The following is a 115,343-nucleotide window of genomic DNA, read 5'->3' as shown; positions in this document are numbered from 1 at the left end:
AGAAACTTCTTCGAAAGGTAAGTGCTCAATTGGTGCGCCAGTAATGATCATTCCATCAAATTTTTTATGGCGAATCGATTCAAAGGTCGTATAAAATTCATCTAGATGCTCTCTCGACGTATTCTTCGGTGTATGTGTACTTGGAATCAAAAACGTAAAGTACACTTGCAAAGGAGAATTTCCGAGCATTCTCAGCAGCTGCGTTTCAGTTTGTATTTTTTTTGGCATTAAATTTAAGATCACGATATTCAAAGGACGGATATCTTGCTTGAATGCCCTTGTCTCATCCATGACGAAAATATTTTCGCTCTCTAGTATTTGTTTTGCCGGCAGATGAACTGGTATGTTAATAGGCAACTCGCCACCCCCTGAACCAAAGCTAATTTCACTTCATTATAGGAACTTTCTGGCGATATTTCAATGTTTCAATTATGTTACAATGAAAAATAGAGCAAAAAAGAATGCTGTTTCTGTAAAAAAAGGAGGCCGTTTTGTTATGATCACAAAGCATTTATCAGATATTGACATTGCCCAAAAGGCTAAGCTGAGACCAATTCAAGACATCGCAGCAAAGCTGCAACTACATGACGAAGAATTAGAATGCTATGGTTTCACAAAAGCGAAAATATCTTTGACTATTTTTGACCGTTTAAAGGAACAAAAAGAAGGACACGTGATTCTTGTCACTTCCATCAACCCAACGCCAGCAGGTGAGGGGAAATCCACGGTAACAGTCGGCCTTGGTCAAGCCTTTGAAAAAATTGGCAAAAAAGCGATCATTGCGATGCGTGAACCATCATTAGGTCCTACAATGGGGATTAAAGGCGGGGCAGCGGGCGGAGGATATTCACAGGTGCTGCCAATGGAAGAAATCAATCTTCATTTCACAGGAGATTTTCATGCCATTACATCTGCACATAACGCCTTATCTGCTTTTATTGATAACCATATCCATCACGGAAATGAACTCGGCATCGACACGCGCCGCATTGTATGGAAGCGGGTGCTTGATTTAAACGATCGTGCATTAAGACAAGTCGTTGTCGGACTTGGCGGTCAGTTAAATGGGTATCCTAGAGAAGACGGATTTGACATTACAGTTGCTTCCGAAATGATGGCGATCCTCTGTTTAGCAGAAGACTTATCTGACTTAAAAAAACGTCTTTCTTCTATTGTTGTTGCCTATAATCAAGAAGGCGAGCCAGTCACAGTGGGAGCACTTGGATATGAAGGTGTCTTGACGTTACTTTTAAAAGACGCACTCAAGCCGAACCTTGTTCAAACGATTGAAGGAACCCCAGCCCTTGTCCATGGCGGTCCTTTTGCCAATATTGCACATGGATGCAATAGTTTAATTGCAACCAAAATGGCAGCAAAATTAGCTGATTATGTCGTAACAGAAGCTGGATTTGGAGCAGATCTTGGAGCAGAAAAGTTCCTTCACATTAAAACAAGAGCTGGTGATTTCAAACCTGGTGCAGTTGTTATTGTGGCGACAGTGAGAGCATTAAAGATGCATGGTGGAATGAAGAAAACCGAACTCAAAGAAGAGAATGCACACGCCGTATTAGAAGGTATACATAATTTAGAAAAGCATATTGAAACCGTTCAAGCTGTTGGTCTTCCATATATTGTCGCGGTAAACCGTTTTATTACGGATACAAAAGAAGAGATTCAAGCGATAGAAGATTGGTGCGGCAAACATGGCCATCCAGTTAAAGCCGTGAATGTATGGGAAGAAGGAGGAGAAGGCGGTACAGCTCTTGCCGAGGAACTAGCGGCACTCATTGAAAAGAAAAAGAACAACTTTACCTATTTGTATGAAGAGAACGATTCCATCGAAGAAAAGTTATCTAAAGTGGCCAAAGTGGTTTACGGGGCAGATGGGATCACGCTCACAACTAAAGCAAGAAAGCAGCTGGCTGCCATTGAGGAAAACGGCTGGGCTCATTTGCCGGTATGTATGGCAAAAACACAATATTCTCTTTCAGATGATCCAGCTTTAATCGGCAGACCTAAAGGCTTTACCATTACGATTCGAGAGTTAAAGCCATCTGTAGGAGCAGGATTTATTGTGGCCTTAACCGGAAGCATTTTGACAATGCCTGGATTACCTAAAAAACCTGCGGCTCTCGAAATGGATTTATTAGAAGACGGCAGTGTGACAGGACTCTTTTAAACGGGAGCATAAAAAGCGATTTTCTAAAAGAAGCATGTTACGATAGGAAAAAGTGAATCCTAGGAGGCTATGAGATGTCAATTTATGATATTCAGGTCAAGACCATTAACGGTCAGGAAAAATCGATGGCAGATTACAAAGGAAAAGTGCTCATTATTGTAAACACAGCAAGCAAATGCGGACTGACTCCTCAATTTAAACAATTACAAGAGCTATATGATCAATATCATGAAAAGGGCCTTGAAATTTTAGGATTTCCGTGTAACCAATTTATGAACCAAGAGCCAGAAGGAGAAGAAGCCATTCAAGAATTTTGTTCTTTGAATTATGGAGTGACCTTCCCTATGTTTGCGAAAGTAGATGTCAATGGCGAAGAGGCGCACCCGCTGTTCAAGCATTTAACAAGTGAAGCGAAAGGTGTGCTTGGGACAAAAACAGTGAAATGGAATTTCACAAAATTTATCGTGGACCAAAACGGAGAAGTCACTGAACGGTTCTCTCCAAAAACGCCACCAAAAGAATTAGAAAGCTCAATCATCGCTCTGTTGGACAAATAAGATGCTGACAGTCATGCAGCGAAAACAATTGGAGGCAGCTGCCTCCTTTGTTTCAGACAGGCTGAAGGATGAACCAACTGGACACGATGCGGCTCATGTTGCTCGTGTGCGCCAGCTTGCCGTCCGTATTGCACGTCAGGAAGGCGGCTCTTTATTTATCATCGAAATGGCGGCAATTGTACATGATGTCATTGATGAAAAGCTGTCAAGTGAATGGAAAGTCACTAAGGAGCAGCTTGAGCACCAGCTTCTTTTGTGGGAATTGGACATGCGGGATATCCGCTATATCATGGACATCATTACAACGATGTCTTTTCGTCACCGGCATAAGCAGTTTAGGCCGATGACGTTAGAAGGGGCTATTGTTCAAGATGCGGATAGGCTGGATGCGATAGGAGCAAGCGGTATCGCTAGAGTGTTTACGTATGCTGGCGCAACAGGTGAGCCCCATTATACAAAGGACACGCAGCAGGGCTCTGTGCTAAAGCATATGGAAGAAAAACTGCTCAAATTAAAAGACTTGATGAACACTCGTTTAGGGAAGCAGCTTGCTGATGAGCGGCATGAATTGATGAGTTTATTTATCAAGAAATGGAAAGAAGAATGCGGCCTTACAGATGAGTAGGGTCTTTATGTGTGTAAGGAGGAGATAGTCAATGAAAATAACAGCCATAGAACCGACGCCAAGTCCGAATACCATGAAGGTTATTTTGACAGAAGCACTTGCCGGCGGTAAAAGCAACAACTACAAAAAGGATCAAAAAGACGAAGCCCCAGAAATGATCAAGCGTATTTTAAGCATTGAAGGTGTAAAAGGGGTTTATCATGTCGCAGATTTCTTAGCAGTCGAGCGAAATGCAAAGTTTGACTGGCAGGGTATTTTACAGCAGGTCAGAGAAGCCTTTGGACAAGAAACAGAAGGCCTTCAAGAAGGATCGCAGTCAGGCGATGACACATTTGGTGAAGTGAAAGTATTTGTCCAAATGTTTAATGGGATTCCGATGCAGGTCAAACTGTCAGACGGTGAAAGAGAAGAGCGGTTTGGCATGCCTGAACGTTTTCAAGCAGCCATTTTAAAGCTTAGAAGCAGCTCAGACAATGTCGTGTTTGAACGTGTGTGGAAAGAACACGGCGTTCGTTTTGGGGAATTTGCTGATATCGGTCAGGAAGTCACAGAGGAGCTACAAGCAGCATATGATGATGAGCGTTTAGCCCGATTAACAGAGGCAGTTAAAGAAGGGCAGGAAGCTGTAGATAGACAGGTGAACCGAAAAGCATATGATGTAACAGAAGAAATGCTGCAAGAGGAAGATTGGAAAAAACGTTTTGCCCATTTAGAGCAAATGCAGCCAGAGCAAAAGGATATACCTGTTTTAATGAAAGCAATGGAGGATCCAAAAACGTCTATTCGCAGGCAAGCCGTTGTGAATGCTGGCATGATTGAAGATCCTGCCATTCTGCCTATTTTATATAAGGGGCTCGAAGACAAAACAGTGACGGTCCGCAGAACAGCTGGCGACTGTATTTCTGACCTTGGTGACCCAAGTGCTATAGAGGCTATGATCGCAGCATTAAAGGACCCGAGTAAGCTCGTCCGCTGGCGTGCAGCTATGTTCCTTTATGAAGAAGGGGACGAAACGGCACTTGAAGCATTAAAAGAAGCAGAACAAGACCCTGAGTTTGAAGTCAGTCTTCAAGTCAAAATGGCGATTGAACGCATTGAGCATGGAGAAGAAGCGAAAGGCTCTGTGTGGAAGCAAATGACAGAAAGTAGAAAAAATGCATCAGAATGATGAGAAAAATGAACAAGCTGCCAATGAAAAGCAGCTTGTTTTTCTAAAAAAGATAGACAGAAAAATTTTTTTAGAAAAATTATTTTGAATATTGTTGAAATATGTGAAAAAACTCTATATAGTAGTACCAATATAGAATATTGGAGGTCAGATTTTATGACACGAACCTTGCTGAGCGCTTGCTTCAGCAGCCATGTTAGTCATCAGTCATTCATAGGTGGCTAAATAAACAGAAAATTTGTAAAATAAAATCAACTCAAAATCATGCAGTCAACAAGACTTGTAGTATAGGAGGCTTTTTAAACAGATGGCAGAACTACGCAGTAATATGATTAAACAAGGAATCGACAGAGCACCTCACCGAAGCTTACTAAGAGCAGCGGGGGTAAAGGATGAGGATTTCGGCAAGCCATTTATTGCCGTATGTAATTCCTATATTGATATTGTCCCGGGACATGTCCATCTTCAGGAATTCGGGAAGATTGTGAAAGAAGCTATTCGTGAAGCTGGCGGCGTTCCATTTGAATTCAATACGATTGGCGTCGATGATGGAATTGCCATGGGTCATATCGGGATGAGATATTCATTGCCAAGCCGTGAAATCATTGCTGACTCTGTAGAGACCGTTGTATCTGCTCATTGGTTTGATGGAATGGTTTGTATTCCTAACTGCGATAAAATCACACCAGGAATGATGATGGCAGCGATGCGCGTGAATATCCCGACTGTCTTTGTGAGCGGGGGACCGATGGAAGCGGGTAGAACAAGTGATGGCAGAAAAATTTCTCTTTCTTCTGTATTTGAAGGCGTTGGTGCATACCAGTCAGGTAAAATCAATGAAGAGGAATTAAATGAATTAGAGCAGTTTGGCTGTCCAACCTGCGGATCTTGTTCAGGTATGTTTACAGCTAACTCAATGAACTGTTTAGCCGAAGCACTCGGGATTGCTCTTCCTGGAAATGGAACAATTTTGGCGACATCACCAGAGCGAAGAGAATTTGCGAAGAAGTCTGCAAAACAACTCATGGAGCTCATCAAAAAAGATATTAAACCAAGGGATATTGTCACTGAAAAAGCAATTGATAATGCATTTGCATTAGATATGGCACTTGGTGGTTCAACCAATACCGTTCTTCACACATTGGCGATTGCGAATGAAGCAGGTGTTGAATATTCACTTGAACGCATCAATGAAGTAGCAGAACGTGTGCCTCATTTATCGAAACTTGCTCCAGCTTCAGATGTTTATATTGAGGATTTACATGAAGCAGGCGGCGTTACAGCGGCATTAAATGAATTGTCTAAAAAAGAGGGAGCTCTTCATTTAGATACAATGACCGTCACTGCGAAAACGCTTGGTGAGAACATTGCAGGGCATGAGGTAAAAGATTATAACGTCATTTATCCAATTGACAAGCCGTTTACTGAAAAAGGCGGCTTAGCCGTTTTATTTGGAAACCTTGCGCCAGATGGAGCCATCATTAAAACGGGCGGGGTACAAGACGGGATCACACGCCATGAGGGACCTGCGATCGTATTTGAATCCCAAGAAGAAGCCCTTGAAGGCATCATTAATAGAAAAGTAGAAGCAGGACATGTTGTCATCATTCGCTACGAAGGACCTAAAGGCGGACCTGGCATGCCTGAAATGCTTGCACCTACTTCACAAATCGTCGGCATGGGACTTGGACCAAAGGTTGCTTTAATTACAGACGGACGTTTTTCCGGCGCTTCTCGCGGATTGTCTATTGGACACGTCTCTCCAGAGGCAGCTGAGGGCGGCCCGCTTGCCTTTGTTGAAAATGGTGACCATGTCGTTGTCGATATCGAGCAGCGCATTTTAAGCGTAGATGTTCCAGAGGAAGAATGGGAAAGAAGAAAAGCAAACTGGAAAGGCTTTGAGCCAAAAGTAAAAACGGGTTATCTTGCTAGATATTCCAAACTTGTGACATCAGCCAATACAGGCGGAATCATGAAAATTTAATCTGATATCGAACATTTGAAAATTGGCTCTCTCTATAGTATCCTTTATTCACAACATAAGGATTATAGAGGGGGCTTTTTTATGTCAATGGCATATGAAGAATACATGCGCCAGCTCGTTGTACCGATGCGTCAAGAGCTGACAAGTGCAGGATTTCAAGAACTAACAACGGAAGAAGAAGTAGAACAAACGATGCAAGAAAGAGAAGGAACGACATTTGTGGTTGTCAATTCTGTATGCGGGTGCGCTGCCGGCTTAGCACGTCCAGCTGCTACTCAAGCTGTGATGAAGGCTGAAAAAACACCAGATCGAATTGTAACAGTTTTTGCTGGCCAGGACAGGGAAGCAACAGCAAAAATGAGAGAATACTTCACAGGCGAAGAGCCATCGTCTCCATCTATGGCACTTTTAAAAGGAAATGAACTCGTTCATTTTATTCCGCGTGACGAAATTGAAGGTCATGAAATGGAAGACATCATGAACAATGTCTTGTCTGCATTTGAAAAACATTGCTAATACACCTGTTGAAATGTCCTGTGATCAAATCAGGGCATTTTTTCTTGATCATAATGGAGGAACCGCATGCTTATCACAACAAGCTTTAGAGCAAATGAACAAACAATTGAAACAGCAAAGGCACTTGCAGAGGATTTACATGGCGAGTATGTAGAAAGGCGCAAACAATCCGTCAAGCAGCTTGCGATGAAACAAGGAGACGTCCTTGTTGTGGGGAAAGAAAGATTCGAATGGTATCAGCCAAATGGTGAAAAGTTTTTCTTCCATCCAAGCTCAGCAATGTTCAGGGTGAAGCGGCTCATGCGCGGGGAAAAGGATCCTTTAATCGAAGCCACGCAGCTTCAGCCTGGCGATTCCTTTTTAGATTGTACGCTTGGCCTAGGATCAGATGCCATTACAGCAAGCATGCGAGTAGGTACGAATGGAAGGATCGTTGGTATCGAGAAGAATCCCATGACAGCATTGCTGGTGCGAGAAGGACTAAACACATGGGAGACAGGGATAAGAGAGGCAGATGAAGCGATGAAACGTATATCTGTTGTAAGTGGAGACAGTATCGAGCAGCTAAAGAAGCTCTCTGATGGTTCATTTGATGTCGTCTATTTTGATCCGATGTTTGAGGAGACAATTCAAGAATCTGCAAGTATCGCCCCGCTTCGTCATGCAGCAGAGCACCACTTTGACCACGAAATAGCCGTCCAAGAAGCACTGAGAGTGGCGAGAAAAAGGGTAGTTTTAAAAGATCATTGGAAAAGCACCCGATTTCTAGCAGACTCCTATCAATTTCACGTTTTAAAACGAAAAACAGCCCAATTTCATTATGGATATATTGAGAAAGAAAAAAGCCCTCGCTAAGGTTCAGTCCTTTAAACAAACCCTTGAATTCCTTAGCAGCCATCTAAAAAAGCCCTTATTCAGGGCTTTTAATCTGTAATCTCCATATAGACAAAATAAAATAACGTCAGCAAGGAAGCCGTAATGAAAAACCCTTCAAGCATACCCATTCCTCCCAAATTTTAGTCGCCTTTGCTACCATTGTAAACGTTTTATTATGAAAAAGAAAGTCTCAAATTGGTGGCCAAATTGAATGACTGAAAATTCATTATATGCTAGAATAGCAGTATGATAACTTATGGAAGGAATTAGATATCATGAAGATGTGGATGAGAAAAACGCTTGTTGCGCTCTTTACGATTGCAACTTTTGGTTTAGTCTCTCCTCCGTCGGCTTTGATGACAGACAAGCCCTCTGAACTTTCTTCATCTGATAAAACGCCTTATACAGCTGTTTATGATAAATCAGATGAAATGCGCAGCTGGGAACTAACGCAAGAGGAAAGCAAAGAGCAGACAGATCCCTTTGAGCAATATAAGCAAGAGGTGCTTTCAAATGCAGAAAATCAATCCTTTCTCAAATTTGGCCGTAAAATCACACCTGTCATTGAGGACGAGTACAGAGAAGAGATTCAGCCGAAGATTGAACAAGTGTTAACCGACTATTTAACAAATTTCAAAGATGACGAAAAATTTCAAGATGTTGTTTTAACTGATCAGCCTTCAAGCGGAAATGGCGAAAAAATCTTCCACATTTACAACCGCAAGACCGGAGAAGATTTGCTCCGTTTCCATGTCAGAAGAGATCAGCCGCCTCACAGCGGATATTGGTTTAACTTTCATTACCATACAGCAGAAGATGGATTCCAGACGCATCATGAACTCGGTAATATTTACTGGGATAAAAACACCCCACCGAGCTGGATGAGCCACTAGAAGGAGATGTCATGCCAATTGAAAAAATATACAATGAACGAAATGGTGCAGATTACAAAACAAATGTTAAACGATCGCGGAGTGAAAATTGAAGATATCGCACACATTGTGCTGAAACTCCAAGAAAAATATCATCCAAACCTTCCACTTAGTGTCTGTATTGAAAATGTAGAAAAAGTGCTGAATAAAAGGGAAATTGTGCATGCAGTTTTAACAGGACTTGCCCTTGATCAGCTGGCAGAAAAAAAGCTTTTGCCAGAACCTTTACAGCACTTAGTTGAAACAGATGAGCCGCTATATGGAATTGATGAGATTATTCCGCTTTCCATTGTCAATGTATATGGATCAATCGGTTTGACCAACTTCGGTTATTTAGATAAAGAGAAATTTGGTATTATTCGTGAATTAGATGAAGGCCGTCCAGGTGAAGTGCATACTTTCCTTGATGACCTAGTCGCTGCACTTGCCGCAGCAGCTGCAAGCCGCATTGCTCACTCACACCAAGATATTAAGGATGAAGAGCAGGAACGAGTGAATCAAGTGTAAAAGAAAAACATGTCTGCTCATCATGCAGGCATGTTTTTTTGGTTTCAAGAAAAGCAGAAATAAGGTAAACTACAACAAGAACATAAATAAAGGATGAAAAAAATGAAACAATACAAAGAGTTATGCCGTCATGTATTACAGCACGGGGATGAAAAAGGTGACAGAACGGGTACAGGTACAATCAGCACGTTCGGTTACCAGATGAGATTTGATTTACAGGAAGGATTTCCTCTTTTAACAACAAAGAAATTACACCTGAAATCAATCATTCATGAGTTGCTTTGGTTTTTAAAAGGTGATACAAATGTCAAATATCTTCAAGAAAATGGTGTCCGGATTTGGAACGAATGGGCAGATGAAAATGGAGAGCTGGGCCGTGTGTACGGTGCACAGTGGAGATCATGGGCGAGTGGAGACGGCGAGACCGTGGATCAGATCACAAAGCTGATTCATGATATTGAGCACAACCCGAATTCAAGACGACTGATCGTCAGTGCTTGGAATCCGGGGGAAATTGATCAAATGGCGCTGCCTCCTTGTCATTGTCTGTTTCAATTTTACGTATCAAACGGGAAGCTTTCCTGCCAGCTATATCAAAGATCGGCAGATATCTTTTTAGGCGTGCCATTTAATATCGCTTCATATGCTCTTCTAACGATGATGATTGCTAAAGTCACAAATCTTGAGCCAGGCGAGTTTATTCATACACTTGGAGATGCTCATATTTACCAAAATCATCTTCCACAGGTGAAAATGCAGCTAGAGCGCGAGGAACGCACCCTTCCTAAGCTTCGCATCACAAGGGATGTAAAGAGCATTTTTGATTTTACGTTTGATGATTTTGTGCTTGAGAACTATGATCCGCATCCGCATATTAAAGGAGAAGTCAGTGTATGATTTCCATGATTGTGGCGACAGGAGAAGACAGAGTCATAGGTCAAGATAATCAAATGCCTTGGCATCTACCAGCAGATTTAGCGTATTTTAAAAAAGTCACAGGCGGTCATACGATTGTCATGGGCAGAAAAACCTTTGAATCCATTGGACGAGCGCTGCCTAATCGCCGAAACATTGTGCTGACCACAAGTTCTTCTTTTAAAGCAGAAGGATGCGAGGTTGTTCATTCAATTGCTGATATTTTGGCAATTGGGGAAAGGGAGACAGAGTTATTTATCATTGGCGGGTCTAAGCTGTATGAAGAAATGATGCCATATGCGGATCGTCTCTATATCACTCACATTCATCATGCGTTTGAAGGAGACCGCTATTTCCCGTATTACAATGAAGATGAATGGACGATTGTATCACGCGAAAAAGGCCATCGTGACGAAAAGAACCCCTACAATTATGAATTTATCGTCTATGACAAAAAAGGATAAGTGAGTAGGAGGAGTCCGGTTGTTTCGTTATTGGTTTTTAACGATTTATGTTGTTGTATCCTTTTTAAAAAGTATGAGGCATTTGTACGATCATGAATTAACAGATCCACGCATTTCTTATACGAAACGAATGCATCTCATTCATGAGCATGCAAAAAGGTTTGCCCGGGGATGTATTGATCAATCAGGATCAGTCATGACCATTCATCAGCAAAAGAAGCTACCAGATGGCCCGGTTATCTATGTCACAAAAGAGCTGAATCCAGTCACGACGACATTATTGACTGGCCACCTTGAGCAGCCATTTGCTTTCATGGCAAAGCCGAAGCTCTTTCGGTATCCGATTTTAAAACAATGGCTTAAAAAAATGGCGGTCATTCATCAGAATCAAACGGATGAGGTCTTATTAGAAGAAGCAAAGGAAAGAATCATGTCTGGGCAGAGTCTACTGCTTTCAGAAGAGTATCGTCATATTGCAGAGGCACTTGCTGCAGAATTCGATTGTCCGCTTGTACCGATTCAAACGAGCGGAACGGATCGTCTTTTAACTGGGAAGATCGTGAAAAGACTGCGTCCTGTCAATGTCGATATTCATATTAAAGCACCTGTCATGATCAGTGATTACGCACAAAAACGTGCATAGAAAAAACCAGCACCCGGATAGTGGATGCTGGTTTTTTTCATGCAGCAGGAATGTTTACGCAATAGAATAAAATACAGAAGAACATCGATGCACTGCCGCCGAGAACAAAGCTGTGCCAAATCGCATGGTGATAGGGGATTTTCCGCCAAATATAAAAGATGGTTCCGACTGAATATAATATGCCGCCTAACAGTAAGAGTCCAAATCCTGCACCTGTTAATTGGATATAAAGCGGTTTGATGGCAATGATAATCATCCAGCCCATTAATAAATAGACGAGAGTAGATACGATAATAAAACGTTTGACGAAAAAGATTTTAAAGACAATCCCACCAGCAGCAAGCGCCCATACAATCGCAAGAAGCGTATAGCCGAGTGCACCTTTTAGTGGTCCAAGTAAAAAGGGTGTATATGTACCAGCAATCAATACATAAATAGCCGAGTGGTCGAGGATTTCAAAAATATCTTTTGTTTTTTTGTGCCGAATGCTATGAAGCAAGGTTGAACTTAAATAGAGCAGCAGCATGGATGCACCAAATATCGAAAAGCTGATAATGTCTGTGACGGTGCCGTATTGAACAGCGAATAAGACGAGAAACACAATAGCTGGTATGGATAAAATAACACCAATGCCATGTGTAATGGCGTTTGCAATTTCTTCTTTTACAGTAAACAATGGATGTCCTCCTTTTATTGAACAGGTATATAACCATCAAGCGACTTCAGGAATGAAAGACCTTCAAGTGTAATTTTCGTTCCGGCCCTGCCTTTTCCTTTCGTCACGTATGCTTTTTTCTCAAGATCATCTAAGCGGTTTCTCACCTGCTGAGGGGTGAGCGGAATGTCTCCTTGTTTGCTTAATTCAGATAAGATGCGTCTGCTGGCCGCTTCTCCTTTTTCATTGAGGGATTTAATGGCTTCCAGCAAGAAAACAAACTCTTGTTTTTCCATTAGTGTAAGCTGGTGTTCTTCCTTTTTACCTTTCACGGCTGAGGGAAGAGGTGCTAATACAAAGGGAGGTAAATGATGTAAAAATACCGTGTGGCCCTCGAGTATGGACGCAGCGTAATGAACGATATTTTTGAGCTCTTGCACATTTCCTTCAAATGGATACTGCTGCAAGGCTTCCCAAACGCTTGGATCAATGTCAGGAGCCATGTTCAGCTCTTGAAAGAAAGCATTTGTTAACACAGGAATGTCTGTTTTTCGTTCAGCTAAAGCCGGAAGAGCCAAATGAAGAACATTCAGACGATAAAACAGCTCGGGTAAAAAGGTAGAAGAAACCCTGAGTGCCTCTATTGATAAAGACGAAGAAGCGATAACTTTTGTTGCAGACGTTTCTAGAAAGTGAATGACCTTGTGCTGCATAGGAATACTTAATGCGGCGACCTCATCTAAATAAAGAATTTGATTGTTTTTTTCTGTGAAGGCTTTCTGTAAGATTTCTTCATTCAAGATGGGGCAATACATGTGTGTCATTGCTGCGTGTGGAATAGATGCGTTCGCCATTTCTTGGGCAAATAGTGTTTTGCCTGTGCCGGTGTCTCCTGTTATCAAGACCGGCTGCTCGTTTTTCGAGAATTGTTTTGCCAGATGAATTGCATGTTTGATGTCTTGATGATCTCCATATATAGACGTGAACGAATGTGTAGCCATAGGGTGATTCCTTTCTTTGTGGTTCTAATTGGTTCAATTGTAACACCCAATTAAAACAAATGTACAGGAAAACGAAAAAGTTTTTAAAATTTATGATGGATACATGATCTATTGGTTTATTTTTTGAATATTCATGTTATAATGACAAATTAAATAAGGTTAAAGAGAAAGGATCTTGTACATGAAACCGTTGCTCAAAGAAAATACGCTAATTCAAGTGAAAGACATCTTAAAAGCCCATCAAAATTTGAAGGATGTAGTCATTCATACACCACTTCAAAAAAATGAGCGACTTTCTGAACGATATGAATGTAATGTCTACTTAAAAAGAGAGGATCTTCAAGTAGTTCGTTCCTTTAAATTAAGAGGCGCTTTTAATAAAATGAGCCAGCTTCCAAAAGATAAACTAGAAAATGGCATTGTCTGTGCAAGTGCTGGAAATCACGCGCAGGGTGTTGCCTATTCTTGTAAATATTTAGGCATCCACGGGAAAATTTTTATGCCTGCTACGACTCCAAGGCAAAAAGTATCACAAGTGGAGCTGTTCGGAAAAGAATATGTTGAAATTATCTTAACCGGAGATACGTTTGATGATTCGTATCATGAAGCCGTAAAATGCGGAGATGAAGAAAAGCGCGAATTTATCCATCCGTTTGATGATTTGGATGTGATGGCAGGACAAGGAACGACTGCTGTCGAAATATTAAATGATATCGAAGTGGAGCCTCACTTTTTATTTGCAAGTGTCGGAGGTGGAGGTCTGTTATCTGGTGTTGGTACATATATCAAAAATATCTCACCAGAAACCGAAATCATTGCAGTCGAACCGCTTGGCGCAGCTTCACTGCATGCGTCACATGAGAAGGGCGAGGTTGTGACACTTGATTCGATTGATAAGTTTGTGGACGGAGCAGCGGTTCAGCGGATTGGCGAAAAGACGTTTACATCGCTTCAGTCTGTTGTTGATAAAATCAGTCTAGTACCAGAAGGGAAAGTATGTACAACAATTTTGGAGCTGTATAATCAATGTGCGATTGTAGCAGAACCGGCAGGCGCATTGCCGATCGCAGCATTAGATGCCCATCGCGAGGAGATTAAAGGCAAAAATGTTGTCTGCATTGTCAGTGGAGGAAATAATGACATCGGCAGAATGCAGGAAATCAAAGAACGCTCGATGATCTATGAAGGGCTTCAACATTACTTTATTGTCAATTTTCCGCAAAGAGCAGGAGCACTTCGAGAATTTTTAGATGAAGTGTTAGGACCAAATGACGATATCTCACGCTTTGAATATACGAAAAAGAACAATCGAAGCAAAGGTCCTGCGCTAGTTGGCATCGAATTGAAAGAAAGAGATGACTATGCCGCGCTGATTGAGCGGATGGATAAAAAAGGCTTCCACTATGTTGAAGTGAATAAAGATCAAGATTTATTCCACCTATTTATTTAGGCTTAACAGATAATTGGAAAAGAGGATTGATCGTTTGTGCTGCTCAAAACAATATGTTTTAGACGGATGGATGGAGCTCAGATCAAGGTAACAGAAGTCCCTGTTCTAAAGGGAGATGAGACGTATCGTTTCATGCTCACCTTTAGACTTGAAGCTTTCTTGAAAAAAGTCTATGTATCTAAAGGAAAGAGAGCTGTGTACTCTTTCAGAGAGGATGTGAAACGTAACGTCAAGTGGAGCACATATGAACAGATCTATCAGGAGCCTACACTGAAACACAATGCGTAAGCAGGAATCTTTGTCAAAGGGGGTAAGTAGCCATTTTGAAACGGCTGCTGCTCAGTTTGGCAAGGATTTTTTTCGTGACAAGAAGAAAATGTGACAATTTCAAAAACGTTAGGTCAGTTGTTTTCAAGTGTGCAGGAAATAAGGTAATATCATAAGTAAAGACTAAGACAGCAAGGATGAGACGATAGTGAAACAAATTAAAATTGTAACAGATTCAACTGTGGACCTTCCGCAAGAAAAAATCAATGATCTTTCCATTCACGTGATTCCGCTCAATATCTCCATTTCTGGAGTTGATTATATTGACCGAGTGAATATACAGCCAGATGAATTTATTGAAAAAATGGAGGCCGCTGAGGAACTGCCGAAAACGTCTCAACCTGCGATCGGTCAATTCGTCGAATTATATGAAAAGCTGACGGCAGATGGAAGCGAAGTGATCAGTATCCATTTAACTGGTGGAATGAGTGGTACTGTTCAAACTGCTGAAAGCGCTTCGAAAATGGTGGATGGAAATATCACGGTGATTGATTCGAATTTTATTTCCTATGGATTAGGATTTCAAGTCATCAAAGCAGCAGAACTAGCCAAAAAGGGTGCAAGCCGTGAAGAGATTATCACAGAATTAGATAAAATCCGTCATCAAACAAAGCTATATGTCACGATCGATACATTAGAAAATCTTGTCAAAGGCGGCAGAATTGGAAGAGGAAAGGCGCTCATCGGCTCACTTCTTCACATCAAACCAATTGCCAGCTTAACAGACGGGGTATATACGCCAGAAGCGAATGTGAGAAGCTACTCTGCGCTTGTCCGCCATCTGACAAAACAGTATGTACAGGCGGTGAAGGGAAAAACAGTTCAAGCCATTGGGATAGCACACGCAGATGCATTAGAACTCGCTGAAAAGCTAAAAAAAGCGCTGCTTGATCACACACCTGAAGCACTGATTGACATCGCCTACACAACACCGATTATTTCGTGTCATACTGGAAAGGGCGCAATAGGCTTTACTTTTTATACCGATTGATAGAAAAAGGGGATGGACATATCATGTATAGAAAAAGGGGAGCCTTACTTGGTGCGCTTATGATGATAAGCGTGCTTCTTTTAGTCTCATGTTCAAATGGACAAATCAAGGATGCGTTAAATTATCAAATAGAACCGTTTGAGTTTGAAAACCAAGATGGTCAAAAGGTGTCATTGGATGATTTGAAGGGGAAAGTATGGGTAGCAGATTTTATTTTCACAAGCTGTGAAACGATCTGTCCGCCGATGACCGCTCATATGACAGAGCTGCAAAAACGGTTAAAAGAAGACAAGTTGGATGCGCATATCATTTCCTTTAGCGTGGACCCAGAGGTCGATTCACCGAAAAAGCTAAAGAAGTTTGCAAAAGCCTATCCATTGTCCTTTAAAAATTGGGATTTTCTCACTGGGTATTCACAGTCAGAAATTGAAAAATTCGCAATGAAAAGCTTTAAAACCATTGTCAAAAAACCTGAAGATGAAGACCAAGTGATTCATCAGTCCCTGTTTTTTCTTGTCAATCAAGATGGGAAAGTGATGAAAAACTATGATGGGGTGCAAAACACACCATATGATGACATCATCAAGGACATCAAAACGCTGAACCGAAGCTAGCATAAGGATGTTCAAATGGGCGAAAACATGATACACTTTTTTAATCAGAAAAAGGAGGGACATCATCGTTTGAAGGCTCGTTTGATTTTGATTGTGATGTCTCTAGCTTTTGTTCTTTCTGCATGTTCCGCGCAAGAGGCTGGCATAAAGGATAAACTAGAAGACACACCAAAAATAAAAGAACATATTACCATCGCAGCGGTTGGAGATTCCTTAACAGAAGGAATCGGAGATCAAGATAAAAAAGGCTATGCAGGCATGACCCGTGACAAGATAGAAGCAGTGGACGGCGTGAGTTCTGTCACATTAAAAAACTATGCCATTAAAGGCAGTAGAACAGTAGATTTATTAAAAAGATTAAAAGAAAAAAAGGTGCAGGACGGACTGAAAGACGCTGACTATATTTTCTTTACGATCGGCGGGAATGATCTCATGCATGTTGTCCGTCAAAATGTGCTTAATTTGACGTTTGCTCCTTTTCAAAAAGAGCAGGGTCCTTTTGAAGAGCGCTTTAAAACCATTCTTGCTCAACTGAGAGAACAGAATGATCATGCGAAAATCATGTATGTCAGCATGTACAATCCTTTTAAATTCAGTTTGTCTGAGCTGCGAGATATTGATGAAGTCGTTCAAGACTGGAATGCCGCTGCCAAAAAGGAACTCAAAAAAGACGGCAATGCGGATATGGTCAATGTAGCAGATTTATTTGAAGAAGGTTCTGATGAAAAATTACTGGCAGAAGATGATTTCCACCCAAACCAAAAGGGGTACTCTCTTATGGCAAATCGTTTATTCTCCGAAGTGAAAAAAGAAGGACTGCCGAAGGAATAGGGTGAAATAGATGAAAAAATGGAAAAGCTTATTTTTTATTTTACTTGCAATCAATCTATTGATCGTGATTGCCTGCGGTATTTTAATGCTGCTGCCAGGCGGTCAATCCGCTTCAACCAAAGAAGTGAAAAGCGAATATGCTTTTAATATATCCAGCTCAAAAGAATCGCTCACCAGCTTTGTGAATGATTATTTAAAAAATCAAGGATCAAATGATATGCCAGACTTTCATGTAGCGATCGATCAAGATGTGAAAGTAACAGGCGCAATTAAAGCTTTCTCTTCAACGATTGATGCAAACGTCTCATTTACGCCAACTGTTGAAGATAATGGTGATGTGCTTTTGAAAGTGGATGACTTTTCAATTGGACAATTGAGCATTCCGATTAGTTTTGTTTTAAGCTACATGGGTCAGTTCTATGAGCTGCCAGAGTTCGTTCATGTAAAACCGGATCAAAAAACGGTTGAAGTGCGTCTTTCAGAAATGCCGCTGACGAATGATATGTATGTGAAAGCAAACAAAATTGATCTACAGAACGATGAAATTGAATTTTCATATTATCATCCAAAGCAATAGAACGTGTGAGTCAGGAGTGTTATCATGAAGCGAGTCTATCAATATTTTAGTTTACTGTCGTTTTTATTTGCTGCGTACTTTGGTATAACAGCTGCCAATGCTTTAAAAGCAGAAAATATCGATCAGTTTTACTTAAATATTGCCTACTGTGCATTATTTCTTGGCACGATGATTCTTGCTTTTGATTTTCAAAAGCAAGAAAAAGCTGAAGATGTCTCGTAAGGAGCCTTTTCCATTGTAGGAAAGGCTCTTTTTTATAGTTGCCGAGACAAGACCACCTTTGCCATAAGTTCAGGTTCTCCGTTAGCAAAACCATGAAGCAGGATCAGGTATGCACGCTTTGTTTGCAGATGAACTTTTGGGATATCAAGCAGTATACTTTGAGTGCCGGCGGCTTTCAATTCAAAATGATATTTATTCGGGGAGAAATGATGAATGTGGGTACTGTTTACATAATCAAGCTCCTTCGATATGATCCCTTGGTCTCGTTCATATATATCTATAGAAGGAAGGTCCGGAGACAGCTGTACAAATGTAAGTGCTGACAGGTCTTCTTGTTTGATCAAAGTAGTCTGCTGCTCAGTCAGCAGTGCAAAGCCTGAACGAGCACCTGTGATACAGAGTGTGTAGACCTCGCCGCTCTTAAATTGAATGCGAGAATGAAGAATTTTTTCATTTGTAGCCAGTTTGAACACTTCTATTTCATACATTCCCTCATCCCACTCCATATAAGCGGTCAAATGGCTGTAAGGCATTGTTTTCATCAGCTGCTTCCGGTTTACATAAACAGCGAGCTCACTGAGATCTGGTGCAGCGTGAAATAATCGAATAAAGGCTTTTGATGAAGGGCTGCTTTGAAGATGCTCATAGGCGGCAGTGAATGGCCGATATGGAAAGTCATGATAAAAGAGCTGCTGCATGTCATCAATCCCTTCTTTCTTATGCAAATGGTGTTTTTTGTAGCGTATGCATGAAAAAGACGATCTGTATAGGCAAAAGAAGCAAAGAAAAAAGCCTGACGTATTCCGTCAGGCCGGCATGTTAAGAAGGAGAAGAATATTGATGATATTCAGCTAGTTTAATGAACGTTTTTTCATCCTCAATTAAACCACAAACACCGCACTGGACTTTCATTTGAGGACCTTGATAGCTCAAGTGAAAAGGAGACAGCTGTTCTCCTTCGTATCTTTCGACAACTGCTCCTGTTGCTGGATCTAGCTTGACAGGTTCTGAAAGCTGCTCAATGAGATTAAAGCGCGTTCTGTTTGTTTTACAGTTTGGACACAGGTAAGGGCTTGTCATGGTTCATTCCACCTCTTTTTATCCGTAGCATGTCCTGAGCGCTAAAATCTATGCTTAATCCTTTTGACTTTTATCCAGTTTTTTAAATAATTTGATCATTGTTTTTAGTTCTTCGTCATCAAATGATTCAAATCGCTCCATAAAGTATTCCGTTTTCTTTTTCTCAAAATGCTCAGTAATTTCCTTACCCTTATCGGTTAAGTGGATTTTGATGATGCGGCGGTCCTCTTTTGAGCGGATACGGGTGATCCAGCCTTTTTCTACGAGTGTGTCAGTCACAGCGGTAATATGACTTGCTGACACTCCAAGAATGGAAGCGAATTCCGTTACTTTTTTTGCACCTTGCTCTCGGAGCAGATTTAAAATAAGAAATTCATTCCGAGATAATTCGTTTTCGAGCAGGCTGTTAATTTCATAACGGATCTGCTTAAATACGGTTCTCAGTAAAGTGTCCATTTCGTACATCATTTGTTTTCTTTGTTCCAATCATTAAACCCCCATTATATTTTAAAGATACGACGTAATGCTTTCTTTTATTTTGGTATACAAGTCGTATCATTTTCATTATTTTTTATCATGTTATAATATGATGATACCATTTTTTAAATGAAGGGGGCACTAATATGTCTGAAAAACAAGAATTAGCCACATTTGCAGGAGGCTGCTTCTGGTGTATGGTTAAACCTTTTGATGAACAGCCGGGCATTATCAAAGTTGAATCAGGGTATACTGGCGGACATACAGTGAATCCGACCTATGAGGAAGTATGTACAAATACAACGGGACATAGAGAAGCGGTTCAAATTACGTTTGATCCTGACGTGTTTCCATATGAGAAGCTGCTAGAGCTGTATTGGCAGCAAATAGACCCAACAGACGATGGCGGGCAATTTGGCGATAGAGGGGAATCTTACCGTACAGGTATTTATGTTCATCATGACGAGCAGCGAAAGCTAGCTGAAGCATCGAAAGAGCAGCTGAGCCAAAGCGGGATTTTCAAAAAACCAATCGTGACAGAAATTTTAGATGCAGGTCCTTTTTATCCAGCAGAGGAATATCATCAGCATTATTATAAGAAAAACAAAATGCACTACGAACGATACCATGTCGGTTCGGGCAGAGCCGGTTTTATTGAGTCCCATTGGAGTGATAAATAATGGCAAATGAAAAAGAAAAGCGTATAAAAGAATTAAACCGCATACAGTACGAAGTCACGCAAAATAATGGTACAGAGCCGCCATTTCAAAATGAATTTTGGGATCATAAAGAAGAAGGTATTTATGTGGATATCATTTCAGGAAAGCCGCTTTTTTCTTCTTTAGATAAGTTTGATGCCCACTGCGGATGGCCAAGTTTTACAAAACCGCTTGAAGAGGAAGAAGTAGCAGAGAAGGTTGATACGAGTCATGGAATGGTGCGGACAGAGGTTCGCAGTAAAACAGCTGATTCTCATCTAGGTCATGTTTTTCCTGATGGACCAGGGCCAAACGGTCTTAGGTATTGTATAAACTCAGCCGCTTTAAAGTTTATCCCAAAGGATGATCTTGAAAAAGAAGGCTACGGGGATTTGAAACATCTATTTGATTGATCCATTTAAAAATCGTCACATGGAAAGCAGCTGCTTCCGTGTGACGATTTTTTATTTTTTATGATGTGTATGATGTAATTGTTCGATGATGTGGAACAGCTTTTCTTTTGTAATGAGCGGTGCTTCTTTTGAGGTGTAATTCGTTAAGTCGACTTTTTGAAAGGCAGGGTGCAAATGTGGTCTCGGTAAAATGGCATAAAATTGTTCATGTTCAAACAGTGCATCTGCTTCGTGCGGGAATGTGAGCTCCTCGTGAAGCTTTTCGCCAGGTCTTTTTCCGACTACAAGAACATCTGGAGATTTAGCATTGATTTGAGCGGCATATTCATGAAACGCTTTTAAAAGATCGGCAAGCTGTAAGGACTCCATCTTGAGAATGAAGGTTTCGCCGCCTTTCATCATGATTGCTGCTTGAAGTGTGAGGGAAACAGCCTCTTCAATGGACATAAAAAAACGTGTCATATGAGGATCAGTCACGGTCAAAGGTTTTTCATTTAATAGCTGCTGGAGCATGATCGGAATGACGGAACCTCTAGATCCAAGCACATTGCCAAAGCGTACAGAGCAAAACCTGGTTTTTTGATTCGGAATACTTTCGTTTGCTTGGGAAAATAGTTTTTCTGAAATCAATTTTGTTGCACCCATGGCATTAGTCGGAGAAACTGCTTTGTCAGTTGAAATGTTGACAACATGACTCACTTCATGTTCGAGGGCTGCTTCAATGACGTGCTGCCCGCCGATGATATTCGTTTGAACGGCTTCGAACGGATTATCTTCACAAGTGGGTACTTGTTTTAAGGCTGCTGCATGGAAAATGATATCCACACCTTTGACGAGCTGTTTCACGCGGCTTGCATCCCGGACATCTCCTAAAGCGAATACGACATTTGGATGATCTGCGTACTCATTTTTCATCATGTATTGTTTGCTGTCATCTTTACTGAAGACGATCACCTTTTTTGGAGAGCAGCTTGTTAATTTATTCACGATTTGCCGGCCGATGGATCCTGTACCGCCTGTAACTAATATCGTCTTGTCGCGAAAAAAGGTCTTCAAAGTCGTTTCTATCTGATTGGACATATCTAATCCCCCAACTCTCATTTCTCTACTTTGCATCATATGTGAAAGAGCGGCATTCGTTTGAGGAAAAGAACCACTTCATGTATAAATTAGGTGAACAAATTATAACCATCTCCTTGTCGTCTTAATAGAATATGGAGAGAAAAGAGATCAACTAGAAAAACGAGAGACCTGAATACTTCAGTACTGCGGTCAGCTCGGGCAGTGAAGAAAATTGTATGGGAGCTGTGCGCGAGGGGAGAAGAGAAGACATGTATAGGGGAAATCGTATTTTAGCCATGATACCTGCATTTAGAAGTCACGACGGCCAGCATGATGAACACATACGCATATTGGCAGAGCGGCCGCTTATCTTTTGGACCATTCAGCCGCTTTTGCAAATGATTGAGTTAGATGAAGTCATCGTCTCTTCGGAGGATGTCAATACGCAAATCATTTCATCTCACTACGGAGCAAATGTGATTGAACTGCCAAGCACACATGTAACAGAACAAACGCCGTCGCTGTTAGCTGTGAAGCATGCGCTTGCTTATTTAGAGCGGGAGGGGAAAACCTTTGATATTGTGCTGTATCTGCAACCATCGTCTCCTCTAAGACAGCCGGCAGATATCGAGAAGTGCTTGCAGCTTTTAGTGGAGGGGGGATATGACTGCACCGCATCTTTTACAGAGGCGTTAGAAAACCCAAATGAAACTTGGACACTTCATGAAAACAATGAAGCTACTTTATATAAGGACAATCATTACTTTTTTATGCCAAAGCATGAGCAGCCATATACGTATGGCCGGCTAAATGGTGCGGTATATGCTTTTCATGCTCATTATGCAAAAGAATGCATTCATTCCTTTTTAGAAGGATCTGTCGGAGCATATATGATGGATCACACGCGGTCGCTTGTGGTGAAACAGGAAAGAGACCGGAAAGAAGCTGAGAACGTCTTATTGGCTCGCCGAGATGCGGAAGATCATGCATAAGCTAGCATTCAACGAGAAAAAGCGCCCAGTTATAGGGCGCTTTTTACGATTTCATAAAGCCTTTGCGGCATCGTATCAAATGTATTCCAGCGAACGGCTTGCTCGTAGTTGTTCAGTGCGGCCGCCTTTCTTTCACCTGCATTTGATCCATAGTATTCCACCTGTTTGATCAAATCATCCTCGTCTTTGTAAAAAGCAAAGCTTGAAAAAGTAGGCGGAGGATGCAGATCCGTCAATTGAAAACTTCCAGTTGCAGCAATGTCAAATGCTCTGTTATTGAGGCTCATATTTTGAATCATGGCTTTGTTTTTGTTATACACAAAATGAGCGGGCCTATGCGGATTCAGGACAATCGCTGTTTGCTGATAGATGTCCGCCATTTGCTGAGGACTCAGCCAATTCGTTATAAGTGTGAAATCACGATATTGTCTCCGTGATTTATTTAAATGACGGTGCCATTCCTTACCTGCAACGAGAATGCGCCATTTGTTTTGCTTTAAGAGTGTATCGATGGCTTTGATGCGGTTGGGATAAGGGTAACCAACGAGCGCAATGTCATACGTACACATCTCTTGTGGCGATTCATTTTTCTGAAAAACACGTGTATTTGTCGGAATGGGAAAGTAGTGTGTATTTTCAGCGCCTAATTGTTTGTAAAAAGGCAAAATCCCTTCATCAATCGTTAAGATAAGCTGAGCATCACGTGCGCAAGCAGCTGATACATCTGCATAAAAGGGATCTTCTGTCATCCACAGAACGATCGGGATTTTTTCTTGTTTGAATTGATGAAGTACATCTTTCGGAACATGATCACCGATCATCATCAAAACAAAATCCGGAGAAAATGTCCGGATTTTGTGCATGTTAGTGGGTAGAGATTCTCTATCAATCTTTACACAAGAAAAGGGGGAATCAATGAAGCTTTCTTCTACCCATTGATCAAACATGTGATAGATTCCGCCGTAGCCAGAACTGATATAAAGAAGCTTCATGATGACCCTCTCACATTAAGATGTGAATGTAACACTTTCAACTTTATCTACATCTAATAGAGTCGTTGCTGAGCCTGTAGGTGTGACAGAGCTTTCTTGTGTAACAAATACAACACCTGTTGAAGCATCGAATGATACAAATTGAACTGGCCCAATTAAATCTCCTGAGTCAGTGACAATGCTAATGACTGTTCCTGGTGCAAGTCTTGCAAAGATCCATCTTGCTGGCTGAGATACATCGAGTGTTGTAGCAGAATCTGAAGGTGATGCCTCAGCTGCCACTTCACTTAATAAATCGTTCAATTTTTCTTCCATTTGAACTCCTCCTTCTTCGAGATTAGCTGTTAATGCATGAGTAATTGGTTTGAAAAACACTTTCAATAATTCTTTTTTTAATTCAGCACGCTTTTCGCTCATTTTTTCCCCATCCTTTCTTCATCAATTCAAACTCACCCCTATGTATATGCCGTTCATTTTTTTTGGCATAAGCAGAACGCTGATTCCTGATTCTTTTTTTCAATTAATCACTTCACACATTTTTAAAAATGTTTTCAAATGCTGAGGCTAAATGAAGTGACGCTCATACTCTAGTAAAGATTAAATGTGAAGAGAGAGGGATTATGAATGGAATTTGAACAATTATTAGATGGTTGGAACGAAGAATTACTAGAGTCGGAAGGAGTGCTTGAATTCATCTTGATTTTACTTCTTCTTCGCCTTTTAGAAGAAAGTGAGGAAGAGAATGTGTCAGACATCAAAGAATTACTTCGTCCATGGCTTGAGCTTGGCATTCCAGTGCCGCGTGTTCATTTAGTCTATGGAGATGTACTTCAAAACGTGGTTGTTGTGCAATTGTTTGATACGGTTGCGGTCTTTAAAAACGCGACAAATCAGCTAAGGGTGAGTGTTCCTTTTGTGAACATTGTCAGCTGGGGGGCTTTTTAATCTAATCAAAAAGGATAATGATCATGAAAGTATCGGTGATATTAACAAGCTACAATAAACCAGATTTCATTGATCGTGTGCTAAAGAGTATGGTAGAACAAACGTACCCGCATTGGGAGCTTTTGATTATGGATGATGGCTCAGAACAGGGCACCATTCAAAAGATCCAGCCCTATTTAAGTGATGACCGCATTCAGCTGTATTCGAACACGGTTCATCCGGCAAAACGGCTGTTAACCGCACGATATGCGACGCTTATTAATGAAGCATTAACCCGTATAACAGGTGAGCTCATTTGTTATTTAACCGATGATACCGTGTACCATAAAGATCGTTTGCTTAAAATGGTGGATGTTTTTCGGTCGAAGCCTCATATAGATATTGTGTATTCCTCGCAACGGGTCGTGCATGTTAATCAGTATTTAGTGGAAACGATGAGTTTTGTTCGAGAAGCAGATCAAATCTTAGAGCATGCGTCCTTTCAAGTGGATCATTGTTCGGTCATGCACAGAAGCCGCTTGCTTCCACTGATTCATGAAAAATACGGACAATATTGGGATGATGAGCCAAAGCACTGGCATCATGCAGATTCTGTTTTTTGGATGAGGCTGAATCATTTCGCTGCGTTTTTTCCATTAAAAGATGTACTGGATATAACGTATAAAACGCCTCATTCCTTTCATCATCAGTTTTCGAGTATGCCCTATGATTTAATTGACGGAACGGTCATTGAAAAAGAAGGGGATTATTATCAAATCGCAGGCGGAAAACTTCATGGAATTGAAAAGCGCTGGATAAATGAAAAGAACAGGCGTGCGATCCGTGTTCCGCTATTATGTGAGATGAAATATGAAATGAAAGAGAAGCTGGCAGTCCCCAATTATACGGTCGTCACCGCAGATCAGGGGAAAACGTTCTTTTATATTGAAGATCAGAAAAAAAGACGGTTTGCTTCAAAACGTGACGTGCAATATTTTCAGTTTCACCCAAAGGAGATCTATACGATTTCAAATGACCAGCTTCAGGCATTTGAGGATGGCGATATCATCAAAGTTTCTCCTGTATTCAGTCCGCCAAACAGGCGGCTGTTTAAATGGAAACAAGATGTTTATTTACTTGTGCATCATGCCTTTTGCCGTATTGATCCTGAGGTCGTGAAGCGGTTTGCTTTTTATCATCAGCCGATTAAGCTGTACCCGTCCCAATTTACGTTATTTCAGGAAGGAAAGCCGATTGTGCCGCTGTATAGGGAATCGCTGCAAGAATTCGATCTGTCACTTTATCAAACATCTGGGCGAAAGCACTCCTCATAAGGGGGGTGCTTTTTTAAATTTTTGCAGGAAGTAGAAAGGATAAAGCGAAACATGAAAAGGATAGAGAACCATTTAAAAATGATCAAGCCGCTGAAAACTCGGCAATTGATGCCAGTTTTTTGGCACTGAAAGTGAGGGGGAAAGAATGGGGAAGGTTGTCGAAAGAGCAGATTGGTTTGAATTAATTTTAGAAGCCATTGATGAAGCCATTCACGTTGTAGATGATCGAGGGATGACGATTTTTTACAATCATAATGCCGCTAAGTTTGACTGTTTACAAAAAGAAGAGGTGATTGGTAAGTACATCCTTGATGTGTATCCCTCTTTAACTGAAAAAACAAGTACGCTCATGCATGTGTTGAGAACAGGAAAGCCCATTTATCATTCACTGCAAACCTATTTGAATAAAAACGGAGAAAAAATTGAAACAGTGAACACGACATTGCCTATTATTGAAGATAACGAGTTAATAGGTGCGGTCGAAGTCGCAAAAGATGTATCAAAGCTGTCAGCCCTTTCCAATCGTCTAGGTCAAAAAAAGCGGATACATGACGCGGCTGAGGTCGAACAAATGCATGATTTTGCTTCATTTTTAACAAATGACCCGCTTTTAAAAGAAATGCTTGAAAGGGCAAAAAAAGCAGCTGCTTATCCATCATCAGTTGTTGTCTACGGAGAAACAGGGACAGGAAAAGAAGTGCTCGTTCAAGCCATTGTCCATGAATCTGACCGAAAAAACCAAGTGTTCATTCCGCAAAACTGCGCAGCACTGCCAGAATCATTACTTGAAAGTCTATTGTTTGGATCTGTCAAAGGGAGCTATACGGGCGCAATTGATCGCAAGGGACTTTTCGAGTTAGCTGATGGAGGCACGCTTTTTCTTGATGAGCTGCAAGCGATGCCGCTCACGCTTCAGACGAAATTATTACGTGTGTTAGAGGATGGCGTTGTCCGCCGCATCGGTGATGCAAAGTCCATTCAAGTGGATGTTCGGCTCATTACTGCGCTCAATATGGACCCATTCGAAGCAGTGAAAAAGCAAATTTTAAGAGAAGATTTATTTTATAGACTGCATGTGTCATCTTTTCATATTCCGCCGCTTCGTGAGAGAAAGCAAGATATCACGCTGCTATCCCGCCACTTCATTCAAACCTATCATCAGCAGTTTTCAAAAAACGTCACACGGCTTTCTGAAGAAACGGAACGATTGTTTATGGCGCACCACTGGCCTGGGAATGTTAGAGAATTAAAACATACGATAGAGCATGCTGTGTTGATGATGCCAAAGGAAGCGGAAGAGATCACCCCTCTATACCTTCCGGCTCATTTACGTGAGCAAAAGCTGGAAAAGGAAACATCTGAATCCTCCTTAAAAAATCAAGTGTCTTCATTTGAACAAACATTGATTCAAGAAGCTTTGCATCAGCATAATGGGAATATTAAAAAAACCGCCGCCGCCTTAAAAATCCCTCGACAAACGCTGCAATATAAACTAAAGAAATATGCAGATGCCGAAATGTAGGCACTGCATCCAATTGAATATGAAGGGTAAAGCTCCTTTTCTAAAGAATAGGGGCATTTTCCCATGTTGGCACATAACTTGCATAGTATAAAGTGAATGCTGATAGGGGGAATGGAAATGAATCAGAAATTGTATGAACCGGCACGTCACTGGAAGGACATTGAGCTTTGGAAAGATGTACCTGAGGAAAAGTGGAACGACTGGATTTGGCAGCTGACGCATACCGTGAAAACGCTTGAGGATTTAGAAAAAATCGTAAACTTAACAGAAGAGGAAAAAGAAGGGGTGAAGATATCCACCAAAACCATTCCACTCAACATTACACCCTACTATGCCTCACTGATGAATCCAGACGATCCAAGATGTCCAATACGTATGCAATCTGTGCCAATTGCAGAAGAGCTTCATAAAACAAAATATGATCTGGAAGACCCGCTGCATGAAGATGAGGACTCACCTGTCCCGGGGCTCACGCACCGGTATCCAGATCGCGTGCTGTTTCTTGTGACAAATCAGTGCTCGATGTACTGCCGCTATTGTACGAGAAGACGTTTTTCCGGTCAGATTGGTATGGGTGTGCCGAAAAAGCAGTTAGATGCTGCCATTGGATATATTAGAGAAACACCTGAGGTGCGGGACGTGTTAATTTCTGGCGGAGATGGGCTGTTAATCAATGATCAAGTGCTTGAATACATTTTGAAAAACTTACGTGACATTCCGCACGTTGAGATCATTCGGATTGGAACCCGCGCGCCGGTTGTCTTTCCGCAGCGTATAACAGATGAGCTGTGCGAGATTTTGAAAAAATATCACCCAGTTTGGCTGAATACTCACTTCAACACAAGTATTGAAATCACAAAAGAAGCAAAAGAAGCATGCGAACGTCTCGTGAATGCCGGTGTCCCTGTAGGGAATCAGGCCGTCATTCTTGCAGGTATTAATGACAGTGTGCCGATTATGAAGAAGCTGATGCACGACCTCGTGAAGATTCGGGTCAGACCATATTATATTTATCAATGTGATTTATCTGAGGGCATTGGCCATTTTAGAACGCCGGTATCAAAAGGGCTTGAAATCATTGAAGGTTTAAGAGGGCATACGAGCGGTTATGCAGTGCCAAGCTTTGTTGTAGATGCGCCAGGAGGCGGAGGGAAAATTGCCTTACAGCCAAATTATTTATTATCGCAAAGCCCTGACAAAGTCGTCCTTCGTAACTTTGAAGGTGTCATCACCTCTTATCCAGAACCAGAGCATTACGTCGCAGGTCAGGCAGATGCGTATTTCAATGAAATTTATGAAGAAAAACAAGAACCAGCAATTGGTATTACCGCACTATTTGAGGATGAAGCAAGATCGTTTACGCCTGAGAATTTAAATCGAATGAAACGTAGAGAAGCATATGAGACAAATCCTGAGCATGACACACTTAAAAACAAACGTGAAAAACGGGATGAATTAAAAGAGAAGAAATATCAAGCTCAGCTCAAAAAAGAACAAACCGTGAAGGAGGAGAAATAGCCTTGCTGACATGTGATTGGTGTGAGGAAAACAAAGCAAATGCTAAGCAGACAACAGTCTATTGGGAACTGATCACGGGCACACAATCAATTGAAATCATCGAAACGCCGTCCATCTCCTGCACGCACTGCGGTATGACATATCAAAAGGATGAGACGGTCAAAGAGATTGAAGATCAATTAATTTTAGTGGACCAGACAAAACTTCCAGAAAAAATCTCCTATGAAGAATTAATGAGCATGGAGCGGTTATTAAAGCGAAATTACTTTGACTTTTCTTCATAAGTTGTACCTCCGCCTATACAAGTCATCAAATTACTGTATAATATAACAACAAAATAGAGTGTCGCGGAGGGAAAAACAGGTGAAGTCGTTTTACCATTATTTAATGAAGTTCAGACATCCAAAACCGAAAGATGAAATCAGCCATTTTGCAAATGCTGCGTATGAAGATCACAGCTTTCCTAAAGCTTCCACTGATTATCATGAGCTGTGTGCTTATTTAGAATTAAATGGTGATTATCTAAGCTCAATGACAACATTTGACGAAGCGTTTGAGCAATACGAAGTAGAAGTCAAAAAAAAATAACACACAACCGCTTGTTCCATATGGGAGAAGCGGTTTTTTTATAAGAAATAAAATGGCGTTTTGCATGGTGTGGTTGCCCATGCAGAATTCCTTGCGCCGGCATACGATACGTTAAGACCAAAAGTCGGGCAAGGGGGAGACAGAATGAAGGCGAAAGCACCAAAATATCAAGTAGGGGATATTGTCGTCGTTGTCATGTACGGCACAGTCGGAACGATTACAAAAGTCCATCAAATTGACCAGCACTATTTATATGAGGTCAATCATAATGAGGTGCTTTATTTTGAAACATCACTTCAGCTTTACGATGAGTATAGCGGGGTGATTGTCGATACAGAAAAGCTGGACATTGAATATGAGTTCCTCATTGGCGATGTTGTATATGTAAAAGATTACGGAAAAGAGCTATTTAAAATCATCGGTCATCGGACTGAAATTTGGCGCTACCTTGAAGATGGCTGGGAGGATGTCATTTACGAACTTACGAGGCTGAAAGACGGAGAGTGGCTGGAAACAGAAGAGGAAGATTTAACGCTTGTCTTAAGGAAATATGAGATGGATCAGTTTGTTCATCAGCTTCTGTTTGTGCATTACGTCGGAGAAACCTCAAAAGAGTTAGAAGAAGATATGGTTCAAACGGCTCTATTGCAGCTAGAAGAGAAACAAGAAAGCGAAGCTTCACTTGAATTTCTCGCTGTATCTATAGTGGATGAGCTTCTTGATATTTATAACGATTATAAAATTCTCTACGAATTTTTCAAAGATCCAGAATATAAGGATATGATGGATTTTATTTTGGAAAGTTTACACGAACATTTTGGTTAAAGAAAGACTTGTCCTAACACGAATAAAAAATAAGGCACACAGAAAAATGCAATCACATAAAACCATCCCCTCAAGATACGGCCCATCACCTGATCAAATGTTTCTCCATCTAATATGCTTAACCATTTCATTGCCTCAAGCCCCTTTTCTTTTTGTTTACTGCATTTATATGTATGGAATGAGCCATTATGACAAACTGTAATAAAAAACAGCCGGCGTTCATACATCATAAAAAAGGAGGCGGAATGCAATGAAAGAAGCAGATTTGGTGATTGATACAGAGGAAATTGCGGAGTTCTTCTACATGGAGCTGATCAAAAGAGGGTACATACCTGCTGAGCTTGAAACATTTGAGCTGGCTGACATTACATTTGAATATATGCTGAAAAAAGCAATGATAGTTGAAGAAGAGGCGTGGTAGGCACTATACTTTGAAGAGATTCTGAAGAGAGAGGGAGGGGAATCCTTCGCGTGTACATCCTATTTCTTTTCATTTTATTTGGCGCCATTGCTGCGCTCATGGTATCTGGGGCTTGTCAAGATTTGGACAACCAGATCATCTTATGGTTTGAAAGCATCAGACTCCCTTTTTTAAATGATGTCATGTTGGCTTTGACGGACTTTGGCATCAGCGCGCTGCTCGTTCCAATCATGCTCATTTTTAGTGTGGTATTGTTTATGTATAAGCGCTACTACTCTATCATGATGCTTTTTCTATTATATCTCACAGAAAAAACAATCAATCATGAATTAAAGGGGTTGTTTGCTAGAGAGCGTCCGGCCTTTGATCACCTTGTAGGTGAAACGTATTACAGTTTTCCGAGTGGACATTCGATGAATGCAGCCACCATCTATCCTTTTATGGCTTATCTATTAGTTAAGATGATTCCAGGGCTGAAAGAAAGACATAGAATTGTCTATTTGATCACAGGACTAGGCGTCCTAGTCATTGGCATCAGCCGGATGTATATTGGCGTGCATTATTTGACAGATGTCGCTGGAGGCTTTGCGATAGGACTTGCTTTATTTCTCATTTGTAAAAAGATTGACGAAAGATTGTCTGCCATTCGACAAAAATAGAAGAAGGAAATTGACAGATCCCAGCCAATTTTATATTAAAGAGGAGGGATTTGAATGCAATTGACGTTGAGATTTTTTCAAAAGAAACCTTCAGCATTTCACTTAACCATTTATCAAACACCTGAATATGGCGCTGCAAGCGGGCATCAGCCTGTGTACCGGACAAAGATTGGCGGCAGGACACACCTTGATGTACTGGAAAAAGCATTCTCGACATTTAATGTACATGATACAGTCCCTAATGATTACAATGCGCGGTTTATCACAACAGGTGATATTGTTGTGATTGATGATAGGAAAAAGGGGAAGTGCTATTATCAGCTCTCTCCGGCAGGATGGAAACGCAGTGAACGACTAATGACGATAGGCTAAATAGATGATGAATGATGCCAGCTTGAGATCCAGCTGGTATTTTCTTTTTTAAGCTCGATCGTTTATAATAAATAGGATAAAATACATAGTAAACATAAGTGGAGGCTAAAAAATGAGTGTACATATTGGAGCTGAAAAAGGACAAATTGCAGAAACGGTATTGCTACCAGGTGATCCGCTTCGTGCGAAATATATTGCAGATACATATTTAGAAGATGTTGAGTGCTATAACGAAGTGCGCGGAATGTATGGCTATACTGGAACCTATAAAGGAAAACGTGTTTCTGTACAGGGCACTGGGATGGGCGTACCATCTATTTCAATTTATGTGAATGAACTCATTCAAAGCTATGATGTTCAAAACTTAATTCGCGTTGGATCTTGCGGAGCTATCAAAAGGGATGTCAATGTACGTGACGTCATTTTAGCCCAGACATCATCAACAGATTCACAAATGAATCGTGTGGCATTTGGACCGATTGATTATGCGCCATGCGCTGATTTTGGTCTGCTCAAGAAAGCGTACGACACTGCTGAAGCAAAAAATGTCGCTGTACGTGTTGGAAATGTATTTACAGCTGACCAATTTTACAATGAAAAACCACTTGAGCTCATGGCTCAATATGGTATCTTAGCGATCGAAATGGAGACAACCGCTCTTTATTCTCTTGCAGCAAAATTTGATCGAAAAGCGTTATCCATTTTGACAGTGAGTGATCATGTTCTAACAGGAGAAGAAACAACGGCTGAAGAGCGTCAAACAACGTTTGATGAAATGATCTTAATTGCGCTAGACTCCGTTTTATAATAGTATAAAGGGTGTGCTACAACGTAGCGCATCTTTATTTTTTTAGAAGAGCAAAAGGAAGGTATGTCATGAAGAAAAGCTACAAAATACTCTCAATCGCATCGATTCTTGGTTTGACAGCCGCACTATCAGGCTGCCAGTTGCTGGATCAAAAAAGCGGTACATCTGAATCAAACAAAACAAACGAACAAAAAAACGCAGCAAGTTCATCTCCCCAGCACAACTCAAACGATACGGCAGATTCCTCGAATCAAGAGCTGACGTTAAAGAGTGAATATTTCAATGACATCAAGGTTGTGAGCGGTCTGAAAACCATTCAAAATCCTGAAAATGTGCTAGCACTTGTCAACAAAGAATATGCATTACCAGGAACCTATAAACCTTCTGATCTCGTTGTACCAAAAGTAGAATTCTCTTTTTCGGAAGATATTGAAAAGCGATATATCCGCAAAGAAGCAGCGGAAGCGCTTGAAAAGTTATTCAAAGGTGCAAAAAAGGAAAACTTTGAGCTTGCTGCAGTATCTGGCTATCGCTCTTATGACCGTCAAAAAGTCATTTTTGATAGTGAGGTCAAATTAAAAGGCAAAGAAAAAGCACAAGAAGCAGTCGCTTTACCAGGCGAAAGTGAACATCAAACAGGTTTAGCCATGGACATTTCCTCAAAAAGTGCCGGCTTTGAGATCTCTGAAAAGTTTGGTGAAACACCAGATGGCAAATGGGTGGCTAAAAACGCCTACAAATATGGTTTTATCATCCGTTATCCAAAAGGAAAAGAAGACATTACCAAATACGAATATGAGCCGTGGCATTTGCGCTATGTGGGAAAAGAAGCTGCAAAAGCGATGCATGATCACGATTTAACATTTGAAGAATACATGAACAAAGTAAAGAAAATCTAAACAAGTAAAAGGCCTCCCAGCTATTCGGGAGGCCTTCTCTTATTCTTCTTTTAAAAAAAGAACAATCCTGCTAGTGCGAAGCCGGTAATGAACCCAAGGCCGATGCCATACGCTGCACCCCAGCCATAATATCCGCCCCAATAGCCAAAGCCAAAGCCCCCGCGAGACCCGCCGACTGGACGAATATAAACTTTGCGGTTTGTCACACGCTCAATGCGTCCGACATGTACTCTGCCATTACGATCAGTGATTCTAGCGACTTTCCCCATGTGCTGCTGACAAAGCTTGTAGTAGCGCTCCATGTTTTTCCTCCTTATGACAAACTCTTTTCACTCTTATCCTATGCGAGAGACTTCATAGAGTTTGGACAAAACATATAGGAGATTCGCTCATTTTATACGGTACATTCAAATAGAATGTGACTTAGTTGCTTTCGGTGTGCTTGAATGAGATCGTAGTGTGTTTGCAGTGTCTCGTAAAGAGAAGGCGGTATGTGTTCAGATAATTCCATTTCTGTCGGTTCCTCCTGCACCATATGTTCATCGAATGAGAGAATCTGAATGTCACGGAAGCCTGCTGCTGTTAACTGCTCCTTCCATTCTTCAAGCGACAAGAGCGAGTGAAAACCGTAAAAATCTCGAACAATTGCCATCTCTTCACATGTAAGAGGAGCTTTTAACACAGCTTCATTTGCAATCAATTGACTGCCAGGAGCAAGGACGCGTTTGATCTCAGCAAGTGCAGCAGGCAGCTTGGTAAAGCTTAAAACAGATTCACTGATGAGTAGAGAGAACGCTTGATCTGGAAAGGGCAGCTGCTCAATGGATGCCTCTAAGGCGCGGGTTGGCAGTTCCTCCCGCTTGAATCGCAGGTTCGCCTTTTCAATCATCAATGGATGCGTATCAATGGCCTCCACCTGATAACCTATATTTCCTAAGTAGGCGGCCGTCTGTCCTGTACCGCATCCGGCATCCAGTATACGTGCATGAGGCGGCAGTTTTATATGCTCAATCATCGTTTTTGTTAACTCAATTCCGCCAGGATGGGCACCTGATACGCCAAAATAGGCAAGCATTTCTACATAATCACTCATATCATCCCTTCTTTCCTTATCCTGTTCCTCTCTAAAGATTATGCAATAAAGGAGCAAATGGCTTATCTTTTCAAATAGAAGTTGATCCTTTGGTTGACGGATGAGGCATCGTCCTTGATAATAATGAAAGGAGATAAAGGTGGTGTTTTTTTGAAAAAACAAATGAAGTTCGTGGTAGCCATTCTGGTGACTGCTGCACTGTCCTCTGCGATTACATTTGTGATCACAAAACAAGGTGCTGTCAGCGTCTCTGGAGACGAGAAGTTTAGTAAACTCATGGCTGCGTATACGAAGGTAAAGGATGAGTATTACGAAAAAACGGATGATCAAAAACTAGTAGATGGTGCGATCCAAGGAATGATTGCATCACTTGATGATCCATACTCTACATACATGGATCAGGAGGAAGCCGAAGGATTTAACAACACCATTTCTTCATCATTTGAAGGAATTGGTGCACAAGTAGAAGAGAAGGATGGACAAATTTTAATTGTCGCGCCGATTAAAGGCTCTCCTGCTGAAAAAGCTGGTTTGAAACCTCATGATCATATTTTAAAAGTGGATGGAAAAAGCACCAAAGGAATGTCGGTCAATAAAGCCGTCTCTCTCATCAGAGGAAAAAAAGGAACGGATGTCCAGCTGCATCTCAACCGTCAAGGAGTTGGCAATGTAGATGTGACCATCACAAGAGACACGATTCCACTTGAGACGGTGTATGCCAAACTCACAAAAGACAAAATAGGAGAAATCCAAATTACGTCCTTTGCTGAAACTACATCGAAAGAGCTGGATAAAGCGATTGATGACCTCGAGAAAAAAGGGGCAAAAGGTTTTGTCATTGACCTAAGAGATAATCCAGGCGGCATTATGACAGAAGCCATTGAAATGAGCAATGACTTTATCGATAAAGGGAAAGTCATTATGCAGGTTGAAGAAAAAGGGAAGAAACAAGTGTACAAGGCTGAAAAAGAACGCAAAGTCCATCAGCCGGCAGTTGTTCTTGTAAATGGCGGTTCAGCCAGTGCTGCTGAAATCATGGCGGCGGCTCTGCACCAATCTTCAGGCATTCAAATTGTGGGTGAAAAGACGTTCGGCAAAGGAACTGTTCAAAATGCGCAAAACTATAATGACGGTTCTAGTGTCAAGTTAACCATTGCAAAATGGCTGACTCCAGACGGTTCTTGGATTCACAAAAAAGGAATTGAACCACAGATCAAAGCAGCTCTTCCAAGTTATGCAAAGCTGCCGTACTTAAGCCCGAAAAAATCGTATGAGCTAAATGACAATGGAGATGAAGTCAAAGCGGCTCAAAAAATGTTCCAAGCGCTCGGCTACAAAGCAAAAGCAAACGGTGAGTACGATCAAGCATTCCAGACTATCGTCAAAAGCTTCCAAACAGACAACAATTTAAAGGCAGACGGTATTCTGACTGGAGATACAACGACCGTTCTGATGACAAAGATCCAAGATAAGTTAAAGAACAACGATACACAAATGAAAAAAGCCATTGAAGTCTTGAAAAAAGAAATGAAATAAAAAAAGCAGTCCTCATGAGGGACTGCTTTTTCTTATCTTGTGATCGCTTCTGTTTTTTCATCATCCTTTTCAAATAGATCATTCATGACAGAATTGGATGTGACCTTCTTTTGGAAGAATGGATTCAAGATCAAGATGACGACGACGTTTGCTAGTAAACCAAGAAAACCTTCATAAAGGCCGAACGTGACTTGTGAGATATTCGCTGTAAAGGTGACGATGATTCCAATGACTAACCCGGCAATCGTTGCTTCTCTCGATTGTTTTTTCCAGAACAAGCTGATGGCAATAGCTGGGAATATTTGGACCATTCCTGAAACACCAATGAGCTGAAGTGTGACAAGTGCAGTTGGGAACAGCATCCCGAATAAAAGAGCGAGCCCGATGACGATAAACACCATCGAACGTGTAATGATGGTCAATCTTTTAGGTGACACATTCGGATGAATTAAGTCACGGTATAAATTATTGGCAAATAAATTCGATGCGCCAATTGCCATGATGGAGCATGGAATGAGGGAAGCCAGTGCAATCGTTGAATAAGCGAGCCCCTGCATCACGCCGCCATATGATGTTTGAATTAAATGAAGAAGAGCAAATCTTGGATTTGTATCTTCTGGTAAGACTAAAAAGGCAATAAATCCAAGGAAGATGACCAAAATCAATACAATATTATAAAGAGGCAAAAACATGCTGTTTTTACGGATGGCATCTGCGCTTTTGGCTGTAAAAACCCCAGTTGCCGCGTGTGCCCACATAAACAAAGCAAGGGCAGAAACGCCTGAAGCAGTAATGAACCATAAAATCCCCTTAGGGCCGCCTTCAGGGATCGTGAGAAGCTGAGGCGCTTCTTTGGCTAACGTGTTCATCATCGGTGTCCAGCCGTTAAAATGAATAATTGGCAGTGAAACCACCATAAACAGCATGATCACCCAAACGAGAATATCCTTAATAATGGCTGTATATGTAGGACCTTTAATACCACTGAAAAATGTATAAAGTGCGACTAAAATAAATGAAATGATAACAACTGCATTGACATTAATATAATTCGTTCCAGCGACAGTTAACGTATCTTGAATCCCGCTCAGCTGAAGACAAATATAAGGAATCAGCATAAGTACCCCAACAATCGCAATCAAACTAGATAACAGCTTGCTGTCAAACCGCTCACGTGCATAATCGGCAAGTGTTGTAAGGTTGTGACTTTTCGCTACCGTCCATAGTTTCGGTAAAAAGAAATAAGCAATAAAATAAGCTAGGACTGAATACGGAATAGCGAAAAAAGCGACGCTTCCAGCTGTATAAGCTGTACTTGTAAGCCCTAAAAAGGTATAAGCTGTATATAAGTCTGCGCCAACGAGGAACCAGACAAGCAGTCCGCCAAATTTTCTCCCGCCGACAGACCATTCTTCTACTGACTGTCTTGATGATTTGTCACGACCAGCGGCAAAACCGATGACCACGACGATGAAAATAATACTTGCAGTAATCAATAAAGCTGTTAAATTTCCTTGCATTAGTCAGTTCCTCCATTTGAATGTTGCATCTTATAAATGATAAATGTGCAAATTGGTGTGAGTACAATCCATAGTAAGAGCCAGAAGTGGAAAAAGGGCAGGCCGATGACAAATGGATGAATGCGATTCGCAAATGGCAGTAATGCGAGCTGTCCAATGAATGGAATCGCGATAAGTAGTGCCAGCATCAATTTTTTGTTCATGATTTCCTCCTGAATATTTTGTAATTTCATAATAATAGCAGTTGTCAGATTAGATCACAAGACCATTTTCAGAAAAAACAATCATATTGGTGAATATCATACTAATATAACGCTTTCATTCTTAAAAAGGAGAAAGAGTGAAGATGTAAAGAGGGAGGAAGGTGAAAGAAAGTATGTAAAAATAATATTTAAAGCAAATAAAAAAGCCTCAGCATAAAAGCTGAGACCTTGCCAATTTTTAAAGGAAATCAGATACTTCTTCGATGTCGAAACGATTGCTTTTATGAGCTTCTTTTGCTGCTTTACCAACTGAAATCAGCATCACTGGGTCGTAGCGGCCGCTGACATTGAATTCCTTGATGTATGCTTCTTTACTGAAGCCACCCATTGCACACGTATCATAGCCCATTGCTTTTGCCGCAATCATTAATTGCATAGCAGCTAATGAAGCATTTGAATACGCTGCTTCTCGTGCATATTGCTCGCTTTGGTATGCGCCATTGATTTGAGTCATCAATGTTTCTTTAATGTCTTCAGTAATAAAGCCTTGTTCAGCCAGCTCACTGTAGATTTTTTCGCCATTTTGGTTAGCTTCAAGGTCACCTAGAACTGCAATAACAGCTGATGCTTGTGATACTTGCTTTTGGTTGTACGCAATTGGAAGTAACTTCGCTTTTGCTTCAGCACTATGGAACACAGTGAAGTGCCAATGTTGAAGGTTCCAAGCAGATGGTGCTTTTGTTGTGATTTCAAGTAGCTCTGTTAACTCTTCTTTTGTCATTTCATGAGTAGTATCATACTCTTTTACTGAAGCTCTTTGTTTTAAGATGTCAATCGTTTTTTGATCGGTCGCCATATGGATATTTCCTCCCGTTTTTGCAAATAGTATGGTACAATAACTAAAAAGTGAGAAACTTACTTATTGTAACTAGACATATTTTAAATTGTACACCGTTAGTTTGTCAAACAATCATGAAAAGAAAGGCTGAAATTTATGGAATTCCAATTATGTCCACACATTCAGCAAGCTTTTTTACTCCTAGGCAAAAGGTGGAATGGGCTTATTATACATGTATTGCTTGATGGTCCAAAGCGTTTTAAAGACCTCACAGACACGATACCGTCTATTAGTCAAAAAATGCTTGCAGAGCGTTTAAAAGAGCTCGAGCAAGAAGGAATTATAGAGAGGACTGTCCTGCCTGAGACGCCTGTCAAAGTCATTTACAGTTTAACTGAAAAAGGGAATGCGTTACATGATGTGTTTCATGAGGTATCTCGGTGGGCAGGGGAGTATACAGACACTCACGACAAAAAGGAGCAAGCCTAGTTTCAGGTTTGCCCAAACATTTTAACTCCTGATGAATATGCTGATGTTAGGCACATGACAAAGGAGGAGAAATGCATGTACCCTCATACTCCGTATTTTCGAGGCGGCGCCCCTGGCATTCCGCCATATGAATCCAGAGTCCCTTTGTTTTTTGGTTTTGGCGCTCCTTTGGTCGGCGGACTGCTTGGCGGATTTCTAGGAAGTGCGATTTTTAATTATCCCCGCCCATATTACCCCCCGCCACCACCGCCTGCTCCACCACCTTATGGCGGCGGATATCCACCATATTATTAAGAGAAAAGAGTAAGCCTGCTTCCATTCCAAAGCAGGCTTTTTATAATGGAATATCAATTTCAGAAATTCCTGGATCATCATGCTTTAAAAACATAATTTCCAATATACCATCTTGATACGACGCCTTCGTTCCTTTTCGCTTCACAGCAGCAGGGAGGACGACTTTCTTCTGCGCCCCTTCTTCAGGAAAATGATCAATAAACAGCAGATTGGCTGTATGTTTGATTTTGACTTTTTCTGTGTTTGGACGAGCAAGTTCAATTTTGACAAACACATGATCAGTCGTCTCGAACACTTCGACTTCTGGCTCTTTTTCCTTTTGGACGTCAGTTTCTCTCGTTTTTTGATTTTGAGAAAGGGGGTCCTGAAATGGGAACTGAGCAGGATAATTGGAGCCGAATACACTTTCCATGACTTGATTGACATACTGCTCAACGTCTTTAGGATCTGAATTCTTTAAGGCTTCTTTTGAGAACTGCTTTTGAAAAGGGAATAATCGGTTCCAGTCGAACATGCGAATCATCCTTTCTAAATGCCCTGAATTAGTATATGCCCATTCGCCAGCGTGCGTGCTATAATATACGTTAGATTTAGAAAGGGATGGTTACATTGAACGAACAGCATTCAAAAGGTGTTCTCTACACGGCAGCATCTTTTACACTCTGGGGTTTATTCCCGTTATATTGGAAGCTGATGGAGCATATTTCGTCAGGCGAAATTTTAGCGCACAGAATTGTATGGTCATTTGTGTTTATGTGCGGTATTCTTTTGTATTTAAAACAAGTCCGCCCAGCGATGCAGACAGTAAAAGGTCTCATACTAGATGGTAAAGCATTTTTTTCATTACTTTTATCTGCTATTTTAATTTCGGTCAACTGGTATGTATATATTTGGGCAGTCAATCATGGTCTTATGCTAGAAGCAAGTTTAGGGTACTATATTAATCCGCTTGTATCCGTTCTATTAGGGATTATTTTCTTAAAAGAACGACTAAATAAATGGCAAACCATTGCCATCCTTATTGCCGCATTTGGGGTGATCCTTTCAACAGTTCAATACGGGTCATTTCCTGTCGTTGCTTTCTTATTAGCCTTTAGCTTCGGTTTTTATGGTCTGATTAAAAAAAGGATGAGCTTCACGAGCGCGATTGGTTTGACAATTGAAACGCTGCTTCTCGCACCGGCTGCACTCGTGTACTTATTATTTTTCTTAAAAGAACCTGTTGTGACTATGAATCCTAACAGCTTCGGGTCGCTCGGTCTCTTATTTTTTGCAGGGGTATTTACAGCCGTGCCGCTTCTTTTATTCTCAGAAGGCGCAAAAAGAATTCCTCTTTATCAAGTGGGCATTTTGCAATACATTGCACCGACAATCACGCTGTTTTTAGGGCTGTTTGTTTATCACGAACACTTATCTGCAGCTAAAATTGTGACGTTTCTTTGTATTTGGGTGGCGATTTTACTGTTTACCACCTCTCAATTACGCATGAAAAAAACAGCGAATTCTCATTAAGCCAAACGAGCAGTTTGCTTTTTTTTGCAGGCGGATCATGTCATAATAAGTTGTTACCAAAACTGTAGAGGTGATCATATGTCGTCAGCTCATGAGCTTGCAGCCGCCTATCAATCTTTATGGAAAAATCGTCAGCTTGATGTTGATGATATGCCTTCTTTACACGAGTCCATATGTGATGATTTACTTGATGCACGAACTCATCCGCGGGCGAGGAAATCATTACATCAAAAGTATGTGCTTGCTGTGGAGAGAATTTTAGAAAGTGAGCTTAAGCATGATCATCAGCTACAACTGATCAGCTTACATACAAAAAAGCTGCGAGAATTAATTCAAAATGAAGGAAGGAACCACTCATGAAACCAATTCAAACGGAAGATGTCACAGCACATCTTGAATCGTTTTTAAATCGTCCAGTCTTCGTTCATCTTGAAACGACAACTGGTTCTTATTCAGCTCATGTAAACGAACAAAATATGACGGTTGTGGCGTATATCCGCAACGCGAAAGTCGTCTATTCACAGGCGAAAATAAAAGGACAAGGTCCATACCGTGTTGGAATGAAAACAGAAGATGGCTGGATTTACGCAGAAGGATTAACCGATTATGTGTTTGATGACCAAGGCCGCCTGCTTTTAGCTGGGCACTTGCCAGACGGGAAACTAGCGATCTCATTACAAATTAGTGAAACACCATTTCAGGTGTAGAAGAAAGGGTGACGAGTCATGAACGAACATGTACTAGTGATGCTGCCTCACCCCGATGATGAATCCTTTGGGGTTGCAGGTCTCATTGCACACAGCAGAAAACGCGGAATTCCCGTCACGTATGCATGCGGGACACTTGGAGAAATGGGCAGAAATATGGGCAGCCCAACATATGCTAACCGTGAAACTCTTCCTGAATTAAGAAAACAGGAATTAATCAATGCCTGCAAAGAAATGGATATCACAGACTTACGTATGCTTGGCTTGCGTGATAAAACATTGGAATTTGAAGACGACGAGTATTTGGCAGATGTGATGGAATCCATCATTGATGAAGTCAAACCGACGCTCATTGTGACGTTTTATCCAGGACACGGTGTGCACCCTGATCATGATGCGACAGGCGAAGCTGTGATTCGTGCTCTATACCGCAAGAAAAAAGAAGACCGCCCTGTCACATACTGCATGGCCATTACCAAAAATAGAGAAGAAGTGCTTGGAAATGCGGATATTGTGATTGATATTACAGATGTTGCAGATATCAAATTAAATGCACTGAGAGCGCATAGAACGCAAACAGAAGGCATGCTGAGAGAACTTGAACAAAAACTAAAAAATAAAGAACCAGTCGTCCAAAAATGGTTTGATGAAGAAATTTTCTGGACGTACCAATGGAATGATTAAACACAAAAGCAGCTGACATAAATCAGCTGCTTTTGTGTTGTATTTAGTGGTTCGATACATATCGAAGTTGACGTTTTTGAATCAATCTAAGACGGATAAAGAGGACGATGGCACCTGCGGCAAGCCCGGCAATCAGCCCAATCCAATAACCAAACGCACCAAAGGAGGTATATGTGCCAATGAGGTAACCGGCAGGAAGACCGATGACCCAGTAAGAGACAAAAGCAGCAATCAGCGTATAATTCACGTCTTTATAGCCGCGCAGAGCCCCTTGAATGGGTGCAGCAATCGCATCTGACAGCTGGAAGAAGATCGCGTAAATCAAAAAGTGCTGTGTCATTTGTAAAACAGCTGATTCAGCTGTATATAAACCAGCGATCTCTGGTCTGAATAACAAAATAAGTGCGGCCGTACATAATGAGAATAATACCGCCGTACCAATGCCGATATAGCTGTAGCTTTGCGCGTCTTTATATCTCTTAGCCCCCGCTTCAAACCCAACAACGATCGTTAAAGCCATAGAGATACTAAGCGGTAAAATATAAAGAATAGAAGCAAAGTTCATCGCTGCTTGGTGACTGGCGATTGTAATGGTATCAAAGTGACCCATTAAAAGCGTCACTGCTGCAAAGATACTCGTTTCAAAAAAGATCGCAAACCCGATAGGAAGGCCAATTTTCAGTATTTGCCCTATACGGGAAATATTCATTCGAGGCAGTTTTTGAAACAAACGAAAAGAGGCAAATGGTTCTGCTTTAATGACGATACAAATACTCATGATGAAAATCGCCCAATACGTCATTGCAGATGCAAGACCGGCACCCGCACCGCCAAGCTTTGGAAAGCCAAAATTCCCAAAAATAAATACGTAATTTAAAACAAAGTTAATAGGAAGTGCTGTAAGCGTGATGAACATCGTCACACGTGTTTTTCCTAGCGCATCAATAAATGACCTTAGCACCGAATAACCAAACAGCGGGATGATGCCAAACGCAAGAAAGCTGAGAAAATGCCGGGCAATATCCTCTACAGATTGCTCGAGTCCAAGTCCTCCGAGTATATAAGGAACGCTGATCGTACCAATGACAATCACAGCGATACTTAAAAGAAAGGACAAATAGATCGCCTGAAAGACAGCCCGGGGAACATCTTCTTTATGCCCAGCGCCCATCAGCTGAGCCACAATTGGTGTAACGGCCATCAAAATACCGGCAAGTCCTGTATAAACAGGTGTCCAAATACTAGAACCGATCGCAACACCCGCAAGGTCTTCTGCACTCACTTTTCCAGACATCACCGTATCTAAAAAGGTAATAAGTGAAAGACCTGCTTGGGTGATTAAAATCGGGATCAAAATGGTTAAAAATAGTGTCAGCTTTGCTCGAATGCTATTCGTTTCTCTCATTATAAGTTCCTCTCTGAACAGAAATAACGAGAGGAATTATATCATGCTATGTAAAAAAATCAATTCTCCGTCGGATTATTTTTCTTAGATGGCTTCGTTTTTTTAAACATTTGGGCATAAATAAATGAAAGACTGACAACACCTAAAATGCTGCAAGCATATTGGATGATTTTCTGAATGGTCATATTAAGCTCACCTCCATACAAATAGAATGTGCACAATTTGCTATTTTATAACAACAAGCGAAAGAAGGAGGGAAAAGGTCAGATGATCCATCGGACGAACGAAGAAGTCATATTTAAAGCCGGAATGAGAACACATTTGATGAACATTATGAAGGATGCAAGTGACATCATTGATTCTCTTGATGAAACAGAGCAGTGCTTACTTTGTGATCTCGAATCATTGCATGAGCAGTTTAATGAAATGCATGCAGAGGCTTCGTCGTTTTATTTACAAGCGTATATGGAAGAATTCACACCAGGATTTGCTCAATTTTCTTTAGCCATTGAGCATTTATCAAAACAAAAGCATGGCGCACTCATTGTGATCCAAAGAAGGGATGAGGTTGAAGATTTTATTCAAAAAGGGACAAACCTTCATGCGAAAATTAGTGCTTCCTTAATAGAAAGCATTTTTTACCCGGGAAATCCACTTCATGATGGTGCTCTTTTAGTCAAAGAAAATACACTTGTTTCTGCTGCAAATGTGCTGCCGCTTACATCAAAAAAAGTGAGTCCTTCGCTTGGCACAAGGCACAGGGCAGCGATCGGACTATCTGGTATGACAGATGCACTTGTTCTTGTCGTATCAGAAGAAACGGGAAAAATGTCGTTTGCGAAAGAAGGCGTGCTTTATCCGCTTACCGTAAAAGATCCGGAAATAAGAAAATAAAAACGAACACTGCATTCTTCATTTGGAAGGATGCTTTTTTATTTGCGGAGAAAAAACAGCCAATTAAGTAAAAAGTCATTTGATACAGAAAAATTTGTCATGTAGAATAGAACTATGAAACTAGCAGCGTGCTTGTTTTGACAAATTTCTAAACGTCAACTTAAAAATTCCTTAAAAAATGTTTATAAATACAACAAACAGCCGATAGAAACGATATGGCTTTGTTTTTTAGCATTTTGAGTTGGCTGCTTTAGCCTATTTGTTATTGCCCAACGTCTTCATGTCGAGTAATATAATAGAAATAAAGATAAAATAGTGCAAGAGAAGCAGAACCATTAAATGCTAAACTCGAAACTAGTACATAAGTCTTAATGAACAAAAATACGAAAGGCGGAGATTCCTCTATGAAGAAAAAAGTAGTAACCGGCCTCACAGTTTCAGCGATCGCTGGCTCAGCTGTGTTTGCTGCACCGGCAGAAGCACAGACGATCAAGGTGAAAAGCGGTGACTCACTTTGGAAGATTGCCGAACAGTACAATACAAGTATTTCGGAGCTTCAATCTCTTAATCAATTAAAAACGACAATGATTTTTGCAGGACAAAGCTTGGAAATTCCTGGCGAAAAAAGCAAGAAATCCAGTTCATCAACAGGGTCAAAAGCAAAGAAATCAAGTGCTTCAACGACTTCCAGCTACACTGTAAAGCTTGGAGATTCTTTATGGCTCATTGCAAAAAATCATAAAATGTCAGTTGCGAGCTTAAAAAGCCTAAACAGCTTAAACAGTGACTTGATTCGTCCTGGTCAAAAGCTAAAGGTATCTGGCAGTACGAAGACGAGCGGAAGCCAGTCTTCAAATTCAAACTCATCTTCAAATTCCAGCTCAAGCAATAAGACTACGAACTCAAATAGTTCATCGTCTTCAAGTACATACAAGGTCAAATTAGGGGATTCACTTTGGAAAATTGCGAATTCGCTAAATATGTCGATTGGTGAAATCAAAACATTGAACGGATTAAAATCTGATATGATTTATCCGAATCAAGTATTGAAAGTAAAAGGGAAGGCTGCATCAAAACCAAGTCAGTCAAAACCTACTAAACCAAGCAATTCAAACAGTAACCAGTCTTCTAGCGGGAAAACAACATCTTATACTGTAAAATCAGGCGATTCGTTATGGAAAATTGCGAATCAGTTCAAAGTACAGGTTCAATCCATCCGTACAGCCAACAGCTTGAAAAGCGATGTGCTTAGAATTGGACAAGTATTAAAAATTAATGGTGCAGCTTCCGGCTCAACTGGATCGAACGGATCTACGTCTAACGGTTCAACAACTCCGGTCAACAATAACAAAAACGATGTACCAATGAACGCAAAGATCACGACAATGATCCAAGAAGGGAAAAAGCTGACAGGCGTTCCTTACAGATGGGGCGGTAATACTCCAGCAGGATTTGACTGCAGCGGCTTTGTTTACTATCTCATTAACAAAGTTTCATCTGTATCTAGACTAAGCACAGCAGGCTACTGGAATATGATGACTTCTGTTAGCACACCACAAGTTGGAGATTTTGTTTATTTTACAACGTATAAAGCGGGCCCTTCTCATATGGGACTATACCTTGGCGGGGGAGATTTCCTTCATGCAAGTGACAATGGAGTAGGGATCTCGAACTTAAGCAACCCATATTGGAAAAAAGCCTACTTAGGTGCAAAACGTTTCTTCTAAAAAAGCCGATTTTCGGCTTTTTTTGTTTGCCCGCTGCTGTGATTGTCCATACTGATAACAAAAGGGGGCAGTCATAATTGAAAAAGTCAGTGTGGATGATCATGATATGTTTGGTCTTTGCTGCGTCAGCATGTCATGCACCTCCGAAAAAAGAAATGACAGAAGAAACAAGCGAAGTTGCCGCACCTAAACAATCACCAGTCACGACGTCACTCATAAACGAAAGCGGGCAAAAAATAGGAAGTATTGAAATCAGAGAATCCTCAGAAAATGGGCTGGATCTGCATGTAAAAGCGAAAGGGCTGCCGCCAGGTCCTCACGGTTTTCACATTCATGAAACAGGAATATGTGAAACGCCAGATTTTGAAACGGCAGGAGCTCACTTTAATCCAACCCATAGAGAGCATGGTTTTGACAATCCAAAAGGGCATCATGCTGGAGATATGCCTAATTTAGAGGTAGGGGCAGATGGACAAATTGATGTTGTCGTGAACGTACCAGATGTGACATTAAAGGGAGGCCCAAATCAATTAATCGATCAAAATGGGCGAAGCTTTATCATTCATGCAGAAGCAGATGATTATTTAAGTAACCCTTCTGGAAACTCAGGGAAACGCATCGCTTGCGGAGCGATCACAAAAGAAATGGTGAAATAACAGAAGTCTAACCTTTATGTATTGAGTGCATAAAGGTTTTTTTAGTATACTTGGTGAGGAAAATGATCGAAGAGAGGAATTAATCATACATGTTTAACGAACAATCACTCCCAGAAGAAATTCAAGCAATGATTGAAGCAAAAGCAAAAGTGCTGGAAGAAGAATTTCGTCCACTTATTGGAACAGGCGGCTATGAATCACAGGATACTTCTATCATTCAAGATGCCATGATTGCATTAGCACTAGGAAAAAACGTTCTTTTAAAGGGGCCGACCGGCTCAGGTAAAACAAAACTAGCAGAAACATTATCCGCTTTCTTTCAGCAGCCGATGCACAGTGTGAACTGCTCGGTTGATCTTGATGCTGAAAGCTTGATTGGCTATAAAACCATTCACAATGATGGTCAGGTGGCTTCGATTGAATTCATTGAAGGACCTGTGACAAAAGCAATGAAAAAAGGCCATCTTTTATATATTGATGAAATCAACATGGCAAAGCCAGAAACACTGCCTATTTTAAATGGTGTACTCGACTACAGAAAAATGATGACAAACCCATTTACAGGTGAGGTTGTTCGAGCAGAAGAAGGCTTTGGCGTCATTGCGGCAATCAATGAAGGGTATGTAGGTACAGTGCCTCTAAATGAAGCGTTAAAAAACCGCTTTGTTGTCATTGACGTTCCATATATCGGCGGCGGTATCCTGAAAGATGTGCTGCAATCTCAATCTGTTTTAAAGGATGAGCGGTTAATTGATCAATTCGTTCAGCTCTCATCAGACCTCATTACACAAGCTCATAACGGTCAGGTGAGTGAAGAAGCAGCATCCATCCGCGCGCTCCTAGATACTTGTGATCTTGCGCAATACATCCCGCCGCTTCGTGCCGTTGAACGAGGGATTGTTGAAAAGCTGGAAGATGACCGGGAAAAAGCAGCGGTAAGAAATATCGCCCAAACATTATTCGAGTGAGGTTCTGACTTTTGAAATTCATCAAATTTAATGACAGCAGAATCGATTCATTTCTATTTATGGAATTAACGGATTTAGCCAAAACGTTAGCAAAAAGTGATGATGTCGAGCTTGAATACGGTGTGCAGTCCTACTATGAACCGTTTGAAAAGAAAATTTTCATCAGTCATTTTTGGGATGATCGTAAACAAGAAGATATGCTAGCAGGGCTGAAAAGTGATGTGTTCCTTCGTGCAGTAGGGACCGTTTATAGTGATCTTACTGTATTTCAGGAGATCATTCACTATGCCCATACATTATCCATTCCTGATATATGTAAACAATTGTTTATGCTGTTTGAAGATATCCGGATTGAAGAGCGGATTAAATATGGCCGCCCAGGAACAAAAAAGGTATTTAAACGAAGAAGAGAACTGTACAGGCGTCACTTTAAGACACAATTAACAATTAACCAAGAACGAAGCATTTTAACAGATGCACTCTTTTGTGCGATTTATGTGAAACTGACAGCTGATTCCCCGCTCGAAGAGATTCCGCCTCTTCATGAGCAGATCAACCCGATGATTCCGTTTATTGAGTCAAGTCTTGAACGTGTGTATGATGCGGGTTCAACAGCAGACATCGCAGCTATTGTCAAACAATTGATGGAAGGCTTCGATGAACTGCTTGAAAAGGACATGCTGAATACGTACTTTTTCTTCCCTGAATTGGACTATGAACAAGCGGCAAAAGAACCACTGTTCCATGACTTAAAAAGAAAACCTAAATTAAGTGAGGACATTAAAGTCGACCGGGAAAAAGAAGGCGATGAAGACATTCACCAAGAGTACATGGAAGTGTGGCATCGAGAAACCGAAGCGCCATCAAAAAGCTTCCTTCAATTTGATTTAGAGCACGGCGGTAAAAGTGATCTTGGTAAGGATGCAGCAAGAGAAGGCGATGACGGAGATCAGGCACTCGGAACTGTCCAAGGCTCTGCAAAGCAAACTCACCGAAAAGATTATTCAAAGCTTGAGGCGCTGGAAGAGGCTGAAGGTGAAGAAAGCGGAGCAGATGGTCATGAGAATGGAAAAGAGAACAAATATGCGTTTCCAGTCATGATTTCACCAGATCCGCCTATGCCAGAACAAATCGATGTATACAAGCAGCATGCGAAGGAAATTGAACCTTACCAAAAACGCTTAAAACAAATGATCCAAAAAACTCTTGAACATAAAAAATCATGGCCTAAAACGGACCTTCATGCAGGTCGTCTCAGCAAAAAGCTGATTCGCTACTTTACAGAGTCTAATCCGCGTCTTTTCTATAAAAAACAAGCACCGTCTTCTCAGATTGATGCTGTTTTCACCTTATTAGTAGACTGTTCAGCGAGCATGTTTGACAAGATGGACGAGACGAAAAAAGGCATTGTTCTATTTCATGAAGCGTTAAAATCCGTACAAGTCCCACATCAAATTGTTGGGTTTTGGGAAGATACAAACGACGCAACAGAAACAAGTCAGCCAAACTACTTCAACACAGTCGTGTCGTTCAAAGATTCTTTATTTGATGCAGGACCTTCTATTATGTCTCTTGAGCCAGAAGAGGATAACCGGGATGGTTATGCAATCCGTCAAATGACAAAGATGATTTTAAAGCGAAGAGAAGAGCAAAAGTTTCTGATTGTCTTTTCAGACGGAGAGCCAGCTGCGTTCAGCTACGAACAAAATGGGATTGTCGACACGCATGAAGCAGTTCTTGAAGCGAGGAAAAAGGGCATTGAGGTGATCAATGTGTTTTTATCCAATTCGCCGATAGAGGAAGCACAGATAAAAACCATTCAAGATATGTATGGCAAGTTCAGCATTTTTGTACCAGATGTCGATACATTGCCAGATGTTTTATATCCATTACTGAAGAAACTGCTGCATAAAAGCATTGGGGCATAAGGTTTTGCCCCTTTCTTCAAATTATTTTTCGGAATGATTTAAATTTTTTGTTTTTCTGTGAATTTTTTATCTTTAATTGAACAAAGAATGTAGAAAGTAATCCAAAACAGTGGTAGAATATTATTGGAAGCGTTTTATTACATAAATTTGGTCATTGTGTTCTGGAAGTTATATCGAGATAGTGTTCAATCACTTGATGATCAAAGTTGGGGGTAGTGTTCAAAATGTTTCAAAATGATGTGAAACAACCGTTGAGTTGGGAAGAATTTCATGGTCCGAACCTCGGCTATGTGCTCGAGCTCTACGATCAGTATGTCCAGGATCCTACTAGTGTTGATGAAGATCTAAGAGGCATATTTGATGAACTTGGTGCACCACCGAGTGAAATGAAGGAGGAAATTGGGAAAAAAGAAAATAGCGTAGTTACTTCTGAACAAATCCAAAAGATAGCATCAGTCGTTAAACTGGCAGAAGACATCAGAACGTATGGCCATTTAAATGCTTCCGTCAATCCTCTTCGTAAAGAAAAGGAATTACAAGAACTGTTTCCTTTAAAGGAGTACGGTTTAAAAGAAGAAGATGTCAAGAATATTCCGATATCTATTATTAGTCCGGATGCACCAAAACACATTTCAAACGGCATAGAAGCCATTAACCATTTGAGAAATACGTATAAGCGTACTATTTCATTTGAGTTTGATCACGTGCATGACTTTGAAGAGCGAAACTGGCTCTCAAAATCAATCGAGTCTGGTGAATTATTTAAGAAAAAACCAGCTGATAAACTAGTTTCTGTATTCAAGAGATTAACAGAAGTTGAGCAGTTCGAGCAGTTTCTTCATAAAACATTTGTTGGGCAAAAGCGCTTTTCTATAGAAGGTTTAGACGCACTTGTCCCAGTACTTGATGAAATTATTTCAGAGTCCGTTACACAAGGGACTTCAAATATTAACATTGGAATGGCACACAGAGGCCGTTTAAATGTATTAGCACATGTGTTAGGGAAGCCATATGAGATTATTTTCTCAGAATTCCAGCATGCGCCAAATAAAGAGCTTGTTCCATCAGAAGGCTCTATCGGCATCAGCTATGGATGGACGGGGGATGTTAAGTACCATCTTGGAGCTGACCGTCAAATTAAAGACGAAGATACAAAGAGTGCGAGAGTCACGCTTGCTAATAACCCAAGTCACTTGGAGTTCATTGATCCAATCATTGAAGGAAGCACGCGTGCCGCTCAGGAATCACGTACTCAAAAAGGCTATCCAGTTCAAGACGTTGAAAAAGCGTTAGCCATCTTAATTCATGGGGATGCAGCATTCCCTGGAGAAGGAATTGTGGCAGAAACATTAAATTTAAGTCAACTTGTAGGCTATCAAGTGGGCGGAACCATCCATATTATTGCCAACAATATGATCGGGTTTACAACGGAAAGCAATGAATCTCGCTCGACGAAATATGCGAGTGACCTTGCAAAAGGATTTGAGATTCCTATTGTTCACGTCAATGCAGATGATCCAGAAGCGTGTTTAGCGGCTGTTCAGCTAGCTGTAGAATACCGCAAACGTTTCAAGAAGGATTTCCTTATTGACTTGATTGGCTACCGCAGATATGGTCATAACGAAATGGATGAGCCTTCTACAACTCAGCCAATGCTGTACGATGCGGTCAGAAAGCACAAAACGGTCAAGAATATCTTTGCAGATAAACTTGTCTCAGAAGGTCTTTTGACAAAAGAGCAGCGTGAAGAAATCGAGCAGGCTGTGACGGCAAAAATAGAAGAAGCTTATAAAAAGGTGCCTTCAAAGAAAGAGCACACGATTCAAGAAATCGAACTGCCAGAGCCTGTATCAAACGGCTTCCCAGCAGTGGATACATCAGTAGAATTTGATGTATTGCGAAAGCTGAATGAAGAATTGATCAGCTGGCCGAATGATTTCCAAGTATTTGGTAAGCTGAAACGGATCCTTGAAAAACGTGCAAAAGTGTTTACAGATGACCGTAAAGTAGAATGGTCACTTGGTGAAGCACTCGCATTTGCATCTATACTAAAAGACGGTACGCCAATTCGAATGACCGGACAGGATTCAGAGCGTGGTACTTTCGCTCAAAGAAACCTTGTTCTTCACGACAGTCAAACGGGAGATGAATTTATTGCTCTTCATGAACTGAGTGATGCAAATGCATCGTTTACTGTTCATAACAGTCCACTGTCAGAAGGCTCAGTCATCGGATTTGAATATGGTTATAATGTCTATTCTCCTGAAACGTTAGTGATTTGGGAAGCTCAATTCGGAGACTTCGCAAATGCGGCTCAAGTGTATTTCGATCAATTTATCTCAGCTGGCCGTGCAAAATGGGGACAAAAATCAGGTTTAGTGATGCTGCTGCCTCATGGATATGAAGGACAAGGTCCTGAGCATTCAAGTGGAAGAACAGAGCGCTTCCTGCAATCAGCTGCTGAGAATAACTGGACAGTTGCGAATCTGACAAGTGCAGCGCAATATTTCCATATTCTTAGAAGACAGGCGAAAATGCTGCTTCGTGAAGAGATTCGTCCGCTTGTCATTATGACACCGAAGAGTCTGCTTCGTAACCCGAACACATTGTCTGAAGTCCAAGAATTAACGGATGGACAGTTCCGTCCAGTTCTTGAACAGCCAGGTCTTGTACATGATCACGAAAAAGTATCACGTCTCGTGCTTTCTAGCGGGAAGGTATCCATTGATATTAGTGATCGTTTTACTCAAATGGAAGAGCCGAAAGATTGGCTTCACGTTGCAAGAGTGGAACAGCTATATCCGTTCCCAGCCAAAGATATTAAAGGAATTTTAACAAAGCTGACAAACTTAGAAGAAATCGTATGGGTGCAAGAAGAACCGCAAAATATGGGAGCTTGGGGATACATTGAGCCATATTTACGTGAAATTGCTCCTGAAAAAGTAAAAGTACGTTACATCGGCCGAAGAAGACGCTCAAGTACGGCTGAGGGTGATCCAACTGTGCATAAAAAAGAACAAGAACGAATTGTATCTGATAGCTTGACTCGCAAAAACTAAGGGGGAAATGAAAAATGGCGGAAATTAAAGTACCTGAATTAGCGGAATCAATCTCGGAAGGAACGATTGCTCAATGGCTAAAGCAGCCGGGCGATTATGTGGAGCAGGGGGAGTACCTGCTGGAACTCGAAACAGATAAAGTCAATGTCGAACTGACTGCTGAAGAATCTGGTGTATTAAAAGAAGTGCTCAAAGATTCTGGTGACACTGTACAAGTTGGAGAGGTCATCGGAACGATTGCAGCAGGTGAAGCTGGCGGAAGCGAGTCCGCAGCTCCAGCACCTGAGCAAGCTTCTGCACCAGCTTCGAAAGAAGAACCGGCAGCTGCTCAAAAAGAAGAAGCAGTGAAAGAAGAGCCGAAAGCTGGTAATGGCAGAACCATCGCTTCTCCTGCAGCTAGAAAACTAGCGAGAGAGAAGGGATTAGACTTATCTGAGATTCCAACCGTAGATCCGCTGGGCAGGGTACGAAAGCAGGATGTCGCTTCTTATCAAAAGAATGAAGCACCTGCAAGTGCACCGAAAGCCGCGCCAAAAGCAAATGCGGCGGTGCAAACTGAACAACCAGGAAAGCCAGTTGAACGTGAAAGAATGTCACGCCGCAGACAAACAATTGCAAAACGTTTAGTTGAAGTTCAACAAACGGCTGCGATGCTGACGACATTTAATGAAGTCGATATGACGGCTGTGATGGATTTAAGAAAGCGTCGTAAAGATGCCTTCCTAGAACAAAATGATGTCAAGCTTGGCTTCATGTCCTTCTTTACAAAAGCAGTTGTAGCAGCACTGAAGAAGTATCCGCTGCTTAATGCAGAAATTCAAGGTGATGAGCTTGTCTTGAAGAAATTCTATGACATCGGCATCGCTGTTGCTGCAAACGAAGGACTTGTCGTACCGGTTGTCCGTGATGCAGACAGATTGTCATTTGCGGGGATTGAAAAAGAAATTGGTCATCTTGCGAAAAAAGCAAGAGATAACAAATTGGCTCTTAGTGAGTTACAAGGTGGATCATTCACGATCACAAATGGCGGAACATTTGGTTCTCTGCTTTCAACACCGATTTTAAACAGCCCACAAGTTGGAATTTTAGGAATGCATAAAATTCAGCTTCGTCCGGTGGCGATTGATGAAGAACGTTTTGAGAACCGTCCGATGATGTATTTAGCTCTTTCTTACGACCACCGTATTGTCGATGGTAAAGAAGCAGTTGGATTCCTTGTTACGATTAAAAACCTGCTTGAAGATCCAGAGCAGCTATTGCTTGAAGGATAATTTTCCATTATAAAAAGCTAGCACCTTAACAGGTGCTAGCTTTTTTTCTCTTCACTGTCAGGTTGTCCTCGTTTTGACCAATACGTCGCAAGCCAGGAACCAGATAAGTTATGCCACACACTAAAAATCGCACTTGGTACGGCTGCGAGCGGCGAGAAATGTGCTGTTGCAAGGGCTGCACCAAGCCCGGAGTTTTGCATGCCTACTTCAATCGAAATCGCTCTTTGAGAAGGAATATCCATTTTGCACCATTTTGCGATCAGGTAACCAAATAAAAGACCGAGCCCATTATGTAAAATGACAACGGCTAATATCAGCAATCCAGATTGAAGAATCTGCTCTTTATTTGCACTGACAACCGCTGCAATGATCACCACAATTCCAGCAACAGATACAAGCGGCAATGCTTGAACCGCATAGTTTACTTGTTTTTTGAAAAACACCTTAACGATAACCCCTAAGATAATAGGAATTAGCACAACTTGGACAATCGACAAAAATAACGCCTCCGGTGATACAGGTAACCATGATCTTGCAAAAATATAGATAAAGAGAGGCGTTAAAAAGGGAGCAAGAAGGGTCGATATAGTTGTGACCGCTACCGATAATGCCATATTGCCTTTTGCCAAAAAGGTCATGACATTGGATGCTGTACCGCCCGGGCAGCAGCCCACAAGAATAACGCCTACTGCAATTTCAGATGGCAACCGTAATCCGTAAGCTAATAGAAAGGCGATCAGCGGCATGAGTGTGTACTGCACCAAAACCCCGATTAGCACATAAAGAGGTTTACGAAAAAGCTCCTTAAAATCTTCACCTGATAACGTAAGCCCCATCCCAAACATAATGATTCCTAGTAAAAAAGGGATATACGGTCCAATCTGAGAAAATACGTCAGGAAAAGCAAATCCAAGACATGCAAAGATAATGACCCAGATTGCAAAGGTTCTTCCTGCAAATTGACTAATGGTTAAAAGAATGTTCATTCATTGCTTCATCTCACTTTCCTCACATATCTTTTCTATTTTAAACAAATTTTCTGAAAAAACAACCTATTTTTTATAAAAGGTGTTAATAATAAAATTATGTAAACTGAAAACACCCCATATAAGCATTTGCCTATATGGAGCATCGTCTTAAAAAGGAGGCCATTTCACTTGCTGTGCTTGCTTAAGCCTTGCTTCTGGCTCACGCCAGTCAACTACACTCCACCAACGATCTACGTATTTCGGTTTTTCATTCAGATATTGAAGATAGTAGGCGTGCTCCCATACATCAAGGGCTAAAAGAGGGATTACGTCCCATTGTGACAAAAATTGATGGCGTTCAGCTTGTAAAATCTCTAATCGCTGGGATCTGGGCGCCCATACGAGAATGGCCCAGCCGACACCCTCTACTTGTTTGGCCGCTGCTGAAAATTGAGATTTAAATGCGTCATAACTGTCAAATGATTGTTCAATGAGACGAAGCATTTGTCCTGTGGGCTTTCGTTTTCCTGAAGGACTCATGGAAAACCAAAAAATACAATGTAAATAGTGCCCTGCACCATTGAAGGCAAGCTCTCTTTCCCAATGCTTGATCATTTTAAAATCATTGGTTCTTCTTGCATTTTTTAATGCAAGCTCAGCTTGGTTCAAACCATCAACATATGATTGATGATGCTTCTGGTGATGCAAATACATAATCTCTTTTGAAATAAACGGTTCTAGTGCATCATACCGGTAAGGGAGAGGAGGTAGCTTATGATTTCCCGCTGCTACCTCTCGCATGTCTTCTTGTGGTTTCATGTCCTCAGAAATACGTTCTGCCAGTTCGTACCACTCTTGTTCACTGGAATGTTCATCATCCATTGAGAACCATAAATGGTCTACTTTCTGACGGGTGTTGTCATCTTGAATCGCGGGTTGAATGGAGCTAAGCCACTCTTTGAGCTGCATTCGATACTCTTCCTTATTCATTCTTACGCCTCATTTCTTCTAAAAATGTGGAACAAGCCATCATGGGAAAGACAAATGGGTAGCTATGATAGGTGATGTAAAATTGCTTTGGCAGGCCAATGCCTACTGGATAGTGCAAGGCTTCACTCGTGTGCTGTTGATGGATCAAAAATGAGATGGCTTTTAAAATCGTTTTGTCATCTGGCTTTTCATATTGTAAAAGTGCCTCTGCTGCCCAAGCCGTCTGCACTACTGTGCCAAACGGGAGGGGGACATACGTTTTTTCCTCTGCACTTTTACACGATTCTCCGAAGCTGCCATCTTCTCGTTGAATCTGCTTTAAAAATCGGCACGCTTTTTGAACAGCAGGATGGGTAGAGGGGATGCCGGCCGCTTTTAGTCCTGTTAATGCTGCCCACGTTCCATAAATATAACAAACACCCCATCTGCCAAACCATGACCCATTTTTCTCTTGATGATTTAGGAGCCACTTGACACATTGATCTTTTTGCCTGTGAAGAGGTGGTGACATGTTTTTCTCTTCAAGACCAATGAGATGAAGCACGCGGCCTGTAATATCGGGAGTCGATGGATCAATCGCTGCATCCTCCGCAGATTCGAGCGGCAGATGTCGAAGCAGGAAGTGATCTTGATTTTTTTCAAAAGCAGAGAACCCGCCGTCACGGTTTTGCATGGAAAGAAGCCAATGAAATCCTCGTTTCCACTGAACTGGTGCGTATGTTCGCGGAATGGCTTTTAAGACAATTTGCGTATCATCACAATCAGGGTTATTTGTGTTGATATCTGAAAAACCAAAGCCTCCCGGAGCAGCATGCCGGTTATGAATCGCCCAATCTGCTTTTTTCATTTGCTGCCGGTTCAGCAAGTATGAGAAAGACTTAGTGATGACTGGGTCTTCTTGTTTTTTGCCAGCTTTTTGAGAAGCATAACTGACAAGCGCTGTATCCCAAACTGTGGATGTGGAATTTTCTGCATACATTCTGCCCTGACAAACAGTGACTAGCTTTTTCATGCCTTTGACTGCTTTTAAAATGAGATGATGCCCTGGGGAGTACCCAAGACTCATAAGTGCATAGACCATAAAAATACTGGCACTTAAATAGCTGTACAGTGTGCCATCTTTTTCAAGGCGATCAAACATATATCGCTTTGCTGCTTCATATCCGAAAAAGTCCAGCCGGCTGTCGAGTGCTGTATACGATCGCATGTAAGTCAGAAAGTGTTGAGCGGAACGTTCTTCTCTTGCCATAAACCAGTCAAATGGATTCTTAGACATGTTTGCATCAAGGTGTGCCAAGCTTGGAAATGTCTCATGAGAGGTATATCGTTTGTTGAGTGCAATCATCATTGGTACAAAATGAATTCTTGCATATGCACTAAGATGATAAAAGTGCAGCGGAAAGTATGTAGGGATGAGTAAAAAGGAAAGTGGTGCATAGAAATACGGCCAAGGGTGCATGCCGTTGACAGCGAGCATCCACTTTGTCATAAAGTGAACGTTCTTTAATCCGCCTTTTGAACGTATATATTGCGCTGCTTTTTCCATATGAGGCTCATCTTGTTGAAACCTGCCTGATACGAGCATTCCGCAATAGCCCTGCACAGTGGCAGTTACATGTCCCGTTTGATCATGATACAAAGAAAAAGACCCATCCTCATTTTGTTTTTCGCGTATCGCTTCTGCTAATTGATGAACCAACGCCTGATCTGAATCACCGACAGCCTTTAACAGCATAATCAAAAAAGCATTTGTCATCATAGGACCTTCAAAGCAGAAAACAAAGGCGCCATCTTCTCGTTGTCTTCGCTGCATTTGTATGTGCAATTCTTCGATAAATTCGTTTACTTTCAATTGAAAATCTTGCATATGCGGCCATGCTCCTTTCCTTTCATACTATATTCAGGAGCCGGCCTGTCACATGCAAACACAAAAAAAGCCGATGACAGGGTCTCCGGCTCAGCGTGTAGACAAACCCTCGCATTCGGTGTCAGGTCTGCGCGCTGGTGCTCACGAATGTCAATTCGCTCCGCGCCAGTGCTCGTCCTTCCTAGACTGCAAAGGTTTTCTATCACGCTGAAAAGAAGACAAAGTGCTAAAATAAAAATCATTTTAGCACTTTGTCAACGATCTGAGCCGATGACAGGGTCACCGGCTTTCTGGCGTCATTAGTCTTGGAGATTAATCCATACACTTTTGACTTCTGTATAGTTGTTAAGGGCATATGACCCCATTTCTCTGCCAAGACCTGATTGCTTATATCCTCCAAACGGGGAGGCGGCATCAAAGACATTATAGCAGTTGACCCAAATCGTTCCTGCTTCAAGACGTGCAGCAATATCGTGGGCATGCTTTAAGTTTTCTGTCCAAAGTCCTGCTGCTAATCCATATTCAGACTGGTTGGCCCGTTCGACCACTTCATCAATGGAATCGTAAGGAATTGCAGATAAAACAGGTCCGAAGATTTCTTCTTTGGCAATGGTCATTTCATCTTCTACATCTTTAAAAATAGTAGGGGAGACGAAATAGCCAGCCTCATAAGGGCAATCGCCACCGACAACGGCTGTTGCCCCTTCGGATTTACCTTTTTCAATATAGCCTAATACGCGTTCGTGCTGTTCTTTACTTACAAGAGGTCCAATTTGCGTATCTTGATGAAGACCAGCGCCTTGCTTGAGTGATCCTGCATATTTGGCCATTTGATCGACTACTTCATCATATTGGCTCCGGTGAACAAAGACTCTGGAGCCCGCGCAGCATACTTGACCTTGGTTAAACATGACGCCATTTAAAGCACCTGGAATGGCTTTCTTTAAATCAGCATCAGGTAAAATAATATTCGGTGATTTTCCGCCAAGCTCTAATGTGACCCTCTTAATGGTTTTAGCCGCTTTCTCCATAATTAATTTTCCAACGCTTGTTGACCCTGTGAAGGCAAGCTTGTTCACATCAGGATGTTCAGTTAAGGCATTTCCGGCTGTTTCGCCAAATCCAGGAACGATGTTAATGACGCCTTCTGGGAAGCCGGCTTTGTCCACTAATTCTGCTAAATAAAGAGCAGAGAGTGGAGTTTGTTCGGCTGGCTTTAAAACGATGGTGCATCCTGTTGCAAGTGCGGCACCCATTTTCCACATGGCCATGAGTAGCGGGAAGTTCCATGGGATGATTTGTCCTACAACGCCAACCGGCTCATGGCGGGTATAATTAAAATATCCTTGACTAACAGGAATGGTTTGTCCATTCATTTTTGTCGTCCAGCCCGCATAATAGCGCATGTGCTCAATAGCGAGGGGAATATCTGCATTTGTTGTTTCATTAATTGGTTTTCCGTTATCTAAAGTTTCAAGCTGTGCAAGCTCTTCTTGGTTTTCTTCCATTAAATCAGCAAGCTTGAACATGAGGCGGGCGCGTTCAGCGGCAGACATTGAGCGCCAAGGACCATGAAAGGCTTTTTTTGCAGCTTTTACTGCCTCATCAATATCTTTTGCACCTGCTTCATATACATCAATAAGGGTTTCGCCTGTGGCTGGGTTAGGAGTAGCAAAGGTTTTATTATCGTGACTTGTGACAAACTGACCGTTAATGTAGAGTTTTTTCGTCCCTTGGAGAAAAGATTCGAGTTTTGAACTAATTTGAAGTGTTGTAGAGCTCATAAATAAACAAACCTCCTTAAAGATATGGATTGTTTTCTGCGAGTTCTAGGTGAGAAAAGCGGACATGCAATGAAACTGTATACGTACAAAAATGTAAACGTATACAATTATCATATTACACGACATGTCTGAAAGCAATCCATAACACTCATTGCATTTCGTGAAAATTTGGCTACAATAAATGTATAGATGAAAAAAGGAGTTTTTAAAACATGATCCATCAAAACTGGCAAACGGCTCAAACGTTAAAACAAGTAAAATGTGTACATACAAATGCGAAAAAATATATGGTCGACCGTGCATTAACGGTTGGAAGCACATATGAAGTGAAAAATGAAACAGAGGAATTCCTGTTTGTCGTTGACAATACGGGTAAAGTAGGCGGGTATTACAAGGAGTATTTCGAAGATATTTCGGCTGAATGATTTTGAGGGTCATCACTCATACTAAGAAAAACAGTAAAGGGTGATGATGATGAAAAAGCAGCAAAATGACGAGCAGAAAAATCAAAATGCATGGCATGAACACGAAGATGCTGATATGGCGATTACACTTGAACAGATTTCCGATGTGTATGCCGAGGGAACGATTGATACACCAAAAGACGAATAGTCATTTAAAAACAGTGATTTGGCATAATCACTGTTTTTTTATTGGAATGATTCAGCATTTTTTCTCGAAAAGAACTGAAACTTTTTTCCTGCTTTAACAGTCTAAATAAATAGAGGAAAGAGCATCGGATCAAAAAGAAAAAGTTAAATGAAATTTAATCTATTCGTAATGGAATAACGATCATTTATAGCGTATTCTATAAGTGAGAATAAAACGTACCCACAGAGCCGTGTGGCCGTTTTGTCATAAAGGAATTTGATGCAGGAAGAGGGGGTTTACGTGGGTATTTTTTCTGTCAGTAAACAAAATGATAAGAAATTCGAATCCTTATTGATTGAAGGGGAAAGAATTGAGGCTGTTTACAGACTGCGTCACGACCAAATTTGCTTTACAAATAAACGACTGATCTTTGGCGATAACCGCGTATTTTCTAAGAAGAAAGTCAGGGTCTCCTTGCCGTATCGATCAATTGAAAGTTTTGCCATTCAAGAAGCTGGCGTGTTTGATCAGGACACAGGTATGCTGCTTGTCACAAGCTCAAAAGTATTTGAACTCGACTTTTCTAAAGAGACGGATTTGAGTGATGTGCAAGCCATTTTGACAAAACATCTTTGCTGATCAATCTTGCGATTACATAGATCATATGCACTTTTCTCATTCTTCGCTCTTATTTTCATAGATCGCACGTTTCTGAGCCTTTCCCATCTGATGGGAAGGGCTTTTTTCTGCTTAAGTGTTTGAATGATAGCAAAAAAGGTTAAAGATGAAACAGATACAGAAAGGAGAATGAACAATGAAAGTGTTAGTTGCAGGAGCAAATGGACATACAGGTAGACTTGTCGTTCGTTATTTAAAAGAAAAAGGACATGAGCCGCTTGCTCTCATTCGAGATGAAAAACAAGCTGATGCGCTAAAAGAACTTGGTGCAGCACCTGTCATCGGTGATCTTGAAAAAGATGTGACAGATGCTGTGAAACAAGCAGACGCTGTCATCTTTGCAGCTGGTTCAGGCTCAAAAACAGGTGCAGATAAGACCATTGCGGTCGATCAAGAAGGGGCAAAACGCCTCGTTGATACAGCGAAAAAAGAAAACATCCAGCATTTTGTTATGCTTAGTTCCTATAATGCTGATGATCCAAACCAAGGAAAAGGGCAAGGAAGTATGGAAACTTATTATGAAGCGAAAAGAAAAGCTGATGAGCACTTGAAACAGTCTGGTCTTTCCTATACGATTGTCCGTCCAGGTGCCCTGCTGCATGAGGAGAAGACAGGAAAGATTGAAGCTGCCGAGCATATTACAGATGATCAAAACATCGAGATTTCAAGAGAGGACGTAGCCATTGTTCTTGTGGAGAGCTTAACAGAATCGAATGTGAAAAATAAGTCCTTTGACTTGATTAAAGGCGATAAACGAATCGAAGAAGCACTTCGCCATCTGTAAGAGAAGAAAGCTGCTGCCAAATAGGCGGCGGCTTTTTTGATGTTTTCTTTCCCCTTCCAGCGGGAAGGTAATGAGAAAGGAGTGATTGACCGTGGGCTTAACGAAAGAACAACAAGCTGATTTATACGAAAGATTGATTCAATTAAAAGAAGATGTGAAGGGATCAAAAAAGAAAAAAGAATCTATGCTCGTTGAATCGAGTGAGATATCAAATGGTGTTGGGAATCATATCGCTGATCATGGGAGCATCTATTTAGACCGCATGACAGAACAAACGCTGGATCAAGTCGATGATCAACTTGAAGGAGAAATCGATGCAGCACTGAAACGAATGGAAGACGGAACATATGGGATTTGTGAGAAAACAGGGAAAGAGATCCCATATGAGCGTTTAAAAGCAGTTCCATATACACGTTTTTCAATTGATGCAAAGAAAAATGAAGAAACGACTCCAGATCCAAACGAGTTTGACCGTTCATTCTCCAATCAAATGCGTGATTTAACGAATAGAGAAACAATGGATCAAATGCATTCAGATACGTATGAAAGATTAGAGGAAGAGCAGGATGCTGATGTGGATGAGGAAAAATAGGATCATTAGCGCAGGTTAAATTTTTTCAGAATAATGTTTCCAAATGTACTCGTGGACAAAAATCTTGTATACATGAGTATTTCAAAGAAAAAAGATCTCTTGAAATTTAATTAACTTTCGTGTAGTATAGTTTAAAGGCTGCGATGCGCGTAATGTTAATTAAGTTTTAACCTTTAAGCTGTAATAGGGAGTTTTATATTGAAGCCGGAATGTCATGCCTCCTTAGAGAGGAAGACAGGAACGTTTCTGCAAACACCCACTTTGAGGAGTGGTGGTTTAAAACTTTCTTACTTAGATTACGGCATCCGCAGCTTTTCCTAGGATGATTCAAGCCATTTTCCATTTCGGAAAATGGCTTTTTATTTTGTGAAAAAACGAAATTGCACAGACAGCCGGAAGAGGCATGAATGTATGTTAAAATAGACAAAACAAAAGACGGAGAGGGAATTGGATGTTAGAACAAGCAGAAGCACTCCTGAAACAATACTTTGGATTTGACAGCTTTAGGCAAGGACAGAAACAAGCCATTGAATCGATTGTAAACAAACAGAAGGATACCGTCTGTATTATGCCGACAGGCGGAGGGAAATCGGTTTGTTACCAGATTCCTGCCCTGATGATGGAAGGAACAACGATCGTTGTATCCCCGCTAATTTCTTTAATGAAAGATCAAGTCGATGCGCTAAATGAGATGGGCATACGATCGTCCTTTTTAAACAGCACACTTTCTGCAGCTGAAATGAATAAGAGACTGAAAAAATGTGAAGATGGGGAATATCAGCTGCTTTATATCACACCTGAACGCTTACAAAATGAACGTTTTTTTCAGCTCCTTGATCGGTTAACGATCCCTTTAATCGCAATTGATGAAGCACACTGTATATCTGAGTGGGGGCATGATTTTAGGCCAAGCTATCGCTTTATTCAAGAATGCTTAGATAAATTGACAAAAAGGCCAGTGATTGTCGCACTAACGGCTACAGCCACGAAAAAGGTCCACCGAGATATTTGTGAACAGCTTGGCATGAACGAAGAAGAAACTATTTTTACTGGGTTTGCTAGAGAGAATTTATCTTTTCAGGTGGTCAAAGGAGAAAATAGTGACCGCTTTATCACACATTATATGAAGAAAAACAAGCTTGAGTCAGGCATTATTTATACAGCTACAAGAAAAGAAGCTGAAAACATTTTCAATCGGCTAAAGAAACAAAAGATCAAAGCTGGCATTTACCATGGCGGGTTAGATGACGATGTGAGAGAAGAGCAGCAAAACCTGTTTTTAAATGATGACATCCAGGTCATGGTCGCTACATCTGCATTTGGCATGGGAATTAATAAATCAAATGTCCGTTTTGTCATTCATCATCAAATTCCAAGGGATATTGAAAGCTACTATCAAGAAGCTGGGCGCGCAGGCAGAGATGGGCTCCAAAGTGAATGCATTTTACTGTTTTCGCCGCAGGGCGTACGAATGCAGCGATTCCTCATCGAACAGTCAACAGAAGATGAAGTGCGCTATCAGCATGAGCTGCTTAAACTAAGACAAATGGTGGATTACTGTCATACTGAGCAATGTTTGCAGCAATTTGTGATGGACTACTTTGATCAATCAACAAGTACTCCTTGCCAAAAATGCAGCAATTGCCTTGATGAAAGAGAGCGTGAAGAGGTCACTCGAGAAGCGCAAATGGTTTTATCGTGTACGGTTAGAATGAACGAGCGATTTGGAAAAATGATGATTGCTCAAGTACTGGCAGGCTCTAAAAATAAAAAAGTGCTTGATCTTGATTTCGACCGTCTTCCTACATACGCTTTAATGAAGCAGCAATCAGCCCAGCAAATCAGTGATTTCATCGAATTTTTAATTACAGAAGAGTATTTGCACATGTCTGAAGGGGCTTACCCAACATTAAAAGTGACACATAAAGGGAAGAAAGTGTTAGTCGGACAAGAGGCTGTGTATAAAAAGCAGGCAGTTAAAAGAGAGGCGATTCAAGAAAACGATGCATTATTTGAGCAGCTGAGAGCGGTGAGAATGAAGCTGGCGAGAGAGCAGGGTGTTCCGCCATTTGTTGTATTTTCTGATCAAACCTTGAAGGAAATGTCAGCTGTTCAGCCTAAAACAGAAGAAGAACTACTCCATATTAAGGGAATAGGCGCTCAAAAAAGAGAGAAATACGGGGATGTTTTTCTAGAAGAAATCCGTTTATTTATAGAAAAAGAGAAAAATAAAGAGATTGAAGAAGAAAAATAAATTTTTTTCGCTACGTTTGGACACGTTTTCAACAGGAGGTTTCTGATCCTTTCAAAACCTTGATATGGCGGGTAATTGAGCTGTTTTGTGGTCTGATTTACCAATGGAGAGAGATGTTTCATGTAAAGGAACTGTAATCTAAAACATATCGTTTTGTTATTGAATTGACATTTACATATGTTACGATAGCACTCGTTAGCCGCCATAAAAAGCTAACAAGGGAGGATTTACTTTATGAAGAAGACTATTATGTCCTTGGTTGCTGTTGCAGCAATCTCAACAACAGCATTTGGAGCACAGCAAGCTTCTGCAAAGGAAATCACTGTGAAGAAAGGTGATACACTTTGGGGAATCTCTCAAAAAAATGATGTGTCTCTAAAGGACCTAAAGGGTTGGAACAATTTATCTACAGACATGATTTATGTAGGTGATAAATTGACAATCTCTTCAAAAGAGAAAACTCAGGAGCAGTATAAAGTCCAGAAGGGGGACAGCCTCTGGAAAATCGCTCAAAAATTCAATGTGTCAATTAGCGATATTAAGTCTTGGAATAACTTAAACTCAGATATAATTGTGACTGGTTCAACACTAAGTGTTGCTGGTCAAAGCTCAGCTCCGGTAAGCTCAGAGCCTGTACAAAAACAGGAGCCTGTCCAAAAAGAGCAAACAACACAAAAAGCTGCTCCTAAAAAGGAAACAGCTAAAGCAGAATCATCTTCTGCTAGTCAAAGTGTACAAAAAGAATTGACTGTAACGGCTACGGCTTATACAGCAAATGATGGTGGCATCTCAGGTATCACTGCAACAGGGGTAAACTTAAACAAAAACCCAAATGCGAAAGTCATTGCAGTAGATCCTAATGTCATTCCATTAGGAAGTAAGGTTTATGTTGAAGGCTACGGTGAAGCTACCGCAGCAGATACTGGCGGCGCAATTAAAGGTAACAAAATTGATGTACATGTACCAAGCAAATCCCAAGCAAAAAATTGGGGCGTAAAATCAGTCAAAGTGAAAGTACTTAACTAGTAATCTATTGTTTTTTGGAAGAAAGCATCAGGTGGCGGCCTGATGCTTTTATTGTACCCTTTTTTTGGTCAAAAAAACACATATTTTTCAGAAAAATTTGCATTTTCGACAAAAACCAGCGTATATTCCATCATACACGCTGGTTTTTTGGCGTTAGCTGTCCACCCAATAAATTTCCCCGCTTTGTTCTTTCCAATTGATTTGGACATCAAATTGGTGTTTTTCATAAAAGTGAATCAAGCGGTCCACGTGATTCCAATCTCTTTTGACGAGGTCACCCGTGATGACTGGGATGTTCTGCTCTCTTGCGATTTCTTTTAAATGCTTCATGCAGATTGAGCCGTATCCATTATCGGGAGGGCCTTTAATATCAGCAATATGAATCTTTCCTTCTTCAGGGTATTCCGCGATTAAGGAAAAATCAGATTGTCCGCGAAAAGCTTTTTCACAATCGCTGAGCATGATTTTGCATGTATCCGCACTTTCAATGGCAGAGACAATCATCCATTCATCTTCTTTCGCCTGATCAATGCCAATGATCTTTGCTTTTTTCGAAATATCTTTCATATTTTCTTGCATTCGATACATTTGGAACTGCAATTGCTGTAATTCTTGCTCTAACGTCTTCACATCTTTGGTTGTTTCCTGTAAGATTGACAAGTCCATTACTCCTTTCATATAAGAAATCATAAAAACCACATAAATTCCCATTCTAAAGGAAGTGGATGGATCTTTCAAGCCGTTAGAACGCCAGTAATCGGCAAGTTTGTCTAAAATTCGACGAAGACAGCGAATTCATTGACTTTATAGAGAAAGTTAAATAACATACTCTTAGTCGGAACTAATAAAGAGAGGTTTTCAAACATGAACGAACAGAATCAAAAACCGAAAAATTTCACCGGCATTGTTGTCATTTTAACAATTGCCATAAACGGATTAATCGCTTTATTATTTTTAATGCCAAAAACAGATAAATTTAGTCATCTGGATATTACATTTCTTCCTTTACTGAATGCCGTGATGAACAGCTTTACGTTTATCTTTTTACTTTCAGCACTCATTATGATTAAACAAAAGAACATTAAAGCACATAGACGATTTATCTTTGCTGCATTTTCAACAACACTTGTCTTTTTAATTTCCTATGTGACATATCATTCAATGGCAGCTGATACACACTTCGGCGGAGAAGGGATCATCCGTCCAATTTACTTCTTTATTTTGATTACACATATTGTGCTTTCAGCAATTATTGTACCGCTTGCATTGATTACACTATTTAGAGGCGCACAGATGCAGGTCGAGCGTCACCGTAAAATTGCCCGCTGGACGATGCCGCTTTGGCTCTATGTTAGTCTCACTGGCGTCATTGTCTATATCATGATTTCTCCATACTACAGCTAACGTATGTCCAACTGGACATACGTTCTTTTATTTACAAGATGAAGTGCTTTGGATAGAATGGAAATTGGATATCCGACGTGCACGGTATCTTCCCATCTATAGATTCACATCATTTCTGGCCGTTTGCTCGTTTGGAGATCAACAATTGGACGAAACGGGGGTTATATGATGACTGAACAATTGCAGTATAAACCGGGGCTTGAAGACATTGTGGCAAGCGAAACGTCCATATCATATTTAGATGTGGAGCAAGAGGAAATTGTGATTCGCGGGTACGACCTCATTGAGCTAGCACAAAACAAGACATATTTAGAAACAGCCTATCTGCTCATTTATGGAAGATTACCAGATACGATGGAATATCACCAATTTCAGCAAGATATATCCTCACAAACGAACTTACATCCAACGATTCAAACCATTTTAACGAAACTTCCAAAAACCACTCACCCTATGGATGCGATGAGAACGTGCTTATCTGCTCTTGCGGGGTACGATGATGCATTACATGATCGATCAGAAGCGTGCCAAGTGAAGCGTGCCGTTCGATTACTAGGCCAGCTGCCGGCCATTGTTGCTGGAAGCTATCATATTCTCACAAAAGACGCCGCTATTTCTCCAGATCAGACCAAATCCTACACTGAAAACTTTTTATCCATGCTAACTGGACGCACCCCGACCGAAGACGAAATCACCGCTTTTGACCAAACACTTACATTATATAGTGAACATGAGCTGCCGAATTCAACGTTTGCGGCTAGAGTCATTGCATCCACGCATTCTGACATGTATGGTGCTTTTACTGGAGCGATCTCTTCATTAAAAGGTGATCTCCACGGAGGAGCAAATGAAGCTGTCATGCACATGCTTCTTGAAGGAAAAACAACGGAAGGATTTCTTGCGCTCATTGAACGAAAATTAGCCGCAAAAGAAAAAATGATGGGCTTTGGCCACAGAGTATACATGAGAAAAATGGATCCGCGAGCCGCTCTTTTAAAACGTTCATTGAAAACGCTTACTGAATCAAAGGGAGATACAACGCTATATGACATGTGTGTAGTAGGAGAGGCATACATGAAAGAGCAGAAAAACCTCTATCCGAATCTTGATTATTATGCTGCACCTATTTATTACGTGCTCGGAATTCCTATTTCACTTTATACACCCATTTTCTTTGCTGCAAGAGCTAGCGGATTAGCAGCCCACGTTATTGAACAGCATTTGCATAATCGCATTTTTAGACCGAGAGTCCGGTATTTAGGGCCAAGAGGATTAAAGGTTTCAAATGATGATGGAAAAACGGGGGAATGAATATGAACAAAACAGCAGTCGCCAATCAAACAGATCAGCTATTAGAAGAAATTGCTGCCTATGCAGTAGACGGAGAAATTACGAGCAAAGAGGCCATTGAAACCGCGCGTTATGTGCTCATAGACACACTCGGGTGCGGAATGCTTGCGCTCAATTTTCCAGAATGTACGAAGCACCTTGGTCCCATCATACCTGGAACAGTCGTACCTAACGGAGCAAGAGTTCCCGGCACTTCGTTTGTGCTAGATCCTGTTCAAGCGGCTTTTAATATTGGCTGTATGATCCGCTGGTTAGATTATAATGACACATGGCTTGCACAGGAGTGGGGCCATCCGTCAGATAACTTAGGCGGAATATTAGCTGTAAGTGATTATATCAGCAGAACTCGCCTTGCAAACGGAGAAGAACCGCTAACGATGAATGACGTACTGCATGCAATCGTCAAGGCACATGAAATTCAAGGTGTGCTCGCTTTAGAAAATTGTCTGAATCGAAATGGATTGGACCATGTGCTATTTGTCAAAGTGGCAACAAGTGCAGTTGTATGTGCAATGCTTGGCGGAACAAAGGAAGAAGTCCAGCATGTGTTATCACAAGCGTTTGTTGATAATTCCCCGCTTAGAACATATCGCCACGCCCCAAACACAGGATCTAGGAAATCATGGGCAGCAGGGGATGCAACAAGCCGCGGAGTGAGACTGGCAATGATGACACGAAAGGGGGAAATGGGCTATCAAACGCCGCTTAGTGCAGAGAAGTGGGGCTTTGAAGATGTTCTTATGAAAGGAAAACCACTTACGCTCGCCCAGCCTCTTGGATCATACGTCATAGAAAATGTTCTTTTCAAAATTGCTTATCCTGCTGAATTCCATGCGCAGACTGCTGCAGAGGCGGCTGTGATGCTGCATGACGCTGTAAAAGATCGTTTAGATGAAATTGACCGGGTAGAGATTACGACACATGAGTCAGCAATTCGGATTATTGATAAGAAAGGGCCGCTTTATAATCCGGCAGACCGTGATCATTGCTTGCAGTATATTACAGCCATTGGACTGATTTATGGTGAGCTAACAGCTGACCATTATGAAGAAGAAACGGCGCAAAATCCAGCCATTGATCGTCTGCGTGATCAAATGGTTGTGAAAGAGGATAAGCGTTATACAGAGGATTATTTAGATCCGAAAAAGAGATCAATTGCAAACTGTGTACAAATTTTCTTTAAAGACGGGACGATGACAGACCGAATTGAAATTGAATACCCGCTTGGTCATCGCAGAAGAAGACAGGAAGGCATTCCGCTGCTTGAAAAGAAGTGGGTCTATCATTTGAAGACAAGATTTCCACAAAAACAAGTAGATCAAATTGTGTCACTCTGCCAAAATCCAAATCAATTAAAAACAACAACAGTACCAGCATTTATGGACTTATTCGTCATATAAGGGGGAGCTAGTGTGTGGATCGTGAATGAAGAAAGAAGTCAGGCTGATTTAGCCGCAGCCTTTAAAGAACAAATGAACAAATCAGCTTTATTTCAAATTCCAGGCGTTCACGATGGAATGTCTGCGCTCTATGCAAAAAAAATGGGCTTTCAAGGACTTTATTTATCAGGTGCCGCTTTTTGTGCCAGCAAAGGACTTCCTGATCTCGGAATGATCCATTCAACAGAAATGGCAGAAAAAGCGAAGGAGATTATTCGAGCTTCCCAGCTGCCGCTTTTGGTCGATATGGATACAGGCTATGGCGGTGTTTTAAATGCAGCAAGAGCGGCAAAAGAAATGGTTGAAAGCAAGGTGGCAGCTGTTCAAATTGAAGATCAGCAAATGCCGAAAAAATGCGGGCATTTAAATGGGAAATCACTCGTTCCAGTAGAAGAAATGGTCGCAAAAATCAAAGCCATCAAACAAGCGGCACCAACGCTTTTGGTGATTGCGAGAACCGATGCAAAGTCCGTAAATGGAATGGAGGATGTCATCCGCCGGGCCAATCTTTACGTAGAAGCAGGAGCTGACGCTATTTTCCCTGAGGCACTTATCACAGCAGAGGACTTCACGCATGCGTCAAACAATATTAAAGGTCCGCTCCTTGCAAATATGACGGAGTTTGGCAAGACGCCTTATTATCATGCAGACGAATTTTCAATGTTTGGCTTTCAAATGGTCATTTACCCTGTGTCATCACTCAGAGTCGCTGCAAAAGCGTATGAGCGTTTATTTACAGAAATCATGGAAAAGGGAACGCAGCAGGGGATACTTGGGGATATGCAAACGAGAAAAGAGCTGTATGAAACGATTCATTATGATGAGTATGAGGAAATGGATCAGCATTTAGCAAAAACGATCCTGCCGGAAATTGGGAAAGAACAGCGATAAAATGAAAAGCACTTCCTTGACGGAAGTGCTTTTTTTACGATGATGGTGTGGATGATGAAGCCAATTTCATCTTTTCTTCAACTGTTTTCGTTTTTTCTTTTACTTTTTCAGCGTAAGTGAAATCACCGTAGCAATATGGATAGCGGAAGTTATCTTTGTTGCCGCCACACGTATAGATCTTGGGGTTTCGTTTCACTTGCTTTTTGGAGTATTGCTTTGCCAATTTCTCGGAATGTTTTCCCCCGTTTTTTGCAACAAAATCAATATAGCCGATTCCCATGTTATAGCTTTGAATAATGGTTTCCAAATCAACGCCTTTTTTCTTCCCATGCTTGTACATAGTCGAAAAATGATGGACTCCTTGTCTAATGCTTTTCTGAGGGTCATTGATTTCATTTCGTTTCAAACCAAGAGATTCAGAGGACTGCATTGGATCTCCGCCTCTGCCTTTTGATTCTTGATACATCATACCGAGGATTAACGCGGTATACTGATCTAAATCTTGATCTCTTAACTCTGTTTCTACAAGCGGTTTGTAATCATCCAATCTCGACAAAACAATTGATTCCGTATCAATCGGCAGCTTTTTTAACTCCTTTTGATTAAAGGAGATGGCAATGGCTGCTAATACGAAAACAAAGAGAAAAATCGTGAAACAGCCTGAAATGGCAAAACATCCTGTTTTTTTCTTTTTCAAGGTCAGTTCACCCCTGTTTTGCCCCGCTTTTAAAAGGGAAGTACAGCCTTTTTATTATGCCATATCCTGTGCAGGATACCAAGTGAAAACCTTATAATCAATCATATCCAAACGTAAATTCAGGTCTTGTTTTCAGCCTGAAGCAGAAATAAATAAAACCGATAATCAGCCAAATCATGCCAATGATTAATGCATTTGTACTGATGCTCGTTAACAGCCAAATACAAAACGCCGTCCCGCATAAAGGGATCACTGCATATCTCAATGTATTCAGAATACCTCTTTGTTTTTGTCTGACGAAAAAGTACGCAAAAACAGACAAATTCACAAAGGTAAATCCAATTAACGCGCCGAAGCTGATAAAGGAATAAATGACTTCAAGTTCGCCAACGACTGCGGTTAAGGAGAAAGCCCCGATTAATAAAATATTAAAAACAGGGGTTTTTAATCTCGGATGAATATACCCGAAGAAACGCTTCGGTAAGGATTGATCTCTTCCCATTGCATATAAAAGCCTTGCTGCACTTGCATGTGACGATAAGGAGGAAGAAATGACTGCGACCATTGTGCCAGCTAAAAAGAACGAGTGGAGAAATGCGCCGCCCACAAATTCTGCAATTTCAAGTGAGGCTGCATCAGGATGCTTGAACTGCTGAAAATTTGGAAACACCTGCTGCAAAAAATAAGACGTCAAAGTAAAAAGTACGCCTCCAATCGCAACTGTTAAGAAAATGGCAAGCGGAATCGTCTTTTTTGGTTTAATGGTTTCCTCAGACATCGTCGAAATGGCATCAAATCCCAAAAAGGAGAAACATAAAATGGTCGCTCCTGAAAAAATAAGCGCTGGATCTAAGCTCGCTGAATAAAAAGGCCGGGCTGACAATAACTCTCCACTGCCAGCGTTTTGCGTGAGCCCATAAATAACAAACCCAACAAAGGTGACGGCGACAATGACCTGAAACGTCACAAATAGCGCCGTAATGTTGGCTGTAAGCCTTATACCGATTACATTGACAGTCGTTATGGCGATAGCAAGTATGATGATCCAAATGTAATGAGGTACATCAGGAAAGGCTGCGGTTAAATAAGCACTTCCGATTGCAAAATTCACCATAGGCAGAAATAAATAATCCAGTAAAAGTGTCCAGCCCACAAGGAAGCCGACATGAGGATGAATACTTTTTTGCGCATATGTATAAGCAGATCCTGCTTTTGGAAAAGCCTTCACCATATTCCCATAGCTAAGCGCTGTCAATAGTAATGCCAGTAACGTAAATATATAAGCTGCAGCTACGTGTCCTTTCGTCAGCTGAGCAACAATGCCGTATGAATCAAATACGACAAGTGGATCCATATAAGCAAGCCCGATCACAACAAGTGGAAAGACAGTCAGGCTGCGTTTTAGTCTTGGCTCTTCAGTCAATTTGCCTATCAGCTCCTCTAAAAAAATGAATAAATAATGCTCATTTTAAAAAGAATGCTACCAAGTGTCAATGCTATTTGAATAAATCTTTTTTCTAAAGTGTGCCCGCTTTGCACGCCGCACGTTTTGGTATATGATGATACATAGAATAAGTCGTGATTTGACTAACAAGAAAGGTGAAGCGAAATGAAGGAAGAACTGAATACAAATCAAGAACAGGAACGGATGGAGCTTGATGAAGAAAGTTTATTTCTTGTCTCCCAAACGTTTAAAGCCTTATCTGATCCGACACGTATTCGCATCCTGCACCTGCTGTCTCAAGGTGAATACTCGGTCAATGATATCGCGGAAACGCTGAATCTCATGCAATCAACTGTTTCACATCAGCTGCGCTTTTTAAAAAACCTTCGTCTCGTGAAATCTAGAAGAGCAGGGACATCGATTTTTTACAGCCCTGAAGATCAGCATGTGATGGAAGTACTTGAACAAATGATTCACCATGCGCAGCATGACTAATAAAAACCTTCCTACTCATATAGGAAGGTTTTTACGCATGATGCATATGTGTTGATCGTTTACCTGCTTTTACCATTTGATAAGAAAAAACGACATAGTAAGCAGCTAATAGAAAAAAGCTGAGCATGGTCATGGCATCATCACTCACAATATGCTGATACAGTTCAACAACACCAATCTTTGTGAGCGAATGGTTCGTCAGCTCACCCAGCTTAAAACTAAGTCTAGATAAAAATAAGCATAAAATGAAGCTTTCAATCCATTTACTCGTTTTCACATAAAGACGGCCGTTTTCTTCTTTCATGCGGATCGTCTCATAGGCATGAACGGCCAGACTGCTTCCAAAGAGCATACCAATAGCGGCATAGATGAAAATGCTGTGATTTTGCCAGCCTTCTAATAAGAGAATAAGGGCAGTGAGTCCAAATACATACATTCTCATCAAAAGACTGATTGGGCGCACAAGCTGATAGCGTCTCATTCGATTCATTCGAAAGATGATGCAGATCAGCACAATGCCTCCAATTATGAATAACTGCCACACGTGATGTGTCATGATGCAACCTCCTCCTGCATGTGCAGGGATGTAAACGAATGCTGGCTGTTCCTTATCTTTACCATTCTTTCTTTTTTTATCAAATCAAAACCTATATTTATGAAAAAGAGGAAAAGGCATGAAAATCGATCGTATTTTGTCTATTGTGATGCTGCTTATTAGCAAGAAGCAAGTACAAGCGAAAGACCTTGCTGAACTTCATGAAGTGAGCGTGAGGACGATTTATCGCGATATTGAGACCATCAATCAAGCCGGGATTCCTGTTGTGACAACGCAAGGAGCAGGTGGAGGCATTTCACTTGTTGATGACTATCGTTTAGAGAAAAAATTATTTACCGATGATGACATTGAGCTTATTTTAACAGCCCTCGAAAGCATGACGAGTGCATACTCCTTTAAAGAAAGTGAACATGTACTGAAAAAAATCAAATCTCTTATTCCGCGACAAACTCATGAAAGTGAGAAACGGCACCATGTCTTTATTGATTTAAGCTCATGGGGAAAAGACAGCCAGGCAGAGAAGAAGCTGCAGCTGATCCATACCGCTGCCTCCGCGCATCAATTCATTCAGTTCACTTATCGCAATGCAAAAGGGGAAACTCTTCCACGGAAAGTGGAGCCTTATACGCTTGTCTTAAAAGGAAGGCATTGGTATTTGTATGCGTACTGTTGTGTGAAAAAAGCTTTTCGTTTGTTCAAGCTGACAAGAATGACAGACCTCGTCACCATTTCAGCATATTTCAGGCCGAAAAGAATTAAAAATGAAGAGAAGCCTTGGAATGACTCTTGGCATAAAGAACCTTCAGTCACAACACTCACGCTAAGGTTAACTGAAGCATCAGTTGGCAAAGTGAAGGAATGGATGGATGACAACGAATTGATCGTCAGTTCAGATGGAACCTATTTGGCAGCATTGACCGTGCCGCAAGATGATTGGCTGCACAGTTTCCTATTCCATTTAGGACCGGACGTCGACATTCTTTCACCTCAGCACATCAAGGAAGCGTTTGATCTCAAATTAAAACAATTTATGAAGAGATTAGAAACTTGACACACAGTTGTCAGGTTTCTTTTTATATGATGGGAGAAAAGGAGATGAGAATGTATGTACGATATCGTGACATTAGAGAAACAATGGATCAAAGGGTTGTCTGTTCGAACTACAAACGAAATAGAGCAAACAAAAGAGCGGAAGATTGCGCCGCTTTGGCAGGAATTTTTTGCGCAGCAGCTTCATGGGGGACAAGCCCCAGTCATAGGGCTTTATTCAGATTATGAAAAAGATGAACATGGCTCTTATTTATTTACGGCTGGGCAATTCGCGGATCAGCCGATCGAACATGTAAAAGAGATTCCTGCGTCCACCTACGCAAGATTTCAAACGAGAAAGGGACCGATTGAAGAGGTTGTACTTGAAACATGGCACAAGATTTGGACGTGGGATCAGCGGCAATACCGCACTTATACAGGTGATTTTGAATGGTATGATGAAAGATCTATTGATCCAAAAGAAGCGCAAATTGATATTTATATTGCGGTTGATGAAAAAATGTTTGCTAAAACTAATACCATTAGTTAATATAAAACTAACGACATTAGTTTTAGGAGGGCAATCATGAGATTAACAACTTTTGACCGTCTGCACCAGCTTACATTGCTGCCGCGATTATTTCCGGTAAATTGCTATGTATTTGAGGAAGAGGAAGGACTCATTTTAATTGATGCTGCTTTAAAAATGGCGGCGAACTCGATCATCGAATTTGCCCGTAAAAAGAACAAACCAATTCATAAGATTATTCTCACTCATAGTCATATGGATCATATCGGTGCATTAGATGAGGTGAAGAAGGCTTTTCCCGAGGCAGTCGTCTATTTATCAAAACGTGATGCGCGCCTTTTTGAAGGTGACTTTTCCTTACTCCCTGGTGAACCCCAGCAAAAAATCAAAGGCAGTTTTATGAAAAATATTCATACAAAACCAGATGTGCTTGTCGAAGAAGGAGATGAGATTGGGACCCTCAAAGTAATTGCAACACCTGGCCATACACCTGGCAGCATTTCTTTATACGATGAAAAGTCAGGAGTTGTCATTGCAGGTGATGCACTTGTGACAAAAGGCGGCTTATCGGTAACGGGTGAGTTTCGGTGGAGCTTCCCGTTCCCGGCATTTGCCACATGGGATGCAGAAACCGCACTAAAAAGCGCTGAAAAATTACTAGCGCTGCGCTTATCCTGTCTTGCTGCCGGACATGGTGACCTTATGATAGAACCTCATGAAAAGCTTCAAGCTGCCGTCCGTAAAAGGCAGCACCAGCTAAAAAAAGGAGGGCAGTAAACCGTGTCTCCAAGAATGGGAATTACACAAGAAAAAATCATGGATACAGCGGCAGCATTTGTTGATGAAGAGGGCTTTTCCGCTTTGACCATTGCTACATTGTCTAAAAGGCTGAACATCAGACCGCCTTCTCTTTACAATCACGTATCCGGCCTTCATGAGATTCAGGCCGCACTCGCAGTAAAGGGGCTATCCATGCTATGTGAGGAAGGGATGCAAGTCACAGAGGGGCTGGAAAAAGAAGCAGCTGTTTTAGCCTTTGCCAGACAATATGTGCAATTTGTCCGAGAACACCCTGGCCTTTATGAAGCTGCCTTTTCACATATGAACGAAAAAGAAGTAAGTGTTGCGGCAGAGCGCCTTGTTCAGTTTGTTCAATCCATCATGTCACGCTTTGGTGTAAAGGAAGAGGAAATGACGCATGTCGTCAGAGGACTGAGAAGCTTACTGCACGGCTTCGGTGATATTTCTAATAAAAAGGGATTTCAACGAAAAGAACAGCTTGAAGAAAGTGTGAGCTATGCGGTTCGGCTCTATATCACAGGTGTATTGCAAAAAGAAGGTCTGTCTATATGACAGGTCTTTTTTTGCAACGAACCGATATCATAAAGGAGCGTCCTTCTGGCACAATTTTTTTGAGAAAAAATGAATAAAGATTTGACAGTTTTGTGAAACATGGTATGCTTATTATGTGAAATAATTCACATAGAGGAGTAGAGGCAGATGAAAAGAAAGCCTGTTTATGTGGAAACAACCATTCATGCACCTTTAGAGAAAGTATGGGAATATACGCAAAATCCAAAGCTTCATGAACAGTGGGATTTGCGCTTTTCAACTATTTCATTAAATGGACCTCAAGATGAACAGCCCCAAACCTTTTTGTATGAAAAGCATCTTGGATTTGGTGTAAGTGTCACAGGGACAGGAGCATATCGAACTAGAATGATGGATGAACGGAATGAACGGGCATCCTCGCTGAAATTTAAATCGTCACACCCGTTGTCTTTTATCAAAGAAGGCGGCGGCTATTGGAAATATGTAAAAACGAACGATCATATTGTGTTTCAAACTCAATTTGATTACGAAACGAAAGAAGGAAAAGGATGGGCGTGGGCAGATCGATTTCTTTTTCGCCCGTTGATGGGGTTTATGACGGCCTTTAGTTTTGGCGCACTAAAGACGTGGCTTGAAAAGGGAACGCACCCTCGGTTGTTACTGGAGAGAACACTTGCCCATTATGGAATTTGTTTGCTGTTTGCCATCGTCTGGCTATGCCAAGCGGTCATCCCATTTTCACATTCTGCTTTTGATCATAGCACCGGATTTCGGTTGTTTTATGCCCTGATAGGTGTATCGTGGTTGATACCTAAGCTATCAAAGAAATATCTGTTCATTCTTCAAAGCGTGTTTCTGCTGATGATGCTTTGTATCGGGATTGTATCTCCACAATCGACACTTCATGAGCCGCTTGTGATGAGTGCATTTTTGATTCTATCCATTGGAGGAATGATTAATTTAAAAGATTGTATAGATGTATTTTCGATCAAACGGAAAAGGGGAGGTAGACATGGTCGTTCATCGTCATCTAGTAAAGGATTACGATAAGCTGCATCCAAAATTAAAAGAGAGATACAACCGTGCGTTTACTGCTGAAGGTACCATGAAGGAAATAGGCGGCGGAACGAGGCTCATTCGATTTTTCTTCAAAATTGGTCCACGCTTTCGCTGTTTTTTTCCTGAGAGAGGAAAAAACATTCCCTTCCGAATTGTGAATAAACCCTTTATGACAAATAAGGGAGAGGAAGGCATGCACTGGTTCCGTACGTTTTATTTCCCAAAGAAGGAAAGGCACTTTGATGCAGATATGATTATTGATCAGAAGAGTCATAAAGTACTAGACTATTTTGGAAAGCCTCGACTTCTTATGTCAGAGCTTCATTTTACAGTAACAAAGCATGGTTTTCTGCACATTCAATCTGGCAAGCAGAAGCTGTTGATGTTAGGACGTGAGTGGCCGCTGCCTTCATGGCTTTATGGTGTGTCAGATGTCACAGAAGGCTACGAGGAGCACTCGGGTGAGTATACCATTCATGTGCATGTGAAAAATCGACTGTTTGGCACTCTTTTTACATATAAAGGCCGGTTTACTGAAAGGGTGGAGTCTCATGATGAATAAATGGCATTTGATATCAAGCCTTCTCTTCATGTGTTGTTTTATCGCCACCCGTTTGATGACAGGTCCGATAGCAGAGTTTTTTGTACTTATAGCCATTCTGTTTTTTCTTCCTGCTGTTTTATGCTTTTTTGCGAAGGAAAGGAAGGAGAGTAAGCCGAGGATACTAGTCGGCTTTTTAATGAAAGCCTTTCCATTAGCTGCTTTTTGTGCAACGGCTGCATTCGTCTATCATTCTGCCCTGTTCGCATCGGGCTGGTTTTTGTATACGATCATTTTGGCGTTATATGGCTTTACTCGGTTGCTGAAAAGGGGAAGCTTTTCACTTCATGAATTGATGATCGATGGTGCATGGATGTATCTCGCTTTAGGCGGGCTTTGGTTTTGGCTGTACACGGCAGATATACAGGTGATGACCTTTTCACCGATTATAGTGCTTTTGACCGCTATTCATTTTCATTACTCCGCTTTTTTTATCCCGCTTTTCTATGGATTATTAGGGAGACAGAGAGAAAAAGAGACAGCTTTATACAAAGCGGCTGGCTGGGTGATTTTGCTGTCACCTGTGATGATTGCTGTTGGGATTAGCTTCTCCCGTCTATTTGATACGTTCAGCGTTATGCTATATGTCATTGCACTCTATTTGTACGGCATTCTTTGTATGAAAACAAGGTTTCGATCAACTGTGGCAAAAAGGCTCGTTGTGTTTTCTAGCTGCGTGTTAATGGGAACGATCGTGCTGTCTCTTCTTTATTCAGCTGGTATGCTCATGCGCGTGACCTATATCAGCATTGATCAGATGATTTGGTTTCATGGCAGTATCAATGCCTTTTTTGTTATTTTACCAGGTCTGATTGGATGGCTGATCGAAGGACCGAGGGATCAATTAAGGCAGAAGGACTTTCCAATTTCAAGAGTGCATGGCCGCTTTCATTTAATTTCTTTTCAAAAGGAAAGAATGCATGAGCGGGAGAAGCTCGGTTTAGTCGATTCACTTGATGAATTAAATGGAACGACATTTTCGGCTGAAAGGGTATCACCTGTGATTCGAAGGTTTTATGAAAACCCCATGTCATTTACGTTAAAAGCAGCCGTCTGTTTTCATTGGTGGGTGAGGCCGTTTGTTTTTTTACTTCAGCCCATTTTTAAGAAAATAGGCCAGCTCTATTTGGGAACAGCTCGCAGGCCTTATGAAATGAAGGGACGTCTGACTACATTTCAACATCCTAAAGAAGAGCGAAAGAATGTCAGGGCGTGGATTCGTCACAACGAAAAAGGGGAGCAGGTCTTTTTTGCACTTTATGCTCATCATCACGATGCAGCTGCGGGTTATATGAATATTGCGCTGCCGCTTCCATATTCTCAGTTAACTGCCATTTTAAAACCTTTTAATGAAAAGGAAGACTTCCTCTTAAAAAGTGCATGTCCAAAAGGCAGTACCGGTGACGAAGGATTGTATTTGCATACGCCTTTTATCACCATGAAACTGCCAATGGAAGAAAGCTTTCATATGAAGCCGGAGACAGATAAAAGTCTCACAGCAGTTCATCAAATGAAGCTATTCGGTATTCCCTTTTTAACGATTCATTATCAAATTGACAGCTGGAAGCCATCCTGTTAGTCAATGATGTCACATGGTTCACCGTGCCGAATGATATTCACAATTGCTTGCCCATCACTCGGATGATGATCTGCATACTGGACTGGCAGCAGTGCAAAAAATACATAGTAGACTGAGAAGTAAGCAAATTGATAGAAAAATTGATGTTCTGGCAGGATATCATTGGCGATCATTGTATTCAGTATGAGAACACTGAGCAGGTTGCATAATGATCCGCCTAGGTAGACAAGAATGTGCGAGAATCGGTTATTTTTCCTCATTTCTTCATAATGGCAAAATGCATCTAGAAAATAGATTCGTCTAATTTCAACAACGCCTATTTTCAATACTTTTTTGCCTCTGCCAAGAGCAAAAGAAACCTTTGCCCCAAACATCCACGCGACCATAATATGGCCAAGCTGATGCAAGATGGCAACGATAGGAAGAATGACGAAAAACGACCAGCAAAATGTCCACATATCTGATAATGTAAACAAGTGTTAACCCCTCCCCAAATATTTGGGAGGAAGCAGTAGGATTATTTGCCATTTTACTGAATTCATTTTCAGAATGCAAACATTTAATACATGACAATAAATTCATTATGTAAACTAAATAGAATTTTGCGTTGAATCGGCTTTTTGACTTACTTTTTTTACGAAATGAATGTGCTACAATGAAAAAAACCAATAGATGACTCTAGTAAATGAACTTACCCTTGAATGAAGAGGAGAGAATCAGATGGCAGATATTGAACAGTTTTTAGCGTTAGATATTCGTGTTGGGACGATTATCGAAGCAGAATTCTTTGCAGAGGCAAGAGTACCTGCATTAAAACTCAAGATTGATTTTGGTGAAGAGATTGGTCTAAAGCAATCCAGTGCTCAGCTGACAAAACGGTATACAGCTGAGAATATCATTGGCAGGCAAATCGTAGCAGTCGTCAATTTTCCGCCAAGAAGAATTGCAGGGTTCAAATCAGAAGTGCTTGTATTAGGGGGCATGCCGTCAAAAGAAGACGTAGTTTTACTAGCAACAGATGAGCCTGTAGAAAATGGAACAAAAATAGGATAAGAAAAAAGACATCTTCCTGAGAAGATGTCTTTTGCGTATTGAGGCGGAATAACCACACGCCACATTCGTGTGTGTCTCAAGGAGACATGTTACCCGACTTACACAATTCAGCTCATCGCTTGATAAATATAGCATGGGATGAGCTGAATTGCAACCATTAAATGATTCACTTCATTTTTTCACGTCATTTCAGCAGAAAACTGACAAGAAATCAATTATTTGGATTATTTTTTCGAAAAATATTGAAAAGTCAGATCAGATTTTATAAAATGAACTCATCTTAGTTTGTTTAGTCGATAAACTAAGATGAGTTTTAAGTAATGATCCGACTACTAAAGGGGATGATTCTGTCATTCAAATCATTTGCTGCGTATGTGGGCTAAGCTGAAGGATTAGATGTTCAGCTTCATTTTTACAACAAATTGAAAGCGCTTTATATTCATTGCATTGACTGCTGCTGCCCTCCATCATCTGTTCATTAGAAGAGGCTAAGAGAAGAAGGGAGAAAGCTCATGGTAAGTGAGAATTTAAAAAAGATTCGTATGTCTGAAAAAGTGGGATATGCTTCAGGAGATTTCGCATGTAACTTAATTTATGCAACTGTCTCTACGTATCTATTATTTTTTTATACAGATGTGTATGGTTTATCAGCGGCGGCAGCAGGGACGATGTTTTTAGTTGTTCGCGCCATTGATGCGCTTGCAGATCCGTTTATTGGTGCATTGGTGGATCGAACGAACAGCCGTTTTGGCAGGTTCAGACCTTACTTGTTATTCGGTGCGTTTCCTTTTGTGGTACTCGCCATCCTTTGCTTTACGACACCTGATTTTTCTGAAATGGGTAAACTCGTTTATGCCTACATCACGTATGTTGGTTTATCGCTTACATACACATTCATCAATGTTCCTTATGGTGCTTTAACATCCGCAATGACAAGAAATAACCAAGAGGTTGTCAGTATTACGTCTGTTCGTATGCTTTTTGCTAATCTCGGAGGTCTAGTTGTTGCTTTTTTTGTTCCCTTTCTTGCGACTTTTTTGAGTGATAAAACTGGAAATACAGCTCTCGGCTGGCAGATGACGATGGCTTTTCTCGGCGTTCTTGGCGGTGCATTACTTATTTTCTGTTTTAAAAGCACGAATGAACGTGTCACGCTTCAAAAGCCGGAGGAAAAAATTAAGTTCAGTGATATCTTTGTCCAGTTACGTGTGAATCGTCCGCTTGTTGTATTAAGCATTTTCTTTATTATTATTTTTGGCGTGAACTCGATTAGCAACTCTGTTGGGATCTATTATGTGACGTATAACCTCGGCAGAGAAGATTTAGTGAAATGGTACGGACTCATTGGCAGTCTGCCAGCTTTAATGGTGCTGCCGTTTATTCCAAAACTGCACAAGCTGTTAGGAAAGAAAAAGCTGCTGAATTATTCATTATTGCTGAATATTGTAGGACTTCTTGCATTACTTGTGATACCGCCGAGTCAAATCACTTTAATACTTATTTTCAGGCTCGTTGCAGCTGCAGGAAGTATTACAGCCGGTGCTTACATGTGGGCGCTCATTCCTGAAACCGTTGAATATGGCGAATATAAAACAGGGAAAAGGATGGGCGGGCTCATCTATGCCATCATCGGATTCTTCTTTAAATTTGGGATGGCATTAGGCGGGATTGTGCCAGGGCTTGTACTCGATCGCTTTGGCTATATTGCGAATCAAATGCAAACACCAGAAGCATTACTGGGCATTTTAATCACGACAACGGTGATTCCTGTATGCTTACTGATTTTAGCGATGGTGGATATTAATTTTTATAACCTAGATGAAGAAAAACATAAAAAAGTCGTACGGGAGCTTGAGAACAGAGACAAGGTATATATCGATCATATGGACGATTTTAAAATGTAGGTCTCTGAAAGAGGAGGAAGTTCAATGAAGATTACCAATCCAGTGCTCAAAGGGTTTAACCCTGACCCAAGTATTTGCCGTGTAGGAGAAGATTATTATATGGCTGTCTCTACATTTGAATGGTTTCCAGGGGTGCAAATTTATCATTCAAATGATCTCGTCCATTGGCGCCTTGCTGCGCGTCCTTTGCAAAAAACCTCGCAGCTGGATATGAAGGGGAATCCTGATTCTGGCGGAGTATGGGCACCGTGCTTAAGCTATGCCGATGGGCAATTTTGGCTTATTTATTCAGATATCAAAGTAGTGGATGGTCCATTTAAAGACGGTCATAATTATTTGGTCACGGCGAGCGAAGTGGACGGCGATTGGAGTGAACCGATCCGGCTCAACAGCTCCGGGTTTGATCCATCTTTATTCCATGATCAAAGCGGGAAGAAATACGTCTTAAATATGCTGTGGGATCATAGAGAAAAGCACCATTCCTTTGCAGGTATTGCCTTGCAGGAATATAGTGTGGCTGAAAAGAAGCTCATCGGTCAAAGGAAGGTCATTTTTAAAGGCACACCGATTAAACTGACAGAAGCGCCGCATCTGTATCATATCGGTGACTACTACTATTTATTAACGGCAGAAGGAGGTACCAGGTATGAGCATGCGGCAACGATCGCCCGCTCCCGGCATATTGAAGGGCCTTATGAGGTTCATCCTGATAACCCGATTTTAAGTGCCTTCCATGCGCCTGAACATCCGCTTCAAAAATGCGGGCATGCTTCAATCGTTCAAACGCATACAAATGAATGGTATCTCGCTCATCTCACTGGTCGCCCGATTCAATCAAGCAAGGAATCTATTTTTCAACAGAGAGGGTGGTGCCCTTTAGGAAGAGAAACAGCCATACAAAAGCTAGAATGGAAGGATGACTGGCCTTATGTTGTAGGCGGAAAAGAGGGGACGCTTGAGGTTGAAGCGCCAAAGATCGAAGAAAAGGTTTTTGCACCAACCTATCATACAGTCGATGAATTTAAAGAATCAACACTAAATAGACACTTCCAAACATTAAGAATTCCGTTTACTGATCAGATTGGTTCGTTAACGGAGAAACCTCAGCATTTAAGGTTATTCGGTCACGAATCTTTAACGTCTAAGTTTACCCAAGCTTTTGTTGCAAGGCGCTGGCAAAGCTTTTATTTTGAAGCAGAGACAGCTGTTTCGTTCTTCCCAGAAAACTTTCAGCAAGCCGCTGGTCTTGTGAATTATTATAATACGGAAAACTGGACAGCACTTCAGGTGACATATGATGAGGAACTTGGGCGCACGCTTGAGCTATCTGTCTGTGAAAACCTTGCCTTTTCTCAGCCATTGACACATAAAATCATCATTCCAGACGAGGTCACTTATGTCTATTTAAAAGTGACTGTACAGAAAGAGACATATAAATATTCTTATTCTTTTGATCAAAAAGAGTGGAAAGAAATTGATGTGCCGCTTGAATCCATCCATTTATCCGATGATTTCATTAGAGGTGGGGGATTTTTTACAGGGGCATTTGTCGGTATGCAGTGTCAAGATACGAGCGGCGAGCGTCTGCCTGCTGATTTTCACTATTTTCGCTATGAGGAAAAAGATGAATAAAAAAAGACAACGCGCTACTACGGGCTGTCTTTTTTGGAAAAAGAGGTCATGTTGTGAGGGTGGCATCTTGCAGGAAAGCTTCTATGACAAGAGATGTCATCCCCAATACTGGTGCATTGTGTCCTAATGATGAGGGGAGCAGCTCTACCTGTGAGCTGAATTGCGTATCCATTCGCGAGGATACCTCCTCCCCAATCACATGTAGAACCGTCTGATGTGATTCGATCACTTTGTTTCTTAAAATAATGGCTTGCGGGTTAAAGGTATGAAGGACGTTTGTGAGACCGACGCCAAGGTAAAAACCAAAGTTGCGCAGGGCATTGAGCGTTCTCATATCATTTAACTTGGCCAGCTGTTCCAGTTCTTGATGGGAGATATGCTGACCATCTGTTTGAAGAGACTGAAACAAGGCTTTCTCAGATGCATACAATTCCCAGCACCCACGGTTCCCGCAGCTGCATGTTGGTCCATTAAAATCGATCGTCATATGTCCCATTTCACCAGAAAAGCCGTACGCTCCTCTGTATAAATGATGATTGATGATGATTCCGATCCCGATGCCAGTGCCAATGCTTGCATAGATCAAATGGTCATAATGTTTAGCGGCACCAAAGATTTTTTCACCATATGCACCGGCATTTGCTTCATTTTCAATGAAGATCGGTACTTTGAATGTGTCTTGGAGCGTGGTTTTCAGATCAACATTTTTCCATTTGGAATGGGGCGTAAACACGATTTTTTCACCTGTATCCACTAAACCATGTATGCATAGGCCAATGCCAATGAGCCCGTATGGGGAAGAGGGCATTTGTGTGATGAGCTGCTGTATTAATTCAATTAATTTACGTATCGTCACATCAGGAGAACTGGGTGGGAGCTTGATCTGCTCTTCGTAAAGAATGGACCCTTCAAGGTCTGTTAATATGCCATTGACATAATCAACGCCAACATCAATCCCGATGGAGCAGCCAGCACGTTTATTAAACATCAGTAAAACCGGTCTTCTCCCGCCGCTAGACTCACCTTGACCGATTTCATAGACAAGATGTTCTTTCATTAACGTACTTACTTGAGAAGAAACAGTCGATTTATTTAATCCAGTGCGTTCAGATAGTTTTGCTCTCGAAATGGGCGCATGCTGGAGAATTTCTTTTAATAATAGTTTTTGATTTATTTTTTTTACAAAGTTCTGATCAGCGATATCCACGTTATCCACTCCATTTGTTTCGTCTTTAGATTAAGTTGAGAAGAGCTGCTTTTTTCAGCATGTATTCAGTAAGATAGATGATTTTAACTTTATTATAACGAAAATATTTCTAAAAAACTAAAAAATATGGAAAATTCAAAGTGATTTTCTCATAGATTGTTCATTAGTTTGTTGAATCAACTTACAAAGTTTAATCAGGAGGAATAAAGAATGGCCAAATCAAATATGAAAACGTTATACAGCTTAGAAGGAATCGGCAAAATTCAATATGAAGGAAAACAATCAAAAAATCCACTCGCTTTTCAATACTATAATCCAAGCGAAGTGATTGGCGGAAAAACAATGAAAGACCACCTGCGTTTTTCAGTCGCTTATTGGCATACATTAACCGCTGATGGAACTGACATGTTTGGAACGGGCACGATGCGGAGAGCATGGGACTCCTATAGCGGAATGGATTTAGCAAAAGCAAGATTGGAAGTCGCTTTTCAACTTTTTGACCTATTGGATGTTCCGTATTTTTCATTCCATGACCGCGATATCGCGCCAGAGGGAGAGACGCTTCAAGAGACCAATCAACAATTAGACATCATTTTAGAAAGAATGAAAGAATACATGAAGCAAAGCGGAGTAAAGCTGCTGTGGAACACGGCCAATATGTTCAAGCATCCTAGATTTGTACACGGTGCTGCGACATCTTGTCATGCAGATGTCTTTGCCTATGCGGCCGCACAGGTCAAAAAAGGCATCGAAACCGCCAAAGAACTTGGTGCAGAAAATTATGTTTTCTGGGGTGGACGAGAAGGGTACGATACGCTGCTCAATACAGATATGAAAAGAGAGCTTGATCACATGGCGGCCTTCTTGCATATGGCTGTTGATTATGCAAAAGAAATTGGGTACACAGGTCAATTTTTAATTGAGCCAAAGCCAAAGGAGCCAACTACTCATCAATACGACACAGATGCAGCGACATCCATCGCCTTTTTAAAGCAATACGGATTAGATTCTCATTTTAAATTAAATATCGAAGCCAATCATGCGACACTCGCTGGCCATACGTTTGAGCATGAATTGCGTGTCGCAAGAATTCATGGGCTGCTCGGTTCTGTTGATGCAAACCAAGGCAATTCGCTTCTTGGGTGGGATACAGATGAATTTCCAACTGATCTGTATGCCACTACTCTTGCCATGTATGAAATTTTGCAAAATGGCGGGTTAGGGGCTGGCGGTCTCAACTTTGATGCAAAAGTGAGAAGAGCTTCCTTTGAACTTGACGATATTTTATATGCCCATATTGCCGGAATGGATGCATTCGCAAAGGGACTGCGGGTCGCTCATAGACTCATAGAAGATCGTGTGTTTGAAGATGTGATAAAGCACCGGTATCGCAGCTTTTCTGAAGGAATTGGACTTGACATTTCAGAAGGGAAGGCAAACTTTCATACATTAGAAGAATATGCGCTGAAACATCCTTTGATCAGAAACGAATCGGGAAGAGAGGAACAGCTGAAAGCCCGTTTAAATCAATACTTGTTAGAAGATTAATTGAAGGGGCGGACCTGTTTTGAAGGAGTGAAAACATGAAGTATGTGATGGGAATTGACCTTGGAACGAGCGGGGTCAAAGCGATATTAGTCGATGAGAGCGGAAAGGTGTGCTGCGAAGCCTCTAAGCCGTACCGCCTCATTCAAGAGAAACCGGGACATTGTGAGCAGCATCCCGAGGATTGGGTAGAGCAGACAATAGCTGTGATGAAAGAACTGATGGCAAAGCAGCCTGTTCATTCAAGGCAAGTAGAAGGCATCAGCTTTTCCGGACAGATGCATGGTTTAGTTCTATTAAATGAATCTCGCGAAGTTCTCCGCCCTGCAATTTTATGGAATGATACACGAACGACAGCACAATGTGCACACATGACAAAAAAGCTGGGAGACCGGCTGCAAAAGATCACAAAAAACCAGGCGTTAGAAGGATTCACACTGCCTAAATTACTATGGGTAAAGGAACATGAACCTCATATTGATCAGCAAATCGACATGTTTTTACTTCCAAAAGATTATGTCAGATTTCGTTTAACTGGCGCTGTCCATATTGATTATTCTGATGCGGCTGGCACTTTGCTGTTAAATATCGGTGAACAGACGTGGAGTGAGGAGATATGTCAGGCATTTGATATTCCTCTTCATATTTGCCCGCCGCTTGTCACATCAGAGGCGGAGGTTGGTACACTTTTGCCACACATTGCACGTGATGTTGGGATGAAAGAAGGCGCGAAGGTTTTTGCCGGCGGGGCAGATAATGCTTGCGGAGCAATTGGTGCTGGCATCTTATCCTCTGACCGCACGTTATGTAGCATCGGCACATCTGGGGTCATTCTCTCCTACGAAGAGGATCATGAAAGGGAGCTTCAAGGGAATTTGCATTTGTTTCATCATGCAAAAAAAGACGCTTTTTACACAATGGGTGTCACCCTTTCAGCAGGATATAGTCTTAACTGGGCAAAACACTTACTAGCTCGTGAGGAATCGTTCCAATCACTTTTAGAAGGTGCGGCTCATGTAGCGCCAGGAGCGAAAGGATTGCTCTTTACTCCCTATTTAGTCGGGGAAAGAACACCTCATGCGGATTCGATCATTCGCGGCAGCTTGATTGGATTAGACAGCAGGCATGAAAGGGCACATGTTGTCAGAGCTGTGTTAGAAGGAATTACCTTTTCGCTAAATGAATCTATCGCATTATTCCGGCAGGCAGGAAAAAACATAGATTCTATTGTGTCCATTGGCGGCGGTGCAAGAAGCCGGACATGGCTTCAAATGCAAGCAGACATTTTTCAGGCTGACGTCATCCAGTTAGAAAATGAACAAGGGCCTGCATTAGGTGCAGCCATGCTTGCCGCGGTTGGCTGCGGGTGGTATCCATCACTTGAAGCATGTGCTAATCAATTGATCCATCAAGCTGCTGTTTATGAGCCAAATCAGCAGCATGCAGAAGTATATGCCGATTTATTTCATTTGTATCAAAGGATTTATACACAAACAAAAGACATCCATGCCGGGTTAAAGCCGTATCGTTCCATCTAGCAGAAAGTGCATGAAAGGAGGTGATGGGTTTTTCATCTTAGGGATGACAGAACAATACGAATGAAAAAAGGAGAGGAATGGAAAATGAATTTGAAAAGATTGAGGCTGTTGTTTGTGATGTGTATTGGATTTGTGCTGACACTGACGGCTGTGCCAGCTCATGCGGAAACGATTTATGATAATAGGATAGGTACACACAGCGGATACGATTTTGAATTATGGAAGGATTACGGAAATACCTCGATGACTCTCAATAACGGCGGGGCATTTAGTGCAAGCTGGAACAATATCGGAAATGCCTTATTTCGAAAAGGAAAGAAGTTTGATTCCACTAAAACTCATCATCAACTTGGTAACATCTCCATCAACTACAACGCAGCCTTTAACCCGGGCGGGAATTCCTATTTATGTGTCTATGGCTGGACACAATCTCCATTAGCTGAATACTACATTGTTGAGTCATGGGGCACATATCGTCCAACAGGAACGTATAAAGGATCATTTTATGCCGATGGAGGCACATATGACATATATGAAACGCTGCGTGTCAATCAGCCTTCTATCATTGGAGACGCTACCTTCAAACAATATTGGAGTGTACGTCAAACAAAACGCACAAGCGGAACTGTCTCCGTCAGTGAGCATTTTAAAAAATGGGAAAGCTTAGGCATGCCAATGGGAAAAATGTATGAAACAGCATTAACTGTAGAAGGCTATCGAAGCAACGGAAGTGCGAATGTCATGACGAATCAGCTGATGATTCGATAAAAGCATATGAAAAAAGCCAGCAACAAACGGCTGGCTTTTTTCTATGATAATTTTTCAACTTCCACTCTTCCAGAAAAGAACGTCGCGCCGCCGCCCATATCTGCCAATCGATCAGGTGTTAATCCATTCACTAAATGCTTTTTGCCTTTTTGATCTGCCCATAATCCTTGACTGACCACAACACCAGATAAAACATTTTGACCGACTGACACGACAAGCTCACACTCTCCTCGGTCGTTCAGCACACGGACCATGTCACCATCTTCAATTTTTCTTTCCTTTGCATCCTGTTCATTCATGTGAAGCTTCGGAAATTTCTCAAGCTTTTGATGCTTTTCATGAAGTGAGAAGGTGGAATTCAAAAAATTATGGTTCGGCCCCGGTATAAAGGTAAGCGGATAATCGCTTTCCTGATAAAGGGGCACATAGGTTGGAAGTGCTGGATACCCGTCTTTTTTCATTTGTTCAGAATAAAGCTCAATTTTCCCGCTTGGGGTTTGAAGCTTTAATTCCTCGAAAGATCCACGCTTTGCTTTGATCCATTTCTTTTCTTTTAATGCTTCGTATGAAATGTCCTCATAATGCGGATTTTCTGGATGATGAAGAGCTTGTTCCATGAGCTCAGCATCTGTCTCTCGGAAGGCTTGATCTTCAAAGCCCATCGCATGAGCGAGCAGGCGGAATACTTCAGTATTAGATTTGCTTTCTCCGTAGCGTTCTATCACTGGCTCCTGAATTTGAATATAATGATGCCAATATGATGTATAGAAATCCTCATTTTCAAAGGCAGATGTCGCCGGCAGAACAATGTCTGCATACGCCGCTGTTTCTGTTAAGAATAAATCATGAACCACTGTAAATAAGTCCTCTCTCAGCAAACCTTCTCTGACTTTATTCGCTTCAGGTGTTACAACTGCTGGGTTGCACGAGTAGATAAAGAGAGAATCAACGGAAGGCTCTGCGCTTGTCAGCACACTTCCCAGCTGGTTCATATTAAATGATCTAGGTGTGCGTTCTTTTAATAAATCCGGCCGCTGAAGAGCTGTTTCATTATAGCTAAGGAAAGAAGAGTTTGATTTCATCGCTCCGCCGCCCTTGTGCAGCCATTGACCAGTCAGGGCAGGGAGGCAGGAAATCGTTCTAATACTCATCCCGCCATTATCATGGTGCTGCAAACCATTCCCAATGCGAATGAGAGATGGTGATGTCTCAGCGTACATTCTAGCTAGTGTCATGATGTCATCCTTAGGGACACCCGTGATTCGCTCAACTGTGTCTGGATCATACTGCTTCACATGCTCGCGCAGCTCATTATGGCCGACCGTGTAAGTCTCTAAAAAGGCTTCATCTGTACGTTCCTCTTTAAAAAGGACATGCATGATGCCAAGGGCAAGCGCACTGTCAGTACCAGGTCGAAGCGGAATGAACCAATCTGCCATCCGGCCGGTTTGGTTCTTGTGAACATCAATCACGACAATCTTAGCTCCTTGCTTTCGCGCTTTTTGTGCCAAGGTGATTTGGTGCATATTGGTCGATACGGCATTGATGCCCCAAAAGATAAATAGTTTCGTATGAATGGTGTCTTCAGGGTCTGTCCCAATGCTTGCACCCATTGTATATTTATAGCCAGTCGTTCCCGCTGACTGACAGATCGTCCGGTCTAACTGACTTGAACCAAGACGATAAAAAAAGCGACGGTCCATTCCTTCTGCGTTGAGATTGCCCATGTTCCCATAGAAGCTGTAAGGCAGAATGCTTTCTGGCCCTTTTTCTTCGATCAGCTTTGTCCATTTTTGACGAATGGTTTCAATGGCTTCTTCCCACGTAATCGGCGCAAACTGTGCTTCGCCTTTTCGGCCAACACGTTTTAAAGGAGTGGTCAGTCTTTTTTCATCGTATAAACGGGCTGTGACATTACGCACTTTGTTGCATATGTTTCCTTGTGTGACAGGGTGGTCCGGATCTCCCTGCACTTTCACGATCTTTCCATTTTCTTTATGTATTAAAAGACCGCACTGATCCGGGCAATCTAACGAACAAACTGATTTGAAAATTCCGTCTTTCATCGCTGTATAATCGGTCATGAGTTTTCGGCTTCCTTTCTGCATTCCGTTATCGCTTTGTATGGACTTTATTTTAGCATGTTCGGAGGTGGAAGGTAAGAAAGAGATGATGAATTGAAGAAAATGAAAAAAAGCCCCTGAAAAAGGGACTTTTAAAAACGGGTGACTTGTACAGGAAATTCTTTTACCCCAAAAACAAACGTGCTTTGAATAGGTTTTAGCTGATCTGTTACGCAGGTGATATCTTGAAACGTGTGGAGTAAAACATCAAGCGCAATGTTGCTTTCAAGCCGGGCAAGCGGTGCACCGAGACAGAAATGAATGCCAAACCCAAAGCTCATATGCGGATTTGATTTCCGGTCAAGCCGGAACGTATCTGGATCTTCAAACTTCTGTTCATCCCGATTTGCTGAAGCAACCCAGCCGATGAGGTAGTCTCCCTTTTCAATGCGTGCGCCAGCAATTTCAACATCCTCTGCGGCGATTCGACCAATGGCTTGAACAGGTGGATAATACCGCAATGTTTCCTCAGTTAATTGAGGAATAAGAGAGGGATCCTGTCGAACGGATTCAGCGATATGCGGCTGCTCTGTCAGCAGTCGTACGGCATTGGTTATTAAATTGGTCGTTGTCTCATTGCCTGCAACAAGTAATAGAATACAAAAGCCAAGCAGTTCATTCTCTGTTAAACGCTCTCCATCGATTTCAGCTTGAATGAGAAGCGAGATCAAGTCACCCGCAGGCGTTTCTTTTCGTTTTTTGATCAGATGAGTAAAATAAATGGACAGCTCTTCTTCAGCGCGTTTTTGCATATCTACAACAGCCTGAATGGCTTCTTTTGATTCATCCTTAGCACCTGCCACAAGGGCATCAGAATGTTTTTTAATCAGCTCTCTGTCCTGCACCTCTGCACCGAGAAGCTCAGCGATGATCATCACTGGCAGGGGAGCTGCTAAATCTTGCACGATATCAAAGGTACGTTGATCCTTGACATGATTTAATAGATCATGTGTCAGGTCTTTGATCTTATCTTCTAATTGTTTGATCGCTTTTGGAGTGAATGCTTTATTCACGAGCGCTCTCATCTTTGTATGTTTTGGAGGATCCATCGTTAAAATACTTGTTTTAGACGTGCTTCTTCCCCGCTGTGAAGAGAACACTTTAGGCTGTTTTAGAACAGACTGGATATCCGCATATCGAAAGAGATCCCAGCACTTTCTTGTCTCATCAAATCTAATATCACTTTCTGCACGCAGCTCATTGTAAATAGGGAATGGGAAAAGAAGGTCATCGGTAGAACGGATTTCTTTCATTGGAATCACATTGACATAGTTTTCTTTCACTTTCATTATGAACGCTCCTTTTTCACATGATTTCTCTTTCACGGTATCACCAGTAAAAAATCATTTCAACGGACATGTTTTCTAAAATATGTCAATAGTCTAATCGAAAGATTCAAGCACATTCACCATATAGGAAAATAGAAAGTCATTAAAATGAGAGCGCTTTCTAAAAAATAGAATTGAAGTCACCGAAACCAAAAATAAAATGATGAATTCAGTCGAATGAAAGGGTCCTATGATTCAAATTATTATAGTTCTTTTGATCTAAATCACTGTATTTGAAAAACACGGCTAACATACTTGCAGCAAGCTGTCCGCCATGCATTCGGGACTTTTGAAAAGCGCTGGCTCTTTCTTGACACGATTTCTCATCATGTTACGATTACTAACGTGCGAAAAACGCGAACAAAAAGCGAACAAGGGAGAGGGTCAATATCATTGATCAAAAGAAAGTTGCTTTCATTGGAGCAGGTTCTATGGCGGAAGGAATGATTGCAGGGATTGTGCGATCAGGACAGATGCCGCTAGGCCAAATCTACGCAACAAACAGACAAAATCAACATCGATTGAATGAACTAACGAAACAATACGGAATTCAAACAGCCGAAATGGATTCATTTCCTTTTGAAGAAATGGATATGTTGATCCTGGCCATGAAGCCAAAGGATGCTGAAGCAGCACTTGAATCATTAAAACCTCGTATTCAGTCAGAGCAGCTCATCATGTCTGTCCTTGCAGGTGTTAAGCTATCGTATATTGAAGACATGCTGCACGAAGGTCAGCCTGTAATAAGGGTCATGCCAAATACCTCAAGTACAATCGGGGCATCAGCGACTGCTTTATCTGCTGGACGATACGTGAAAAACGATCATATGAGCATAAGTCAGGCTCTTTTATCTGAAATGGGCGAAGTCTATACCATTCAGGAAGAGCAAATGGATATCTTCACTGGAATTGCTGGAAGCGGGCCTGCCTACTTTTATTTCTTAATGGAAAGAATCGAAGAAGCAGGGGAAGAGGCAGGTTTATCAAAGGAATTGTCTCGCCAAATTGGCGCGCAGACACTCCTCGGTGCGGCAAAAATGCTCCAAGAAACAGAGGAAAACCCTTCAGTCCTAAGAGAGAAAATTACGTCACCAAATGGAACAACTGCTGCTGGACTGAATGCATTAGATGATTTTGGCGGAGGAGAAGCGATCAAGCAGGCTGTCAAACATGCTGCCAATCGATCAAAAGAGATAAGCAATCAGCAAAAACAAAAAGTATCTATATAAATAGAGTTCAGGTACAGGAGTGATAAGGTGTACGCAGATAAAGAGAGAAAACGAATTGTTGTGAAAATCGGAAGCAGCTCTCTTACTAGCTTTCAAGGTGAGATTAGTTTGAAAAAACTAGAAAACCTCGTCAATCAAATTGTGAAACTGAAAGATGAAGGACACGAAGTCATTTTGGTTTCATCTGGTGCGGTTGCAGCTGGTTACCGAAAACTAGGATTTATCGATAGACCGAAAACACTGCCGGAAAAGCAGGCATCTGCCTCAATTGGGCAAGGGCTTTTAATGGAATCATATTCTACTTTATTTTTATCACACGGTTATATTGCCTCACAGCTCTTAATCACAAGAAGTGATTTTTCTGATGAAACGCGATATCAAAATGTGCGCAACACAATGAATGTGTTATTAGATCGAGGCATCATCCCAATTATTAACGAAAATGATACAGTGACGATCAATCGGTTGAAGTTTGGAGACAACGATACATTGTCTGCAAAAGTAGCTGGCTTAATTGATGCGGATTTCCTTGCCATTTTATCTGATATTGATGGCTTGTATGAAGATAATCCTCATACAAATCCAAATGCGAAGAGAATTCTTGAAGTCACTGACATTACAGAAGACATCGAAGCAGCTGCTGGAGACGCAGGCAGCAGCGTGGGTACAGGCGGAATGAAATCAAAGCTCGATGCTTTTAAAATATCAATGGCCGCAGGTATCAATGGCTTTTTAGGAAAAGCAGATACGCCTCACATTTTAGACAAAGCGATCAATGGGACAGAGGACGGCACTTATTTTACCGCTGACGAAAATGTAGCGCCGCTGAACTATAAAAAGCAGTGGATTGCTTTTCATTCTGGACCAAAGGGTGAGATCGTGGTTCAAGAGAAAACACAGGAATTTCTCCTGCACCGAGAGGGAAGTCTTGATTCTGATGGGATTGTCAGTGTGAAAGGTTCATTTAAAAAAGGCGATGTCGTCCGTATTTTAGATCAAGATGGAAGAGAAATAGGGCTTGGCATTGTGAATTATGCGTCAGATGAACTCGCACGTAAGAGTGACTTGTTACAAGATGAAATCGTTCATGTCGTCGATCTTGAAGCATTTGTTTGTCATTTAGATTTATCGATTCCAGTTTGTTAACCAAAAGGGAGGAATTCCATGACACTGACAGCTGAAGTTGTCACATCGGTCAAAGAAAAATCGAAAAAAGCAAAGTACGTTTCAAAAAAACTAAGTTTACTTCAGACAGAGGAAAAGAATGACGCGCTGCTTAAAATGGCAGAAGCGTTAGAGCAAAAAAGCCGCTTCATTTTACAGGAGAATCAAAAGGATTTAAATGCTGGGAAAGAAAAGGGCTTCTCAGAGGCACTCTTAGATCGGTTAATGTTAAATGAAGAAAGAATTCATGAGTTTGCTGAAAGTTTGCGGCTCGTGACGAGATTAACAGATCCTGTTGGAGAAATATTGGATGAATGGACTCTTGATAACGGCTTACATGTGAAAAGCCGAAGAGTACCGCTCGGCGTGATCGGGATGATCTATGAAGCGAGACCGAACGTCACTGTCGATGCAGCAGGCCTTGCCTTAAAGGCAGGCAACTCAGTGATTTTAAAAGGCGGTTCCTCCGCTATTTCTTCCAACAAAGCCATTGTCAGTGTGATTCATGAAGCATTGGATCAAACAACAATTCCTCGTGATGCGGTGCAATTGATTGAACAAACAGACCGTTCATCGGTTCAGGCGATGTTTCAACTAAAAGAATGGATCGATGTGTTAATTCCGCGAGGCGGAGCTTCCTTAATAAAAACAGTGGTGGAAGAATCCACTATCCCAGTGCTTGAAACAGGGACAGGAAACTGTCATGTCTTTATTGATCAAACCGCAAATGTGAAAAAAGCCATTGAGATTGTGATCAATGCGAAAACGAATCGTCCGGCTGTATGTAATGCACTTGAGACGCTAATCATTCATCGCGATTGGCTGAAAGAGAATGCAGCCTCATTAAATGAAGCTTTGCAGGATCACCATGTCACTGTACATGGTGATCAGGCAGCAGAGTCTTACTTTTCAAACGCGGTTCCTGCTGGAGAAGTGGATTGGACAGATGAGTATTTAAGTCTTGATCTTGCGGTAAAGGTAGTCGATTCAATCGAGGAAGCGATCAGCCATATCGATCAGTACGGCACAAAGCATTCAGAAGCCATTGTGACAGAAGATGAAAAAAATGCACTCACGTTTCTAAACGAAGTCGATGCGGCGGCTGTTTATCATAACGCATCGACTCGCTTTACAGATGGCGGCGCACTTGGCTATGGAGCTGAAATCGGCATCTCTACTCAAAAACTCCACGCAAGAGGTCCAATGGGACTTCCTGCACTCACGACAACTAAGCTACTTCTATGTGGCGACGGTCAGATTAGAAGCTAGAAAAGATTCAAGAAACACTACCTTTTTATGGGTAGTGTTTTTAACTTTATCTTAAAGAAATACACGTTATCATACGTTTGAACAGTTTTTCTTCATGACTTTCTCAAATTTAAAAAATTCAAATTCCTCAGATGCTAAAGGCTCATTGCCTTGATCTGCTTCACAAGGTGCGTTTGGATCTGGATGGTGTAAGTGATAAAATTCAACAATTTGAAAGCCGCACTTATTGACATAGAAATGAATGTTACGTTTTTCAAAATAAGGGGTCACAACTTCCCATACAATCGTTTCTGGATATTGCGCCTCAATGGCTTTCCATGCTGCCTGACCAATGCCGCGGCCGTGAGAGGATGAGGAGATGTATAGCAAATCAACCGAGTTGTGATGTGTCTCTTGGTTGATTTTGATGACAACACCGCCTGCCTTTTCACCATTTAGCATAATATGATAAACAATGTGTTCATTCGAATAAAAAGATTCATCAATTACTGCATCTGGCGGAATCGGTCCATCCTGCGCATCGCCAAATGCGTCGATCACGCCAGCTGTAAAAGCTTTCTGAAGCTCTTTTTTCATAGAAGGGAAATCCTCTTTATTTGCTTGTGCTAATGTCACTTCATGTTGAGTTATTTTGTTCATTTTCTTATCCTTTCCCTGCGTAGTGGTGTTTCTGCATGTTATGATAAAGTATGGAGTTACTCCATAGTCAAGAAAGGAGCCTTCATCATGATCAATGATGTGCAAAAAACGTTTTTCACTGGAGAATTTGCCAAGCTATTTGATGTAAAAAAAGATACGCTTCTGTATTATGATAAAATCGATTTATTTAAGCCGGCTGGTGTTCATGAAAATGGATACCGTTACTATACACTTGAGCAATTTGACCATTTTATTGCGATTCAATCCTTGCGAGCTGTTCAATTTCCGATCAAAGAGTTAAAACAATATTTCACAGAACCTTCCCGCGAAAGACTGCAAAGCCTAGCGGCCGACCAAGTAGAAAGGGTCAAACAAGAGATTGAAAAGCTGCAAGATATCCAAGCTTTTCTTATGCGGGTGATCGAGACAACGCATGAATTATCAACTGTGAAAATAGGAGAGGTCCTGTTTCAAGAGCTGCCAGAAGAACCAGTCATACTAAGTGCTTCAAACCCGATCGATTTAAATACACCTGTAGAAGAAATATCACGTATTGTAGGGGAATTTCTAAAGGAAGTTGGCATAAAAGGGGCTGCGGCAAATGGTTCTGTCTTAAAAAAGGAACAGTTTCGTAAGCGCCACTATCATCAGTCAGATCAACTGTTCTGCCGAATGGATGGACCGGGGGCAGTGAAAAAACCTGGTGGGATCTATGCGGTGATATATGATCAAGGAACATATGATGAGATTGAGTCTGCTTATTCGCATTTATTAGATGAAATCGAGAAAGAGGGCATGTTGCTGGATGGAGATGTATTTGAGGAGTATTTACTTCATTCGCTCATGTCTAAAGATGAAGCAGAGTATATAACGAAGCTCAGTGTAAAAGTGAAGAAGCGAGCAGATAACAATTGAAAAGAGGCTAGACAGCATGTGACATGCGTGTTTACCCTCTTTTTTGATGTTAACCAACTTGATTTTCGGCAAATTGACTCATATATAAATCTGCATAGAAGCCTTTTTGTTTTAAAAGTTCGCTGTGCGATCCTTTTTCAATGATGCTTCCATCCTTCATGACTAAAATGAGGTCTGCATCCTTAATTGTTGAAAGTCTGTGTGCAATCACGAAGCTCGTTCTGCCTTTCATCAATTCATTCATTGCTTTTTGAATATGCATCTCTGTCCGTGTATCCACACTGCTTGTTGCTTCATCTAATATCAAGATCTTTGGATCAGATAAAATGGCACGGGCGATGGTTAACAGCTGGCGTTGACCTTGTGACAGGTTGCCGGCATCTTCTTTTAAGAGTGTATCATATCCATCTGGAAGCGTGCGGATAAAATCATCCGCATAGGCATGTTTGGCGGCTTTGATGACATCCTCTTTGGAAACGTGCTGCTTGCCATAGGCAATGTTGTCGTAAATCGTTCCTTCAAAGAGCCACGTATCCTGAAGAACCATCGCAAATAATTCTCGTACTTGCTGACGGCTGAGATCAGTTGTTTTGACACCGCCAATGCGTATGGAGCCTTGATCTAGCTCGTAAAAACGCATTAAAAGATTGATGATGGTTGTTTTTCCTGCGCCTGTTGGTCCGACAATGGCAACTGTTTGTCCTTCTTGCACATCTAAATTAAGATCTTTAATAATTGGATGATCTTTTTCATATCCGAATTGAACTTGTTCAAAGCTCACATCACCTGAGAGTGAAGCAAGATCAATCGCCGCATCTTCTTCGGTACTTTCTTCTTCCTCATCAAGGATTTCAAAGACCCTTTCAGCAGAAGCGATCGCTGATTGAACTAAGTTTGCGACACTTGATGCTTGCACAAGCGGCTGAGACATTTGCTGGGTGTATTGTATAAACGCCTGAACATCCCCGACACGAATATTCCCGTTAATGACAAGAATCCCGCCGGCTACACTGACTGCCACATAGCCAAGGTTCCCGATAAAGGTCATCATTGGCATCATTAAACCAGAAATGAACTGCGCTTTCCTTGAGGATTCATACAGCTTTTCGTTTAATTGATCAAATGTATCGATTGCTTTCTTTTCGTAGCCATACGCACGAACTGTCTGATGTCCTGTAAACATCTCATTAATATGGCCATTGATCGTCCCAAGCTCTTTTTGCTGCGCTTTAAAATGCTTTTGAGAAAATGACGTAATGCCGCGAATCGCAAACAGGCTGAGTGGCAGCGTCAAACAAACAAGCAACGTAAGTAAGGGACTGATGAAAAGCATCATCACGACAATTCCAATCACTGTAATAACAGATGTAATCACTTGGGTGAGCGCCTGCTGAAGCGATGTATTAATATTATCGATATCATTCATCACACGGCTTAGTGTGTCCCCGTGGGTTGTTTTATCAAAATAACGAAGGGGGAGACGTGTGAGCTTGTCATTTGCTTCTTGGCGTAATTCAGCAATGGTCTGTTGAGAGACACCGGCCATGATATATTGTTGAACGAATGAAAAGAGAGAAGCAACTACGTACAGGACGACAAGCAGCAAAAGTATTCGTGAAATGACATCAAATTGAACAGCTGTTCCATTCGTAAAGCTGTCAAATAGGGAAGAGGTGGCATCCCCAAGCAGCTTTGGACTAATGACATTAAAGACAGTTGAACCAATTGCTGCAATAAAGACGATGATCAGCTGAAATTTTCTTGGTTTTAAATAGCCTGTCAACCGAAGCAGTGTTTTCTTAAATTCCTTCGGTTTTGCGGCTGGCCCTTTAGGGTGGGCGCCTTTATGGCCCATGCCGGAAGACATTTTCTTACTCATCCTCGCTCACCTCCTGACCTTCCTGTGATGCGACAATCTCTTGGTACACAAGATTATCCTTTATTAATTGTTCATGTGTTCCGATACCTGCGATTTTTCCTTCATCAAGTACAATGATTTTATCACTATGCTTCACTGTGCTGATTCGTTGTGCGACAATGATGAGGGCTGCATGTGCTTTTTCTGCTTCTAATGATGCCCGCAGCTTGGCATCTGTTTTGTAATCAAGTGCTGAAAAGCTATCGTCAAACAGATAGAATGATGGTTTTCGCACTAGCGCCCTTGCAATGGAAAGCCGCTGTTTTTGGCCGCCGGATAGATTGGAACCACCTTGATCAATTTCTCCTTCAATTCCGCCATCTTTTTGCAAAACAAATTCTTCGGCCTGCGCGGTTCGCAGCGCCTGCCAGACGTCTTCATCGCTTGCATCCTGCTTGCCAAAACGCACATTGTCGGCAATGGTTCCGCTGAATAAAACAGCTTTTTGAGAGACATAGCCCATTTGGTTTCTCAGTTTCTCCTGAGGCAGCTCTCTAATGTCTACACCATCTAATGTAATCCGGCCCTCTGTCACTTCATAAAAACGCGTCATCAGCTGGAGAAGGGTAGTTTTCCCAGAACCCGTACTTCCGATAATGGCTGTTGTTTCGCCAGTTTTGGCTTCAAACGTTATATTTTGAACGGCCGGTTTCTCTGCATTTGAGTAATAAAATGACACATCCTCAAAGCGAATGGAGTGGGCGGGCTCGTGAAGCTCAGTCATAGACTCTTCTTTGTCTTTAATCTTTGGTTCCATGTTTAACACTTCATTCATACGTTTAGCTGATGCTTGTGCTCTTGGGACCATAATAAAGCTCATCGACAGCATAATCAGTGCCATTAAAATCATCATCGCATATTGAATGAAGGCAATGAGATTCCCAACTTCCATTTCTCCGGCATCAATTCGGTTTGCACCAAGCCAGACAATACCGATATTCGTGAAGTTCATGATGATCAGCATAAATGGAAACAAGTAAGCCATTAATCGGTTGACTCTAAGGCCAGTATCCTTATAGGACGTGTTAGCTTCTTGGAATCGCTCCTTTTCATCATCTACACGGTTAAATGCACGAATGACCCGGATGCCTGAAAGAGATTCTCGCATAATTAAATTCAGCCGGTCTGTTTTTTTCTGAAGCTGGCCGAATAGCGGAATGGCTTTTCTTGACACTAAATAGATAAATCCTCCAAGAAGGGGGAGGGCTGCTAAAAAGATAAGAGACAGGACAGCATCCCTGGAAACAGCCAAAATAATTCCGCCCACAAGCATAAGCGGGGCCCGCGTCATCATTTGTAAAATCATGATCGTCACATCTTGGACTTGTTTCACATCATTTGTTGATCTAGTAATAAAGGAAGACGTGCCGATCTTTTGAAATTCTTCTAATGAAAATTGTTCGACATGCACAAACAGCTGTCTTCTCATATCACGGCCGAAGCCAAGAGCTGTCTTTGATGACAAGTAAGACTTCCAAATGGTGAGCAAAATGGCGAGTAAAGAACATGCCACCATCCAGCCGCCAACCTTCCATATGTAAGCAATATCTCCTTGGACGATACCGACATCAACGATATCTGCTGTTAACGTCGGTAAATACAGCTGGAGCATACTGCTTAAAAAGGTGAGAATGACAATGGACACAACGGACAGCCGATAAGGCTTTAAAAATGATAAAATTGATTTCATACGAATACCTTTCTTCCATATAGTCTTTTGTTCTGTAACTCATCATATACAAAGAGGGATTATTTCTACAAATGAAATGTCTTGTTTTAGTGAATTATTTATATTGTTCAATTTTAGAAAAGAAATCCTTCACAAACACATAAAAATCATGGGCAGAAGGAGACATTTCTCGCGTTTTAGATGCAATAATGCCAACCGTTCGTCTCACTTGAGGGAAATCGATCGGAATTTTCACTGTAAATCGCGGTGTTGTTTCATAAAAGGCACTTTCGGGTAATAAAGTAACGCCCATACCTGCCGAAACGAGGCCTTTAATGGCATCCAAATCTTCTCCTTCAGATGAAATGGTAGGTTCATAGCCTGCCTGCTTGCAAGCATCAACCGCAATTTGTCTCAGCACATACCCTTCAGGAAATAACACGAAATGATCCTTTCTTAGATCACTTAAATGAATACTCCTTTGTCCGCTAAAGGGGTGGCTAACCGGTAAAAGGGCATAAATGCTTTCAGAAAACAAAATATTTCCTTCTATTTGAGAATCGTTTGTCGGTACAGGTCCTAAAAAGGCAAGATCGATATCACGATTTTTAACGGCTTCAATGAGAAACTTATAGGATCCTTGACGAAGTAAAAAATCGACCTCTGGATATTCCTGCTTAAAAGCAGAGATGACAGAAGGGAGCACTTGGCTTGCTAGACTTGTAGGAAAGCCAATATTCACCGTCCCTTTGTGCGGATCTAAGTATTCATCAATTTGCTCTTTTGCGTAATCAATGGCTTTTAGTGCAGTTCTGACATGATCTAAAAATTGTCTGCCGATCTTCGTTAATTTGATATTTCGTCCTTCTCGTTCGAATAAGGCCACTCCAAGTTCTTCTTCTAAATTCGCAATCTGCCGGCTGATGGCAGATTGGGCAACATGTAAGTTTTCAGCCGCTTCTGACACGTGTTCACGGTCTGCGACTTCTACAAAATAACGTAACTGACGAAGCTCCATTTTTGCACTTCACACCCATCTATCTCAAAAAGAGATTGTTTTGATCTAAATTATATATTGTTTATATTAATTTGAAAACTTAAAATAAGTTACAGAGTTTGTGAGATTTTATTACTGTGAAAAAACGGATCTTTTAAACGGGGGAGAGAAACGATGACTTATAATCAACTACCACAACCACAAGGTCTCTACCGTCCTGAATTTGAACATGATGCATGTGGAATCGGACTGTACGCCCATTTAAAAGGGGAGGCGACACATAGCATCGTCAAAAAGGGATTACAAATGCTGTGCCAGCTTGATCACCGCGGCGGGCAAGGCAGTGATCCGTATACAGGTGATGGTGCTGGTTTAATGGTACAGCTGCCAGACGCTTTCTTTAGAAAGAACTGCAAAGAATTTGCACTTCCAGAAAAGGGCCGTTACGGGGTAGGAATGGTCTTCTTTTCAAAAGATGATGACGAAAAAACGCGTCAAGCCATCGAACAGAAAATCAACGGGTTCATTAAACAAGAAGGCCAAACATTAATTGGCTGGAGAACGGTTCCTGTCGATGCCGGGAAAATTGGTACTGTCGCAGCGAAGAGCTGTCCGGTTGTGAGACAGGTCTTTATCGGAGCAAACGACAACATTACAGACCGTTTGTCATTTGAAAGAAAATTATATGTCATCCGTAAACAGGCTGAGAACTGGGGAACAAAAGAGGAAAAACAATTTTATTTTGTCAGCCTGTCGAGTCAAACCATCGTATACAAGGGGCTTTTAACATCAGATCAAGTCGATGCTTTTTATCTTGATCTACAGGATGAAACATTTGTTTCTGCATTTTCACTTGTTCATTCAAGATTTAGTACAAATACATTTCCTACATGGGAAAGAGCCCATCCAAACCGCTATTTAATTCACAACGGAGAAATCAACACATTAAGAGGAAACATCAATTGGATGAGTGCAAGAGAACAACAATTCGTATCTGAAGCCTTCGGAGACGATTTAGACAAGATTTTGCCAGTGCTGAATGCAGACGGAAGTGATTCATCCATTTTAGACAATGCCTTTGAATTCTTTGTGCTTGCTGGCCGTACACCTGCTCATACAGCAATGATGCTGATTCCTGAGCCTTGGACGGAAAACACGCACATGTCGAAAGAGAAACGGGCATTTTATGAATACCATAGTTCTCTCATGGAGCCATGGGATGGACCAACAGCGATTTCCTTTACGGACGGTAAACAAATCGGGGCCATCTTAGACCGAAACGGATTAAGACCGGCAAGGTACTATGTCACAAATGATGATCATATCATTTTCTCTTCTGAGGTTGGTGTAATTGACACAAATGAAGAAGATGTTAAGTACAAAGATCGTCTTGAGCCTGGTAAAATGCTGCTCATTGATTTAGAAGAAGGACGAATTATTTCTGACGAAGAAGTGAAATCGACCATTGCGAATGAACTTCCTTATCAAAAATGGCTCGATGAAGAAATGGTCCACGTCAATCGCTCGGAAGAAAATTCAGAAAATTCTAGTATAATGGATGATTTGTTGACGCGTCAGCGTGCGTTCCATTATACGTACGAGGACATTCAAAAGTATTTAATTCCTTTACTAGAGGAAGGCAAGGACCCAATTGGTTCAATGGGAAGTGACACACCGCTTGCTGTGTTATCAGATCGTGCGCAGTCTCTGTTTTCTTATTTCAAGCAGTTGTTCGCACAGGTCACGAACCCGCCGATTGATGCCATTCGTGAGCAGCTAGTGACATCAACCATGACTTGGTTAGGAGCCGAAGGTGATATTTTACATCCGAATGAATATTCATGCCGAAGAATTAAACTTTATACACCGGTCTTAACGAGCGGCCAATTTAACGGCTTGAAAACGATTGTTCATAATGCCTTTAAAAGCAAAACCATTCATACACTTTTCACCGATGATTTAAAGCGCGGACTGGATGCGATGTTTGAAGAGGCGGAAAAAGCGATTAGAGAAGGCGTCTCTTTATTAATCCTTTCAGATCGTGAAATGACAGAACAAAAAGTACCGATTCCACCACTTCTTGCGCTAAGTGCACTACATCAGCACCTTGTGCGTCAAGGTCTGCGGACAAAGGTCAGTCTGATCGTTGAATCTGGAGAGGTGAGAGAGGTCCATCATTTTGCCGCACTGATTGGCTACGGGGCAGATGCGATCCATCCTTACCTTGTCTATGAAACATACAAACAGCTGATTGCAGACGAAGCGATTTCGATCAGCTTTGATGAAGCTGTTACAAAGTTTGGTAAAAGCGTGACAGAAGGTGTCGTCAAAGTCATGTCCAAAGTGGGGATTTCCACTGTGCAAAGCTATAGAGGCGCGCAAATATTTGAAGCAGTCGGGATTAGTGAAGATGTCATTCAAGAGTATTTCACAGGAACAGCTTCTCAGCTTGGTGGGATTGATCTTGACACCATTGCTCATGAGGCAAAACTTCGTCATGAAGCAGGGTACCAAGGAGCAACTGACCAGACACTTGAATCAGGCAGTGAATTCCAGTGGAGAAAAAATGGAGAGCACCATGCCTTTAATCCAAAGACGATCCACACGCTCCAGTGGGCATGCCGCAATGAAGATTACGACCTATTTAAACAATATACAAAGGCAGCGGATGAAGAAAGAATCGGCTTCCTCCGAAATTTGTTTGCATTTCAGCCAAAACAAAAGCCGGTTCGTCTGGAAGAGGTGGAATCTGCTGAATCCATCGTACGCCGCTTTAAGACAGGTGCCATGTCATTTGGATCTTTAAGTAAAGAAGCGCATGAGGCACTTGCAATTGCGATGAACCGAATTGGCGGTAAAAGTAACAGCGGAGAAGGCGGAGAAGATCCTGCCCGCTTTACAGTAGATGAACATGGTGATGACCGCAGAAGCGCCATTAAACAAATCGCTTCTGGCCGATTTGGTGTGAAAAGTCATTACTTAGTCAATGCAGATGAACTGCAAATTAAAATGGCGCAAGGGGCAAAGCCGGGAGAAGGCGGACAGCTGCCAGGAAATAAAGTGTATCCTTGGGTGGCCGATGTACGTGGTTCTACGCCAGGTGTCGGATTAATTTCACCACCGCCGCATCATGATATTTATTCCATCGAGGATTTGGCACAGCTGATTCATGATTTGAAAAACGCAAACCGTGATGCACGCATCAGTGTCAAGCTTGTATCTAAAGCAGGCGTTGGCACGATTGCAGCAGGTGTAGCAAAAGGAACTGCAGACGTCATTGTCATTAGCGGCTATGACGGCGGTACAGGAGCTTCACCGAAAACGAGTATTAAACACACAGGACTTCCTTGGGAGCTTGGATTGGCAGAGGCGCATCAAACCCTTGTGTTAAACGGTCTTCGCGAGAGAGTTGTTCTTGAAACGGACGGAAAGTTAATGACTGGCCGCGACGTTGTCATGGCTGCGATTTTAGGAGCAGAAGAGTATGGCTTTGCGACAGCTCCACTTGTCGTGCTAGGCTGCGTGATGATGAGAGCATGTCATTTAGATACTTGCCCGGTCGGTGTTGCTACACAAAATCCAGAGCTCCGCAAAAAATTCATGGGTGACCCTGATCACATTGTGAACTTCATGATGTTTATTGCAGAGGAAGTAAGAGAAATCTTAGCGGAACTCGGGTTTACATCGATGGATGAATTAATCGGACGTACGGACGTTCTAGCGGTCAGTGAACGAGCAAAAGCTCACTGGAAAGCAGGTCAGCTAAACCTTGAAACACTGCTTTATCAGCCTGAAGGAGCGCGGACATTCAGAACACCGCAAAATCATAAAATTGATGAATCGCTGGATATGAATGAAATCCTTCCTTATGTACAAGAGGCGCTAAATCATCAAACACCAGTTGATCTATCATTGAACATTCGCAATATCAACCGTGTGGCCGGAACCATCACTGGCAGTGAAGTGTCTAAGCGCTACGGGGAAGAGGGCTTGCCAGAGGATACCATCACACTTAGATTCACTGGTTCAGCTGGACAAAGCTTTGGCGCATTTGTGCCAAAAGGTATGTCTCTCTATTTAACAGGTGATTCAAATGACTATATCGGCAAAGGACTCTCAGGAGGCAAAATTGCTGTTAAAACGTCTGATCATTTTGTACAAAATGGACATGAAAACGTCATTGTAGGAAACGTCGCATTTTACGGTGCAACTAGCGGAAAAGCTTATATTAACGGACGTGCTGGTGAACGATTTGCTGTTCGTAATTCAGGTGTACATGTGGTTGTTGAAGGAATTGGAGATCACGGCTGTGAATACATGACTGGCGGACGTGTCGTCATTTTAGGAGACGTTGGGAAAAACTTTGGTGCAGGTATGTCTGGTGGTGTGGCTTACATCCATACATCGGATGCCAAACAGTTCAAAAGAATGTGCAACATGGAAATGATCATGTTTGAAAAGCTCACAGATCATGAAGAAGAACAAGAAGTGAAGCAAATGATCAAGGAACACCTTGATGATACAAACAGCTCAAAAGCAGCAGCACTTCTTGAAAACTGGGAGCAAGAAAAGGATCAATTCATCAAAGTCATTCCGAGAAATTACAAAATGATGCTTCAAAGCATTGAAGAACAAAAACAAGCGGGCCTCAGTCATGAAGAAGCGGTGATGTTTGCCTTTGAAGCAAATACAAAACCGAAAAATCAAGAAACGGCAAACGGGCAAAAAGCAGCCCTCGCTCATTAAGAAAGGGGAGAGGACAATGGGCAAAGCAACAGGTTTTATGGAATATAAAAGAGAAAAGCCAAATGAACGTGACCCTCTCACTCGTCAAAATGACTGGAAAGAATATTCAGCTCCTTATACAGATGACGTATTGAAGAAACAGGGCGCTAGATGTATGGATTGCGGAACACCGTTTTGTCAAATTGGTATGGAGATCAGGGGCGGCGTGTCTGGCTGCCCGATCTACAATTTAATTCCAGAGTGGAATGACCTGGTCTATCGCGGAAGATGGAAAGAAGCGCTCGAAAGACTGCAAAAAACAAATAATTTCCCTGAGTTTACTGGGAGAGTATGTCCTGCGCCTTGTGAAGGTTCATGTACAGTCGCTATTAATGATCCAGCTGTTTCGATTAAAAATATCGAACGCACGATCATTGATAAAGGCTTTGAAAATGGATGGATCACGCCAAGAATCCCTTCAAGCCGTACAGGGAAGAAAATTGCCATTGTCGGCTCAGGACCAGCAGGACTTGCAAGTGCTGATCAATTAAACCAAGCAGGACACGCTGTTACAGTATTCGAGCGTTCTGACCGCCTTGGCGGACTGCTGACATACGGCATTCCGAATATGAAGCTCGACAAAGAAGTGGTCGAGCGAAGAGTCAAACTTCTAAGACAAGAAGGCATTGACTTTGTGACGAACACAGAAATCGGCGTGGATATCACTGCCGACGAACTGAAAGAGCAGTTTGATGCGGTTATCCTTTGTACAGGTGCACAAAAGCAGCGTGATCTGTTGATCGAAGGCCGGGAAGCAAAAGGCATTCACCTTGCAATGGATTATTTAACACTCGCAACAAAAAGCATGCTTGATTCAGGATTCAAAGACAAAAACTTTATTGACGCAAAAGGGAAAGATGTGATTGTGATTGGCGGAGGAGATACAGGCGCTGACTGCGTCGCAACTGCACTTCGCCAAAAAGCAAAAAGTGTTGTTCAATTCGGAAAGCATCCAAAGCTTCCGGATACACGTGTAGGGGATAACATGTGGCCAGAACAGCCTTATGTCTTCTCGCTGGATTATGCTTATGAAGAAGCACAAGCAAAATTCGGAGAAGATCCGCGTCAATATTCAATTCAAACCACAAAAATTGTGGCAGATAAAAATGGGAAATTAAAAGAGCTTCATACCATTCAAATGGAAAAGGTGAAAAACGAACAAGGGAAGTTTGAATTTCATGAGATTCCAGGGACAGAGAAGGTATGGCCTGCTCAGCTCGTCTTTATTGCAATTGGTTTTGAGGGAACTGAACAGCCGCTTGTGAAACACTTTGGCGTGGACAGCAAAAACAATCGCATTGACGCAAAGTATGGGGAATATACAACAAATGTAGAAGGCGTATTTGCAGCGGGAGATGCAAGACGCGGGCAAAGCTTGATTGTCTGGGCAATTAATGAAGGCAGACAAGTGGCGCACGAGGTAGACCGTTATTTAATGGGGAGTTCGGTTCTGCCAAAATAGGTCAAACAAAGGGTGTTACAATATAAAGAAAAGCCATGACCAACGTGTGGTCATGGCTTTTTATGATTCAGAAATGGTATGGTTGATCAACACTTTTTTACGTTTAAGCTGCGATACAACTAAACAGAGAAAGACAACTAGAACAAAAAGGGAAATGGTCAAAAAGCCAAACGTATACGAGCCAGTCAATTCTTTTAAACTGCCTAGAATATTAGGTAAAAAGAATCCGCCAATGCCTCCAGCAGCCCCAACAATTCCGGTCACAATCCCAATTTCTTTATGAAATACTTGAGGCACCAGCTGAAAAACAGCGCCATTCCCCATCCCAAGACACATCATCCCGGCAAATAAAAGCGCAATGACCACTGGTAAAGCTGGAAGACTGCTCACTCCTCCTAAGCAGATGCCGATGATTCCGAATAATCCAAGCAGTACTTTCATTCCACCTATTTTATCGGCAATGAGACCGCCAACAGGCCGAAAGAAGCTGCCTGCCGCCACACAAAGGGTCACAAAATCACCAGCGTGAATTTTCGAAACACCATATTGATCCACAAAGAAAATACTGAGGAAACTGGAAAGCCCGACAAATCCTCCGAATGTGATCGCATAAAGCAGACAGAAAAACCATGTCGATTTCACTTGAAATACTGAAAAGTACGACCGAATCGGCTGAGGAGCGGGCTGATTTGGTGCATCTTTTGCAGTGAAAATAAAAAACAAAAAGACAAGACTTAACGGGATCAGAGCGAGCCCCATTACGGCATGCCACCCGTAAATCTCCGCAAGCCTTGGGCCAAATAATGTGGAGATCAGTGTTCCACTATTCCCGGCGCCTGCAATCCCCATAGCTACTCCTTGTAAGTGAGGAGGATACCAGCGGCTTGCCATTGGCAAAGCAACAGCAAAACTTGCTCCTGCTACTCCAAGCAAAATCCCAATCAGTATGAGCTCCGAAAGGGTTGTACCAGCGACAAACCCCCAAATGAGCGGAATGGTCGTTAAAAGCATTCCCATTACTGCTGTCTTTTTAGGTCCTATTCGATCGGTGAATAAACCAAGCACAATCCGAAAAAAAGAACCAGATAGAATCGGAATGGCAACAATCATGCCTTTCTCTACAGTGGATAAAGTAAAATCTTGCGCAATAAAAGCACCCAGCGCCCCTAACAAAACCCAGATCATAAAGCTCACATCGAAATATAAAAAGGAACCAAACAATGTCTTAGGATGACCACTTGATTTTAGTTCTGAGAGTTTCATAAAACGCCTCCTGCATTTTGAATTTTCTGACTTAAAGATAGCGAGTTCACTTATTTAATGAAAGTATTATGTGAGAAAAATTGACATGAATAAACACTTTTTTACAAGTGTGTGCCATAATCAATCCATACAATGTGTTGGAGCAAGAGGCTTAGAAAGGTTGATTTCAGATGGCAAAACGCAAACTTGTGTTTATTGGAAACGGCATGGCGAGTATGAAATGTATCGAAGAGGTCATTCAAAAGCAGCCAGAACGCTATGCCATAACAGTCATTGGAAAAGAGAAGCACTCTGCCTACAATCGAATAAAACTTTCATCAATTTTACAAAAAACTGAATCATTAGCTGAAATTCAACTAAAGGAAAAAGAATGGTACACCGCGCATGACATCACATTGTACAAAGGAGAATCAGTTGTACATATCGATACAAATCGAAAGTGTGTCATGACAGATGCGCGCCGGGAAATCCCCTATGACAAGCTCATCATCGCAACAGGTTCATCGCCGAATTTTCTTCCTATTCAGGGTGTGTCCAAAAAAGGGATTTACGCTTTTCGTACAATTGATGATTATGAGGCCATTTGTGCGGATGCAATGCGATATCAACGAGCTGCAGTGATCGGAGGCGGCGTGCTTGGTGTGGAGGTGGCAGCTGGTCTGCAAATTGCGGGGCTGGAAACCACCATCATTCATCATATGGAGCGGCTCATGCAGCGCCAATTAGATGAAACAGCTGCCGGATTATTACTTCGACAATTCATGCGAAAAGGCATTCAGGTGAAAACAAATGCCCATACCATTGCATGCTTAGGAGACGAAAGAGTAGAAGGGGTTCTATTGAAAAATGGCGACATCGTCGATGCTGATCTTGTTGTTTTTACAACAGGTATCCGTCCGAATATACAGCTTGCAGAGAATCATGGCATACACACGAGAAAAGCCATTGTCGTCAATGACGTGATGGAGACAAATATCCCGAATATTTATGCGATTGGAGAATGTGCAGAGCACAAAGGGATGGTGCACGGTCTTGTTCAGCCCATTTATGAACAAGCATGTGTGCTCGCTAAGCATCTTTTAGGAAAAAAAATCACACATACACCCCAGCCCATTTACTCAACAAAATTAAAAGTCCCTGACATGCCGATTTATTCTGCTGGATGTATTGAACATCATTCCCCATTTACGTCAGCTGTGACTTATTTAGATGAAGAGCAAGAAGTGTATAAAAAATTCGTCTTTCAACGTGAGGCGCTGGCAGGTATTTTATTCGTCGGAGAGCTGGAGAATGCCGATCAGCTTTTGCAAGATGTGAAAGTGGGACGTGATAAAAGTGTGGTCATGAAATCCCTTTATGAAAAGCAGCCATCCCCACTAGATTCATTAAAAATGGAAGACCTCGTCTGCCAATGTCAAAACGTTACAAAAGGGACCATCTTAAATAGCATATCGATCCATGAGCTGACAAATTTAGAAGAAGTGAAAAAACAGACAGGGGCAGCAACCGGGTGCGGCGGCTGTCAAGAACTCGTACGTGCTTGCTGCCAGTTATCATCACATGAACAAACGGAATCGCATGTCTTTCTTTGTCCATGTACAGAAGTAGATGAGCAGACCATTTTTTCGTTTATTAAAAAGCAGCAGCCGGTGAATGCTGAAGAAATAAGAAGACATTTTCAATGGAAAACAAATCACGGCTGCGGCATCTGCCGACCGGCCATTCAATACTATCTCGAGCAATTTCAAGGATCGGTGGAAAAAATCAGCACTGCTGATCAGGAAGACATGTTGATTCCACAATTATATGGAGGCCGGCTTGATCTGGATTTTTTGAAGATCATTACGTCTTTGTTAGAGAACAGACTGATTGAGCAGGCAGAACTGACAAAGCATAAACGAATACGGCTCACCGGTGTGTCAAAACAGGCGGCACAAATCGTCAAAAACCATTGGCCAATTATGCCTAATGAGAAAAGAAGACTATCTCATATCCTTTCATGTGACTGCAACGATCCAGCTGTCACGTCACTTGTGATGGAGCTGGAAAGACAAGTAGAAGATACACTTTTACCAGCAGTCACCTCCATTCATATCATCGGCGCTTCCTGCTCATGTAACCTTGCCCTAATTGATGACATCTGTCTGAAGAAACAGCTGGGTGAATGGAATATTTATATAGGAGGCCAGCTTTTTTACACCTTGCCTCATTCAAGTGAACTTATTCCTTTTTTTAAAGCGCTGCTTGAAGAGTATAGAAAAAATGCTTACTTTCAAGAATCCATTGGCGATTGGCTTTCCAGAAATGGAAACATTTCTATTCGAGAAAAATTACTTGATGAGGAAAGAAGAGACGTGCTCTGTGCGCAATTTGACCAAAGCAGTCAAGGAAATGTAAGACAAAAGGATGTGAAGGTATGAGTCAATCTTTTTTACAATATGCCCAGCAAAAATCAAAGCAAGAAGAACAAAAGCGAGTGTTTTCATCCCAATGTCCTTTTTGCAGTATGCAGTGCAAAATGCAGTTAATTGAGCAGCATGTGGAAGGGCGAACACGCTATCAAACGATTGGCGTACACAATCCAACAACGCACGGCAGGCTTTGTATGAAAGGACAGCATGCACACCAGCACGCACTTCATAAAGATCGCCTGAATCACCCGCTGATCAAAAGAAACGGACAATTTGTAAAAGCGACATGGCAGGAGGCACTCGAAGAAATCAAAGCAAACATAAGATCCCTTCAGCTGTCGCATGGCCATGATGTGATCAGTGTGTACGGAAGCGCATCAATTACAAATGAGGAAGCATACTTACTCGGGAAATTTGCAAGAGTGGCGCTGAAAACGAAATACATCGATTATAACGGCAGACTATGTATGTCTTCGGCAGCAACTGCCGCAAATCAAACATTCGGACTTGACCGTGGTCTGACCTTTCCTCTAAGCGACATCAAGCATGCACGGGTGCTGATATTGGTCGGAACGAATATAGCGGAATGTCAGCCAACCTTCCTGCCCTACATCGAAGAGGCGAAAAAAAAGGGGACATTTCTCATCGTCATTGATCCGCGCAAAACACCGACAGCCCAATTAGCCGATTTACACGTCAGCCTAAAACCAGGGTCAGATGCTGCACTGGCAAACGGCATATTGCACATCATGCTGTATGAACATTTAATCGATGAATCTTTTATTCATCAACGAACGTCAGGTTTCCAAGAATTAAAGGAGCACATCTCCCACATCTCCCTGCCAGACATTGCTGAGCAAACTGGCGTGACGATTGATGTGATGCAGAAAATAGCAAGGAAATTCGCGCAAGAAAAGACAGGTATGATTTTTACAGCAAGAGGCATTGAGCAGCAAATAGACGGAACAGCCTCTGTGCGTAATTTCCTGAATATTCTGCTTGTTACTGGGAAGATCGGCCGCTTCGGATGCGGCTATGGCGCAATAACCGGCCAGGGAAATGGCCAGGGAGCAAGAGAGCATGGGCAAAAAGCAGATCAGCTCCCAGGATATCGAGATATCTCAAACCCTGCTCACAGAAAAGAAATGGCTGAACGATGGAACATTGATGAAAAAGAACTCCCAGGAAAGGGCGTGTCTGCTTTTGAGATGTTTGAAAAAATGCAGGCAGGTGAGATCAAAGCACTCTTTTTAATGTGCTCAAATCCTGTCCAGTCAGGGCCGAACGCGCACTTGATTCAGCAAGCCATCAAGAACTTGTCCTTTTTTGTTGCCGTAGATTTATTTATGTCTGAGACAGCTGCAATGGCAGATGTAATTTTACCTGCTTCGTCATATTTAGAGGATGAAGGTACCGTGACAAACGTAGAGGGGCGCGTTACGCTTAGAGAAGCAACATATCCACTTAAATACCAAAGAAAACACGATTGGCAAATCATTTGTGAAATAGCAGCTGTATTAGGCAAAGGAAGCCATTTTACCTTTTCATCCGCAGAAGAGATATTTGAGGAATTAAGAGCCGTAACGAAAGGTGCAAAGGCTGATTATTCAGGCATAACCTATGAAAGGCTAAGGAAGGAACAAGGCATAAGGTGGCCTTGTACTCATTTAGAAGACCCGGGAACTGAAAGATTATTTGAACATGCATTCTCACATTCTGACAGTTTAGCGAAGTTTGCCGTCGTCACACACGGAAAAAAAGCTGCAAAGGAACCCGTCAGTCAAGAATACCCTCTTTATTTAACGACCGGCAGGGTAATGGCTCATTACCAAACAGGCGTTCAAACAAGAAGGAGCACCTCTCTTGTTGCCAGACAGTTTGAAGCATATGCAGAGCTTCATCCTGACACAGCGAAAACGTATGGACTTCAGCACGGGGAGCTCGTGACCATCAAGTCAATAAGAGGAAGTGCCATCGTCAGATGCCGCATATCAGACACCATTCGAAAAGATACCGTGTTTGTTCCATTTCACTGGAGCAAACATCAATCAATTAATCAATTAATCGATGATCAACTAGATCCGCACAGTAAAATGCCAGGCTTTAAATATTGTCCTGTACAGCTGTCAGCCTACGTGAATGAAAAACTATGTGAGAAATTTTAACATGTATTTTCCATCTAT

The 115,343-nt window shown here is 41.6% G+C and carries 116 protein-coding genes and 1 other RNA gene (1 of these 117 only partly in view); 82 read left to right on the top strand and 35 right to left on the bottom strand.

From position 1 onward, the window contains the following. On the bottom strand, window positions 1–357 hold the 5' portion of the coding sequence (gene metA / locus ACP69X_RS10725; protein ID WP_024428133.1) for a homoserine O-acetyltransferase MetA. The gene continues 552 nt to the left of window position 1, outside the view; the window shows 357 of its 909 coding nt (coding positions 1–357); the start codon lies at window positions 355–357; its stop codon lies beyond the left edge, outside the window. Window positions 358–496: 139 nt separating this feature from the next. Here metA and ACP69X_RS10720 point away from each other — a divergent pair, with 139 nt between their 5' ends. The 12 genes from ACP69X_RS10720 to ACP69X_RS10665 all read left to right on the top strand — a co-directional run bounded on the left by ACP69X_RS10720 (window position 497) and on the right by ACP69X_RS10665 (window position 11,366). Next, window positions 497–2,179, top strand: a complete 1,683-nt coding sequence (locus tag ACP69X_RS10720) for a formate--tetrahydrofolate ligase (RefSeq protein ID WP_426052673.1) — start codon at window positions 497–499, stop codon at window positions 2,177–2,179. 74 nt (window positions 2,180–2,253) lie between these two features. Beyond that, window positions 2,254–2,736: a glutathione peroxidase gene (locus ACP69X_RS10715; RefSeq protein WP_041085791.1), complete on the top strand. Its 483-nt coding sequence runs from the start codon at window positions 2,254–2,256 to the stop codon at window positions 2,734–2,736. 1 nt (window position 2,737) lies between these two features. After that, the gene (locus tag ACP69X_RS10710) at window positions 2,738–3,361 is read left to right on the top strand and encodes an HD domain-containing protein (RefSeq protein WP_411264222.1); all 624 of its coding nucleotides are present in this window, start codon (window positions 2,738–2,740) and stop codon (window positions 3,359–3,361) included. Between the two features lie 31 nt (window positions 3,362–3,392). Next, entirely contained in the window at window positions 3,393–4,529 is a 1,137-nt protein-coding gene (locus ACP69X_RS10705; protein ID WP_411264221.1) for a conserved virulence factor C family protein, read from the top strand. A 307-nt stretch (window positions 4,530–4,836) separates the two neighbouring features. Further along, the gene (gene ilvD / locus ACP69X_RS10700) at window positions 4,837–6,513 is read left to right on the top strand and encodes a dihydroxy-acid dehydratase (protein WP_024422739.1); all 1,677 of its coding nucleotides are present in this window, start codon (window positions 4,837–4,839) and stop codon (window positions 6,511–6,513) included. A gap of 81 nt (window positions 6,514–6,594) precedes the next feature. Further along, window positions 6,595–7,029, top strand: a complete 435-nt coding sequence (locus ACP69X_RS10695) for a BrxA/BrxB family bacilliredoxin (RefSeq protein WP_039179382.1) — start codon at window positions 6,595–6,597, stop codon at window positions 7,027–7,029. 66 nt (window positions 7,030–7,095) lie between these two features. Next, window positions 7,096–7,884 (top strand): class I SAM-dependent methyltransferase, encoded by a 789-nt coding sequence (locus tag ACP69X_RS10690; protein ID WP_075611541.1) that lies wholly within the window; start codon window positions 7,096–7,098, stop codon window positions 7,882–7,884. A 296-nt stretch (window positions 7,885–8,180) separates the two neighbouring features. Further along, window positions 8,181–8,798 carry a YpjP family protein gene (locus tag ACP69X_RS10685; protein WP_073979700.1) on the top strand — a complete coding sequence of 206 codons (618 nt, stop codon included), beginning with the start codon at window positions 8,181–8,183 and terminating at the stop codon, window positions 8,796–8,798. Between the two features lie 18 nt (window positions 8,799–8,816). Next, window positions 8,817–9,344, top strand: coding sequence for a phosphatidylglycerophosphatase A family protein (locus ACP69X_RS10680; protein ID WP_024422735.1), 528 nt, complete (start codon window positions 8,817–8,819; stop codon window positions 9,342–9,344). Between the two features lie 102 nt (window positions 9,345–9,446). After that, window positions 9,447–10,241, top strand: a complete 795-nt coding sequence (locus ACP69X_RS10675; RefSeq protein WP_041085780.1) for a thymidylate synthase — start codon at window positions 9,447–9,449, stop codon at window positions 10,239–10,241. After that, a complete protein-coding gene (locus ACP69X_RS10670) occupies window positions 10,238–10,723 on the top strand; it encodes a dihydrofolate reductase (protein WP_041085778.1) in 486 nt (161 codons plus the stop codon). The genes ACP69X_RS10675 and ACP69X_RS10670 overlap by 4 nt, the downstream gene beginning before the upstream one ends. Window positions 10,724–10,742: 19 nt before the next feature. Then, complete coding sequence (locus tag ACP69X_RS10665; RefSeq protein WP_075611540.1) at window positions 10,743–11,366, top strand: lysophospholipid acyltransferase family protein; 624 nt, start codon at window positions 10,743–10,745, stop codon at window positions 11,364–11,366. Window positions 11,367–11,403: 37 nt separating this feature from the next. Here the strand turns inward: ACP69X_RS10665 and trhA are convergent, their stop codons facing one another. Then, window positions 11,404–12,042, bottom strand: a complete 639-nt coding sequence (trhA, locus tag ACP69X_RS10660) for a PAQR family membrane homeostasis protein TrhA (protein WP_024428144.1) — start codon at window positions 12,040–12,042, stop codon at window positions 11,404–11,406. Window positions 12,043–12,056: 14 nt separating this feature from the next. After that, window positions 12,057–13,022, bottom strand: coding sequence for a sigma 54-interacting transcriptional regulator (locus ACP69X_RS10655; RefSeq protein ID WP_075611539.1), 966 nt, complete (start codon window positions 13,020–13,022; stop codon window positions 12,057–12,059). Window positions 13,023–13,203: 181 nt separating this feature from the next. Here ACP69X_RS10655 and ilvA point away from each other — a divergent pair, with 181 nt between their 5' ends. The 7 genes from ilvA to ypmT all read left to right on the top strand — a co-directional run bounded on the left by ilvA (window position 13,204) and on the right by ypmT (window position 18,034). Continuing rightward, a complete protein-coding gene (gene ilvA, locus ACP69X_RS10650) occupies window positions 13,204–14,472 on the top strand; it encodes a threonine ammonia-lyase IlvA (protein ID WP_025093104.1) in 1,269 nt (422 codons plus the stop codon). Window positions 14,473–14,508: 36 nt separating this feature from the next. Beyond that, entirely contained in the window at window positions 14,509–14,760 is a 252-nt protein-coding gene (locus tag ACP69X_RS10645) for a YpmP family protein (protein WP_024422728.1), read from the top strand. A 187-nt stretch (window positions 14,761–14,947) separates the two neighbouring features. Beyond that, a complete protein-coding gene (locus tag ACP69X_RS10640; RefSeq protein WP_075611538.1) occupies window positions 14,948–15,790 on the top strand; it encodes a DegV family protein in 843 nt (280 codons plus the stop codon). A gap of 23 nt (window positions 15,791–15,813) precedes the next feature. Continuing rightward, window positions 15,814–16,404 (top strand): SCO family protein, encoded by a 591-nt coding sequence (locus tag ACP69X_RS10635; protein ID WP_041085770.1) that lies wholly within the window; start codon window positions 15,814–15,816, stop codon window positions 16,402–16,404. A gap of 69 nt (window positions 16,405–16,473) precedes the next feature. Next, the gene (locus ACP69X_RS10630) at window positions 16,474–17,235 is read left to right on the top strand and encodes an SGNH/GDSL hydrolase family protein (RefSeq protein WP_041086834.1); all 762 of its coding nucleotides are present in this window, start codon (window positions 16,474–16,476) and stop codon (window positions 17,233–17,235) included. Window positions 17,236–17,245: 10 nt separating this feature from the next. Continuing rightward, the gene (locus ACP69X_RS10625) at window positions 17,246–17,812 is read left to right on the top strand and encodes a YpmS family protein (RefSeq protein WP_041085768.1); all 567 of its coding nucleotides are present in this window, start codon (window positions 17,246–17,248) and stop codon (window positions 17,810–17,812) included. A gap of 24 nt (window positions 17,813–17,836) precedes the next feature. Next, window positions 17,837–18,034 carry a protein YpmT gene (gene ypmT, locus ACP69X_RS10620; RefSeq protein ID WP_024422723.1) on the top strand — a complete coding sequence of 66 codons (198 nt, stop codon included), beginning with the start codon at window positions 17,837–17,839 and terminating at the stop codon, window positions 18,032–18,034. A 32-nt stretch (window positions 18,035–18,066) separates the two neighbouring features. On the opposite strand, the gene ACP69X_RS10615 is transcribed toward ypmT, so the two are convergent. The 3 genes from ACP69X_RS10615 to ACP69X_RS10605 form a co-directional block, all read right to left on the bottom strand. Next, the gene (locus ACP69X_RS10615) at window positions 18,067–18,732 is read right to left on the bottom strand and encodes a DUF4397 domain-containing protein (RefSeq protein ID WP_073979702.1); all 666 of its coding nucleotides are present in this window, start codon (window positions 18,730–18,732) and stop codon (window positions 18,067–18,069) included. A 121-nt stretch (window positions 18,733–18,853) separates the two neighbouring features. Beyond that, the gene (locus tag ACP69X_RS10610; protein WP_024422721.1) at window positions 18,854–19,114 is read right to left on the bottom strand and encodes a hypothetical protein; all 261 of its coding nucleotides are present in this window, start codon (window positions 19,112–19,114) and stop codon (window positions 18,854–18,856) included. Window positions 19,115–19,168: 54 nt separating this feature from the next. Further along, window positions 19,169–19,600, bottom strand: coding sequence for a MarR family transcriptional regulator (locus tag ACP69X_RS10605; protein WP_007500780.1), 432 nt, complete (start codon window positions 19,598–19,600; stop codon window positions 19,169–19,171). A gap of 137 nt (window positions 19,601–19,737) precedes the next feature. Between ACP69X_RS10605 and msrA the strand changes: the two genes are divergently transcribed. Together msrA and msrB are read left to right on the top strand one after the other, a co-directional pair. Further along, complete coding sequence (gene msrA, locus ACP69X_RS10600; protein WP_024422720.1) at window positions 19,738–20,271, top strand: peptide-methionine (S)-S-oxide reductase MsrA; 534 nt, start codon at window positions 19,738–19,740, stop codon at window positions 20,269–20,271. Further along, on the top strand, window positions 20,271–20,702 hold the full coding sequence (gene msrB / locus ACP69X_RS10595) for a peptide-methionine (R)-S-oxide reductase MsrB (protein ID WP_073979703.1): 432 nt from the start codon (window positions 20,271–20,273) through the stop codon (window positions 20,700–20,702). Before msrA ends, msrB begins: the two co-directional genes overlap by 1 nt. A 51-nt stretch (window positions 20,703–20,753) precedes the next feature. Here the strand turns inward: msrB and ACP69X_RS10590 are convergent, their stop codons facing one another. Then, on the bottom strand, window positions 20,754–21,782 hold the full coding sequence (locus ACP69X_RS10590; protein WP_073979704.1) for an SDR family NAD(P)-dependent oxidoreductase: 1,029 nt from the start codon (window positions 21,780–21,782) through the stop codon (window positions 20,754–20,756). 251 nt (window positions 21,783–22,033) lie between these two features. On the opposite strand from ACP69X_RS10590, the gene ACP69X_RS10585 reads away from it, so the two are divergent. Continuing rightward, on the top strand, window positions 22,034–22,756 hold the full coding sequence (locus ACP69X_RS10585) for a cytidylyltransferase domain-containing protein (RefSeq protein WP_041086832.1): 723 nt from the start codon (window positions 22,034–22,036) through the stop codon (window positions 22,754–22,756). Window positions 22,757–22,785: 29 nt separating this feature from the next. Here ACP69X_RS10585 and ACP69X_RS10580 read toward each other — a convergent pair whose 3' ends face one another. Continuing rightward, a complete protein-coding gene (locus ACP69X_RS10580; RefSeq protein ID WP_041085755.1) occupies window positions 22,786–23,748 on the bottom strand; it encodes a CgeB family protein in 963 nt (320 codons plus the stop codon). A 15-nt stretch (window positions 23,749–23,763) separates the two neighbouring features. Continuing rightward, window positions 23,764–24,165 carry a hypothetical protein gene (locus ACP69X_RS10575; protein ID WP_024422714.1) on the bottom strand — a complete coding sequence of 134 codons (402 nt, stop codon included), beginning with the start codon at window positions 24,163–24,165 and terminating at the stop codon, window positions 23,764–23,766. 207 nt (window positions 24,166–24,372) lie between these two features. Here ACP69X_RS10575 and cgeC point away from each other — a divergent pair, with 207 nt between their 5' ends. The 7 genes from cgeC (at window position 24,373) to ACP69X_RS10540 (ending at window position 30,459) form a co-directional block, all read left to right on the top strand. Continuing rightward, window positions 24,373–24,693 carry a spore maturation protein CgeC gene (gene cgeC / locus ACP69X_RS10570; RefSeq protein WP_426052672.1) on the top strand — a complete coding sequence of 107 codons (321 nt, stop codon included), beginning with the start codon at window positions 24,373–24,375 and terminating at the stop codon, window positions 24,691–24,693. A gap of 17 nt (window positions 24,694–24,710) precedes the next feature. Beyond that, window positions 24,711–26,006, top strand: a complete 1,296-nt coding sequence (locus ACP69X_RS10565) for a glycosyltransferase family 2 protein (RefSeq protein ID WP_426052671.1) — start codon at window positions 24,711–24,713, stop codon at window positions 26,004–26,006. 145 nt (window positions 26,007–26,151) lie between these two features. After that, window positions 26,152–27,528 carry a sigma-54 interaction domain-containing protein gene (locus tag ACP69X_RS10560; protein WP_041085749.1) on the top strand — a complete coding sequence of 459 codons (1,377 nt, stop codon included), beginning with the start codon at window positions 26,152–26,154 and terminating at the stop codon, window positions 27,526–27,528. Window positions 27,529–27,645: 117 nt separating this feature from the next. Continuing rightward, window positions 27,646–29,046: a lysine 2,3-aminomutase gene (gene ablA / locus ACP69X_RS10555; protein WP_041085747.1), complete on the top strand. Its 1,401-nt coding sequence runs from the start codon at window positions 27,646–27,648 to the stop codon at window positions 29,044–29,046. 2 nt (window positions 29,047–29,048) lie between these two features. Then, on the top strand, window positions 29,049–29,330 hold the full coding sequence (locus ACP69X_RS10550) for a YokU family protein (RefSeq protein ID WP_041085745.1): 282 nt from the start codon (window positions 29,049–29,051) through the stop codon (window positions 29,328–29,330). A 79-nt stretch (window positions 29,331–29,409) separates the two neighbouring features. After that, window positions 29,410–29,634 carry a YozE family protein gene (locus tag ACP69X_RS10545; RefSeq protein ID WP_024422709.1) on the top strand — a complete coding sequence of 75 codons (225 nt, stop codon included), beginning with the start codon at window positions 29,410–29,412 and terminating at the stop codon, window positions 29,632–29,634. A gap of 144 nt (window positions 29,635–29,778) precedes the next feature. Next, entirely contained in the window at window positions 29,779–30,459 is a 681-nt protein-coding gene (locus ACP69X_RS10540; protein ID WP_039179337.1) for a hypothetical protein, read from the top strand. Here ACP69X_RS10540 and ACP69X_RS10535 read toward each other — a convergent pair. Beyond that, window positions 30,456–30,590: a hypothetical protein gene (locus tag ACP69X_RS10535; protein ID WP_255290989.1), complete on the bottom strand. Its 135-nt coding sequence runs from the start codon at window positions 30,588–30,590 to the stop codon at window positions 30,456–30,458. The genes ACP69X_RS10540 and ACP69X_RS10535 overlap by 4 nt on opposite strands. A 119-nt stretch (window positions 30,591–30,709) precedes the next feature. Between ACP69X_RS10535 and ACP69X_RS10530 the strand changes: the two genes are divergently transcribed. The 5 genes from ACP69X_RS10530 (at window position 30,710) to ACP69X_RS10510 (ending at window position 33,618) form a co-directional block, all read left to right on the top strand. Further along, window positions 30,710–30,880 (top strand): YozD family protein, encoded by a 171-nt coding sequence (locus tag ACP69X_RS10530; RefSeq protein WP_064497481.1) that lies wholly within the window; start codon window positions 30,710–30,712, stop codon window positions 30,878–30,880. 50 nt (window positions 30,881–30,930) lie between these two features. Next, window positions 30,931–31,539, top strand: coding sequence for a phosphatase PAP2 family protein (locus ACP69X_RS10525; RefSeq protein WP_041085743.1), 609 nt, complete (start codon window positions 30,931–30,933; stop codon window positions 31,537–31,539). A gap of 54 nt (window positions 31,540–31,593) precedes the next feature. Further along, on the top strand, window positions 31,594–31,911 hold the full coding sequence (locus tag ACP69X_RS10520; protein WP_039179333.1) for a hypothetical protein: 318 nt from the start codon (window positions 31,594–31,596) through the stop codon (window positions 31,909–31,911). A gap of 112 nt (window positions 31,912–32,023) precedes the next feature. Then, window positions 32,024–32,719 (top strand): purine-nucleoside phosphorylase, encoded by a 696-nt coding sequence (deoD, locus tag ACP69X_RS10515; protein ID WP_012010274.1) that lies wholly within the window; start codon window positions 32,024–32,026, stop codon window positions 32,717–32,719. Between the two features lie 68 nt (window positions 32,720–32,787). Then, on the top strand, window positions 32,788–33,618 hold the full coding sequence (locus ACP69X_RS10510; protein ID WP_039179330.1) for a M15 family metallopeptidase: 831 nt from the start codon (window positions 32,788–32,790) through the stop codon (window positions 33,616–33,618). Window positions 33,619–33,668: 50 nt separating this feature from the next. Here ACP69X_RS10510 and ACP69X_RS10505 read toward each other — a convergent pair whose 3' ends face one another. Both ACP69X_RS10505 and ACP69X_RS10500 read right to left on the bottom strand, forming a co-directional pair. Then, window positions 33,669–33,920: a hypothetical protein gene (locus ACP69X_RS10505; protein ID WP_024422704.1), complete on the bottom strand. Its 252-nt coding sequence runs from the start codon at window positions 33,918–33,920 to the stop codon at window positions 33,669–33,671. Window positions 33,921–34,012: 92 nt separating this feature from the next. Next, window positions 34,013–34,711, bottom strand: coding sequence for a class I SAM-dependent methyltransferase (locus ACP69X_RS10500; protein WP_073979709.1), 699 nt, complete (start codon window positions 34,709–34,711; stop codon window positions 34,013–34,015). 150 nt (window positions 34,712–34,861) lie between these two features. Between ACP69X_RS10500 and ACP69X_RS10495 the strand changes: the two genes are divergently transcribed. Continuing rightward, the gene (locus tag ACP69X_RS10495; RefSeq protein WP_218677277.1) at window positions 34,862–36,247 is read left to right on the top strand and encodes a S41 family peptidase; all 1,386 of its coding nucleotides are present in this window, start codon (window positions 34,862–34,864) and stop codon (window positions 36,245–36,247) included. A gap of 32 nt (window positions 36,248–36,279) precedes the next feature. Here the strand turns inward: ACP69X_RS10495 and ACP69X_RS10490 are convergent, their stop codons facing one another. From ACP69X_RS10490 to ACP69X_RS10480, 3 genes are all read right to left on the bottom strand, one after another. Further along, window positions 36,280–37,767, bottom strand: coding sequence for a sodium:solute symporter family protein (locus tag ACP69X_RS10490; RefSeq protein ID WP_075611533.1), 1,488 nt, complete (start codon window positions 37,765–37,767; stop codon window positions 36,280–36,282). Further along, on the bottom strand, window positions 37,767–37,970 hold the full coding sequence (locus tag ACP69X_RS10485) for a DUF3311 domain-containing protein (RefSeq protein ID WP_024422700.1): 204 nt from the start codon (window positions 37,968–37,970) through the stop codon (window positions 37,767–37,769). The genes ACP69X_RS10490 and ACP69X_RS10485 overlap by 1 nt, the downstream gene beginning before the upstream one ends. Before the next feature lie 238 nt (window positions 37,971–38,208). Beyond that, window positions 38,209–38,826: a nitroreductase family protein gene (locus ACP69X_RS10480; protein ID WP_041085726.1), complete on the bottom strand. Its 618-nt coding sequence runs from the start codon at window positions 38,824–38,826 to the stop codon at window positions 38,209–38,211. A 138-nt stretch (window positions 38,827–38,964) separates the two neighbouring features. Between ACP69X_RS10480 and ACP69X_RS10475 the strand changes: the two genes are divergently transcribed. Then, window positions 38,965–39,297, top strand: coding sequence for a winged helix-turn-helix transcriptional regulator (locus tag ACP69X_RS10475; RefSeq protein ID WP_041085725.1), 333 nt, complete (start codon window positions 38,965–38,967; stop codon window positions 39,295–39,297). A gap of 75 nt (window positions 39,298–39,372) precedes the next feature. Further along, complete coding sequence (locus ACP69X_RS10470; protein ID WP_024422697.1) at window positions 39,373–39,591, top strand: hypothetical protein; 219 nt, start codon at window positions 39,373–39,375, stop codon at window positions 39,589–39,591. A gap of 40 nt (window positions 39,592–39,631) precedes the next feature. Here ACP69X_RS10470 and ACP69X_RS10465 read toward each other — a convergent pair whose 3' ends face one another. Further along, on the bottom strand, window positions 39,632–40,105 hold the full coding sequence (locus ACP69X_RS10465; protein ID WP_039179316.1) for a spore gernimation protein GerT: 474 nt from the start codon (window positions 40,103–40,105) through the stop codon (window positions 39,632–39,634). 86 nt (window positions 40,106–40,191) lie between these two features. Between ACP69X_RS10465 and rarD the strand changes: the two genes are divergently transcribed. The 4 genes from rarD (at window position 40,192) to bshB2 (ending at window position 42,494) form a co-directional block, all read left to right on the top strand. Beyond that, on the top strand, window positions 40,192–41,103 hold the full coding sequence (gene rarD / locus ACP69X_RS10460; protein ID WP_059375535.1) for an EamA family transporter RarD: 912 nt from the start codon (window positions 40,192–40,194) through the stop codon (window positions 41,101–41,103). A 78-nt stretch (window positions 41,104–41,181) separates the two neighbouring features. Further along, a complete protein-coding gene (locus ACP69X_RS10455) occupies window positions 41,182–41,463 on the top strand; it encodes a hypothetical protein (RefSeq protein ID WP_041085720.1) in 282 nt (93 codons plus the stop codon). Next, window positions 41,460–41,810, top strand: a complete 351-nt coding sequence (locus tag ACP69X_RS10450; RefSeq protein ID WP_008359999.1) for a YojF family protein — start codon at window positions 41,460–41,462, stop codon at window positions 41,808–41,810. Before ACP69X_RS10455 ends, ACP69X_RS10450 begins: the two co-directional genes overlap by 4 nt. Window positions 41,811–41,828: 18 nt before the next feature. Next, window positions 41,829–42,494 carry a bacillithiol biosynthesis deacetylase BshB2 gene (bshB2, locus tag ACP69X_RS10445; RefSeq protein ID WP_338527499.1) on the top strand — a complete coding sequence of 222 codons (666 nt, stop codon included), beginning with the start codon at window positions 41,829–41,831 and terminating at the stop codon, window positions 42,492–42,494. 43 nt (window positions 42,495–42,537) lie between these two features. Here bshB2 and ACP69X_RS10440 read toward each other — a convergent pair whose 3' ends face one another. Both ACP69X_RS10440 and ACP69X_RS10435 read right to left on the bottom strand, forming a co-directional pair. Further along, the gene (locus ACP69X_RS10440) at window positions 42,538–43,899 is read right to left on the bottom strand and encodes an MATE family efflux transporter (RefSeq protein ID WP_041085716.1); all 1,362 of its coding nucleotides are present in this window, start codon (window positions 43,897–43,899) and stop codon (window positions 42,538–42,540) included. 59 nt (window positions 43,900–43,958) lie between these two features. Then, on the bottom strand, window positions 43,959–44,084 hold the full coding sequence (locus ACP69X_RS10435; RefSeq protein WP_008359993.1) for a hypothetical protein: 126 nt from the start codon (window positions 44,082–44,084) through the stop codon (window positions 43,959–43,961). A gap of 82 nt (window positions 44,085–44,166) precedes the next feature. Between ACP69X_RS10435 and cdaS the strand changes: the two genes are divergently transcribed. The 7 genes from cdaS (at window position 44,167) to odhB (ending at window position 54,402) form a co-directional block, all read left to right on the top strand. Next, the gene (cdaS, locus tag ACP69X_RS10430; protein ID WP_041085714.1) at window positions 44,167–44,793 is read left to right on the top strand and encodes a sporulation-specific diadenylate cyclase CdaS; all 627 of its coding nucleotides are present in this window, start codon (window positions 44,167–44,169) and stop codon (window positions 44,791–44,793) included. 404 nt (window positions 44,794–45,197) lie between these two features. Next, entirely contained in the window at window positions 45,198–46,520 is a 1,323-nt protein-coding gene (locus ACP69X_RS10425) for a LysM peptidoglycan-binding domain-containing protein (RefSeq protein ID WP_426052670.1), read from the top strand. Window positions 46,521–46,597: 77 nt separating this feature from the next. Beyond that, complete coding sequence (locus ACP69X_RS10420; protein WP_426052669.1) at window positions 46,598–47,176, top strand: superoxide dismutase family protein; 579 nt, start codon at window positions 46,598–46,600, stop codon at window positions 47,174–47,176. Window positions 47,177–47,265: 89 nt separating this feature from the next. Beyond that, window positions 47,266–48,144, top strand: coding sequence for an ATP-binding protein (locus tag ACP69X_RS10415; protein WP_024428332.1), 879 nt, complete (start codon window positions 47,266–47,268; stop codon window positions 48,142–48,144). An 11-nt stretch (window positions 48,145–48,155) separates the two neighbouring features. Beyond that, window positions 48,156–50,072 (top strand): vWA domain-containing protein, encoded by a 1,917-nt coding sequence (locus ACP69X_RS10410; RefSeq protein WP_269103391.1) that lies wholly within the window; start codon window positions 48,156–48,158, stop codon window positions 50,070–50,072. A gap of 224 nt (window positions 50,073–50,296) precedes the next feature. Next, on the top strand, window positions 50,297–53,131 hold the full coding sequence (gene sucA, locus ACP69X_RS10405) for a 2-oxoglutarate dehydrogenase E1 component (RefSeq protein ID WP_041085704.1): 2,835 nt from the start codon (window positions 50,297–50,299) through the stop codon (window positions 53,129–53,131). Between the two features lie 14 nt (window positions 53,132–53,145). Continuing rightward, the gene (gene odhB, locus ACP69X_RS10400) at window positions 53,146–54,402 is read left to right on the top strand and encodes a 2-oxoglutarate dehydrogenase complex dihydrolipoyllysine-residue succinyltransferase (RefSeq protein ID WP_039179294.1); all 1,257 of its coding nucleotides are present in this window, start codon (window positions 53,146–53,148) and stop codon (window positions 54,400–54,402) included. A 35-nt stretch (window positions 54,403–54,437) separates the two neighbouring features. Here the strand turns inward: odhB and ACP69X_RS10395 are convergent, their stop codons facing one another. From ACP69X_RS10395 to ACP69X_RS10380, 4 genes are all read right to left on the bottom strand, one after another. After that, the gene (locus tag ACP69X_RS10395; RefSeq protein WP_041085702.1) at window positions 54,438–55,388 is read right to left on the bottom strand and encodes a bile acid:sodium symporter family protein; all 951 of its coding nucleotides are present in this window, start codon (window positions 55,386–55,388) and stop codon (window positions 54,438–54,440) included. A gap of 150 nt (window positions 55,389–55,538) precedes the next feature. Beyond that, window positions 55,539–56,360: a superoxide dismutase gene (locus ACP69X_RS10390; protein WP_041085700.1), complete on the bottom strand. Its 822-nt coding sequence runs from the start codon at window positions 56,358–56,360 to the stop codon at window positions 55,539–55,541. Continuing rightward, window positions 56,353–58,227 (bottom strand): terpene cyclase/mutase family protein, encoded by a 1,875-nt coding sequence (locus ACP69X_RS10385; RefSeq protein WP_269103394.1) that lies wholly within the window; start codon window positions 58,225–58,227, stop codon window positions 56,353–56,355. Before ACP69X_RS10385 ends, ACP69X_RS10390 begins: the two co-directional genes overlap by 8 nt. A gap of 299 nt (window positions 58,228–58,526) precedes the next feature. Continuing rightward, the gene (locus ACP69X_RS10380) at window positions 58,527–60,011 is read right to left on the bottom strand and encodes an aldehyde dehydrogenase family protein (protein ID WP_041085696.1); all 1,485 of its coding nucleotides are present in this window, start codon (window positions 60,009–60,011) and stop codon (window positions 58,527–58,529) included. A gap of 212 nt (window positions 60,012–60,223) precedes the next feature. On the opposite strand from ACP69X_RS10380, the gene ACP69X_RS10375 reads away from it, so the two are divergent. The 8 genes from ACP69X_RS10375 to ACP69X_RS10340 all read left to right on the top strand — a co-directional run bounded on the left by ACP69X_RS10375 (window position 60,224) and on the right by ACP69X_RS10340 (window position 65,936). Next, on the top strand, window positions 60,224–60,436 hold the full coding sequence (locus tag ACP69X_RS10375; protein WP_024422683.1) for a DUF6501 family protein: 213 nt from the start codon (window positions 60,224–60,226) through the stop codon (window positions 60,434–60,436). A gap of 49 nt (window positions 60,437–60,485) precedes the next feature. Further along, window positions 60,486–60,623 (top strand): DUF4025 domain-containing protein, encoded by a 138-nt coding sequence (locus ACP69X_RS10370; RefSeq protein WP_075611524.1) that lies wholly within the window; start codon window positions 60,486–60,488, stop codon window positions 60,621–60,623. Window positions 60,624–60,902: 279 nt separating this feature from the next. Beyond that, window positions 60,903–61,241 (top strand): PH domain-containing protein, encoded by a 339-nt coding sequence (locus ACP69X_RS10365; protein ID WP_024422682.1) that lies wholly within the window; start codon window positions 60,903–60,905, stop codon window positions 61,239–61,241. 175 nt (window positions 61,242–61,416) lie between these two features. Next, window positions 61,417–62,064, top strand: coding sequence for an SDR family oxidoreductase (locus tag ACP69X_RS10360; RefSeq protein WP_041085693.1), 648 nt, complete (start codon window positions 61,417–61,419; stop codon window positions 62,062–62,064). A gap of 91 nt (window positions 62,065–62,155) precedes the next feature. Then, the gene (locus tag ACP69X_RS10355; RefSeq protein ID WP_269103398.1) at window positions 62,156–62,656 is read left to right on the top strand and encodes a TraR/DksA family transcriptional regulator; all 501 of its coding nucleotides are present in this window, start codon (window positions 62,156–62,158) and stop codon (window positions 62,654–62,656) included. Between the two features lie 132 nt (window positions 62,657–62,788). Then, window positions 62,789–62,974: non-coding RNA, 6S RNA (gene ssrS, locus ACP69X_RS10350), on the top strand. Between the two features lie 133 nt (window positions 62,975–63,107). Next, the gene (gene recQ, locus ACP69X_RS10345; RefSeq protein WP_426052668.1) at window positions 63,108–64,910 is read left to right on the top strand and encodes a DNA helicase RecQ; all 1,803 of its coding nucleotides are present in this window, start codon (window positions 63,108–63,110) and stop codon (window positions 64,908–64,910) included. Window positions 64,911–65,144: 234 nt separating this feature from the next. Continuing rightward, a complete protein-coding gene (locus ACP69X_RS10340) occupies window positions 65,145–65,936 on the top strand; it encodes a LysM peptidoglycan-binding and 3D domain-containing protein (RefSeq protein ID WP_039179273.1) in 792 nt (263 codons plus the stop codon). 153 nt (window positions 65,937–66,089) lie between these two features. Here the strand turns inward: ACP69X_RS10340 and ACP69X_RS10335 are convergent, their stop codons facing one another. Continuing rightward, on the bottom strand, window positions 66,090–66,602 hold the full coding sequence (locus tag ACP69X_RS10335; RefSeq protein WP_041086829.1) for a GNAT family N-acetyltransferase: 513 nt from the start codon (window positions 66,600–66,602) through the stop codon (window positions 66,090–66,092). A gap of 198 nt (window positions 66,603–66,800) precedes the next feature. Here ACP69X_RS10335 and ACP69X_RS10330 point away from each other — a divergent pair, with 198 nt between their 5' ends. The 4 genes from ACP69X_RS10330 (at window position 66,801) to prpB (ending at window position 71,020) form a co-directional block, all read left to right on the top strand. Beyond that, window positions 66,801–67,340: a DUF420 domain-containing protein gene (locus tag ACP69X_RS10330; RefSeq protein WP_024422676.1), complete on the top strand. Its 540-nt coding sequence runs from the start codon at window positions 66,801–66,803 to the stop codon at window positions 67,338–67,340. A 168-nt stretch (window positions 67,341–67,508) separates the two neighbouring features. Beyond that, the gene (gene mmgD, locus ACP69X_RS10325; protein WP_426052667.1) at window positions 67,509–68,651 is read left to right on the top strand and encodes a citrate synthase; all 1,143 of its coding nucleotides are present in this window, start codon (window positions 67,509–67,511) and stop codon (window positions 68,649–68,651) included. 2 nt (window positions 68,652–68,653) lie between these two features. Continuing rightward, complete coding sequence (locus tag ACP69X_RS10320; protein ID WP_073980127.1) at window positions 68,654–70,090, top strand: bifunctional 2-methylcitrate dehydratase/aconitate hydratase; 1,437 nt, start codon at window positions 68,654–68,656, stop codon at window positions 70,088–70,090. A 12-nt stretch (window positions 70,091–70,102) separates the two neighbouring features. Beyond that, window positions 70,103–71,020 carry a methylisocitrate lyase gene (gene prpB / locus ACP69X_RS10315; RefSeq protein ID WP_099663407.1) on the top strand — a complete coding sequence of 306 codons (918 nt, stop codon included), beginning with the start codon at window positions 70,103–70,105 and terminating at the stop codon, window positions 71,018–71,020. Window positions 71,021–71,054: 34 nt separating this feature from the next. On the opposite strand, the gene ACP69X_RS10310 is transcribed toward prpB, so the two are convergent. Both ACP69X_RS10310 and ACP69X_RS10305 read right to left on the bottom strand, forming a co-directional pair. Further along, entirely contained in the window at window positions 71,055–71,717 is a 663-nt protein-coding gene (locus tag ACP69X_RS10310; protein ID WP_041085680.1) for a lysozyme family protein, read from the bottom strand. A gap of 97 nt (window positions 71,718–71,814) precedes the next feature. Further along, window positions 71,815–73,140 (bottom strand): APC family permease, encoded by a 1,326-nt coding sequence (locus tag ACP69X_RS10305; protein ID WP_073979202.1) that lies wholly within the window; start codon window positions 73,138–73,140, stop codon window positions 71,815–71,817. Between the two features lie 186 nt (window positions 73,141–73,326). On the opposite strand from ACP69X_RS10305, the gene czrA reads away from it, so the two are divergent. After that, window positions 73,327–73,656 (top strand): Zn(II)-responsive metalloregulatory transcriptional repressor CzrA, encoded by a 330-nt coding sequence (gene czrA, locus ACP69X_RS10300; protein ID WP_024422670.1) that lies wholly within the window; start codon window positions 73,327–73,329, stop codon window positions 73,654–73,656. Window positions 73,657–73,687: 31 nt separating this feature from the next. On the opposite strand, the gene ACP69X_RS10295 is transcribed toward czrA, so the two are convergent. Beyond that, a complete protein-coding gene (locus tag ACP69X_RS10295) occupies window positions 73,688–74,212 on the bottom strand; it encodes a mother cell-specific membrane sporulation protein (protein ID WP_426052666.1) in 525 nt (174 codons plus the stop codon). Between the two features lie 118 nt (window positions 74,213–74,330). Here ACP69X_RS10295 and ACP69X_RS10290 point away from each other — a divergent pair, with 118 nt between their 5' ends. The 7 genes from ACP69X_RS10290 (at window position 74,331) to ACP69X_RS10260 (ending at window position 80,341) form a co-directional block, all read left to right on the top strand. Then, window positions 74,331–75,263, top strand: a complete 933-nt coding sequence (locus ACP69X_RS10290; protein ID WP_269103401.1) for a helix-turn-helix transcriptional regulator — start codon at window positions 74,331–74,333, stop codon at window positions 75,261–75,263. A 54-nt stretch (window positions 75,264–75,317) separates the two neighbouring features. Next, window positions 75,318–75,791 carry a GyrI-like domain-containing protein gene (locus ACP69X_RS10285; protein ID WP_041085671.1) on the top strand — a complete coding sequence of 158 codons (474 nt, stop codon included), beginning with the start codon at window positions 75,318–75,320 and terminating at the stop codon, window positions 75,789–75,791. A 36-nt stretch (window positions 75,792–75,827) separates the two neighbouring features. After that, window positions 75,828–76,547: an MBL fold metallo-hydrolase gene (locus tag ACP69X_RS10280; RefSeq protein WP_426052665.1), complete on the top strand. Its 720-nt coding sequence runs from the start codon at window positions 75,828–75,830 to the stop codon at window positions 76,545–76,547. A gap of 3 nt (window positions 76,548–76,550) precedes the next feature. Continuing rightward, entirely contained in the window at window positions 76,551–77,123 is a 573-nt protein-coding gene (locus ACP69X_RS10275) for a TetR/AcrR family transcriptional regulator (RefSeq protein ID WP_269103404.1), read from the top strand. 147 nt (window positions 77,124–77,270) lie between these two features. After that, window positions 77,271–78,152 carry a membrane protein gene (locus ACP69X_RS10270; RefSeq protein ID WP_041085664.1) on the top strand — a complete coding sequence of 294 codons (882 nt, stop codon included), beginning with the start codon at window positions 77,271–77,273 and terminating at the stop codon, window positions 78,150–78,152. Next, window positions 78,115–78,723 carry a DUF4166 domain-containing protein gene (locus tag ACP69X_RS10265; protein ID WP_041085662.1) on the top strand — a complete coding sequence of 203 codons (609 nt, stop codon included), beginning with the start codon at window positions 78,115–78,117 and terminating at the stop codon, window positions 78,721–78,723. Before ACP69X_RS10270 ends, ACP69X_RS10265 begins: the two co-directional genes overlap by 38 nt. Further along, window positions 78,716–80,341 (top strand): YndJ family protein, encoded by a 1,626-nt coding sequence (locus tag ACP69X_RS10260; RefSeq protein WP_426052664.1) that lies wholly within the window; start codon window positions 78,716–78,718, stop codon window positions 80,339–80,341. The genes ACP69X_RS10265 and ACP69X_RS10260 overlap by 8 nt, the downstream gene beginning before the upstream one ends. On the opposite strand, the gene ACP69X_RS10255 is transcribed toward ACP69X_RS10260, so the two are convergent. Continuing rightward, a complete protein-coding gene (locus ACP69X_RS10255) occupies window positions 80,338–80,817 on the bottom strand; it encodes a hypothetical protein (protein WP_024422662.1) in 480 nt (159 codons plus the stop codon). The two genes, ACP69X_RS10260 and ACP69X_RS10255, sit on opposite strands and share 4 nt — an antisense overlap. Window positions 80,818–81,061: 244 nt before the next feature. On the opposite strand from ACP69X_RS10255, the gene csaA reads away from it, so the two are divergent. The 3 genes from csaA to ACP69X_RS10240 all read left to right on the top strand — a co-directional run bounded on the left by csaA (window position 81,062) and on the right by ACP69X_RS10240 (window position 84,930). Beyond that, window positions 81,062–81,394, top strand: coding sequence for a chaperone CsaA (gene csaA / locus ACP69X_RS10250; protein ID WP_039179228.1), 333 nt, complete (start codon window positions 81,062–81,064; stop codon window positions 81,392–81,394). Window positions 81,395–81,906: 512 nt separating this feature from the next. Further along, the gene (locus tag ACP69X_RS10245; protein WP_041085660.1) at window positions 81,907–83,298 is read left to right on the top strand and encodes an MFS transporter; all 1,392 of its coding nucleotides are present in this window, start codon (window positions 81,907–81,909) and stop codon (window positions 83,296–83,298) included. Between the two features lie 24 nt (window positions 83,299–83,322). Then, entirely contained in the window at window positions 83,323–84,930 is a 1,608-nt protein-coding gene (locus ACP69X_RS10240) for a glycoside hydrolase family 43 protein (protein WP_426052663.1), read from the top strand. A 46-nt stretch (window positions 84,931–84,976) separates the two neighbouring features. On the opposite strand, the gene xylR is transcribed toward ACP69X_RS10240, so the two are convergent. Further along, window positions 84,977–86,137: a transcriptional repressor XylR gene (xylR, locus tag ACP69X_RS10235; protein ID WP_075611513.1), complete on the bottom strand. Its 1,161-nt coding sequence runs from the start codon at window positions 86,135–86,137 to the stop codon at window positions 84,977–84,979. Between the two features lie 210 nt (window positions 86,138–86,347). Here xylR and xylA point away from each other — a divergent pair, with 210 nt between their 5' ends. From xylA to ACP69X_RS10220, 3 genes are all read left to right on the top strand, one after another. Further along, entirely contained in the window at window positions 86,348–87,685 is a 1,338-nt protein-coding gene (gene xylA, locus ACP69X_RS10230) for a xylose isomerase (protein WP_041085654.1), read from the top strand. 35 nt (window positions 87,686–87,720) lie between these two features. Beyond that, the gene (gene xylB, locus ACP69X_RS10225; protein WP_269103409.1) at window positions 87,721–89,220 is read left to right on the top strand and encodes a xylulokinase; all 1,500 of its coding nucleotides are present in this window, start codon (window positions 87,721–87,723) and stop codon (window positions 89,218–89,220) included. A gap of 84 nt (window positions 89,221–89,304) precedes the next feature. Continuing rightward, the gene (locus ACP69X_RS10220) at window positions 89,305–89,988 is read left to right on the top strand and encodes a glycoside hydrolase family 11 protein (protein ID WP_024422656.1); all 684 of its coding nucleotides are present in this window, start codon (window positions 89,305–89,307) and stop codon (window positions 89,986–89,988) included. A 41-nt stretch (window positions 89,989–90,029) separates the two neighbouring features. Here the strand turns inward: ACP69X_RS10220 and ACP69X_RS10215 are convergent, their stop codons facing one another. Both ACP69X_RS10215 and ACP69X_RS10210 read right to left on the bottom strand, forming a co-directional pair. Continuing rightward, window positions 90,030–92,072: a molybdopterin oxidoreductase family protein gene (locus ACP69X_RS10215; protein ID WP_041085647.1), complete on the bottom strand. Its 2,043-nt coding sequence runs from the start codon at window positions 92,070–92,072 to the stop codon at window positions 90,030–90,032. 131 nt (window positions 92,073–92,203) lie between these two features. Further along, a complete protein-coding gene (locus ACP69X_RS10210; protein WP_041085645.1) occupies window positions 92,204–93,400 on the bottom strand; it encodes a cytochrome P450 in 1,197 nt (398 codons plus the stop codon). A gap of 470 nt (window positions 93,401–93,870) precedes the next feature. Between ACP69X_RS10210 and proC the strand changes: the two genes are divergently transcribed. Genes proC through ACP69X_RS10195 form a run of 3 tightly spaced genes read left to right on the top strand, consistent with a single transcriptional unit; the run spans window position 93,871 to window position 97,101 of the window. Beyond that, entirely contained in the window at window positions 93,871–94,668 is a 798-nt protein-coding gene (gene proC / locus ACP69X_RS10205; protein ID WP_041085643.1) for a pyrroline-5-carboxylate reductase, read from the top strand. A gap of 27 nt (window positions 94,669–94,695) precedes the next feature. Beyond that, window positions 94,696–95,814, top strand: a complete 1,119-nt coding sequence (proB, locus tag ACP69X_RS10200) for a glutamate 5-kinase (protein WP_041085641.1) — start codon at window positions 94,696–94,698, stop codon at window positions 95,812–95,814. 18 nt (window positions 95,815–95,832) lie between these two features. Continuing rightward, window positions 95,833–97,101 (top strand): glutamate-5-semialdehyde dehydrogenase, encoded by a 1,269-nt coding sequence (locus tag ACP69X_RS10195; protein ID WP_426052662.1) that lies wholly within the window; start codon window positions 95,833–95,835, stop codon window positions 97,099–97,101. A gap of 69 nt (window positions 97,102–97,170) precedes the next feature. Here the strand turns inward: ACP69X_RS10195 and ACP69X_RS10190 are convergent, their stop codons facing one another. Then, entirely contained in the window at window positions 97,171–97,740 is a 570-nt protein-coding gene (locus tag ACP69X_RS10190) for a GNAT family N-acetyltransferase (protein WP_075612388.1), read from the bottom strand. 87 nt (window positions 97,741–97,827) lie between these two features. Between ACP69X_RS10190 and ACP69X_RS10185 the strand changes: the two genes are divergently transcribed. Continuing rightward, entirely contained in the window at window positions 97,828–98,655 is an 828-nt protein-coding gene (locus ACP69X_RS10185; protein WP_041085635.1) for a MerR family transcriptional regulator, read from the top strand. Window positions 98,656–98,704: 49 nt separating this feature from the next. Here the strand turns inward: ACP69X_RS10185 and ACP69X_RS10180 are convergent, their stop codons facing one another. From ACP69X_RS10180 to ACP69X_RS10170, 3 genes are all read right to left on the bottom strand, one after another. Then, window positions 98,705–100,534 carry an ABC transporter ATP-binding protein gene (locus ACP69X_RS10180; protein ID WP_426052661.1) on the bottom strand — a complete coding sequence of 610 codons (1,830 nt, stop codon included), beginning with the start codon at window positions 100,532–100,534 and terminating at the stop codon, window positions 98,705–98,707. Continuing rightward, entirely contained in the window at window positions 100,527–102,263 is a 1,737-nt protein-coding gene (locus ACP69X_RS10175; RefSeq protein ID WP_073979189.1) for an ABC transporter ATP-binding protein, read from the bottom strand. The genes ACP69X_RS10180 and ACP69X_RS10175 overlap by 8 nt, the downstream gene beginning before the upstream one ends. Window positions 102,264–102,357: 94 nt before the next feature. Then, the gene (locus tag ACP69X_RS10170; RefSeq protein WP_034280677.1) at window positions 102,358–103,260 is read right to left on the bottom strand and encodes a LysR family transcriptional regulator; all 903 of its coding nucleotides are present in this window, start codon (window positions 103,258–103,260) and stop codon (window positions 102,358–102,360) included. 153 nt (window positions 103,261–103,413) lie between these two features. Between ACP69X_RS10170 and gltB the strand changes: the two genes are divergently transcribed. Further along, window positions 103,414–107,985, top strand: coding sequence for a glutamate synthase large subunit (gltB, locus tag ACP69X_RS10165; RefSeq protein ID WP_426052660.1), 4,572 nt, complete (start codon window positions 103,414–103,416; stop codon window positions 107,983–107,985). 16 nt (window positions 107,986–108,001) lie between these two features. Further along, window positions 108,002–109,486 (top strand): glutamate synthase small subunit, encoded by a 1,485-nt coding sequence (gltD, locus tag ACP69X_RS10160; protein ID WP_039179183.1) that lies wholly within the window; start codon window positions 108,002–108,004, stop codon window positions 109,484–109,486. Window positions 109,487–109,546: 60 nt separating this feature from the next. On the opposite strand, the gene ACP69X_RS10155 is transcribed toward gltD, so the two are convergent. After that, the gene (locus ACP69X_RS10155; RefSeq protein ID WP_075611505.1) at window positions 109,547–110,749 is read right to left on the bottom strand and encodes an MFS transporter; all 1,203 of its coding nucleotides are present in this window, start codon (window positions 110,747–110,749) and stop codon (window positions 109,547–109,549) included. 170 nt (window positions 110,750–110,919) lie between these two features. On the opposite strand from ACP69X_RS10155, the gene ACP69X_RS10150 reads away from it, so the two are divergent. Both ACP69X_RS10150 and nasC read left to right on the top strand, forming a co-directional pair. Beyond that, entirely contained in the window at window positions 110,920–113,169 is a 2,250-nt protein-coding gene (locus tag ACP69X_RS10150; protein ID WP_426052659.1) for an FAD-dependent oxidoreductase, read from the top strand. Continuing rightward, window positions 113,166–115,325: an assimilatory nitrate reductase catalytic subunit NasC gene (nasC, locus tag ACP69X_RS10145; protein ID WP_411264202.1), complete on the top strand. Its 2,160-nt coding sequence runs from the start codon at window positions 113,166–113,168 to the stop codon at window positions 115,323–115,325. The genes ACP69X_RS10150 and nasC overlap by 4 nt, the downstream gene beginning before the upstream one ends. The last annotated feature ends 18 nt before the right edge of the window (window positions 115,326–115,343 follow it).

Source organism: Bacillus sp. DC4300-2b2 (assembly GCF_049895685.1).
Classification (GTDB): Bacteria; Bacillota; Bacilli; order Bacillales; family Bacillaceae; genus Bacillus; species Bacillus safensis.
The sequence above is the reverse complement of the archived record's forward strand: the minus strand, read 5'-3'. Positions and strand labels throughout refer to the sequence as shown.

What these genes read in the sequence shown, in the direction of transcription:
- ACP69X_RS10565 (WP_426052671.1), top strand. Translation starts at nt 24,711, where the DNA reads ATGATCATGAAAGTATCGGTGATATTAACAAGCTACAATAAACCAGAT.
- ACP69X_RS10220 (WP_024422656.1), top strand. Translation starts at nt 89,305, where the DNA reads ATGAATTTGAAAAGATTGAGGCTGTTGTTTGTGATGTGTATTGGATTT.
- ACP69X_RS10260 (WP_426052664.1), top strand. Translation starts at nt 78,716, where the DNA reads ATGAATAAATGGCATTTGATATCAAGCCTTCTCTTCATGTGTTGTTTT.
- ACP69X_RS10690 (WP_075611541.1), top strand. Translation starts at nt 7,096, where the DNA reads ATGCTTATCACAACAAGCTTTAGAGCAAATGAACAAACAATTGAAACA.
- ACP69X_RS10245 (WP_041085660.1), top strand. Translation starts at nt 81,907, where the DNA reads ATGGTAAGTGAGAATTTAAAAAAGATTCGTATGTCTGAAAAAGTGGGA.
- ACP69X_RS10615 (WP_073979702.1), bottom strand. Translation starts at nt 18,732, where the DNA reads ATGCAGCAGCTCTTTTATCATGACTTTCCATATCGGCCATTCACTGCC.
- ACP69X_RS10190 (WP_075612388.1), bottom strand. Translation starts at nt 97,740, where the DNA reads ATGAACAAAATAACTCAACATGAAGTGACATTAGCACAAGCAAATAAA.
- ACP69X_RS10415 (WP_024428332.1), top strand. Translation starts at nt 47,266, where the DNA reads ATGTTTAACGAACAATCACTCCCAGAAGAAATTCAAGCAATGATTGAA.
- ACP69X_RS10470 (WP_024422697.1), top strand. Translation starts at nt 39,373, where the DNA reads ATGTACCCTCATACTCCGTATTTTCGAGGCGGCGCCCCTGGCATTCCG.
- ACP69X_RS10370 (WP_075611524.1), top strand. Translation starts at nt 60,486, where the DNA reads ATGAAAAAGCAGCAAAATGACGAGCAGAAAAATCAAAATGCATGGCAT.
- ACP69X_RS10240 (WP_426052663.1), top strand. Translation starts at nt 83,323, where the DNA reads ATGAAGATTACCAATCCAGTGCTCAAAGGGTTTAACCCTGACCCAAGT.
- bshB2 (WP_338527499.1), top strand. Translation starts at nt 41,829, where the DNA reads ATGAACGAACATGTACTAGTGATGCTGCCTCACCCCGATGATGAATCC.
- deoD (WP_012010274.1), top strand. Translation starts at nt 32,024, where the DNA reads ATGAGTGTACATATTGGAGCTGAAAAAGGACAAATTGCAGAAACGGTA.
- ACP69X_RS10715 (WP_041085791.1), top strand. Translation starts at nt 2,254, where the DNA reads ATGTCAATTTATGATATTCAGGTCAAGACCATTAACGGTCAGGAAAAA.
- rarD (WP_059375535.1), top strand. Translation starts at nt 40,192, where the DNA reads ATGGTTACATTGAACGAACAGCATTCAAAAGGTGTTCTCTACACGGCA.
- ACP69X_RS10340 (WP_039179273.1), top strand. Translation starts at nt 65,145, where the DNA reads ATGAAGAAGACTATTATGTCCTTGGTTGCTGTTGCAGCAATCTCAACA.
- ACP69X_RS10485 (WP_024422700.1), bottom strand. Translation starts at nt 37,970, where the DNA reads ATGAACAAAAAATTGATGCTGGCACTACTTATCGCGATTCCATTCATT.
- ACP69X_RS10625 (WP_041085768.1), top strand. Translation starts at nt 17,246, where the DNA reads ATGAAAAAATGGAAAAGCTTATTTTTTATTTTACTTGCAATCAATCTA.
- csaA (WP_039179228.1), top strand. Translation starts at nt 81,062, where the DNA reads ATGGCAGATATTGAACAGTTTTTAGCGTTAGATATTCGTGTTGGGACG.
- ACP69X_RS10270 (WP_041085664.1), top strand. Translation starts at nt 77,271, where the DNA reads ATGAAAAGAAAGCCTGTTTATGTGGAAACAACCATTCATGCACCTTTA.
- ACP69X_RS10195 (WP_426052662.1), top strand. Translation starts at nt 95,833, where the DNA reads ATGACACTGACAGCTGAAGTTGTCACATCGGTCAAAGAAAAATCGAAA.
- ACP69X_RS10585 (WP_041086832.1), top strand. Translation starts at nt 22,034, where the DNA reads ATGTATAGGGGAAATCGTATTTTAGCCATGATACCTGCATTTAGAAGT.
- ACP69X_RS10395 (WP_041085702.1), bottom strand. Translation starts at nt 55,388, where the DNA reads ATGAACATTCTTTTAACCATTAGTCAATTTGCAGGAAGAACCTTTGCA.
- ACP69X_RS10475 (WP_041085725.1), top strand. Translation starts at nt 38,965, where the DNA reads ATGGAATTCCAATTATGTCCACACATTCAGCAAGCTTTTTTACTCCTA.
- ACP69X_RS10215 (WP_041085647.1), bottom strand. Translation starts at nt 92,072, where the DNA reads ATGACCGATTATACAGCGATGAAAGACGGAATTTTCAAATCAGTTTGT.
- cgeC (WP_426052672.1), top strand. Translation starts at nt 24,373, where the DNA reads ATGGAATTTGAACAATTATTAGATGGTTGGAACGAAGAATTACTAGAG.
- gltB (WP_426052660.1), top strand. Translation starts at nt 103,414, where the DNA reads ATGACTTATAATCAACTACCACAACCACAAGGTCTCTACCGTCCTGAA.
- ACP69X_RS10610 (WP_024422721.1), bottom strand. Translation starts at nt 19,114, where the DNA reads ATGACAAGCCCTTACCTGTGTCCAAACTGTAAAACAAACAGAACGCGC.
- ACP69X_RS10450 (WP_008359999.1), top strand. Translation starts at nt 41,460, where the DNA reads ATGAAACCAATTCAAACGGAAGATGTCACAGCACATCTTGAATCGTTT.
- ACP69X_RS10675 (WP_041085780.1), top strand. Translation starts at nt 9,447, where the DNA reads ATGAAACAATACAAAGAGTTATGCCGTCATGTATTACAGCACGGGGAT.
- ACP69X_RS10635 (WP_041085770.1), top strand. Translation starts at nt 15,814, where the DNA reads ATGTATAGAAAAAGGGGAGCCTTACTTGGTGCGCTTATGATGATAAGC.
- ACP69X_RS10185 (WP_041085635.1), top strand. Translation starts at nt 97,828, where the DNA reads ATGATCAATGATGTGCAAAAAACGTTTTTCACTGGAGAATTTGCCAAG.
- ACP69X_RS10580 (WP_041085755.1), bottom strand. Translation starts at nt 23,748, where the DNA reads ATGAAGCTTCTTTATATCAGTTCTGGCTACGGCGGAATCTATCACATG.
- xylB (WP_269103409.1), top strand. Translation starts at nt 87,721, where the DNA reads ATGAAGTATGTGATGGGAATTGACCTTGGAACGAGCGGGGTCAAAGCG.
- mmgD (WP_426052667.1), top strand. Translation starts at nt 67,509, where the DNA reads ATGACTGAACAATTGCAGTATAAACCGGGGCTTGAAGACATTGTGGCA.
- ACP69X_RS10150 (WP_426052659.1), top strand. Translation starts at nt 110,920, where the DNA reads ATGGCAAAACGCAAACTTGTGTTTATTGGAAACGGCATGGCGAGTATG.
- ACP69X_RS10155 (WP_075611505.1), bottom strand. Translation starts at nt 110,749, where the DNA reads ATGAAACTCTCAGAACTAAAATCAAGTGGTCATCCTAAGACATTGTTT.
- nasC (WP_411264202.1), top strand. Translation starts at nt 113,166, where the DNA reads ATGAGTCAATCTTTTTTACAATATGCCCAGCAAAAATCAAAGCAAGAA.
- ACP69X_RS10510 (WP_039179330.1), top strand. Translation starts at nt 32,788, where the DNA reads ATGAAGAAAAGCTACAAAATACTCTCAATCGCATCGATTCTTGGTTTG.
- ACP69X_RS10695 (WP_039179382.1), top strand. Translation starts at nt 6,595, where the DNA reads ATGTCAATGGCATATGAAGAATACATGCGCCAGCTCGTTGTACCGATG.
- xylA (WP_041085654.1), top strand. Translation starts at nt 86,348, where the DNA reads ATGGCCAAATCAAATATGAAAACGTTATACAGCTTAGAAGGAATCGGC.
- ACP69X_RS10490 (WP_075611533.1), bottom strand. Translation starts at nt 37,767, where the DNA reads ATGCAAGGAAATTTAACAGCTTTATTGATTACTGCAAGTATTATTTTC.
- ACP69X_RS10175 (WP_073979189.1), bottom strand. Translation starts at nt 102,263, where the DNA reads ATGAAATCAATTTTATCATTTTTAAAGCCTTATCGGCTGTCCGTTGTG.
- ACP69X_RS10500 (WP_073979709.1), bottom strand. Translation starts at nt 34,711, where the DNA reads ATGAGTGATTATGTAGAAATGCTTGCCTATTTTGGCGTATCAGGTGCC.
- msrB (WP_073979703.1), top strand. Translation starts at nt 20,271, where the DNA reads ATGGCAAATGAAAAAGAAAAGCGTATAAAAGAATTAAACCGCATACAG.
- cdaS (WP_041085714.1), top strand. Translation starts at nt 44,167, where the DNA reads ATGATCCATCGGACGAACGAAGAAGTCATATTTAAAGCCGGAATGAGA.
- ACP69X_RS10705 (WP_411264221.1), top strand. Translation starts at nt 3,393, where the DNA reads ATGAAAATAACAGCCATAGAACCGACGCCAAGTCCGAATACCATGAAG.
- ACP69X_RS10285 (WP_041085671.1), top strand. Translation starts at nt 75,318, where the DNA reads ATGTACGATATCGTGACATTAGAGAAACAATGGATCAAAGGGTTGTCT.
- ACP69X_RS10390 (WP_041085700.1), bottom strand. Translation starts at nt 56,360, where the DNA reads ATGAATAAGGAAGAGTATCGAATGCAGCTCAAAGAGTGGCTTAGCTCC.
- ACP69X_RS10655 (WP_075611539.1), bottom strand. Translation starts at nt 13,022, where the DNA reads ATGGCTACACATTCGTTCACGTCTATATATGGAGATCATCAAGACATC.
- msrA (WP_024422720.1), top strand. Translation starts at nt 19,738, where the DNA reads ATGTCTGAAAAACAAGAATTAGCCACATTTGCAGGAGGCTGCTTCTGG.
- odhB (WP_039179294.1), top strand. Translation starts at nt 53,146, where the DNA reads ATGGCGGAAATTAAAGTACCTGAATTAGCGGAATCAATCTCGGAAGGA.
- ACP69X_RS10440 (WP_041085716.1), bottom strand. Translation starts at nt 43,899, where the DNA reads ATGAGAGAAACGAATAGCATTCGAGCAAAGCTGACACTATTTTTAACC.
- ACP69X_RS10330 (WP_024422676.1), top strand. Translation starts at nt 66,801, where the DNA reads ATGAACGAACAGAATCAAAAACCGAAAAATTTCACCGGCATTGTTGTC.
- ACP69X_RS10435 (WP_008359993.1), bottom strand. Translation starts at nt 44,084, where the DNA reads ATGACCATTCAGAAAATCATCCAATATGCTTGCAGCATTTTAGGTGTT.
- ilvA (WP_025093104.1), top strand. Translation starts at nt 13,204, where the DNA reads ATGAAACCGTTGCTCAAAGAAAATACGCTAATTCAAGTGAAAGACATC.
- ypmT (WP_024422723.1), top strand. Translation starts at nt 17,837, where the DNA reads ATGAAGCGAGTCTATCAATATTTTAGTTTACTGTCGTTTTTATTTGCT.
- ACP69X_RS10335 (WP_041086829.1), bottom strand. Translation starts at nt 66,602, where the DNA reads ATGGACTTGTCAATCTTACAGGAAACAACCAAAGATGTGAAGACGTTA.
- proC (WP_041085643.1), top strand. Translation starts at nt 93,871, where the DNA reads ATGGCGGAAGGAATGATTGCAGGGATTGTGCGATCAGGACAGATGCCG.
- ACP69X_RS10540 (WP_039179337.1), top strand. Translation starts at nt 29,779, where the DNA reads ATGAAGGCGAAAGCACCAAAATATCAAGTAGGGGATATTGTCGTCGTT.
- ACP69X_RS10590 (WP_073979704.1), bottom strand. Translation starts at nt 21,782, where the DNA reads ATGTCCAATCAGATAGAAACGACTTTGAAGACCTTTTTTCGCGACAAG.
- czrA (WP_024422670.1), top strand. Translation starts at nt 73,327, where the DNA reads ATGAAGGAAGAACTGAATACAAATCAAGAACAGGAACGGATGGAGCTT.
- ACP69X_RS10530 (WP_064497481.1), top strand. Translation starts at nt 30,710, where the DNA reads ATGAAAGAAGCAGATTTGGTGATTGATACAGAGGAAATTGCGGAGTTC.
- ACP69X_RS10575 (WP_024422714.1), bottom strand. Translation starts at nt 24,165, where the DNA reads ATGAGCGAAAAGCGTGCTGAATTAAAAAAAGAATTATTGAAAGTGTTT.
- sucA (WP_041085704.1), top strand. Translation starts at nt 50,297, where the DNA reads ATGTTTCAAAATGATGTGAAACAACCGTTGAGTTGGGAAGAATTTCAT.
- ACP69X_RS10465 (WP_039179316.1), bottom strand. Translation starts at nt 40,105, where the DNA reads ATGTTCGACTGGAACCGATTATTCCCTTTTCAAAAGCAGTTCTCAAAA.
- ilvD (WP_024422739.1), top strand. Translation starts at nt 4,837, where the DNA reads ATGGCAGAACTACGCAGTAATATGATTAAACAAGGAATCGACAGAGCA.
- ACP69X_RS10455 (WP_041085720.1), top strand. Translation starts at nt 41,182, where the DNA reads ATGTCGTCAGCTCATGAGCTTGCAGCCGCCTATCAATCTTTATGGAAA.
- ACP69X_RS10385 (WP_269103394.1), bottom strand. Translation starts at nt 58,227, where the DNA reads ATGCAAGATTTTCAATTGAAAGTAAACGAATTTATCGAAGAATTGCAC.
- ACP69X_RS10480 (WP_041085726.1), bottom strand. Translation starts at nt 38,826, where the DNA reads ATGGCGACCGATCAAAAAACGATTGACATCTTAAAACAAAGAGCTTCA.
- recQ (WP_426052668.1), top strand. Translation starts at nt 63,108, where the DNA reads ATGTTAGAACAAGCAGAAGCACTCCTGAAACAATACTTTGGATTTGAC.
- ACP69X_RS10505 (WP_024422704.1), bottom strand. Translation starts at nt 33,920, where the DNA reads ATGGAGCGCTACTACAAGCTTTGTCAGCAGCACATGGGGAAAGTCGCT.
- ACP69X_RS10290 (WP_269103401.1), top strand. Translation starts at nt 74,331, where the DNA reads ATGAAAATCGATCGTATTTTGTCTATTGTGATGCTGCTTATTAGCAAG.
- ACP69X_RS10710 (WP_411264222.1), top strand. Translation starts at nt 2,738, where the DNA reads ATGCTGACAGTCATGCAGCGAAAACAATTGGAGGCAGCTGCCTCCTTT.
- ACP69X_RS10210 (WP_041085645.1), bottom strand. Translation starts at nt 93,400, where the DNA reads ATGAAAGTGAAAGAAAACTATGTCAATGTGATTCCAATGAAAGAAATC.
- ACP69X_RS10685 (WP_073979700.1), top strand. Translation starts at nt 8,181, where the DNA reads ATGAAGATGTGGATGAGAAAAACGCTTGTTGCGCTCTTTACGATTGCA.
- ACP69X_RS10320 (WP_073980127.1), top strand. Translation starts at nt 68,654, where the DNA reads ATGAACAAAACAGCAGTCGCCAATCAAACAGATCAGCTATTAGAAGAA.
- ACP69X_RS10380 (WP_041085696.1), bottom strand. Translation starts at nt 60,011, where the DNA reads ATGAGCTCTACAACACTTCAAATTAGTTCAAAACTCGAATCTTTTCTC.
- ACP69X_RS10670 (WP_041085778.1), top strand. Translation starts at nt 10,238, where the DNA reads ATGATTTCCATGATTGTGGCGACAGGAGAAGACAGAGTCATAGGTCAA.
- ACP69X_RS10295 (WP_426052666.1), bottom strand. Translation starts at nt 74,212, where the DNA reads ATGACACATCACGTGTGGCAGTTATTCATAATTGGAGGCATTGTGCTG.
- ACP69X_RS10560 (WP_041085749.1), top strand. Translation starts at nt 26,152, where the DNA reads ATGGGGAAGGTTGTCGAAAGAGCAGATTGGTTTGAATTAATTTTAGAA.
- ACP69X_RS10535 (WP_255290989.1), bottom strand. Translation starts at nt 30,590, where the DNA reads ATGAAATGGTTAAGCATATTAGATGGAGAAACATTTGATCAGGTGATG.
- gltD (WP_039179183.1), top strand. Translation starts at nt 108,002, where the DNA reads ATGGGCAAAGCAACAGGTTTTATGGAATATAAAAGAGAAAAGCCAAAT.
- ablA (WP_041085747.1), top strand. Translation starts at nt 27,646, where the DNA reads ATGAATCAGAAATTGTATGAACCGGCACGTCACTGGAAGGACATTGAG.
- ACP69X_RS10425 (WP_426052670.1), top strand. Translation starts at nt 45,198, where the DNA reads ATGAAGAAAAAAGTAGTAACCGGCCTCACAGTTTCAGCGATCGCTGGC.
- ACP69X_RS10375 (WP_024422683.1), top strand. Translation starts at nt 60,224, where the DNA reads ATGATCCATCAAAACTGGCAAACGGCTCAAACGTTAAAACAAGTAAAA.
- ACP69X_RS10265 (WP_041085662.1), top strand. Translation starts at nt 78,115, where the DNA reads ATGGTCGTTCATCGTCATCTAGTAAAGGATTACGATAAGCTGCATCCA.
- ACP69X_RS10720 (WP_426052673.1), top strand. Translation starts at nt 497, where the DNA reads ATGATCACAAAGCATTTATCAGATATTGACATTGCCCAAAAGGCTAAG.
- ACP69X_RS10360 (WP_041085693.1), top strand. Translation starts at nt 61,417, where the DNA reads ATGAAAGTGTTAGTTGCAGGAGCAAATGGACATACAGGTAGACTTGTC.
- ACP69X_RS10520 (WP_039179333.1), top strand. Translation starts at nt 31,594, where the DNA reads ATGCAATTGACGTTGAGATTTTTTCAAAAGAAACCTTCAGCATTTCAC.
- ACP69X_RS10180 (WP_426052661.1), bottom strand. Translation starts at nt 100,534, where the DNA reads ATGAGTAAGAAAATGTCTTCCGGCATGGGCCATAAAGGCGCCCACCCT.
- ACP69X_RS10170 (WP_034280677.1), bottom strand. Translation starts at nt 103,260, where the DNA reads ATGGAGCTTCGTCAGTTACGTTATTTTGTAGAAGTCGCAGACCGTGAA.
- ACP69X_RS10280 (WP_426052665.1), top strand. Translation starts at nt 75,828, where the DNA reads ATGAGATTAACAACTTTTGACCGTCTGCACCAGCTTACATTGCTGCCG.